This is a genomic window from Roseicella aerolata (genome assembly GCF_020523605.1).
GTDB classification, from domain to species: domain Bacteria; phylum Pseudomonadota; class Alphaproteobacteria; order Acetobacterales; family Acetobacteraceae; genus Paracraurococcus; species Paracraurococcus aerolatus.
Genome location: NZ_JAJAQI010000009.1, coordinates 55928 through 153188, shown reverse-complemented (window position 1 = coordinate 153188; position 97261 = coordinate 55928). Strand labels below are relative to the sequence as shown.

The following is a 97261-nucleotide window of genomic DNA, read 5'->3' as shown; positions in this document are numbered from 1 at the left end:
CAGGACCGTCGGCACCCTCTGGGATACCATCGGCAGTCTCCTCGACCGCTTCAGTCCGAGCGAGTGCGCCGCCTACTTCCAACACTGCGGCTATGCACAGTCAGGGCAATAAAGGTCTAGGAGCGGAGTATCACCCTGCCTCGATCTCCTCGCGCAGCATCTCCAGCTCCAGCCATTCCTCCTCGGCCGCCGCCAGCGCCGCCTCCTTCTCGGTCAGCGCCGCGGTGAAGCGCTCGAAGCGCGCGCGGTCGCGGCTGTACAGGTCGGGGGCGGCGAGGGCGCTGCGCAGGGTCTGGATCTCCTTCTCGAGCGCGGCCATGCGGCCGGGCAGGGTCTCCAGCGCATGCTGCTGCCTGAAGGTGAGCTTCCGCTTCGTGGCCGGAGGCGATGCAGCGGGCGCGGCAGCCGGCCTGGGCACAGCGGCAGGCTTCGCGGTATCGGTCGGCTTCGCCTCCACGCCGCGCCCGCGCTGCGCCACCATGTCGGTGTAGCCGCCGGCATATTCCTGCCAGCGCCCCTCGCCCTCGGCCACGATCACGCTGGTGCAGACGCGGTCGAGGAAGTCGCGGTCGTGGCTCACCACCAGCACCGTGCCCTGATAATCCGCCAGCAGCTCCTCCAGCAGATCCAGCGTCTCCAGGTCCAGGTCATTGGTCGGCTCGTCCAGCACCAGCAGGTTGCTGGGCTTGGCGAGCGCCCGGGCCAGCATCAGCCGCCCGCGCTCCCCGCCCGAAAGCACGCCGACCGCTGTCCGCGCCTGATCCGGCACGAAGAGGAAGTCCTTCATGTAGCCGATGACGTGCCGCCGCTGCCCGCCGACCTCCACCTGGTCGCCACGGCCGCCGGTCAGCGCCTCGGAGAGGCTGACCTCAGGATCAAGGCTTTCCCGCTTCTGGTCGAGCGTGACCATCTGCAAGCCGGTGCCGAGCCGCACGGTGCCCGTGTCCGGCTCCAGCATCCCGGTCAGCAGGTTCAGCAGCGTCGTCTTGCCTGCGCCGTTCGGCCCGACGATGCCGACCCGGTCGCGCCGCAGGATGCGCGTCGAGAAATCCTTCACCACCGGCGGGCCGCCATAGCCCTTGGTGACGCCCTCGGTCTGCGCCACCACCGTGCCGCTGCCTTCGCCCTCGCTGGCCGCCATGCGCACCGTGCCGGTCGCCTTCAACGCCTCCCGCCGCCGCTGGCGCAGCGCCGCCAGCTCCCCGACGCGGCGCATGTTGCGCTTGCGCCGGGCGGTCACGCCGTAGCGCATCCAGTGCTCCTCCCGCACGATCTTGCGGTCGAGCTTGTGCGCCTCGCGCTCCTCCTCCTCCAGCATCTGGTCCCGCCAGGCCTCGAATTCGGAAAAGCCCTTCTCCAGGCGGCGGGTCGTCCCGCGGTCCAGCCAGACCATGGCGCGGCTCAGCCGTTCCAGGAAACGGCGGTCGTGGCTGATGAGCACCAGCGCCCCGCGGAACCCGCGGAGTTCCTCCTCCAGCCAAGCGATCGCCGGAAGGTCGAGATGATTGGTCGGCTCATCCAGCAGCAGGATGTCGGGGGAGGGGGCGAGCGCCCGGGCGAGCGCCGCCCGCCGCGCCTCGCCGCCCGAAAGCCGCGCCGGCTCCTCCTCTCCGGTCAGGCCGAGCTGTTCCAGCAGCCAGCGCGCCCGGTGCGGGTCGTCGCTGGGGCCGAGCCCGGCCTCGACATGCTCCCAGACCGTGCGCGCCGGGCCGAAATCCGGCTCCTGCGGCAGGCTGCGCAGCGTGGCGCAGGGCTGCAGGAAGCGCGTGCCGCTCTCCGGCTGCACCTCTCCGGCCGCGACCCGCAGCAGGGTCGATTTGCCGGAGCCGTTGCGACCGACGAGGGCCACCCGCTCCCCGGCGCCGACCGAAAGGGTCGCGCCGGTCAGCAGCGGCGTGGTGCCGAGATGCAGGTGGATGTCCTGGAGGATCAGAAGGGGCGGGGCCATGCGACGGGAGAGGGGGGCGGGCCGCCCCCGGCGTCAATCCCCCTCGGGCTCGCCGGGGCGGTCCCGGTCCATGTCGATCACCGGCGGGCGGGCGATCGCCAGCCAGACCCGCCGCCAGATATCGAGCGGCAGCAGCACGAAGGCCTCCGAGCCATGCCGGGTGAGCACCACCGGGCCGCCCACGGCGTGGTCGATCAGCTTCGGCACCGCCGCCTCGATCAGCGCCATGTCGAGGCGCGGCTGGCCTTCTAGCCCGGGCGCCGGCTCATCGACTGCACCCGAGGTGATCGGCTCATCCTGCTCTTTCCGCCAGCCGGCCATACCCGCTGCCATCCCTCGTCGCCACCGGGCAGCCTGCCGCGGTGGGGAAAAGCCTATAGCAGATCGCCCCGGTGCCGCAGGCGTGGCGCGGCGCACGGGCGGTCGAAATCCAGGGAGGTGGGCCCGGCAGGCAGACGTCCACAGCCTTTCCCCCCACCATGATCCCGGACGCCATCAGGCGCCGCGCCGGCCCCGCTGCCGCGCCCGGGAACCGAATTCCTGGCCTGCTGGAGGTGCGATCGCGCGCAGGCGAAGCGTCGCCCGGCCGCGGGCGGGCGGGCAGCCAATGGCCGGAAGCAGCAGGAGGCAGATGTTCATGCCGGTGCGGGGCAGGGGCATGCGGTCGGTCCCGGGTTGATGCCGCAGAACCGGTTCCGCGTCACCCGGGCTCAGCGCCCGCCAAGGCCACCGCCCGCACCAGCGCCGCCAGATCGGCAATGCTCCGCAGCCCATCCAGCGCCGCCGCCTCCAGCCGGATGCCGAAGCGGGCCTCGGTGCGCAGGATGATCTCGACATGCCGGAGGCTGTCCCAGCCATCCAGGTCGGCCGCCGTCCAGCCAGGGTCCAGGATGAGGGAGGGGCGATGGAACACCTCCTGGAACACGGCGGTGAGGCCGTCCATCACATCGTTCTCGGTCATGCGGCCTCGGCCAGGTATTTCGCCAGGTTTTGCGCGCGGCTGAGCTTGCCGCTGGTGGTCTTCACCAGCCAGCCGGGCGGGCGCAGCGCGGCGATGGCGCCGGAGAGCCCGGTCGCCGCCTCGATCGCCGCCCGCAGCGCGCGCTGCAGGTCCCGGCGGGCCGCCCCATCGGTCAGCGGCGTCTCGGCCAGCAGGACGAGATCCTCGCTGCCGCTTGCCGGATTCGGCAGGCCGAGCGCCACGACGCGCCCGGGATGCACGCCGGGCACCTCATGCGCGATCGCCTCCAGGTCCGGGGCATAGAGGGTGCGGCCGTTCAGGATGATCACCTCCTTGCGGCGGCCGGTGATGTACAACTCACCCCCGACCAGCACCCCAAGGTCGCCGGTCCGGTACCAGCCCTCCGTGAAGGCGGCCGCACTCGCCTCCGGCTCGCCCTGCCAGCCGGAAAAGACACAATCGCCGCGCACCGCGACCTCGCCAACCGCGCCTTCCGGCAGCGGCCGGCCCCTGGCGTCCAGGATGCGCACGGACAGCCCGTCTATCGGCTGGCCCACGGAGAGCAAGGACTTCGCCGCCTCGCCCGGCGCGGCCGTCCGGGCCTCGCCCGATGCCAGCGCCGCGGCGGAGAGCAGGAGACGCGGTGCGGGAGAGCCGGGCGGCGTCTGCGTCACCGCAAAGACGGTTTCCGCCATGGCGTAGCAGCACTGCAATTGCGCCGGCGTCACCCCGCAATCGGCATAGGCAGCGGCGAAGCGGTCGAAGCTTTCCGTGCGGCAGACCTCAGAGCAGTTGATGAAGGCGCGAAGGGAGGAGAGGTCATGCCGCTCCTCCGGCCGGTGCATGCGCGCCAGATACTCGAAGGCGAAATTCGGCAACCAGCACCAGCGCGCGCGATGCGCCGCGATCGCCGCCGGCAGCATGCCCGGCCGCGCCACCCATTCGAAGGCGTCCAGGCTGACCACCGCGCCGTCCTTGAGCAGCGGCAGCAGGAAGCAGGCGACCAGCCCCATATCGTGGTAGAGCGGCAGCCAGCTCGCTACCACATCGCCCGCCTCGAAGCCGATCGCCGCGGCATGGGCCTCGACCTGCGTCAGGATTGCGGCATGGCTCAGCGCCACGCCCTTCCGCAGGCCGGTCGTGCCGGAACTGTGCTGCAGCAGGGCAATCTCGCCGCCGCCGCCCTCGTGCCACCGGGCCAGCGGGGGCGCCGACGCCTCCTCGCCCAGGATGCGCAACCGGTAGGGCAGATCCGGGATCATGGCCCGCAGCGTCGCGGCATTCTCCGGATAGGTGACGACGCAGGCGGCACGGATACGGCGCAGCAGCGCGTCATGGCCCTGCCAGAAGAGCCGGGCGTCCTGCTTCGGCGTCGGAAAGGGCAGGAAGGCGGGCACGCAGCCGGCCATCATGGCGCCGAGGAAGGCGGTGTAGAGCGCCGGCTCGTGGCGGAGCATCAGGATCACGGTCTCGCCCGGCCGGCAGCCATCCGCGGCCAGCAACCCGGCCCAGCGCGCGGCGCCGGCGGCGAGCGCCGCATTCGTCAGCACCTCGGTGCGCCCGCCCTGGACGACATGGGCGAAGGGCGCCCCGGGCGCGGCCGCCAACCGGCGCCGGAGCGCATCGAGAAGGGACGGACCTGGCATGCCGCCCAACAACCGGACAAGCATGACCAGAAACTTGAGGGGGGGGGGCGCCGCGCCCTTGAACCTCCCGCTGTTGGGTGGGCGACCCCGGACCCGGCCCGGCCCTCAGAAGGCCGTATGCAAACGCAGTGCGAAGATGGGCACCGGGCCGCGATCGGCGTTGTAGGCCGGGTTCACCACAAGCTGGGCATTGGCCGCCAGGTTCACGCCCGGCGCGAGGCGCCAGTCGTAATAGGTCTCCACCGTCGCCTCCGGCGCATAGTTCAGCCGGCCGTCGCCGGTGATGAAGCCGATGCCGCCCGCCTCCAGGTACCGGCGCCGCCCGCCGGAGATCCAGCCAAGATTGACACCAAGTCCGGCCGTGTCGCCCGGCCGGTCCCAGCGCGTGCCGTCCAGGGACAGGCCGGCCGAGACCGCCCGGTCCATCTCCGTGAACATCCAGTTCTGGGTGCGGCCGTCATTCCAGGACAGGCGGGCGAAGACGCCGATCCCGTCCGCCACCTCCTGCTCCGCATTCAGCGCCAGCATGTGCTTGCCGCGATAGCCGACCGGGTTCTTGTTGAAACTCTCGAAGCCGTTCCGGAACAGCTCGTTCCATTGCGACTGCCGCGCCTGCGAGAAGCCATAGAGGAACCGCACCGCGCCCGGCCGGTCGGCCAGGCGATAGAACCGGTCCACCTGGCCGATCACCTGGAAACCGCGGGTGGGAGAGGGATCGAGGAACAGCCCGTTCGCTTCCCGCGCCACCCGGAAGGCGCCGCCCCGCAGGCCCCAGGCGCCGTTCTCCCATTCCACCGCAGCGCCCTCGGTCCAGCCGCGGGCATCGGCGGCGAAGTCGAAGGCGCCGGCGCCGACCAGGGCCCAGCCGAGGAATTGGGTCCGCGCGTCATGCGCGTAAAGATTGTCGTCGAAAATGTCCCAGACCGAGAATTTACCGAGGGTGATGGTCAGCCGCTCGCGCGGCCGGGCGGTGCCGAAGCGCAGGGGATCGGGGTCCTCCACCGTGTCGGCCGAGAGCGCGATGGTCTGGCGGAAGAAGGCGCGCGGCACGAAGAAGCTCGGTTCCGCGCTGCCGAGGCGAAAGGCCTCGTTGTTCGGGAAATTTGCGACGCCAACCGAGTTCGAGAGCCCGAAGCCGCGAGTCACCGAGGCATCGATGATGACCTCCGCCCCCTGCCAGAGCTGCCGGCCGATGACGAGGTCGGTTGAGAGGGTGTTCCGCGCATTGGCGACATCCTTGAGGCTGCCCGCGCCGCGATAGGGAGAGCGGAAGGCCGGATGCCCCTGCAGGATGAAGGTCGCCTGGCCGCGGAGCATCCAGCCCTGCTCCTCCAGCCGGTCCTGCAGCGCCGCCAGATCGGGGAAGAGCGCGGCTTCGGGCGGCCCGATATTGGCGACCGCGGCGCTGCCATAACCCTGCGCTGCCACCGCCCCGGGCGCGAGAAGCCCGAGCAGCAGCGCCCCCCGTACCACCATCGCTTGCGCCCAGCGCCACCCCATGCCCTGCCCCCCTGTCCTTCGGGATGGCAGTACGGGCAGACCGGGGGCGGCGGCAATCACCGGTCGGCGCATGTCGCGGAACCGTCACGCGCTCTTCGTCCCGCCGCATGGGGGGGTTTACCGGCGGCCCCGGCTCACCGATCCTTCCCCCCTCCCGGGAGGATACCCATCATGGCCGAACGCCCCTTCACCCGCGCGGATCTGGATCTTCTGCGGCGCTGGGATACGCCCACCATCTGCAACGCGCTGGAACTGGTGGTGCCGGCCCGGCGCGGCCGCGGCTTCACCCTGCACCCCTTCGTCTGCGCCGATCCCTCCCTGCCGCCGATCTGCGGCTTGGCCCGTACCGGCCAGATCCGGGCCGCAGCCCCCTCCGGCCGCAGCAAGGAGCAGGACCGGGAGGCGCGCATCGGCTGGTACGAATACGTGGCGGATGCCGACCTGCCGACCATCGTGGTGATCGAGGACCTGGACGACAGCCCGGGCTTCGGCGCCTTCTGGGGCGAGGTGAACAGCAACGTCCACAAGGGCCTCGGCTGCCAGGGCTGCGTCACCAGCGGTTCCTTCCGGGATCTCGACATGCTGGCGCCGGGCTTCCAGATCATCGGCGGCATGGTGAATCCGAGCCATGCGCATGTGCACATGGTGGATTTCGGCCGCGAGGTGATGGTGCACGGCATGCCGGTGCTGCATGACGACGTGATCCACGCCGACCGCCACGGGGCTGTGGTGATCCCGGCCGAGGCGGTGCGGCAGCTTCCGGCCGCCATCGATCTCTGCGCCCGGCGCGAGGCGGTGATCCTGGAGATGGCGAAGCGCGACGATTTCGACATCCACAAGCTGAAGGACGCGCTCTCCAGGGCGGACGAGATCCACTGAGGCGCGCGGTTCTCGCGCTGCTGCCGGTCCTGCCGGCCGCCGCGGCGGGGTGGACCGAGGCGCTGCCGGCGCTCGCCCCGGCGCTGCGGGCCTGCCTCGCCGGTGCGCCGGCAGGCTTCGCGCTGGGCGCCGAGCCGGCGGCCGAGGGGGCGGTCACCATCCGCCTGTGGCGGGACGGTGCTGCGGAGGAATGCCTGGCCGAGGGAGAGCGGGTGCTGCAGCGGGAGGCGGTGCCGGGCGCGGCGCCGCCCGAATCCGCCGCGCCGGCCTTCTTCCTGGAGCGACGCTGCGTCGATGCAAGGCGGGTGGATGCGCCGGATGGCCGGGTGCTTGGCTGGCTGGCCTATCCGGCCTGTGGATGATGGAGCACCAATGCCGGACGAGACCGTGACGACTGCCGCCCTGCCGCCGCCGCTCGCGGTGGTCCGCCCCGAATGGGTGGACAACAACGGCCATATGAATATGGGCTTTTACATGGTCGTGTTCGACATCGCGACCGACCAGCTCTGGCCCAGTCTCGGCCTCGGTGCCCCCTTCCGTGCCCGCAACCTCGGCACCTTCGCCGCCGAGGCCTGGGTAAGCTATGTGCGGGAGGTGCATGAGGGCATGCCACTGTCCTGCACCAATGAGGTGCTGGGCTATGACTCCAAGCGCCTGCTCGCGGTGCACCGCATGCACCATGCGACCGAGGGCTGGCTCGCCGCGGAGAACGAGGTGCTCTATCTCTGCGTCGATCTCGGCCTGCGGCGCGTCACGACCTGGCCGGAGGATGTGCTGGAGCGCTTCGCTGCGCGCAGCACCGGCCGACCGGCCAGGCGCCTGGCGCTGAAGCGGCGGGAGTGATCGCAGTCACGTGAGCTTGCGCGCTCCGGTTTGAATTCCGCCCCGTCCACCCCCAGAGTCCGGATAGGGTGGCGAGCGGTTGGGCCTTGCCGCGGGACATTGGGCGGGCCCTCTCGGGCCCGATGCCCGGCCTCGTCGCCCGGGAGCGCGTGGAGCGATGACCGGCGACCTTGATATCTGCGCGCGGCTGACCTGTCCGCAGTGTGGCGCAACCGGCACCGGCTTCTGGCGGAAGGATGCGTTGCGCGGCCAGGGGCGGGAATTGCTCGGGCTGACACGCGGCTTTGCCCGCCGGCCCGGCGACCGGCGGGTCGATCCCTGCATCCACTGCGTGTCCTGCCATGTTCCGGCGCGCGAGGCGCCCTATGAATGCGAGCATTCCGGTGCCTGGGAGGCCCTGAAATAGCGCCCTGCCGGCGGGTGCGCCTGCGGACGCCGGGCTGCCCACTCACCCCCTTGCTACACCGCCCCGATCTGGCGCCGCAGCGCCTCCACATCCTCCCGCCGCGGCTGCGCCGTGCCCGGGCGCATCACCGCCGCGGCGCCGCAGGCCATGCCCCAGGCGAAGGCCTCGCGTGGGCTCTCGCCCTGGGACAGTTTCAGCACCATGGCGGCGAGGAAGCTGTCCCCCGCGCCCACGGCGCCAAGCGCCGGCACATCCAGCGCGCGCAGCCGCAGCACGCCGTCCTTCTCCGCCAGCAGCGCGCCCTCATGCCCGAGCGAGACGGCGATCAGCTCCGCCGCGCCCTGCCGCACCAGCTCCTGCGCCGCCTGGTTCTGCTGCCGCGGCGTGTTCAGGGGGCGTCCGACCAGCGTCTCGAATTCGCCGCGGCTCGGCTTGATCAGCGCGAGACGATGGCCGAGCGCGGCCTTGAGCGGCGAGCCGGAGGTGTCGAGCACGTAGTGCCGCCCCTGGTGCGCGGCGAGATCCGCGGCCTGCGCGTAGAAATCATCGGGCACGCCGGGCGGCAGGCTGCCGCTGGCCACCACCCAGTCGCCCGGCTCCGCCTCCAGCGCCGCAAGCGTGGCACGCCATTCCTCCTCCGACACCTTCGGCCCCTCCGGCACGAAGCGGAATTCGTGCCGGGCCGAGAGGTCGTTCACCGTATGGCTCATCCGCGTGCGGCCGGCGATAGGGATGCTGTGGCGGGGCACGCCCTGGGCATCGAGCAACTCCTCCAGCAGCGAACCCGCCAGACCTCCGGCGAGGATGATGGCGAGCGTCTCCCCGCCCAGCTCATGCACCACGCGCGAGACATTGACCCCACCCCCGCCGGGGTCGAAGCGTTCGTTTCGCGTCCGCGTCTTGCGGACGGCGCGGACCATCTCCGCCTCCGCGGCGATGTCGACGGTGGGGTTCAGGGTGAGCGTGACGATGCGGCCGGACATGCGGCAAGAAGCTAGGGGCAGGGCGCTGCGAGGGCCAACGAAAAAGGGCGCGGACCGGGGTCCCCGCGATCAGGCCTCCAGCAGTTCGGGGAAGGGCACGATGGTGCTCTTCACCGTCCGCATCGCCATGGCATCCGCGACGGCGCGGGAGACGCCATCGGCGTCGAAGGGGTAGATCGTCTGCATCTCGTACCAGGGATACCGGTCCCGTGCGTGGTTCAGCATCTGCACGCCGAGCGCCAGGTCATTCGCCGTGAAGGCCCAGGACCCCATGATGGTGATGTCCTTGGCGACGAAGCGGTGCCAGTTGGTCATGATGGAGCCGGCATCGGTGAACTGGCCCATCTCGATATAGAAGCCGGAATCCCGCAGCATCTCGATGCCCTCCGGCCCCGCGGCCGGGTGGCCGGTGCAGTCCATGATGAGGTCGGCGCCGTAGCCGCCGACGATCTCCCGCACGCGGGCGATGCGCGCCTCGGCGGTGGCGTGTTCCTCGATGTTCACCGTCGCCTCGGCGCCGAATTTCCGGGCGAGCGCCAGGCGCGGCGCCTCCGGCGCGCCGACTGCGATGACGCGGCCCGCGCCCATCTCCCGCGCCGCCGCGATGGCCAGGATGCCGATCGGCCCGGTGCCCTGGATGACGACCGTGTCGCCCCATCTGAACCCGCCCATGCGCTGGGCGCGGGCGAAGCCGCGGATGCAGGAGGTCAGCGGCTCCGACAACGCCCCGAGCCGCAGCGGCATGTCATCCGGCAGCTTGTAGATCTTGGTGCCCGGCAGGTCCTCGAGGTCCACATAGACATATTCCGCCCAGCCGCCCCAGAGATGTGGCGGCTTGTCGAAGCCGAGATAGCGGCCGTAATAGACCGGTGTCTGGCAGCGGTTCGCGCTCTCGGGGTAGTGCTTGCAGTAGTAGCAGGACCCGCAGGGCATGAAGGGCGGGATCATGATCTTGGAGCCGACCGTGATGGGCAGGTCCATCCAGTCGGTCTTCAGATCCGGCCCGATCTCCCGCACGATCCCGGTCATCTCATGGCCCAAGGTGAAGGGCCAGGGCAGGGGCTTCGGCCAGTGGCCCTTCAGGATGTGCAGGTCGGTGCCGCAGACGCCGCAGGCGCCGATCTGGATGAGCGCGGATTTGCGGCCAATCCTGGGCCAGGGGACCTCCCGGATCTCGGGCGGGGCGCCCGGGCAGGCGAAGGTGGCGACGCGGATATTCCTCATGGGCGTTCTCCCTGTCCCGCCAAGTTAGAGCAGATCGCGGACGGGCGTGAACGCCTGGGAGCGTGAAGCTGCTCCAGCCTGGCGGGCAGGGGGGACGCTCAATCCGCCCCGTGCTTGGTCACCCGCATCCCGACCGCCAGCTTCATGACGGCGCAGGACGCAAGGCGGGCCCGCGGCCCCTCCGCCCGGCTGGTCAGCGCGATCGGCACCCGAGCGCCGACGACGAGGCCGGCGCTCTCGGCCCCCGCCAGGTATTGCAGTTGCTTCGCCAGCATGTTGCCGGCCGTCAGATCCGGCACCAGCAGGATGTCCGGGTCGCCGGCCACCGGGCTTTCCAGGTGCTTGGAAGCCGCTGCGTCCCGGCTGATGGCATTGTCGAAGGCGAGCGGCCCGTCGACGATCCCGCCCTCGATCTGGCCGCGATCCGCCATCTTGGAGAGGGCCGCGGCATCCAGCGTCGCGGGCTGCTTCGGGGTCACGACCTCGACCGCCGCCAGTACCGCCACCTTCGGCCGGGCGATGCCGAGGGCGCGGCAGAGATCGATGGCGTTGCGCGCGATATCGGCCTTGGTCTCGAGGTCCGGTTCGATATTGATGGCGGCGTCCGTCACCACCAGGGGCTTGTGGTAGCGCGGAACGTCCAGGATGAAGCAGTGGCTGATGCGGCGTTCCGTCCGCAGCCCGCCCTCGCGCGAGACAACCGCCGCCATCAACTCATCCGTGTGCAGCGCCCCCTTCAGCAGCGCGCCCGCGCGTCCCTCCCGCACCAGGGCAACGGCGCGCTCGGCGGCGGCGTGGCTGTGTGGCACGTCCTCGATGAGGGCGCCGGCGAGGTCGATGCCGGCCTGCGCCGCCGCCGAGCGGATTCGCGCGGCAGGACCGACCAGGATGGGCAGGATCAGCCCGGCCTCGGCCGCCTCCATCGCGCCTTCGAGGCTCGCGGCATCCACCGGGTGGACCACCGCACAGGGCAGGGCGGGACCGGCGGCGGCGGCGCGGGCGACAAGCCGCTGCAGCTTGTCTTCCGCCGTGTTGTGCGGCGCGTCATTCATGCCGAAGGCCTAGCGCGAAGCGGGGGCGGTGCGCCACCCCCCGGCGCACCCCTCAGGCGGCCCTCCAGGGCCCGAGCTTCGAGAGCGAACCCTGCCGGACGTTCAGCCACCAGCCATGCTGCTTCGGCCAGGCCTCATAGGCCGGGCCGCCCAGCAGCGTGGCGGCGGCATGCTGCGGCCAGTTCGGGTCCTCCAGCGCCTGGCGGCCGATCGCGATCAGGTCCGCGCCGCCCTCATCCAGCACCTGCTGTGCCTGATGGGGGTCCACGATCAGCCCGACGGCCATGGTGGCAATGCCCGCCTGTTCGCGGATCGCCCTGGCATAGGGTACCTGGAAGCCGTAGGTGCGCGGCGGTCCCTTGGCGGCCGTCGCGCTGCCGGCGATGCCGCCGGAGGAGCAATCGACCACATCCACGCCCACCGCCTTCAGCGCCCGAGCGAAGCCGATCTGGTCCTCCAGCGTCAGCCCGCCCTCGGCGCCATCGACCGAGGAGATGCGGACGAAGACCGGCCTGTCCGCCGGCCAGACCTCCCGCACCCCGCGGGCGATCTCCAGCGGCAGGCGCTGCCGCCCCGCCGCGTCGCCGCCATAGGCGTCGTTCCGCCGGTTGGTGATGGGAGAGAGGAAGCTGGCCAGCAGGTAGCCATGCGCCATGTGGATCTCGACCACCTCGAAGCCGGCGTCGCGGGCGCGCACGGCCCCGGCGATGAAGGCATCCCGGATCCGGGCGAGCCCGGCCTCGTCCAGCGCGCGCGGCATCAGCCAGCCCTCGTCGAGCGGGATGGCCGAGGGCGCCACGATCTCCCAGGGATGGTCGCCGCGGGCCAGGTCCTCGGCGCCGAGCGGGTCGTTGCCGTACCAGGGGCGCTGCATGCTGGCCTTGCGCCCGGCATGGCCGAGCTGGATGCCCGGCACCGCCCCCTGGGATTTCATGAAGGCGGCGATCGGCGCGAGCGCCCTGGCATGCGCATCCGACCAGATGCCGAGATCGCCATGGGTGATGCGGCCCTCGGGTGAGACCGCCGTCGCCTCGATGATGACGAGGCCGGCACCACCGACCGCGAAGCGGCCGTACTGCACCATGTGCCAGGGTTGGGCGATGCCGTTTTCGGCCGAGTACTGGCACATCGGCGGGACGGCAATGCGGTTGCGGAAGGTGGTGCCGCGCAGGGTGACGGGTTCGATCAGGCTCGGCATGGGCTTTCCATGGACGGTGTTGGCGCGGAGTGTGCCCCGCGCCATGCCCTCCGCCTAGAGCGGATCGCGGATGGGCGTGAACGCCCGGGAGCGAGACTCTGCTCTGCGATCAAGGACCTGCAGCGGATCCGCGTTCGGCTCTGAACGCCGATCCGCGGTAGCCCGGTGCGGGCGCGCTAGGCCCGCCTTATGCCATAGAACAGCGCCACGCCCTTCAGCATCCCCTCCAGATCCGAACGCAGCGCCGTCGGCGAGAAGAACTGGCCGAGCGGCACATAGGGCACCTGATCGAAGGCGACACGCTGCATCTCCCGCCCGATGCGCGCCCGCGCGGGATCATCCGGCGCGTCGAACCAGGCGTTGCGCAGTTCCTCCAGCCGGGGGACGGTCGGCCAGCCGAAGATGGCGCTGCGGCCATGGCCGCGGATCAGGTTGTTCGCCGCCGGGTTCACCTGCGCGCTGCCGGCCGTCCAGCTCACCATCATGTTCCAGCCGCCCTGGGCCGGCGGGTCCTGCTTCAGGATGCGCTGCGTCACCGTGCCCCAATCGGTCGCCACGTAATCCAGGTTCACGCCGGAGCGCCGCAGCATGTCGCCGCAGACCTCGCTCATGGCATTGATCACCGGGAAGTCGGTCGCGGCCAGCAGGTTCACGCGCTCGCCCCTGTAGCCGGCTTCCTCCAGCGCCCGCTTCGTCGCCGCGGCGTCGAGCGGGTTGCGGAAGGCCTCCAGCCCCTCCTCGCTTGCCATGATCGAGCCGGGCGCGAAGAAGCCATAGGGCACGTGCCAGTATTTGCGGTCATCGCCAGCCGCCGCGGTCATCGCATCCACCTGGTTCGTCCCGCGCAGGATGGCGCGGCGGATGGCGGGATTGTCGAAGGGCGGATGCAGGCAGTTGAAGCGCAGGAAGCCGATCGAGCCATTGGGATCGAGGATATCCACCTTGATCCCGCGCGCCCGCTGCAGCGGGCGCACCAGGTCGATCGCCGGCAGTTCCCACCAGTCCACCTCGCCACGCTGCAGCGCCGCGCTGGCCGTCGCGCCGTCCGGGATGGTCAGCCACTCCACCCGGTCGAAATGCACCTGCTTGCCGCCGCTCATGTAGCTCGGCGCTTCCTCGCGCGGGCGGTAGTCGGCGAAGCGCTCATAGATATTGCGGCTGCCCGGTACCCGCTCGCCCGCCACATAGCGGAAGGGACCGCTGCCGATGATCTCCGGCACCGCCTGGGAGGAAGGCAGGCCCGCATGCCGTTCCGGCATCATGGCGCAGAGATGCGTGCCCACCTTGGCCAGCGCATCCGGCAGCAGCGGGAAGGGCTTCTTCAGGCGGAAGACGATGCGGCGGTCATCCGCCGCGGAGAGTTCCTCCGTCGCCGCCCAGAGCGCCTGGCCGAAGGCGTCGCGCGTCGCCCAACGCTTGATGGAGGCGACGCAGTCGCGCGCGCGCACGGGCTCGCCGTCATGGAACCGGAGCCCCTCCCGCAGGGTGATGGTGGCCCGCCTGCCATCCTCCTCGACGAGCGGCATGCCTTCCGCCATCTGCGGTCGTGCCTTCAGCTCCGCATCCCAGCCATAGAGCGTGTCATAGACCATCAGCGCATGGTTGCGCGTGACGAAGGCGACGGAGTGGATCGGGTCCAGCAGCGCCAAGTCGGCCTGGGGCACGAAGCGCAGCACGCGCCGTCCGGCAGTGCCCTGCGCGGCGGCGAGGCGGGGTGCGGCCAGCGCGGCCCCCATGGTGGCAAGGAGACAGCGTCGGCGCATGGCACATCCCTTCCGGCGACGGGAAACAGGATGCTGCGGTGCGCCAACCGTCGCCGTCAAGCACCAGCGGGGCAGGGCGTCGCGGCCTGCATCCGCCGATAACCTGATGCGGGACGATCCGTTGGTCCTGCCCGGATCAGTGCGCGAGAAGCGCGAGGCTGGCGCGAGCGTCCTGCGCCGGAACGCTGCAATCCTGCCCTGCCCACCCGGGTGACGGCGATGGATGCAGCGCCTGCGACGCCCGTTGTGCAGGCAGTCTCGCCGGCACATGCACAGCATACGCCGTGCATCATCTCATGAACTGTCGGTGCATGCCGGAGGTCGGGACGCAGGATCCGCAAGGGAAGGCCGGGCGGCCGGCACCCCATGCCGGCACCGGTGCGCCATGCGGCGCCGCCGATTACCTGTACAGAGCGCGGGCGCAACCGCGATGCCGGCCCGCCCCCGGGGAGACTTGGCGGTCCGCCATCGCGCACCCGCCCGGTGCCTGCCGGGCCGGGCTGCTCAGCCGGCGCGCAATTCCCGCACCGGCTGGCCCGCCAGATAGCCCTCCACCGCCTCCACGGCGCCCTGGAAATAGGCGCGGTAATTCTCCTCGGTCACATAGCCCAGATGCGGCGTCAGCACGGTGTTGGGCGCCGAGAGGATCGGGTGGTCCTTCGGCAGCGGCTCCTGGTCATAGACATCGATCCCGGCGCCGGCGATCCGGCCCGCCTTGAGCGCCGCGATCAGCGCGGCCTGGTCGATCAGCGGGCCGCGGCTGGTGTTCACGATGACGGCCGTGGATTTCATCTGCGCCAGGTCGCCGGCGCCGATGATGCCGCGCGACCGCTCCGAGAGGATCAGGTGCAGCGTCACCACGTCCGACTCGGCAAGCAGCCGCTCCTTGCTCACCGCCTCGGCGCCGGCCGCCGCGGCCTTCTCCGGCGTCAGGTTCTGCGACCAGGCGATGACCCTCATGCCGAAGGCGGCGCCCACCTTCGCCACCCGGCTGCCGAGATTGCCGAGGCCAAGGCAGCCGAGCGTCTTGCCCTCCAGCGTATGACCCAGCGCCACCTGCCAGCGGCCCTCGCGGAGCGCCGCCTCCTGCTCCGGAATGCGGCGCATGAGGGAGAGGATGAGGCCCCAGGTCAGGTCCACCGTAGGGTGGGCGAAGGAGGGGGTGCCGCAGACCGTCACGCCGCGCTCGGCGCAGGCTTCCAGGTCGATGCTGCGGTTCCGCGCGCCGGTGGTGATCAGCAGGCTGAGGTTCGGCAGCTGCTCGATCAAGCTGCGCGGGAAGGGCGTGCGCTCCCGCATCGCCAGGATGGCGTCGAAGGGCGCGAGACGGGCGAGGAGGGCGGCGGGGTCGGTGAGGGTGTCGCGGAAGACATGGATCTCCAGGCTTTCCGGCAGCCGGTCCCAGGGACCCAGGCGCAGGGTCACGCCCTGATAGTCGTCGAGGATGGCAAGACGCTTGAGCGCGGGCATGGCGTTCTCTCCCTGAACATGGTGTGTCGCGTCATGGCCGGGCCCGGCCCGGGCATCAAGACGGGTGGCAAACAGGACGGCTCGCCTCCCGCACCCGGCAGGGCCGGAAGCCTCGCGGGGGCGGCCTGCCAGCCGTTTCGAGGCGACTCCACCCTAGTAGCGCCCCGTGACGTGGCGGGCCTCAGATCCGCAGCGCCCGGAGCGCGTTCAGGATCACCGCGACGTCGATCGCTTCCTGCAGCAGCGCGCCCTGCACCGGCGTGAGATATCCCGCCGCCGCCGCCAGCATGCCGAGAACCGACAGCCCGATGCCGACCGCGACGCTCTGCAGCGCGATCCCCCGCGCCCGGCGGGCGATGCGCATCGCCTCCGCCAGCCGGTCGATCCGGTCCACCAGCACCACCGCATCCGCCGCCTCGGCGCTGGCCGCCGCGCCACGGGCCCCCATGGCGACGCCGATATCGGCCGCGGCCAGGGCCGGCGCGTCATTGACGCCATCGCCCAGCATCAGCACGGGGCCGCCGGGCTTCTCCCGCAGCACGGCCGCGACCTTCTCGGCGGGGCTGCGCTCGGCCAGCACGGCATCGACGCCGAGGCGCGCCCCGACCGCTTCCGCAACGGCTGCACGGTCGCCGGAGAGGAGCACCACGCGACGGATTCCGGCGGCACGGGCGGCCGCCAGCATGGCCTCGGCATCGCCGCGCAGCGGGTCGGCGAGCACCAGCAGCCCGGCCGGCGCGCCGTCCACCGCCACGCAGACGCGGAGCGACCCGGGGGGATGGTCACTCACCGCCTCCATCCCCGCCCAGCCATGCGAAGCGACGAAGCCGGGACCGCCGAGCGCGACAGCGCGGCCCTCCACCCTGCCGGCGATGCCGGCGCCGGCTTCCTCCCGCACGGCCTCCGGCGTCGCCAGCGGCAGCCCGGCCTTGCGCGCCGCCTCGACCAGCCCGGCGGCAACCGGATGGGCCGAGGCCTGGTCGAGCGAGGCGGCGAGGCGCAGCAGTTCCCTGGGATCCAGGCTGCTGGCCGGGCGCGCCTCCAGCAGCCGAACCCGCCCCTCAGTCAGGGTGCCGGTCTTGTCCAGCAGCAGCACGCGGACGCGGGCCAGCATCTCCAGCGCCGCGCCGCTCTTCACCAGCACGCCGGCGCGGGCGGCGCGCGAGAGGCCGGCGATGAGGGCGACCGGCACGGCGAGGATGAGCGGGCAGGGGGTGGCGACCACCAGCACGGCCAGCGCCCGGCGCGGATCATCCGAAGCGAGATAGGCGGCGGCAGCGATGGCCAGCGTGACGGCAAGGAAGCCCAGCGCCCAGCGATCAGCGAGCCGCGCCATGGGGGCCCGGCTGGCCTGGGCCTGCTCCACCAGCCGGATGATGCCGGCGAGCGTGCTCGCCGCCGCCTCCCGCTCGGCCTCCAGGTCGAAGGCTTCGCCGGCATTGGTGCTGCCCGAGAGGACCGGGTCGCCCATGGTAAGCGTCACGGGAATGGATTCGCCGGTCAGGGCGGAGGTGTCGAGCACGGCGGGGCCGAGGGCGCGGCCATCGACCGGCACCACCTCCCCCTGGCGGACCAGTACGCGGTCGCTAGGCTGCAGCGCCTCGACGGGCACCTCCTCCAGCCCCGACGGCCCGTGCCGCGTGGCCCGGCGCGGCTGGCGCGCGAGCAGGGCCGTCATCTCCCGCCGCGCCCGCTCCCGCGCAAACTCCTCGAGGAAGCTGCCGCCTGCGAACATCAGCGCAACGACGGCACCGGCCAGTTCCTCCCCCAGCGCCAGCGCGCCCGCCATGGACAGGGCGGCGAGCAGATCCAGCCCGGCATTGCCGTGGAGCAGCCCCTGCACGATGTCCCGCAGCAGCACGGCGAGCACAGGCAGCGTGGCGAGGGTGAGCACGATCGGCGCCGCCTCCGGCGCCAGCCAGCGCAGCAGCAGGCCAAGGGCGAGCCCCGACCCGGCCCAGGCAAGCAGGGCAAGCCGCAGCCGGTGCTCGTCCCGCTTCATCAGCCCGGTCGCATCAGCAGGCGTGTCGCTGCCTCCCGCAGCCGGGCGGGCACCGGCACGGTCCGGGTCTGCTCGGCGCGCGCGACATAGACATGCACGAAATGCCCCTCGGCGCTCGCGCGCTCCTCCTCGTTGCGGAAGATGCCGAGCTCATAGCGAATGGAGGAGGTGCCGAGCCGGCCGCAGCGGATGCCGCAGGTGACGAGGTCGGGGAAGGAGATCGGCGCGAAGTATCGGCACTGCGTCTCGACCACCAGCCCGACCTCCGTGCTGGACTCGAGATCGAGCACCTGGTTGGCGATCAGGAACTGCGCCACCGCAGTGTCGATCCAGCTGTAATAGGTGACGTTGTTGACATGGCCGTAGACGTCGTTGTCCATCCAGCGGGTCGGGATGGTGGTGAACCAGCGGTAGTCGGCGCGGGTGCCGATGGGGGTCTTGCCGCTCACGAGAGGGCCTCCTCGACGATGGCGTTATCGATGCAGGCCTCGAAGGCCGGGATCCGGGGGATGGCGCCGGAGGCGAGCATAGCGGCGCCGAGCCGGTCGAAGGCCTCCCGCGGGAAGAGCGGCCCGGCATCCCAGAGGTTGAGCGCCTGGTAGCGTGCAATGGCGCGGACGCGGTGGGAGGAGGGGACATCCGGGAAGCGCGGGGCGATGCGCTCCGCCACCTCGCCCGCCGGTGCCTCCCGGATGAAGGCCAGCGCCTCTGCCATGGCGCGGATCATCGCCATCAGCGGTGCGCGCTTCGCCGCAATTCCGGCCTCGGTGGCATAGAAGGCGGTATAGGCGGTATGGCCGCGGCTGGCCTGGGCGTGCCAGAGGGCGCCGCCGGCATCCTCCACCCGGCAGGCGAAGGGCTCGAACATCTGGGCGAGGTCGAGCCTGCCTTCCGCCACCGCCTCGGCATTCTCGGCCATGGTCCGGCCGTTCACGATGGTCAGGGCGGACCAGCCCATGCCGCGCTCCGCGAGATCGCCACGCAGGCACCAGACCGGCGTCGGCACCTCGGAGACCAGGCCGAGGCGGAGGCTTGGCAGGTCCTGCAGGCGGAAGCCCGGGCGCCTCTCCCCGCCCATCAGCAGAAAGGGGTCGCGCATCACCACGGCGCAGAAGCTCCGCAGGGCGCAGTCGGGGGTCGTGGCGCGCAGCAGCATGGGGCGCATCGGCCCGCTCCAGGCCAGGTCCGCCTCCCCGGCCAGGAGCTTCGCGCAGGCCGCGTCAGGGGTGCCAGCGGTCAGCATCCGCACATCCACGCCCTGCCGGGCGAAGGCGCCGAGCGACTCGGCAAGGTAGAAAGGGGCGTAGAACAGCGCCCGGAAGGGCTCCAGCAGGGTGATCTGGTGCAAGACGGGCTCCCGACTCTTCGCAGGCATTATCCTTGGCTGCGGCGATCCGGCGAGTCCCGGCCGGCATTGCGCAGCTGAATCGAGCCGAGGGCCGCAATGGTATGCATTCGGGCTTCGCCGCTCGCGGCAGCGCTGCTATGCACAGGATACGGCGCGCGCCTCCCGCGGGCCGGAGGCTTCCCCCGACCCGCGATGGCCGACCCGAGAGCGCCTTGAGCAGCCAGACCCTTCCGGAAACCTTTAGGCTCCGCGCCGGCAACTTCAACCTGCTGGTGCTGCGGCTGCTCGACCCGCGGCCTGAGACGGTGCTGCCCGCCCTCGGCGATCAGTTCCGCCGGGCGCCGGGCTTCCTGCGCTTCGCGCCCATCGTCATCGGCCTCGCCGATCTCATGGCGGCCCCGGAGGAGGTGGATTTCCGCGGCCTGATCGAGGGGCTGCACGCGCTGGAGATCGTCCCGATCGGGACCACCGGCGGCAGCCCGCAGATGCGCCAGGCGGCGACAGCGGCCGGCCTGCCGCCGCTGCGCGCCGTCGGCGGCCGCGATTCGGAGACCGAGTTGCCGGCCGGAAGTGCCGCACCGGCGCCCGCAGACGCGGCGCCGCAGGCCGCACCGCCCCCTCCGGCCGCCCCTGCGACCCCGCAATTCCAGGGCAGCGGCCGCAGCGCCCTGCTGGTGAGCGAGCCGGTGCGGTCCGGCCAGCGGATCTATGCGGAGGGCGCCGATCTCATCGTGACCGCAACCGTCAATCCCGGCGCGGAGGTGATCGCGGACGGCCATGTCCATGTCTATGGCGCGCTGCGCGGCCGGGCGATCGCCGGTGCGCGGAACGATGCCGAGGCGCGGATCTTCGCCTTGAATTTCGACCCCGAGCTGATTGCCATCGCCGGCTTCTACGCGGTGCGCGAAGGGCTTGGGGAAGCGCCGATCGGCCGGCCCACGCAGGTCCGGCTGGACGGCGAGGAGATGCGGTTCGGGCCGCTCGGCTAGGGGGCTGGCGATGGTGCCGGGTGGGTACGCTCGGGGCGATCGCCGGCTCAGGGGATGACCGGATCCAGGGCGCGCCGGCAATGTCCGGAGCGCCCCGGGCCGGGGCGGGCCGGGGCCCGGACGGGGAGCGGGTGCAGCAGGGGGTTGTTCATGGCGCAGGTGATCGTCGTCACATCGGGCAAGGGGGGCGTGGGGAAGACCACGACCAGTGCCGCCATCGCCACCGGCCTCGCGCTGGCGGGCAAGAAGACAGTGGTGATCGATTTCGATGTCGGCCTGCGCAACCTTGACCTCATCATGGGGGTCGAGCGGCGCGTGGTCTTCGACATCGTCAATGTCATCCAAGGCGAGGCGCGGCTGAACCAGGCCCTGATCCGCGACAAGCGGGTCGATGGTCTTGCCATCCTCCCGGCTTCCCAGACCCGGGACAAGGACGCCCTGACCAAGGAGGGCGTGGCCGAGATCATCGAGGAACTCGGGAAGGACTTCGACTACATCCTCTGCGACAGCCCGGCCGGCATCGAAAAGGGCGCGCTGCTCGCGCTCTACTTCGCCGATCAGGCGATCGTGGTGACCAACCCGGAGGTCTCCTCGGTCCGCGACTCGGACCGTATCCTCGGCGTCCTGCAGTCGAAGTCGAAGCGGGCGGAGGAAAAGCGGGACAAGGTGAAGGAGCACCTCCTCGTGACCCGCTACGACCCGAACCGGGTCGAGCGGGGTGAGATGCTGAAGCTCGAGGATGTCCGGGAGATCCTGGCGATCCCGCTGCTGGGCGTGATTCCGGAGAACGAAAGCGTCCTCCGCGCGTCCAATACCGGCATGCCGGTGATCCTGGATACCGAGAGCGTCGCAGGTCAGGCCTACAAGGATGCGGTCGGCCGCTTCCTCGGCGAGGAACTGCCGCACCGCTTCCTGGAGCCGGACAAGAAGCCCGGCCTGCTGCGCCGCCTGTTCGGAGGGAGGGCTGCCTGAGATGAGCTGGCTCGACTTCTTCCGCGCCAACCGCAAGCCGGAGCCGGCCTCCGCCACCCAGGCGAAGGAGCGGCTGCAGATCGTGCTGGCGCATGAGCGCATCGGCCGCACCCGGGAGGATTTCCTGCCGCGGCTACAGCAGGACTTGGTCGCCGTGGTGGCGCGCTATGTGGCGATCGACCCAGGCAAGGTGAATGTCGCGCTCGACCGCGGCGGCGACATCTCGACGCTCGCGATCGAGATCGAGCTGCCGGGAGCAAAGCCGGCCTCGGCCGGGGCTTCGGCCGAGGCCGTCCGGGCCTAGGCGGGCTCGTCCTTCGCCAGCCAGAGCAGGACGCCGCCACTGCCAAGCGCCTCGGCGGGCGTGCAGGGCCGTGCCTTGCCGTCGGGGTGCAGCCGCCGCAGCGGGAAGCGGGCGGCGACGCGGTCGAGGAAGGCGGCGGGCTGGGCACAGCGCGCCGGGTCGAAGGCCATGAGCAGGCGCAGCCCGGCTCGCTCCGCGAGCAGGTGCTGCATGCCGTCCCAGGCCGCCTCCTGCGCGTCACCGACATCGAGCCGGACGACATCGGCCGGCACGGCCAGTTCGTCCAGCGTCCGGCCACGGACCAGCACGGTGGCGCGACCTTCCGACGGCCGCTGCCCGGGATCCGAGGCCAGATCCTGTTTCAGCAAATGGGCATCCATTGGGCTGTTCGGCGGCACCACCAGCCGCAGCAGCCGGCCCCCGGCCGGGGCCAGCGCGGCTTCCTCCACCGTCACCCGTTCGGCGTAACCATTCAACGCGACGTTCCGGCGCAGCAGCGCGGCGCTCTGCGGGTTGGGCTCAAGCGCCACCACCCGGCCGCCGGCGCCGACCAGATCGGCCGTGAGCAATGTAAAATAGCCGATGCAGGCGCCGGCATCGACCACCGTCTCGCCGGGCCGCAGGTTGCGGGCCAGGAAGCTGGTGGTCCACCACTCCCAGTAGCCATCAAGAGCGAGGTGTGGCGCGAGGGTGAGGTCGGCCGCGTCGAGGAAGAGCTTGTAGCGGCCGAGCACGCGGCAGAGCAGCAGGTTGCCGGCAAAGGGCGTGGCCCCGGCGAGGGCGCGGATCGCCGCCTCGGTCGGCACCCGCGCACCCGCAGCGAGGCGCGCCGTCGGCAGCAGCCGAAGCCGCGGCGGACGGGGACGGAGTATGGCCATCAGCCGTGCGGAGAGGCCGCCGGCGAACCGCGGCGCTGGGGTGCTACTGCCCTGCGGCATGGATGAATCACTCCGGCTTCAATGACTGCCCGGCGCCGCGGGCCGCGCGTTTCTAGAGCATATCGCGCGGCGGTGGAAACACTCGACGACCCCTCACATCATCCCCGGGGAGCGGGTAGGCTGGCCGGCATGTCCGACATGACAACCATGCCGTCCCATCCGGCGCTTCTCCCCGAGGTCCCGCCCGAGGCTGTCGGCCTCGACCCGGACCGGATCGCGGAGGCGGTGCGCTTCGCCCTCGCGCATGAATCGCCCTGGCCGCACGACATTCGCGCCCATATCGAGGCCGGCTTTTTCGAGCCGCCGCCCGACAATGCCATCCTCGGGCCGGTGAAGCCGCGCGGCGGGCCGAACGGGCTGATCCTGCGGCGCGGCCGGTTGGTCGCGCGCTGGGGCGACACGCGGCAGGTGGACATGACCTTCAGCGTGGCGAAGTCCTACCTGGCGATCCTCGCCGGGATCGCGCTGGGGGATGGGCTGATCCCCGACCTCGATGCACGGGTTGCGGAGACGGTGGAGGATGGCGGCTTCGAGGGGCCGCAGAACGGCCCTGTCACCTGGCGGCACCTGTTGCAGAACACCTCCGAATGGGAGGGGACGCTGTTCGGCAAGAGCGACCTGATCGATCGCGGCCGGAACCTGCAGGTGGAAGGGCAGGGGAAGAAGGGCCTGCCCCGGCCCTTGCACCCGCCGGGGCAGTACTGGGAATACAACGAGGTCCGGGTGAACCGCCTTTCCCTCGCGCTGCTGCGCCGCTTCGGCCGGGCGCTGCCAGAGGTCTTCGCCGAGCGGGTGATGCGTCCGATCGGCGCCTCCGCCGACTGGTCCTGGCTTGGCTATGAGACGAGCTGGGTCGAGGTCGGCGGACGTCGGGTGCAGAGCGTCTCGGGCGGTGGCCATTGGGGCGGCGGTGTCTTCATCCATGCCGAGGACCAGGCGCGGATCGGCCAGCTTGTGCTGCAGGACGGGGTCTGGGCAGGGGAGCGCATCCTGCCGGAAGGCTGGGTCGCGCAGTGCCGCACCCCCTGCACGCTGAACCCGCATTACGGGCTGCTCTGGTGGCTGAATACCGGGCGGACCCGCTGGCCGAGCGCGAGCGCCGAGAGCATCTGCTTTTCCGGGGCCGGCGGGAATGTCACCTGGGTGGACCCGGCAGCGGAGACGGTCGCCGTGCTGCGATGGGTTGATGCGACGAAGCTGGATGGCTTCATGGCGGCGGTCGGGGCGGCGCGCCGGGGCTGATCGCCGACCCGCGCCTGCCTCCCAATGCGCGCGCGGCGGGGTCAGATCCGGCCGCGCGCCTCAATCGCATAGCGGCCTGGCCCGACCAGCGCCAAGACGCCGAGGCCGCCGGCGATGGCGAGGTTCTTCAGGAAATTCGAGAGCTGGGCGAAGTACTGGCCGAACTGCGTTGCCTGGTCGAAGGTCCAGAAGCGGTGGCCGATGAAGGCGCTGGCGATCGTGAAGACCAGCAGCCCGAGCGCCGCCCAGCGCGTGCCGATGCCGAACAGGATCATGAGTGGCAGCACGATCTCGATCGCCACCACGACCCAGACCATGGCCGCTGGCATCGGCAGGCCGAGGCTGCCGAAATAGGCGGCGTTCCGGGCCGGGTCGATCAGCTTGTAATAGCCAGCGACGAGGAAGAGCGCGACGAGCAGGATGCGCGCGACCAGCAGCCCGGCATCCAGCCCGGGCGTGCGGTCATTGAGGCGGGAGATGTCGGACACCATGGGGGGCAGCCCTTCCGGAATGGCCGCCCAGCCTGGACCGCATCCTATGCGGATCGGAAATGGCGAGGGCGTGAGGAACGGTGCCGGCGCTGGGTTGACGCTGAGCGCCTGGTGCCGAGATCGCTTGCCGGTCCGATACACGTCACCGCTGGCCCACGACCAGCAACACCCCGCAGCGGATCGCGTCCAGGTCTGAACGCCAATTCGCCGCAGGCCACTGATGGCAGGCTGAAACCGCGCCCCGGGGCGCTCATCCTTTCCGCGGCGGGATCTAGCGCGGTGGGCTCACTGCATGCTCCCGCAGGCTGGCGCCGCTGGTCGGGTCCACCTCCCGCAGCAGCACGTCATAGCTCCAGAGGCTGGCGAGATGGCGCAGCACCTGCCGCGCCTCCTGCTCCTCCAGCAGCCTTCCGCCAGCGACCCGGTGCTCCAGGATCAGCTTGCGATCGCCGCCGAGATCGACATCCACCACCTGGATGTCCGGGTCCGTCCAGGCCGGATCGTATTGCCGGGCGAGTGCGCGGCGAAGGCGGCGGTAGCCCCGTTCGTCGTGCATGGCATCCACCCGCAGCACGGGCTGGCCACTGTCATCGACGATGTGGAACAGCCGGAGCTTGCGCATCAGGGCCGGGCTGAGGAATTGCAGGATGAAGCTCTCGTCCCGGAACTCCGACCAGCCATAGCGCAGCACCGGCATCGGGTCGCCGCAACCGGCGAAATCGGGAAACCAGTCGCGATCCTCCTCGGTCGGCTCGCGGCAGATGCGCTCGATATCCTCCATCATGGCAAAACCGAGCGCGTAGGGGTTCATCCCGGAATAGCGCTGGTCGTCGAAATCCGGCTGCATGATGACGGAGGAGTGGGAGTGCAGCACCTCAAGCCAGTTGCCGTCCGAGATGCGGCCCTGCTCATGCAGCCGGCCCAGGATGCGGTGGTGGGTATAGGTGGCGCAGCCCTCGTTCATCATCTTGGTCTGGCGCTGCGGGTAGAAATATTGCGCCACGTTGCGGACGATGCGGAGGATCTCGCGCTGCCAGGGGGCAAGCCGCGGGGCGGACTTCTCAAGGAAATAGAGGATATTCTCCTGCGGCAATTGCAGCAGGGCGCGGCGGCGTTCCTCCTCCGTCCGGGTTGCGGGCTGGGCCGCCTTTTCCGGCAAGGTGGACCAGAGGACATTGTACATCCGCTCGTCATGCTCGCGCCGCTCGCGCTCCCGCTTCTGCTCGGAAAGCAGGTCGGGGGCGCGGCGACGATGGCGGTGCACGCCGTAATTCATCAGGGCGTGGGCGGAGTCGAGCACCCGCTCCACCGCCATCTCGCCATGCTGCTCCTCGCAGGCCTGGACATAGCCGCGGGCGAATTCGAGGTAGTCGAGGATGCCCTTGGCATCCGTCCATTGCCGGAAGAGCTGGTTGTTCTTGAAGAAGTGGTTGTGGCCGAAAGCGGCGTGGGCGATGACGAGCGCCTGCATCGTCGCCGTGTTCTCCTCCATGACATAGGAGACGCACGGGTCGGAGTTGATGACGATCTCATAGGCCAGGCCGCGCAACCCCTTGCGGTAGAGCGACTCGTGCTGGGCGAAATGCTTGCCGAAGGACCAGTGCCGGTAGAAGAGCGGCAGGCCGGTGCTGGCATAGGCATCCAGCATCTGCTCGGCGCTGATGACCTCGATCCGGTTGGAATACCAGTCGAGGCCAAGCTCCTCCCCCGCGATCTCGGCGCAGGCGTCATGCACCCGCATCAGCGTGTCGAAGTCCCAGTCGGCGCCCTTGTAGAGCAGCCGATCCTCGGGCTTGGCGATGACATTCATGCGCTGGCCCCCTCGACCACGCCGCGCTTGGCGAAGAGTTCGCGGAAGACCGGGAAGATCTCCCGCCGGTGGCGCACCTTCTTCATGGCCAGCGGTGCGCCGGCATTCACCAGCGCCTCGTAGGTGCGCCAGAGATCGGTCGGGCCGCGCGGGAAGCCTGGGATGCCGTGCTCGCCCTCGCGCCCCACCTCGATATAGGCGTAGTACTGGCAGGCGGGCAGGATCGTATCGACCAGCAGCCGCGCCGTCTTCTGGCTGTCGCCCGCCGCGTTGTCGCCATCCGAGGCCTGCGCGGCGTAGATATTCCACTCCGAGGGCGGGTAGCGGTCGGCCACCACCTTCCGCATCTCCTCCAGCGCGGTCGAGACCAGCGTGCCGCCAGTCTCCCGGCTGTGGAAGAAGGTCTCCTCATCCACCTCGGACGCCTCATGCGTGTGGCGAATGAAGACGATCTCCACATGCTTGTACCGGCGCTGCAGGAATATGTAGAGCAGCGTGTAGAAGCGCTTCGCCAGATCCTTCATGTCCTCGGTCATGGAGCCGGAGACGTCCATGAGGCAGAACATGACGGCCTGCGCGACAGGTCTCGGCACCGGCTCGAAGCGCCGGTAGCGGACATCGATGGGGTCGATATAGGGGATGCGGCGAGTGCGCAGCAGCTGCCGCTCCAGTTCAGCGCGCAGCGCCAGCACGCGCTCGGCATGCTCGGGCTGGCCTTCCAGCGCGGCGATCTCCTCCTCCAGCGCCTGCACCTCCTCCGGCTTCGGGCGCTTGAGGGCGATCCTGCGCGAGAGGCTGTTGCGCATGGTGCGGGGGAGGGAGAGGTTGGCCGGCGACCCGCTAACGGAATAGCCGGCCCGGTGCCAGGCCGGGTCGGCGCCGTCCACGAGGCGGCGCTTCGCCATATCCGGCAGTTCGAGGTCGTCAAGGAAAAGGGAGAGGAATTCCTCCCGCGTCAGCACGAATCGGAAGGCGTCCTCGCCCCCGCCATCCGGCGAGCCCTCCGAGCCGCCGCCACCGCCGCCGCCGGGCGGGCGGGGGATCTCGTCCCCCTCCCGGTATTCCTTGTTGCCCGGCAGGACATGGTCGCGGATGCCGCCGGAACCCAGATGGAAGCTGGGCTCCCGGATGCCGTGCAGGGGGATGCTGACCTCGCCCCCCTCATCGGCCGAGCGGATGTTGCGTTTCGCGGAGGCGTCCCGGACCGCCTCCTGCACCAGGGCTTTCGCCCGGCGCAGGAAGCGCTGCCGGTTCGGAAGGCTTCTGCCGCTGGGATTGAGGCGGCGATCCAGGATCTGCATGCAGCGGCCTGCCTTCGGGTTCTGCGGCTAGCCGGCCTGCTTGACGCGCATGTACCACTCGACCAGCCGTCGTACCTGTCTCTCAGTATAGCCTCGTGCGGTCATCCGGGCCACGAATTCCCCGTGCTTCTTCTCGGTGTCGCTGTCCTTCTTCGAGCCGAAGCTGATGACCGGCAGCAGGTCCTCGACCTGGCTGAACATGCGCCGCTCGATCACCTCCCGTATCTTCTCATAGGAGGTCCAGGAGGGGTTCTTCCCGCCCCGGTTGGCTCTCGCCCGAAGGGCGAATTTCACCACCTCGTTCCGGAAGTCCTTGGGGTTGGCGATGCCGGCCGGCTTTTCGATCTTGGTCAGCTCCTGGTTCAGCAACTCCCGGTTCATCATCTGGCCGGTGTCAGGGTCCTTGAAGTCCATGTCCTCGACCCAGGCATCGGCATAGGCGACGTAGCGGTCGAACAGGTTCTGGCCGTAGTCGTTGTAAGATTCGAGATAGGCCTTCTGGATCTCGTTGCCGATGAACTCGGCATAACGCGGGGCGAGTTCGCCCTTGATGAACTCCAGGTAGCGCTTCTCGGTCTCGTCCGGCAGCTGCTCCCGCCGGATCGATTGCTCTAGCACATACATCAGGTGCACAGGGTCGGCGGCGATCTCGGTCGTGTCGTAGTTGAAGGTTGCCGCCAGGACCTTGAAGGCAAAGCGGGTGGAGGCGCCATCCATGCCCTCGTCCGGCCCTGCCGCGTCGCGATACTCCTGCATGTTCTTTGCCCGCGGGTCGGTCTCCTTCAGGCTCTCGCCGTCATAGACCCGCATCTTGGCGTAGATATTGGAGTTCTCGTGCTTGCGCAGGCGGCTCAGCACGCTGAACCGCGCCAGCATCTCAAGCGTCGCCGGCGCGCAGGGCGCGGCGGAGAGCTCCGAGCCGCGCACCAGCTTCTCGTAGATCCGCTGCTCCTCCGTCACCCGCAGGCAGTAGGGCACCTTGATGACATAGATGCGGTCGATGAAGGCCTCGTTGTTCTTGTTGTTCTTGAAGGTCTGCCACTCCGCCTCGTTGCTGTGCGCCATGATGATCCCCTGGAAGGGGATGGCGCCGATATTCTCCGTGCCGATGTAGTTGCCCTCCTGCGTCGCGGTCAGCAGGGGGTGCAGCATCTTGATCGGCGCCTTGAACATCTCGACGAATTCCAGGATGCCCTGGTTCGCCCGGTTCAGGCCGCCGGAGAAGCTGTAGGCGTCCGGGTCGTTCTGCCCATACATCTCCAGCTTGCGGATATCGACCTTGCCGACCAGGGAGGAGATGTCCTGATTGTTCTCGTCGCCCGGTTCGGTCTTGGCGACCGCGATCTGCCGGAGGCGGGAGGGGCGGACCTTCACTACCCGGAACTTGCTGATATCGCCGCCAAACTCGTCCAGGCGCTTCAGCGCCCAGGGGCTCATCAGCCCGGTCAGACGCCGCCGCGGGATGCCGTAGCGGTCCTCCAGCATGCCACCCAGCCGCTCCGGGTCGAAGAGGCCGAGCGGGCTCTCGAAGACCGGGGACATCTGGTCGCCGGCCTTGAGCACATAGACCGGCTCCTGCTCCATCAGGGCCTTGAGGCGCTCGGCGAGCGACGACTTGCCGCCGCCAACCGGCCCGAGCAGGTAGAGGATCTGCTTCCGTTCCTCCAGGCCCTGGGCGGCATGACGGAAGAAGCCCACGATCCGTTCGATCGTGTCCTCCATGCCGTAGAACTCGGAGAAGGCAGGGTAGATGCGGATGGTGCGGTTGAGGAAGATACGTCCCAGGCGCGCATCCTTCGCGGTATCCACCACCTCCGGCTCGCCGATCGCCTTCAGGATGCGTTCGGGGGCGGAAGCGTAGCAGCCCGGGTCGGATTTACAGGCCTCGAGGAATTCGGCGATCGACATGTCCGATTCCCGCCGCGACTCATAGGCCCGGGCGTAATCGGCGAAGATGTCCTGCATGGTGTCCATCGGCGGCCCCTGATAGCGCTGCCACGAATGCGCAACGCCGACAGCATGGGCTTTGCCACCGACGATGGCGGTAAACTTTTATTGCTGCGTCGCACTGCGCCCCTGTAGAGTGCAAATCACGGCAGGGCGAGGCGGTGCGCGTGATGCGGCAGACCGCCTGAGCATCCATGGCGGACAAATCATGGTTGGGCTCTGCGGACTTCCGTCACAAATGAACGGAGCCTTCCCTTGTCAGTGGCTTCATGCCGGCCATGTACGAGGTCTTGGCCATGTTTCAGGCAAGCCCTGCCTGTCTGGGCGGCGTCTGCGGTCTCTGTCACATTTCCTAACACTCACGCCTGGCCGAAACGGGCGCGGCAGGTGCGTCGCCGCACAGCCTGGGCTAAGGATCGGGATTCCGTGCCTTTCCCAGAAGCGAGCCGGTAGGGCTGGCTCCAGCGCCGGGATTTGCGTCGGCTTCAATGACGGGAAGGTTTAAAGGGCCCGGGAGTTCCCGCACCGGCACCGGCTTGGTGTGGCATTTTTGTGCTGAAATGCTGGGCAGTGCGGCCGCGAGGCGGCTGGCGCTGGTTCTCGCGGCGCCACTCCTCTCGCGCGGGTGTCGGAGCGGCCAATTGGTGGTGGAGGGTGCCCGGCCCTTCGCGGGCACCCTCCGGCTATCGGGCTACGGAGGCGAGCCGCAACTGATCATTCCTCGGCATTGGCCGGGCTGCCTGCCAGCACGCCTCCATCAATCACGATGCTCTGGCCGGTCATGAAGCTGCCCGCCGGGCTGGCCAGGAAGATGGCGGCGCCGGCGATCTCGTCCGGCTCGCCGATCCGCTTCAGCGGTGTGTCCTTGGTGCGCTTCTTGTAGTTCACCGGCTCTTCCCAAAGGGCGCGGGCGAAATCGGTGCGGATCAGGCCGGGGGCGATGCAGTTCACCCGGATGTTCTTCGGCCCCCATTCGCAGGCGAGGTTGCGGGCAAGTTGCAGGTCCGCTGCCTTGGTGATGGCATAGGCTCCCAGATTGACCGAGCCGCGATAGCCGCCGATCGAGCTGACGATGACGATGGCGCCGCCCCCGCGCTGCTCCATGGAGGGGATGCACATATGGCTGAGCCACATGTTCGACTTGACGTTGGTCGCCATCATCTTGTCGAAGATCTCGTCCGGAATGCCCATGGCCGGCCCGAAATGCGGGTTGATGGCGGCATTGCAGACCAGGATATCCACGCCTCCCCACCGGGCGATGGTCTCGTCCGCCAGCGCCTGGAGTTCCGGCTTGCGGCCGATATTGCAGGCGAAGGCGAAGGCCTCGCCGCCCTTGGCCTTGATGCCGTCCACCACCGCCTGGCAGGCATCCAGCTTGCGGGAGGAGACGACTACCTTGGCCCCGTGTTCCGCCATGCGCTCCGCGATCGCGCGGCCGATGCCGCGGCTGCCGCCGGTGACGATGGCGACCTTGCCGGAGAGGTCGAACAGGGATGAGCCGGGCATGGGCGCTTTCCTCCGTGGATGTCTTGGGCGGTGAGTCTCCGCAACCCGTCCCGCGGGCGTCAACCCGGAGCGGGGCGATTTCTGCGCCTGGCTGCGCTACAAGCGAGGGGACCAAAGGAGAGAGACGCCGCCGTGACAGCTGCCTTGCAGGATCTGCCCTATGCCATCCCGCTGGAGGGCGCCTCCAACCTCCGTGACCTCGGCGGGTGGCAGGTGGCCGATGGCCGGCGGGTGCGGCGTGGGCTGATCTACCGCTCCGCAACCCTCGCCAACCTCACCGAGGCCGATCTGGCCCGGGTCGCCGCCCTCGGCATCCGCACCGTCTGCGACCTGCGGGGGGTGCGCGAGTCGGAATTGCGCCCCTCCCGCCTGCCGCCCGCGGCGGAGCGCATCCACCTGCCGATCGAGCCGACCGTCGGCGCCTCGCTGCGGGATCTGCTGCTGCGGGAGGAATCGACGGGCGAGGATGTCGTCTCCCTGCTGCGGCGCGCCTATCTCGACTACCTCGCGGGCTTCCTGGATGTGTACCGGCGGATGTTCGCCCTGCTGCTGGAGCCGGGGCGGACGGCGCTGCTGTTCCACTGCTCGGCGGGCAAGGACCGCACCGGGGTGGGGGCGGCGCTGCTGCTGACGGCGCTGGGCGCCACCCGGCAGACGGTGCTGCAGGATTACCGCGCGACCGACCGGATCTGGCGCCGCGACCACTCCCTGCCGGAGGGCACGCCCAAGCCGCTGGCGGATGCGCTGCTGTCCACCCATGCCGAACTGCTGGAGGAGACGCTGGACCGTGCCATCGCGGCGCATGGTGGCCTGCCCGTGCTGCTGGAGCAGGGGCTCGGCCTGGATGCGCCGCGGCTCAGGACGCTGCGCGACACCTACCTGGAATGACCGAAGGGGCGCCATTGCCCCTCCCGGTATGGTCGGGCCCGCGGCAGCCGCGCCGGGCGGGTCAGGGCATGTAGCCGCCGCCATTGATGTGCCAGACCTGCCCGGTCACCCAGTCCGCCTTGTCTGAGGCGAGATAGACCGCAAGGTCGGCGATCTCCTCCGGCCGGCCGAGCCGGCCCATCGGCAGCGCCCGGCCCATCGCCTGCAGTTCCTCCTCGGAATTGCCGTAGCGCGGCTGTGCCGTGTCCGTGGTGCCAGGGGCGATGGCATTCACCCGGATGCCGTGCGGGGCAAGGGCCAGCGCCATGGAGCGGGTGATGCCGACCACGCCGTTCTTGGTGGCGCTGTAATGCACGCCGACCGGGGTACCCCGCACCGCCTGGGAAGAAAGATTGATGATGCTGCCGCGGGTGCCGGCCGCGACCATGGCGCGCGCCGCCGCCTGGGCGGTGAAGGCGCTGCCCTTCAGGTTCACGCCAAGCACCCGGTCCCATTCGGCTTCCGTCATGTCCAGGAAGCCGACGCGCGGAAAGATGCCGGCGTTGTTGACCAGCACGTCAATCCGGCCGAGCGCTTCCAGCGTCCCCTGTACGATGGCCTGGCAGCCGGCGACGCTGCCGACATCGCCCTGGATCAGCGCGGCGCGGCGACCGGCGGAGCGCAGCACCGCCGCCACCGCCTCGGCTGCCACCCAGTCATCCAGCCAGTTCACCGCCACGTCGTAGCCGGCCGCCGCGAAGGCGAGAGCGCAGGCCCGCCCGATGCCCTGCTGCGCGCCGGTCACCAGTACCACCTTTTCCGCCATCTCCGTCCCCCGTCTGATGTTGCGGCGCAGTATGCGAAAGCTTCGGATGGCTGTCATGCATGCGCACGGCGCCCCTTCGCGCCTGCGCCTGCAGGAGGGTGGTAGACGAACACGGCCCGGCCATGCCCTGCTGCCGGGCCGCGTCCAGGAATGGTATAGCCCTTGGCCCCCAATGCCGGCGGGCCGGCGGCGCGTGGGCGGTTGCCTCAGCGCCCGCGCGCGGCGCGGTACCGGTCCAGCATCTGCTGCCCCTCGGGTCCGGCTTTGGCCACCCAGTCCTGCGCCTGCTTCGCGCCCACCTCCCGCAACTGGGCCATCAGCGCGGGGGAGGGGGTGGCGACGACCATGCCCTTCTCGGCGAGGCGCGCCGCGGAAGCCCGCTCGGCCTCCTGGGCCATCTGCAGGCCGCGCGCCGCGGCGCGTCCTGCCGCTTCCCGCAGCGCCCGCCGTGTCGGCTCGTCCAGCGCCGCCATGGCGCGCGCATTCACCAGCACCACATTGCGCGCCCGCATGCCACCCACATCGGTGAAGACCCTGGCATAGTCCCAGGCGCTGGTATCGACGCCGGTCTGGGCGGAGGTGAACATCGCGCCGATGATGTTGGTGGCGAAGGCCTGCGCGACCTCCGCCACCTGTACCGTCACCGGCACCGCCCCCATCAGCTCCGCCATCCGCACGGTGATGGCGTTGTAGGTCCGCAGGCGGACCCCGCGCAGATCCTCCACCGAGGTGATCGGGCTGCGGGTGTAGAAGCCCTGGCTCGGCCAGTTCACCCAGTAGAGCGGTTCCAGCCCCTGGCGCTGGAGCCGCGCGCGGATCGGCGGCTCGGAAGCCTCCATCAGCCTGGCGGAGGCGGCCCAGTCCTCGGCCAGGAAGGGCACGCTGTCCACCTCGAAGAAGGGGTCCTCATTGCCGAAGACCGAGAGCAGGATCTCTCCCACCTGCACCTGTCCGGTCTGCACCCCGCGCTTGATCTGCGGCATGGGCAGCAGGGAGGCGTTGCTGTGCAGCTGGATCTGCAGCCCGCCATTGGTCGCCTGCTGCACCTCCTCGATGAACTGGCGGATGTTGCGGGTGTGGAAATTGCTGTCCGGATAGGCATTGGCCATCACCCAGCGGGTCTGCGCAGCGGCAGGCAAGGCGAGGCAGGCGGCCAGCAGCGCGGCCGCGGCAAGGCGGATCATGGACGTGGCTCCCCGGGTTTCGTTCCGGCCAGTCTTGGCGAGCCCCGCCCATGCCGCAAGCCCTGGACCGCGCCGCGGGGCCGTGTAGCCTGCCGCGCCAGGATTCCGATGGGCCAGCCATGACCGACCTCCCCGAGATGCCGAGCTTCCGCCTGGACGGGCGCCGCGCGCTGGTGACGGGCGCGGGGCGAGGTATCGGCCTGGCAGCCGCCGCGGCGCTGGCCGGGGCCGGCGCGGCGGTGACGCTGGCGGCCCGCAGCCGGGACGAGATCGAGGCCGGCGCCGCAGCGATCCGCGAGGCGGGCGGGCAGGCCGACACGCTGGTGCTGGACGTGGCCGACCTGCCGGCGCTCCGGGCGGCGATCACCACCCGCCCGGCCTACCACGCCTTCGTCAACAATGCCGGCACGAACCGCCCCGCGCGCTTCGACCAGGTGACGGAGGAGGATTTCGATGCCGTCATGGCCCTGAACCTGCGCGGATGCTTCTTCGCGGCGCAGGCGGTGGCGCAGCGGATGATGGCCGAGGGGGTGCGCGGCTCCATCATCAACATATCCTCGCAGATGGGCCATGTGGGCGGGCCGAACCGCGGGGTCTACTGCGCCTCCAAATGGGCGATGGAGGGCTGGACCAAGGCGATGGCAATCGACCTGGCGTCTTTCGGCATCCGGGCCAACACCATCGGCCCGACCTTCATCGAGACGCCGCTCACCAAGCCCTTCTTCGAGAATGCGGCGTTCAAGGAATGGGTGCTGTCCAAGATCAAGCTCGGGCGCCTGGGGCAGGTGCAGGACCTGATGGGGGCGGTGGTCTTTCTCGCCTCCGATGCTTCGGCGCTGATGACCGGCTCCGCCATGCTGGTGGATGGCGGCTGGACGGCGGAATAGGCAGGGGAAACGGTATTATGGCACGCTGGTTGAAGACAAGCATCTCCGCCGAGGACAAGGCCGATGCCGACGCGAAGGTCCGGGCGACGGTGGAGGGATTGCTCGCGGATATAGCGAAGCGCGGCGATGCCGCAGTGCGCGAGATGTCGGCAAGGTTCGACAAATGGGACCGCGCCGACTACCGGCTGACCGATGCGGAGATCAAGGAGTGCCTGAGCCAGCTTCGCGGCCAGGACCTGGAGGATATCCGCTTCGCGCAGGAGCAGGTGCGGAATTTCGCGCAACACCAGAAGGACGCGCTGAAGGATATCGAGGTCGAGACGCTGCCGGGCGTCGTGCTCGGGCACAAGAACCTGCCGGTGAACTCGGTCGGCTGCTACGTCCCGGGCGGCAAGTATCCGCTGCTCGCCTCCGCCCATATGTCCGTCGTCACCGCCAAGGTCGCCGGCGTGCCGCGCATCGTCACCTGCGCGCCGCCCTATCAGGGCAAGCCGGCCCCGGCCATCGTCGCGGCGCAGCACCTGGCGGGCGCCGATGTCATCTACTGCCTCGGCGGCGTACAGGCCGTCGGCGCCATGGCGCTCGGCACCGAGAGCATCGCCCCCGTGGACATGCTCGTCGGCCCCGGCAATGCCTTCGTCGCCGAGGCCAAGCGGCAGCTCTATGGCCGGGTAGGCATCGACCTCTTCGCGGGTCCCACCGAGACGCTGGTCATCGCCGACGAGACGGTGGATGCGGAGCTCTGCGCGACCGACCTGCTCGGCCAGGCCGAGCACGGCCCGACCAGCCCCGCCATCCTGCTGACGGACTCGGAGAAGCTGGCGCGCGAGACCATGGTGGAGGTGGAGCGGCTGCTGGCCATCCTGCCGACCGCCGAGACCGCCCGCCAGTCCTGGCGCGACTATGGCGAGGTGATCGTCTGCGACAGCCTCGAGGAGATGGTGCGGGAGGCCGACCGCATCGCCTCCGAGCATGTCCAGGTCATGACCCGGGACGATGACCATTTCCTGAAGAACATGACCAATTACGGCGCGCTCTTCCTCGGGCCGCGCACCAATGTCTCCTACGGCGACAAGGTGATCGGCACCAACCATACCCTGCCGACGCAGAAGGCGGCGCGCTACACGGGCGGCCTCTGGGTTGGGAAATTCCTCAAGACGGTCACCTATCAGCGGGTGCTGACCGACGAGGCCAGCGCCATGATCGGCGAGGCCTGCTCGCGGCTCTGCATGCTGGAAGGCTTTGTCGGCCATGCCGAACAGGCGAATATCCGCGTCCGTCGCTATGGCGGGCGCAACATTCCCTATGCAACGGCAGCGGAGAAGCGCTGAAGCCGGCTGGCGCGGCTTCACGCGCGCACCGGTGGTGCTACACAGGGCGTAACAGCTTCTCGGGGGAAGGGTCCAGATGGCGAGTTGCCGCCTCGGCATCATCATGGAGGATGCCACCAGCCGCATCGGCTCCACGCAGCATCTGCGGAGGGGCCTGATCGCCATCCGACGGGCGATGGACGCCTGAGCCGATGAGCAGCATCACCGATCGCCGCGCCGCCTTCCGCGCCATCCTGGGCGGCAGCGCCTGCATCCACCCGGCCTCGGTCTATGATCCGATGTCGGCGCGGATCGCCGAGGATCTTGGCTTCGAACTCGGCATGTTCGCCGGCTCCACCGCCTCGCTGACCATCCTCGGTGCGCCGGACCTGATCACCATCACCCTCACGGAGTTCGCCGAACAGTGCCGGCGCATCTGCCGCGCGGTGAAGCGCCTGCCCGTGCTGGTGGATGCCGATCATGGTTATGGCAATGCGCTGAACGCCATGCGGACGGTGGAGGAGGTGGAGACCGCCGGCATCGCCGGCATGACGCTGGAGGACACCCTCCTGCCGCGGCCGTTCGGCGATGGCCGGCTCACGCTGATCAGCCTGGAGGAAGGGCTGGGCAAGGTGAAGGCAGCGCTCGCGGCGCGCGACGACCCCGCCTTCAGCATCGTGGCACGCACCGGCGCCGTCTCGGTCACCGGCCTCGCGGACGCCGTGGAGCGCACCAGGGCCTATACCGCGACCGGGGCCGATGCGCTGTTCTACACCGGCATCAGCTCGGCGGCCGAGCTGGATGCGATCGCCGCCGTCGCCACCAAGCCGATCATCCTGGGCGGTGCGGAGGGGCCGGAGCTCTCCGACCGCACCTACCTGGCCGCCCGCGGCGTGCGCATCGCGCTGCAAGGCCATCAGCCCATCCAGGCGGCGCAGCGCGCTGTCTTCGAGACGATGCAGGCGCTGCGCGAGGGCACGCCGCCGAAGCAGCTCCAGGGCATGCCGCAGGGCGAGCTGATGGCGCGGGCGACGCGCGGCGCGGACTACAAGCGCTGGACGAAGGACTTCCTCGGCGGCGGCTGAGGCGAAGAGGGAACGAAGAAGAATGGTAAGCCAGACCGAGGGCGCCTTCCTGACGTTGCATGAATTCGTCAAGGAAGCGAAGGGGCGCCTGAGCCCGGGCAATTGGGATTACCTGGTCGGCGCGACCGAGACCGAGACGACGATGCTGCGCAACCGGATGGCGCTGGACAGCGTCGCCTTCCGGCCGCGCGTGCTGCGCGACGTCTCCTCGATCGACCTTTCCGGCCGCTTCCTGGGCCGGAAGATCGCCCTGCCGGTCATGCTGGCGCCCGTCGGCGGCCTCGAGAATTTCGATCCGGAGGGCGGCGCGCCCGCCGGCCGCGCGGCGACAGCCTTCGGCGTGCCGATCATGGTCTCCTCCGTCTCCATGCCGGGGCTGCAACCCATGGCCGAGGCGACGCAGGGCGGCAGCAAGGTCTTCCAGCTCTATGTGCGGGGCGATTTCGACTGGATCGCGGAGATCACGCAGCAGGCGATCGAGGCCGGCTACGATGCCTTCTGCATGACGGTGGACACCGCCATCTACAGCCGGCGCGAGCGGGACATCGCCAAGCGCTTCGTCAAGCCCTGGCGGCAGCGGGCGACCGGCCAGCATTTCCAGGCGGCGCTGAACTGGGACGATGTGAAGCGCTGGAAGGACCGCTTCCCGAAGATGCCGCTGGCTCTGAAGGGCATCGCTACCGCCGAGGATGCGGCGATCGCCTGCGAGCATGGCGTGGAGGTGGTCTATGTCTCGAACCATGGCGGGCGGCAGCTCGACCATGGCCGCGGCGCGCTGGATGTCCTGCCGGAGGTGGTGAAGGCCGTGGATGGCCGCGCCAAGGTCTGGATCGATGGCGGGTTCTCGCGCGGCTCGGACATCGTCAAGGCGATCGCCATGGGGGCGGAGCTGGTCGGGCTCGGCCGGCTCTACTGCTATGCCCTGGCCGCGGCGGGGGAGGCAGGCGTGGCGCAGATGTTCCACCTGCTGGAGGCGGAGGTGCATGAAGTGCTGGGGCTGCTCGGCGTGACGAGCTTCGGCCAGCTCGACGCCAGCTACCTGGCCGCGGCAGCGCCGGTTGTCATGCCGCATGTGCACAGCGCCTTCCCGCTGACCAATCTCAGCGATCCCGGCTATCGGTAACAGGAGGAGGGGGCGCGCTCGCCCCCTCAGTAGCTCTTCGGCAGGCCCAGCACCCGTTCGGCGATGTAGCAGCAGATCAGGTTGGGGCTGACCGGCGCGATCCAGGGGATCATCGCTTCCCTGAGGAAGCGCTCCACATGGTATTCGCGGGCGTAACCGAAGCCGCCATGCGTCATGATGGCGTTCTGGCAGGCCTTCATCGCCGCCTCCGCCGCCAGATATTTCGCCGCATTGGCCTGGGCGCCGCACTCCATCGCCTGATCATACCGCCAGGCCGCCTGGAGCGTCATCATCCAGGCCGCCTCCAGCGCCATCCAGTCCTGCGCAAGGGGGTGCTGCACCGCCTGGTTCTGGCCGATGGGCCGGCCGAACACCACGCGCTCCCGCGCATACTCCGTCGCGCGTTTCAGCGCGGCGCGGCCGATGCCGATGGCCTCGGCCGCGATCAGCACGCGCTCCGGGTTCAGCCCGTGCAGGATGTAGCGGAAGCCCTTGCCTTCCTCCCCGATCCGGTCCTCGACCGGCACTTCCATGTCGCTGAAGAAGATCTCGTTCGAGTCGACGGCCTTGCGGCCCATCTTCTCGATCTCGCGCACGCTGGCCCGCGTCCGGTCGAGCTTCGTGTAGAACAGGCTGATGCCGTCGGCAGGGCTGCGGCACTGCTCGATCGGCGTGGTGCGGGCCAGCAGCAGGATGGTGTCGGCCACCTGCGCCGTGCTGATCCAGACCTTCTGGCCGTTCACGATGTAGCGGTCGCCGCGCCGCTCCGCCCGGGTCTTGAGCCGCGTGGTGTCCAGCCCCGTGGTCGGCTCCGTCACACCGAAGCAGGCCTTCACCTCGCCGCGCGCGATCGGCGGCAGCATCCGCGCCTTCTGCTCCTTCGTGCCGTGCACCACCACCGGATGCAGGCCGAAGATGTTGAGATGCACCGCCGTCGCGCCCGACATGCCGGCGCCGGAAGCGGCGATCGCCTCCATCATCAGCGTCGCCTCGGTGATGCCGAGGCCGCTGCCGCCATGCTCCTCGGGGATGCAGATGCCGAGATAGCCGGCCTCCGCCACCGCGCGGTGGAAGTCGTGCGGGAAGCCGCCCTCCCGGTCCTTCTGCAGCCAGTAGGCTTCGTCGAACCGGGCGCAGAGCGCCGCGACGCCCTCGCGGATCGCCTGCTGCTCCGGGCTGAGCGCAAAATCCATGGGTGGTCTCCTCCTGGTCCGCAGGCTTGCGCCGGCGATGCCGGCTGGTCAACCTGCCCCTGGAACAGCAGGGGGATGCGCCATGGTCGTGCCGCTGATCGGGTATCTGGACCGCTTCTCGGCCCGACCGGGGGAGCGGCTGGAGGTCAAGGTCTCCTCCCAGCTTGGCATCCCCTACCAGGCCGACTTGGTGCGGGTGCGGCATGCCGACCCGAATCCGGCGGGGCCTGGAATGCGGCTGGTCCCGGTGCCGGCGCCCTGGGCCGGCGAGTACCCATCCGTGGCCAAGCCTGTCCCGAGCGGGTCCCTGGGCCGCGCCGCCGGCCGGCTCGCCCTGGGCGAGTGCTTCACCTTGCTGGTCCGCGTGGCACCCTGGCTGCCGCGGGAGGCGCCGCAGGTGGTGCTGGCCATCACGGGTGAGGGCAGGGCGGTGACGCTCTCGGTCACCAGCGCCGGCTTCGCGGTGGAGGCGCGGCATGGCGCCGCCGCCGCCCGCTGCGCGACCGCCGCCCCACCGCAGCCGCGCCGCTGGTACGAGTTGGCGGTCACGGTCGGGGAGGGCCGGCTGACCCTTTCGCAGCGCCCGTTGCAGCGCGTCTGGGGTGCGACGGATGACGGCGCGGCGGAAGCGGCGCTGCCCATGGCCGACTGGTCCGGCGAATCCGCCGTCACCTTCGCCGCCGCGCCGGATGCCACCGCCCATTTCAACGGCCGCATCGAGGACCCGCTGCTGCTGCGCGGCACGCCGGGCGTGACGCTGGAGGACCCGGAGGCCCTGCTCGCCTCCGGCCGCGTCGCCGCCTGGTGGGATTTCTCACAAGCCATGGAGGGCGAGGCGATCCTCGAGCGTGGGCCTGCCGCGTTGCACGGCAGCCTGACCAACCTGCCCGCCCGCGCGGTGAAGGGCAGCCGCTGGACCGGCGCCGAGCATGTCTGGCGCCACGCGCTGCGGCATTATGCCGCGATCCACTTCCACGAGGACGACCTCGAGGACTGCCGCTGGGCCACCGACTTCGCCGTGCCGATCCCCAAGGACATGCCGAGCGGCGTCTATGCCGTGCGGCTGCGCGCCGGGGACCATTGGGACATGATCCCCTTCTTCGTGCTGCCGCCGAAGGGCGTGGCGCGCGCGCCCATCGCCTATCTCGCCAACACCTTCACCTGCCAGGTCTATGCCAATTACCGCCGGCCGGAATTCCCGGAGGACCACCGGCGCAAGCGCCAGTCCTGGGGCGCCTTTGACTGGTGCGGCAACCTCGTCACCGCCTATGGGCTCTCCACCTACAACAACCACAGGGACGGCAGCGGAATCCACCTCTCCTCGCGCCTGCGGCCCATCATGAACATGCGGCCGGGCTTCGTCGCGGTGCCGGACCCGGCGGGCTCCGGCCTGCGGCACCTGCCGGCCGACAGCCACCTGACCGACTGGCTGGAGGAGAAGGGCTTCGCCTTCGACGTCATCACGGACGAGGACCTGGACAACGAAGGCCCCGAACTGCTGTCCCGCTACAAATGCGTGGTGACGGGCTCCCACCCGGAATACCACACGCAAGACACGCTGGACGCGCTGCAGGCCTTCGTCTCCGGTGGCGGGCGCCTCGCCTATCTCGGTGGGAACGGCTTTTATTGGAAGGTGGCGCGCCGGCGGGACCGGCCGCACATGCTGGAGATCCGCCGCGCCGAGGGCGGCATCCGCGCCTGGGCGGCGGAGACGGGCGAGTATTACCACCAGCTCGACGGTACCCTGGGCGGTCTCTGGCGGCGCAATGGCCGGCCCCCGCAGGTGCTCTGCGGCGTCGGCTTCAGCGGCCAGGGCAAGTTCGAGGGCAGCCACTACCGCGCCATGCCAGGCGCGGCCGACCCCCGCGCGGCCTGGATCCTCGAGGGCACCGGCATCGTGCCTGGCGAGACCTTCGGCGGCTTCGGCCTCTCGGGCGGCGGCGCGGCGGGGTTCGAACTCGATCGCGCCGACCCGATGCTCGGCACGCCGCCCAATGCCGTCATCCTCGCCCGCTCCGAAGGGCACCAGGACCATTTCGTCACGGTGCCCGAGGAACTGCTGACCCACATCACCACCGTCACGGGCGAGAACCCCGAGGCACTGATCCGTGCCGAAATCGTCTATTTCGAGACCCGCAACGGAGGGGCGGTCTTCTCCACCGGCTCCATCACCTTCTGCGGCAGCCTCTCCCATGACGGCTACGCGAACCCGATCTCGCGTATGCTGGAGAATGTTCTCACCCGGTTCCAGGCATGATGGCATGAAGACCGACACACCCATCACCATCCGCCGTGCCGATTACGCCCCGCCTGCCTACCTGGTGGACACGGTCGATCTCGCCTTCGATCTGGACCCGGCTGCGACCATCGTGCGGGCGAAGCTCGCCCTCCGGCGCAATCCGAAGGCGGCGCAGGATGCGCCGCTGCGGCTGGACGGCGAGGGGCTGGTGCTGCGGGAGGCACGGCTGGACGGTGCGGTCCTGCCGCCGGAACGCCTGCAGCTTGGCGCCGATGGCTCGCTGGCCATCGCCGACCCGCCATCCGCCGGCCTGCTGGAGACCATGGTGCGCATCGCGCCGGAGGCGAACACCGCCCTTTCCGGCCTCTACACCTCGGGCGGCAATTTCTACACCCAGTGCGAGGCGGAGGGCTTCCGCCGCATCACCTTCTTCCCGGACCGGCCCGATGTCATGTCGCGCTACACGGTGACGATCACCGCCGACCGTACCCTCTGCCCGGTCATGCTCTCCAACGGCAACCCGCACGGGTCGGGCCATGCCGAGGGCAACCGGCACTGGGTCCGCTGGGTCGATCCTCACCCGAAGCCCAGCTACCTCTTCGCCCTCGTCGCCGGCGACCTGATCGACGTGCACGACCACTTCACCACGAGGTCGGGGAAGCTCGTCTCGCTCAACATCTGGGTCCGCCGTGGCGACGAGCCCCGCTGCGCCCACGCCATGGACAGTCTCAAGCGCTCCATGGCGTGGGACGAGGAGGTGTTCGGCCTCGAATACGACCTCGACATCTTCAACATCGCCGCCGTCTCCGACTTCAACATGGGGGCGATGGAGAACAAGGGCCTCAACGTCTTCAACACGAAATACGTGCTGGCCAGCCCGGAGAGTGCGACCGATGGAGACTGGCAGGGCATCGAGACCGTCATCGCACATGAGTATTTCCACAACTGGACCGGCAACCGCGTCACCTGCCGGGACTGGTTCCAGCTCAGCCTGAAGGAAGGCCTGACCGTCTTCCGCGACCAGGAATTCTCGGCCGACATGGGCAGCCGCGCGGTCAAGCGCATCCGCGACGTGCGCGGCCTGCGCGCGGCCCAGTTCCCGGAGGATGCCGGGCCGATGGCGCATCCGGTGCGGCCGGACAGCTATATCGAGATCGACAATTTCTACACGCCGACCGTCTACCAGAAGGGCGCCGAGGTCGTCCGGCTGATCCATACCCGCATCGGCCCCGCCGCCTTCCGCAAGGGGATGGATCTCTACATCGCCCGCAACGACAACCAAGCGGTGACGATCGAGGACTTCGTCTCGGCGATGCAGGACGCCTCCGGCATCAACCTCGACGGCTTCATGGGCTGGTACGACCAGGCCGGCACGCCGGAGGTGACCGCGGAGGACCACTACGATTCCGCGACCCGCCGCTTCACCCTGACGCTGCGGCAGCGCACCCCGCCGACGGCGGGCCAACTGGAAAAGAAGCCGCTGCCCATCCCGGTCGCCATGGGTCTGCTCGGCCCGGATGGCACCGAGCTGCCGATGCGGCTGGAGGGGGAGAACACCACGCAATCCGGCACACGCACGATCCTGCTGGAAGGCGCCGAGCAGAGCTTCACCTTCGTGGACGTGCCGGCGCCGCCCCTGCCCTCCCTGCTGCGCGGCTTCTCCGCCCCGGTGAAGCTGAAGGGCGTGCCGCGGGACCGGCTCCGCTTCCTCGCGGTGCATGACTCCGACCCCTTCGTGCGCTGGGAGAGCGGCCAGCAATATGCGGCCTCCGTGATGCTGGAGATGATCGCCGCGCAGCAGCGTGGCGAGGCGCTGGGCTTCGACGAGGCGCTGGCCGAGGCGGTGACCAACACCCTCGCCATGGCCGAGACCGACCCGGCCTTCGCCGCTGAGGCGCTGGTGCTGCCGGGGGAGGGCTTCCTCGCCGACCAGATGGAGGTCGCCGACCCAGTCGGCATTCATCTCGTCCGCCGGCACCTCCGCGCCGAGATCGGCCGCCGCTGCGGCGCCGTCCTCCGCGCTAACTATGACGCGCTGACGGACACCGGCCCCTACCGGATCGATGGGCGCAGCATCGGTCGCCGCGCCCTGCGCAATGCGTGCCTCGCCTATCTCGCCACGGCCGGCGACACCTTGCTCGCCAAGGCGCAGTTCGATGGCGCGAGCAACATGACGGACAGCCTCGCCGCCCTCTCCCTGCTGGCCGACACCATGGGCGAGGCGCGCGAGTCGGCGCTTGCTGCCTTCCACGCGCGCTGGCGCGGCGACGACTTGGTGCTGGACAAGTGGTTCTCCATCCAGGCCATGGCGGCACGGGAGGACGTGATCGAGCAGGTGCGCGCGCTCTACGCTCACACCGACTTCGATCTGAGGAACCCGAACCGCGCCCGCTCCCTGATCGGCGCCTTCGCCAGCGGCAATCCGGCCCATTTCCATGACGCCTCGGGGGAGGGCTACCGCTTCCTCGCCGATGCGGTCATCGCGCTCGATCCGATCAATGGCTCCATCGCCGCGCGGCTGATCGGGCCGCTCGGCCAGTGGCGGCGGCAATCGGAGACCCGCGGCGCGCTGATGCGACGAGAGCTGCAGCGCATCCTCGATATCCCGAACCTGTCCAAGGGCACATTCGAAAAGGCCAGCAAGGCGCTGCATTAGAACATCCAAGGGGGACGCTGTCCCCCTTGGAACCCCTCCCCAATCCGACCTGGACCAATCGGGGCTTGTCTATCCCTTCAACGCGCCGCTCACGGCATCCAGCACGCTGTCCATCGCGGCCTGGAAGCCGGGACCATCGAGGTAGCCATCCGTCTCGCCGGCACGCTCCACGAAGGCCTGCCAGCTCGGCCGCGCCATCGCGGCGCGGAACCGGTCATGCAGATAGGCGACCGCCGCATCGGGCGTGCCCGCCGGCACCACCCAGCCCTTCATGTTCTCGAGCGTCATGTCCCAGCCGAGTTCCTTCAGCGTCGGCACATCCGGATAGGCCGCCGCCCGTTCCGCCGAGCAGCAGGCGAGCACCCGCAGCAGCCCGCCATCGGTCAGGCCACGGTACTCCTCCGGGCTCGCCACCATCAGATCCACCTGGCCGGAGGCGACCGCCTGCAGGCCAGGCGCGCCGCCGGTGAAGGGCACGTGCAGGAGCTCGACCCCCGCCCGCTTCTCCAGCACCACGAACACGGCATGGTAGATGGAGCCGATGCCGGAGGAGCCGTGGCTCACCGCCTGTGGACGCCCCCGCGCCGCGGCCATCGCCTCCTCCATCCTCCGGTACGGACCATCGGCGCGTGCCAGGATGAACATCTGCTGCCGCATCAGCCGGATCACCGCGCGGAAGCTGCCGCGCGCGTCATAGGGCAGGGCGCGGAAGGCCGGGATGCTCGTGCTCTCGCTGCCGCCGCCCATCAGCAGTACATGGCCGTCCCCCTGCATGGCCGCCACCTGCTGCGCCGCGATGGTGCCGCCGGCGCCCGGCCGGTTCACCACGACCAGCGGCTGCGGGATCAGTGGCTGCGCCGCCTCGATGATCGCCCGCGCGATCAGGTCGGCGCCGCCGCCCGGGGCGAAGCCGATGATGCACTGGATCGGGCGTGTCGGCACCCAGGGCTGCGCCTGTCCCGTGCGCACCCGCGCCAGGACAGGCGCGGCGGCAGCTCCCGCCATCAGCGAGCGGCGGCTCGGCATGGTGTTCCCTCCCGTTCTGCATTGGCGTCAGCATAGCCCGGCCGCCCGGTCTGGACAGCGGCGGCGCGCTCGCTTTCACTCGGCCCGGGAGCTTGCAGGCTGGCGCCGGGCCGGCGGTGATCTTTCGTGAGTCCAACTCAGAAGAATGCAGTCCCGGCACTGCCGGCCGCGGCCTGCCGGGGCGGAGGACGCGTCCATGCCTGACCTGCCGCGCCTGCCCGTGCCGCCGGGCGCCTGCGACACCCATATGCACATCTACGGCCCGCCAGGGCGCTATCCTCTCGCGCCCACCGCTGCCAAGGCGCCGCCATTCCACGCTGATCTGGCGGCCTGGCGGGCCGTGCTGGCGCGGCTCGGCCTCTCCCGCACCGTCGTGGTGCAGCCATCCGCCTATGGCGCCGACAACCGCTGTACCCTGGACGCTGTCGCCGCCCTGGGCGAAGCGGCGCGTGCCGTCGTCGTCGTCATGCCCGAAACGCCGGAGGCCGAGCTCCGCCGCCTGCACGCCGCCGGTGCCCGCGGCGCGCGCTTCTTCATGATGCAGGGTGCCCCGCTGGGCTGGGAGGCGCTGGCGCCCGTCGCCGCCCGCATCGCCCCCCTCGGCTGGCATGTGCAGTTGCAATTCGACGGCACGGACCTGCCGGATCGGGAGGCCATGATCCGCGCGCTGCCCTGCGACGTCGTCATCGACCATGTCGGCCGCTTCCACCCGCCGGTCCCGCCCGACCGGCCGCAGGTGCAAGCCCTGCTGCGCCTACTGGGGACGGGGCGGGTCTGGATGAAGGCGAGCGCGCCCTACAACACCTCGCTCAGCGGCCCGCCGCTCTATGACGATGTCACCGCCATCGCCCGTGCCGCCATCCGCGCCGCGCCCGGGCGCATCCTCTGGGCCAGCAACTGGCCGCATCCGAACCCGCCCGGCTATCCGATCGAGGAGGCGGAACTGCTCGACCTGCTCGGCCATTGGGCGCCGGACGAGGCCACGCGCCGGCGCATCCTGGTGGACAACCCCGCCACCCTCTACGGCTGGACCTGAAGGAGGCACGATGATGGAGACGGCGCTCATCGAGGCGCGCTTCCGCGGGCCGGCAGGCCTCGGCAATGGCGGCTATGTCGCGGGCCGCATGGCGGCCCTGCTCGGCGCCCAACCCGCCGAGGTGACGCTTCGCCGCGGCTGGCCATTGGATGTCCCGCTGCGGATCATGCGGGAGGGCGGCGCGGTGCAGGCGCTGGATGCGACCGGCACCCTGATCGCCGAGGCGCGCGAGGCGGCGCTCGAACTGGTGCCGCCCGCCCCGCCGACGCAAGCGGAGGCCGCCAATGCGACGCGCTGGTTCCTCGAGAGCCCCTTCAGCCACTCCACTGGCCGGTGCTTCGTCTGCGGCTCCGCCTGGCCGCAGGGTGTCGGGCTGCGAGTCTTCACGGGCCGCGTCGCCGGCCGTCCCGGCCTCGCCGCCGCGCTCTGGCGACCGGCCCCTGCTTTCGCCGGCGAGGACGGCGCCGTCGCTGCGGAATACCTCTGGTCGGCGCTCGACTGCGCCGGCTCCTTCGCCTTCACGGTCGGGTCGGCGCCGCAGGGCATGCTGCTCGGCCGCATCACCGGCCGGCTGGACGGGCGCGTGGTGCCGGACGAGCCAGTGGTGGTGCTTGGCTGGCAGATCGCGCGGGAGGGGCGGAAGCTGCATGCCGGCACCGCGCTCTTCGGCGCGGATGGCGGGCTCCGCGGCCTCGCCCGCGCCCTCTGGATCACCCCTCTGCCCGTGGCAGGCTGATTGCTAGGCTCCTGCCGGGCAGAGGAGGCAGGAATGGGCAGGATCCTCTCGGACGACCAGGTCGCCGCCTACCGGCGCGATGGCTATGTCTCGCCGTTGCGCGCCGTGGATGCGGTGCAGGCCGGGCGCTGGCACCAGGATGTGCTGCGATGCTGCGCGGAAGCGGCGCGGCCGGAATCGGGGGCCGGGCTGCGCCAGCCCTCGACGCGGGTGAAGCCCTACCTGCTGTTTCCCTGGGCGGCGGAGATCGTCCGGCACCCGGCGATCCTCGATGCGGTGGAGGACCTGGTCGGGCCGGACATCCTGGTCTTCCACACCACACTCTGGTGGAAGGCGGCGGGCAGCGAGGGCTTTGTCCCCTGGCACCAGGACGGCACCTATTTCGGCCTGGCGCCGCATGCGCATGTGACCGCCTGGCTGGCGCTGACGCCGAGCACGGAGGAGAGCGGCTGCGTCACCGTGCTGCCGGGCAGCCATCTTCATGGCCAGTTGCCGCATGCCGACCGCAAGGATCCGCGGGTGATGCTCTCCCGGGGTCAGACCGTGACGGCGGAGGTCGAGGCGGCGAGGGCGGTGCCCATTCCGCTCTCGCCGGGCGAGTTCTCGCTGCATGATACGCTGGTGCTGCATGCCTCGGCGCCGAACCGCGCCGCGCATGACCGGATCGGCCTTGGCATCAGCTACATCCCGACGCGGGTCAGGCATGTCGGCGCCACGCGCCTCTCGGCCACGCTGGTCCGGGGCGAGGACCGCCATGGCCATTTCGATCTGGAGGCAGCCCCGCGGGCCGAGGCGGATGCGGCGGCGCGCGCGGTGCATGCCGACAGCATCGGCCGCTTCCGGATGGCCAGCGAGAGCATCCCCGAGATGTCGCTGGTCCACTGAAGCACGGGCCGGGCCCAGGGGGCGCTTGACCCCTGGCGGGGGGAAGGGCAGGGGGCAAGCCGGCCCAAGCATGCGACGGCGCCCGGCATGCCCACCACGTCATGCGGGGCAATCTCCGCGGGTCTCATGGCCGCCCCCTCCGTCGCCGCGGGTCCATGGTGCTGCCCGCGCATGGGGCGGCTCCATCTGCATCCTGCCTCGTCGGCCGACCCACCGGCCTCGTGCCGTTTGGTTCTATTTCGGGCGGGCCTACAGGGGACTGCGCTCATATCTGAACGCCCATCGGCTGGTGCCCGTGCTTTTTGGAGCAGAGTCTCGCGCCCGGGCGTTCGCGCCCGTCCCCGATCCGCTCTAGCATGCCGGCAAGGCAAACCAACCAGGGAGCGGAGCCATGGCGGTCCAGGCGCTCGGCTATGTCGGTGTCGAGGCGAGCGCCCCGGAGGACTGGGCCGGCTTCGGCACGGCCTTCCTCGGCCTCATGCTCGCCGAGCGTAGCGCGAGCCAGCTTGTATTTCGCATGGATGACCGGAAGCAGCGCTTGGTGGTGCTGCCGGGGGCGCGCGACGGCGCCCGCTTCTTCGGCTGGGAGGTCGCCGATGCAGCGGCGCTCACGGCCCTTGCGGCGCGGCTGGAGGCGGCTGGGATGCCGGTCGCGCGCGGCGACCGGGCGCTCGCCGACCAGCGCCGCGTCGCCGAGTTGATCGTCACCCGGGACCCGCTCGGCAACCGGCTGGAACTGGTGCATGGCGCCGAGAGCAGCACGGAGCCATTCCGGCCGGGGCGCTGCATCAGCGGCTTCCGCACCGGCGCGCTCGGCATGGGGCATGCGGTGCTGACGGTGCCACGCATGGCGGATGTGCTGCCCTTCTACCGGGACCTGCTCGGTTTCCGAATCTCGGACTATGTCGCCAGGCCCTTCCACGCCTCTTTCATGCATGTGAACCCGCGGCACCACTCCTTGGCGCTGATCGAAACCGGGCAGTCCGGGCTGCACCATCTGATGCTGGAACTGTTCAACCTGGATGATGTCGGCCAGGGCTATGATCTGGCGATGCTAGAGGAGGGCAGGGTGGCGACCACTCTTGGCCGCCATGCCAACGACTTCATGACGAGCTTCTACGCCCACACACCCGGTCGCTTCATGGTGGAGTATGGCTGGGGGGGACGGCAGGTGGACCCCGCCAGCTGGCAGCCCGTGGAGATGCATTCCGGCCCGAGCCTTTGGGGCCATGAGCGCAATTGGGGCAGCCCGGAGATGCGGGCGGAGGCGCGCGGGTTGAGGCTGAAGGCCGCGGCGGCGGGGGAGCGGGCACCGGTGCAGGTCCTGCCCGGCAACCACACCCTGATGCAGGGTGAGTGCGCCTGGTGGGACCAGGTGAGGAGCGCGGCGGAGTAGTTCCGGCGCGCTCGCCACCCCTGCAGCGGAGTGCCTTCCAAGCTGGCCATCACTCTGCTGTAGATCCTTTAGGACGGGGCAGATTCACGCCCCGTCGCGGTCTCTGGCCCTCAATCCACCCGGATGTTGTTTGCCTGGATGATCTCGCGGAACTCCTCGCGGTGGCGGCGCAGGAACTCGGCGAAGTCCGCGCCCTCACGGTGCTGCGGCTGGAAGCCGATGCGCGCGAGCTGGTCGCGCACCTCCTGAGTCGCCAGCGCCTTGCCGGTCTCCTCGGCCAGGCGCTTCACCACATCCTCCGGTGTCCGGGCAGGGACCATGTAGCCGCCGAAGGCGCCCACGTCATAGCCTTCGATGCCGGGCACGCGGGCCAGCGGCATCACCTCCGGCGCCAGTTCCGTGCCGTTGCGCAGGGAGACCCCCAGCGCCCGCACCTGGCCCTGGCGGAACAGCGGTGCGGTGGCGGCCAGAGTCTCGATCGCGAAGTCCACCTGCCCGCCGGTCACGGCCGTCAGCCCCGGCGCGCTGCCCTGGAAGGGCACATGCACCGTGTCGAGCTTCGCCTTGGCGAGGAACATCAGGGTGATGAGATGCGCCGCGGCGCCGGTACCGGAGGTGGCGTAGGTGTACTTGCCCGGCTCGGCCCGCACCTTGGCCACGAACTCCTCCGCCGTGCGGGCGGGGAAGTTGTTCCGCACAATCAGCACATAGGGCGAGATGCCGATCTGCGCGACGGGCGTAAAGTCCTTCTCCGGATCATAGGGCGTGCGCTGCACCAGCGGCGCCGTGGTGATCGGGCCGGTGGAGGCGGCGAGGATGGTATAGCCATCGGGCGCCGCCTTCGCCACCAGATCGGTACCGATCATGCCGCCGGCGCCGGCCCGGTTCTCCGGCACGATGGGCTGGCCCCAGAGTTCGCTGATCTTGGTGGCGGTGATGCGGCCCATCAGATCCGTTGCCTGGCCGGGCGGCCAGGGGACGATCATTCGCACCGGGCGGGCCGGATAGGCCGCCTGGGCCCGTGCAGGCGCTGGCAGCAGGGCGGGCGCGGCAAGCCCGCCTGTGGCGAGCAGCAGGGTACGACGTTGCATTGGGACGTTTCCCGTGTTGGCGGTGGCCCATGTGGCGCGGCGATGACACGGCGCCAAGCACCCTGGTGGCGAATTCAAGCCGTCGGCGGACCAAAATCCGCCGATGCGCCCCGAATCCGGTGCTGCCCGGTTGATCTGCCGTCGCCCCTCCCTGCCGAAGGCATGGGCGAAGGGACGGCATGCCTGGCCGGGCAGGCGGGCATGGCCTTGGCCCGCATCGCGCAGCTTCGGCGTGACATCGCTACCAACGGACAAGCATGATGATGGCGAACCGGACGGCACGCGGTCCTGCCGCGGCACGCCCGGACCAGGGAGGCCATCATTTATGAACCGCCGGACCATCCTCGGCGCGGCTGCCGCGCTGCCCTTCATACCCCGTCCCGGGCTTGCCCAGGCACCGGCGCCCTGGCCGGCACGCCCGATGCGCCTGATCATTCCCTGGCCGCCGGGCCAGTCCACCGACATCCAGGGGCGCCTCGTCGCGCAATGGCTGTCGGAGCGCCTGGGCCAGACCGTGGTGCCGGAGAACCGGCCGGGCGCGGGCGGGCAGATCGGCACCAATGCGGTCGCCAAGGCCGCGCCCGATGGCTACACGCTGCTCTCGGCCTCGATCGGACCCGTCACCTTCCAGCCGTTGGTCGCGCGCACGCCCTATGATGTGGAGCGCGAGCTGGCGCCGGTCACCACCTTCGGCATCGCCCCGTTCCTGCTGCTGGTGAAGCCCGACTTCCCGGCACAGGACCTGCGCAGCTTCCTCGCGCTGGTGCGCGCCAATCCGGGCAAGTTCACCCATAACTCCTCCGGCGTCGGCGGAGCGCAGCATTTGTTGACGGCGCTGTTCAATGCCAAGGCCGAGCTTGATGCCCTGCATGTCCCCTTCCAGGGCAGCGGTCCGGCGCTGGCCGCGCTGCTCGGCGGGCAGGTGGATTACGGCATCGACACGCCGGCCGCTGCCTGGCGGCTGGTGCAGGAAGGGCAGCTCCGCGCGCTTGGCCTGACCACGGCGAAGCCCTCGCCGCTGGTGCCCGGGGTGCCGCCGATCGCCCAGGCGGGCGGCCCGCCGGATTACGACATCGGCGGCTGGAACGGGCTGATGGTGCCGGCCGGGACGCCCAGACCGATCATTGATCGCTTGGTCACCGAGATCCATGCCGGCCTGGCGACACCCGGCCTGCGCCGGCAGTTCGAGTCGGTCGGGGTGGAGGTGGGCCCGCTCGGGCCGGAGCCCTTCATGGCGATGCTGCGCGACCTGTGGGGCAGCTTCGGCGCGCTGATCCGGCAGTTGGGCATCCGGGCGGAGTGACGGCAGGGAAGGGGATAGGCGGGGGAACGCCTGGAGCCGATCGCGGACGGGCGTGAACGCCCGTCCGCGATTTGCGCTAGCGGCGCAATTCTTCCGGCACCCGCCCGCCATTCTGCGCCAGCTTCTGCATGACCTGCCGGTGCAGCCAGATGTTCATGCTGGCGGAATCCGACATGTTGCCCTGGTACTGCAGTTCCTGGGCGAGTTGCTTGCGCGCTTCCAGGCTGCTGTCGAGGCCGAGCAGCTTCATCAGATCCACGATCGAGTGCTTCCAGTCGAGCCGCTGCGGTGCCTGGGCCGCCATGCCGTCGAGGATGCCCGCGACATCGACATCCTGCATCGCCGCCGGGCGGCCGGCGGTCGCCGCATCGTCATGCGCGCCGGGCGGGGGCGGGGAGCCGCCCTGGGCCGCCGCCTCGGCCGGCGGAGTCGCTTCGGGTTGCGCCGCCTCGCTGCGGCCCATGATCTTGGAAAGGATGCTGCCGAATATGCTCATGGCGGATGCTCCGGGAAAAACCAGCGGTTGGACGGCCTTTCCAACTCTGCTGGCCTAGCCCGGTTCGCCGCCAAGCCCAGATCACCGGCGCGTCATCCCGCGCCAAGGCGCGCTGCACAAATGCGTCGGACAGCGGCGCATGATCCTCCGCCTTGCGCCCTGCCGCGTGAGGCGGGAGGATTGCCCCAACAACGAACAGGGAGGGACGCGGGATGCGCCACATCATGCTGGGGCTCGTGCTGGGCGTGGCGCTTGCCATGCCGGCCATGGCGCAGGAGCGGACCATCCGCCTGGTCAGTGGCTATGCCGCGGGCGGCGCCTCCGACCTGGTCGCGCGGCTGACCGCCGAAGCCGTCGGGCCTCTGCTGGGCGCCCGGGTGGTGGTCGAGAACCGCACGGGCGCGAACGGCACCATTGGCGCCGCCGAGGTGGCGCGCAGCGCGCCGGACGGCAACACGCTCTACCAATGCCCGATGAGCCCGCTGGCCATCGCGCCGCAACTCCTCGGTGCCAGCCTGCCGGTCGATCCGGGGGAGGCCCTCGCACCCATCGCCAATCTTGCCCTCTCCTCCTACGGCTTCGTGGTGGCGGCGAAGGGGCCCTATGCCTCGGTGCAGGACGTGCTGGCGGCGGCACGGGCGCGGCCGGGGCAGGTGAGCTTCGGCAGCGCGGGCGTCGGCTCCGCCCAGCACCTCTCGGGCGAGTTGCTGAAGCAGAAGACCGGGTTGCAGATGGTGCACATCGCCTATCGCGGGGCAACGCCGGCGGTCGTGGACATCCTCGGCGGCCGGACCGATTTCATGATCACCAACCTGGCCGATGTGGCGCGCCAAGTGCAGGACGGCGCGCTGCGGCTGCTGGCCCTCGGCGATTCCGGCCGCTCCCCGGTCTTCCCGGAAGCGCGGCCGCTGGCCGAGATCGTGCCCGGCTTCGACGTCACGGGCTGGTTCGGCATCTGCGGCCCGCGCGGCATGCCGGCCGAGGTCGCGGGCCGGCTCGAGGCGGCGCTGCGCCAAGCCATGGCGGGCGATGCGCTGCCGAAGCGGCTGGCCGAGAACGGCCTGACGCCGCTCTTCGAGGATGCTGCGGCGCTTGCCCGCCGGATCGAGAGCGACCGGCAAACCTGGCGGGGGGTGATCCAGGCCGTCGGAGTGCGGGCGGAGTAAGCTCCGGACACCCAGCGTTTTCTGCGTCCGGCAGCATCGCCCCGCCGGGCCCGGGACGCGCCTGTGCCAGAAGGTGGCGCCCACCCCCGAGGCGGGCGCCACCATCCTACATCGCCGATGGGGCCGCGGCCGCCTGGGCGGGCGTCCGGTCCTCGGCATGCACGCCGAGGAATTTCAGCTTCCGGTGTAGTGCGCTGCGCTCCATGCCGACGAAATTGGCGGTCCGGCTGATATTTCCACCGAAGCGCAGCAGCTGCGCCTCCAGATACTGCTTCTCGAACAGCTCCCGTGCCTCGCGCAGCGGCAGGGTCATGATCTCGGAGGAGCGGTCGAGCTTCAGCATGGCCGGCGCGGCCGAGCCTACCTCGGGCGGCAGCATCTCCGCCCGGATCGGATCGCGCGCCTCGCCCGGCGCCATGATCAGCAGCCAGTCGATCAGGTTGCGGAGCTGCCGGACATTGCCGGGCCAGTCATAGGCCTGCAGCGCCGCCAGCGCATCCTCCGCCAGCTCCCGCGCCAACATGCCGGAGAGCTCGCCCGAGCGGGCCATGAAGTGCCGCGCAAGTGCCGGCACATCCTCCCGCCGCTCCCGCAGCGAGGGGATCTTCAGCGGCACCACCGCCAGGCGGTAGTACAGGTCCTCGCGGAACCGTCCGGCCGCGATCTCGGCCTGCAGGTCGCGATTGGTGGTGGCGATGACGCGCACATCCACCTTCACCCGCGTCGCGCCGCCGACGCGCTCGAAGCCTTGCTCCTGCAGGGCGCGCACGATCTTGCCCTGGGTTTCCAGCGGCATGTCGGCGACCTCGTCCAGCAGCAGCGTGCCGCCATGGGCCCGCTCCAGCACGCCGGCGCGGCGCGGCTGCGCCACCGGGTCCTGCCCGGCCTCCAGTCCGAAGAGCTCCTCCTCGAAGCGGCCGGGGTTCAGGGTCGCGCAGTTCAGCGCGACGAAGGGGCCCTCGGCGCGACGGCTGCGGGCGTGGATCATCCGCGCCGCCACCTCCTTGCCGGACCCGGCGGGGCCGGTGATCAGCACGCGGGAGCCGGTCGGGGCCACGCGCTCGATCGCCGCCCGCAATTGGCCGATGCCCTGGGAGATGCCGACCAGCTCGGTCTCCGGCCCGGCGCGCAGGCGGAGTTCCGAATTCTCCCGCCGCAGCCGCGCCGCCTCCAGCGCGCGGGCGACGACCAGCAGCAACCGGTCGGAGTTGAAGGGCTTCTCGATGAAGTCGTAGGCGCCCTGCTGGATCGCCCGGACCGCGGTCTCGATGGTCCCGTGGCCGGAGATCATCACCACCGGGACCTGCGGCTCCTCCCGATGCAGGGCGGCCAGAATGCCGAGGCCGTCGAGCTTCGAATTCTGCAGCCAGATATCGAGGATGACCATCGACGGCCGCCGCTGCTTGAAAGCCGCAAGCGCCTGGTCGGAGTTTGCCGCCTGCCGGGTCTCGTAGCCTTCATCCGTCAGGATGCCCTCGATCAGGGCGCGGATGTCCGGCTCGTCGTCGACGATCAGGATCTCATGCGCCATGCGCGCGCCTCATGCTCCCATCCGGACGGTCATTGTCACCCATGGCGGGCCGATCCTGCGCCGGCCGCCAGGGCAGGGTCAGCACGGCCCGCGCACCGGCGGAGGAGGCATCCCCCGCCGCCTGCGGACCGCGGGGCCTGTCCTCCAGCCCCAGCCTGCCGCCATGGTCCTCCATGATCTTCTTCACGATGGCAAGGCCAAGGCCCGTCCCCTTTGCCTTGTGGGTCACATAGGGTTCGGCCAGCCGCTCCCGCTCATCCCCCTGCGGCAGGCCGATCCCGTCATCCTCCACGGCTATCGCCACCATGTCCTCGCCTGGCTCGATGCGCACGGTGATGTGTCCCACGACCTCCCCGGGCGGCCGCGCCGGCGTGTCCAGCACCTCGGCCTGCGCCCGCATGGCGACCGCGTCCGCCGCGTTCTGCAACAGATTCGTCAGCGCCTGGCCGATCAGGCGCCGGTCGCAGGGCACCACCGGCGCCGCCTCGGGCAGCATGATCCGGTACTCGATCTCCGGATGGGCATCCCGCTGCAGGACCAGCGCCTCCCGCACCACCTGGGAGAGATCCTCCGGCTTGATCACCGGCTGGGGCATGCGGGCGAAGGCGCTGAACTCGTCCACCATGCGGCCGATATCGCCGACCTGCCGCACGATGGTGTCGGTGCAGGCCCTGAAGGTGTCGGGGTCGGACTGGATTTCCTTCAGGTAGCGGCGCTTCAGGCGCTCCGCCGAAAGCTGGATCGGGGTGAGGGGATTCTTGATCTCATGCGCGATCCGGCGGGCCACATCGGCCCAGGCCGCCTTGCGCTGGGCCGAGAGCAGCTCGGTGATGTCGTCGAAGGTCACGACATAGCCGGCGATGCGGGGCGCCTTGCTGCCATCCTGCGCCGGTTGCAACTCGGCGCCCAGCTGCGCCAGCAGGGTGCGGCGGTTGGAGGGGGGGCCGATCCGGATCTCCGCGGTGCCGGGCCGCTCCGGCGCGGCGCCGTTCTCCTCGCCGATCCGTTGCAGAAGGGGCGCGAATTCCGGTACCACCGCGGCCAGCGGCAGGCCGATGGCGGCATCGAGGTCGAGGCCGAGCAGCTCGCTCGCCCGCCGGTTCGGCAGGTTGATGCGGCCATCCGGCTCCAGGCCGACGACGCCGGCCGAGACGCCGGCCAGCACCGTCTCGGTGAAGCGGCGGCGGTCGTCGATCTGCCGGTAGGCCTGCATCAGCTCGGAACGCTGCGCGGCGAGCTGGTTGGTCATGCGGTTGAAGGCGCGGGTGAGGCTGGAAAGTTCCTCATCCGTCGCCGCCTCCTCCACCCGCGTCGAGAGGTCGCCGGCGCGCACCCGCTCGGCCGCCACGATCAGCCGCCCGATCGGCCGGGCCAGCTGGTTGGCCAGCACGAGGCCGATCAGCACCGCCGCCAGCAGCACCAGCAGGGCGGCGACCGCGAAGATCATGATGAAGGTGACCTGCAACCCGTACCGGTTGCGGTCGAGCAGCTCGTACTGCGCCACCTCGCGCTCGGCGCGCTGCTGGTTGTTCACCACCTCCGGATCCACCGGGCGGCCGATCACCAGCATCAGCATGGGCCGGCTGTCGAGCGCGACCACCGCGCGCACGCGGCCCGACTGTTCGTCCGGCAGGACGGCGACGTCGCCCTGCCGGGCGATGTCGATGGCCCAGTCGGGCGGCGGGTCCAGCTCGAAATTCGCGGTCGGGCCGTACTGCGCCATGGGGCGGCGGAGCGTCGGGTCGAAGACCACCGCCTCGGTCAGGCCGCGCAGCAGGGTATGCGTCGCCAGCACCTGGGCGAAGCTCCGGCCCTGGTCCGCAAGCAGCAGGGAGCCGGCGCGGTTCAGGTCATTCGCCATGGCCAGCGCATCGCCCCGGATATTGTTCCGGTGCTCCTCCAAATAGGCCTGGGCGACCTGCCGGCTGGCCTCCAGCGCGGTGCGGACGCGGTCGCCGAACCAGGCCTGGATGCCGAGATTGAAGAAGGCCGCGGCGAAGCCGGCCACCAGGATGGCGGGGACGACCGAGACGACGCCGAAGAGCAGCACCAGCCGCACATGCAGCCGGGCGCCGGCCGAGCCGCGCCGCCGCTCCGCCCAGACCCGCACCAGCCGGCCGGCGAGGGAGGCGCCGAGCAGCACCAGCACCAGCAGGCTGACCAGCATCAGCCCCAGCTCGACCCCCGGCCGGGTCGGGCCGAAGGGGTTGCCATCGGCCAGCACGGTGAAGGTGGCGATGCCGAGCAGCAGCGCCCCGACCGCGAGGCCGAGCGTCATCCCGCGGCCGAGCAGCAGGTCCGCGATTCGTCGCGGCAGGCCGCGGCGCCCGGCCGCCTCCCGCTCCGGGACAGGCCCCTGACCTGCTTCGCGCCCCGCGGCGCGCCCAAGGGCCATCAGCCGAGCCCGCGCACCACGGGCAGGTCGAGCTCGCGGATCTTCTTCCGGAGCGTGTTGCGGTTGAGGCCGAGCATGGCAGCCGCCTTGATCTGGTTGCCGCGGGTCGCGCCGAGGACCAGGCGCAGCAGCGGCCGCTCGACCTCGGCCAGCACCCGGTCATAGAGGTCGCGCACCGGCAGGCCATCCTTCTGGGCGGCGACGAATGCCTTCAGGTGGCGCTCCACCGCCTGCTCCAGCGTTTCTGGCCCGCGGGCGCCCGATTCGGCGGGCGGCTCGGCCTCGGACAGCTCGGCACCCACCGCCTCGCTGTCGATCGTCTCCTGCGGGTAGAGCGCCGCGAGCCGGCGCATCAGGTTCTCCAGCTCGCGCGCATTGCCTGGCCAGGAATGCTGCTTGAGACGCTCCACCGCCTCCGGGCTCAGCTGCTTCTGCGGCAGGCCGGAGGTGCGGGCGCGGTCGAGGAAGTGCCGCGCGAGCAGGGCGATATCCTCCAGCCGCTCCCGCAGGGGCGGGAGGCGGATGGGGACGACGTTCAGCCGGTAGAAGAGGTCCTCGCGGAAGAGGCCCTGGCGGATGGATTGCCGCAGGTCGCGGTGGGTGGCGGCGACAATCCGGACATTCGCCTTGATCGGGTTGCGGCCGCCGACGGTGGTGAACTCGCCCTCCTGCAGCACCCGCAGCAGGCGGGTCTGCGCCTCGGGCGGCATGTCGCCGATCTCGTCGAGGAAGAGGGTGCCGCCGGCCGCCTGCTCGAACCGGCCGATGCCGCGGTTCAGCGCGCCGGTGAAGGCGCCGCGCTCATGGCCGAAGAGCTCGCTCTCGATCAGCTCGCGCGGGATGGCCGCCATGTTGATGGCGACGAAGGGCCCGCCGCGGCGGCGGCCGTAATCGTGCAGGGCGCGCGCCACCAGCTCCTTGCCCGTGCCCGACTCGCCGGTGATCATCACCGTCAGGTCGGTGGTCGTGAGCCGCGCGACGGTGCGGTAGATCTCCTGCATGGCCGGGCTGCGGCCGACCAGCGGCAGGCGTTCCCCGCCATCCTCGCCCTCCTCCTCCGGCGCCGGGGCCTGCGGGGCGGCGAGCGCCCGCTCCACCACCGCCAGCAGCTCCTTCAGGTCGAAGGGCTTCGGCAGATACTCGAAGGCGCCGCGTTGCGCCGCCTTGAGCGCGGTCATGAAGGTGCTCTGCGCCGACATTACCACGACGCGCAGATCGGGGCGGACGCGTTTGATGCGGGGAACGAGGTCGAGGCCGTTCTCGTCCGGCATGACGACGTCGGTGATGACGAGATCGCCTTCGCCATCCTCCACCCAGCGCCAGAGGGTGGAGGCGGAGGAGGTGGCCCGCACCTGATAGCCGGAGCGCCCGAGGGCCTGGCTGAGCACGGTGCGGATCGCCCGGTCGTCATCGGCGACCAGGATGGTACGGCTGTCGTTCATCATCGACCCTTGGGACGCATCGCCGGGCCCTTGTCGCCGGGGCCCGTCGCCGCCCCCGCCTGCCGTGGCGCGCTGGGCGGCATGGCGAGGGAGAGGCGGAAGACGGTCCGGCCAGGACGGCTGTCACACTCAATCAGGCCGCCCTGATCGGCGACCAGCTTGGCCACCAATGCAAGACCCAGGCCCTGACCGCCGCGCTTGGTGGTCACGAAGGGCTCGAACAGCGTGGCGCGCACCGGCTCCGGGATACCCGGGCCGTTGTCCCTGACGCTCACCTGCAGGGGCAGGTGCACGCGTTCCCGGCTGCCCGGCACGGCGATGCGGACGCCGTGGTGATAGGCGGTGGAGAGCATGATCTCCCCGCCCATCGGATCAACGGCTTCTGCTGCATTCTTCACCAGGTTCAGCAGGATCTGCACCAGCTGGTCCCGATTGCCCCAGACCTGCGGGAGGGAGGGGTCGTAGTCCTCAACGATCCGGATATGCGCGGCGAAGCCGTTCTGCGCCACGCGCCGGACATGGTCGAGCACTTGGTGGATGTTCACCGGGCCGAGCTCCACCGGGCGGTCGGAGAACATGTCCATCCGGTCGACGAGGCCGCGGATGCGGTCGGCCTCATCCTGGATGAGCTGGCAGAGCTCCCGGTCGCCCTCTTCCGTGCTGGACTGCTCCAGCAACTGAGCGGCGCCGCGAATGCCGGAGAGCGGGTTCTTCACCTCATGCGCCAGCATCTCCGCCATGGCCGAGGCCCCGCGGGCGGCGCCGAGGAAGTTGAGCTGGCGGTTCATCATCTGCGCGGTGGAGCCGTCCTGCAGGGTCAGCACGACGCCGCCCGGCATCTCCGGCAGCGGCGCGCCATGCGCCGCGACGCCGCGGCGATGCAGGCGCGGGCTCTCCAGTGCGAGGTCGTGATCGGAGACCGGCGCCTCGTGCTGACGCACCTGGGCAAGCAGGGCGAAGAGCCGGCTGTCCTCCGGCAGCAGGTCGGACAGGCGCATGGCGGCGAGCGTCGGGAAGGAGAGCTGGAAGAACAGCTCGGCCGCCGGGTTCACATAGCGGAAGCGGTTCTCGGCATCGAGCACCACGGCCGGCATCGGCAGGGCGGAGAGGATCGCCGCGGCCTCCGGCAGCGGCACGGCGCGGGCCGGCTGGGGCGGTGCCACGAGGCGCGGCCGGGCGGCGATCGCGCCACTCATGCCGCGAGGCGCTCCTCGTCCTTGGTGAGGCCCCTGGCGTGGGAGGCCGCGCGCACGGCCTCCAGCCCCTGGTCGAGCAGCGGCTGGTAGTAGCCGTGAATGAGAGCCTCCACCGCCTCGGGCGTATCGACCTGGTTGATCTTAGACCGGAACTCAGCCGAGCCCGGCAGACCTTTGGAATACCAAGCAATATGCTTGCGCGCCAGCCGCACCCCGGTGGTGGTGCCATGGTGCGACAGCATGTCGCGGTAATGGCCGAGCAGGATCTCGAGCTGCTCGGCCAGGCTGGGCTCGGCGGGAGGCTCCCCGGTCGCGAGGTACTCCGCCACCTGGCGTGGGAACCACGGCCGGCCGTAGCAGCCGCGGCCGATCATGACACCATCCGCGCCCGACTGCCGCAGCGCCTCGGCGGCATGCTCCGGCGTCAGGATGTCCCCGTTCACGAGAACGGGGATCTGCACCGCTTCCTTCACCTTGCGCACGAAGGCCCAGTCGGCTGTGCCGGTATAGAGCATCTGCCGGGTGCGGCCATGGATGGTCACCAGGCGGATGCCGCATTCCTCGGCGATCCGCGCCAGTCGGGGGGCGTTCAGCGACTGGTGGTCCCAGCCCATGCGCATCTTGAGGGTGACGGGCACGGAGACGGCCTTCACCGTGGCTTCCAGGATGGCGGCGGCCTTCACCTCGTCCCGCATCAGGGCGCTGCCGGCCTGCTGGCCGACCGCCACCTTCTTCACCGGGCAGCCGAAATTGATGTCGATGATCGCCGCGCCTCTGTCCGCGGCGAGCTTCGCTGCCTCCGCCATCACGGTGGGCTCGCAGCCCGCGAGCTGGACGGCGGAGGGGGCACCAAATCCGTCCACCTCGGCCATCTTCAGCGTCTGGCGGTTCTCCCGCACCATCGCCTGGGAGGCGATCATCTCGCTGACGACCATGCCCGTCCCCTGGGCGCGGGCGAGCCGGCGGAAGGGAAGGTCGGTGACGCCCGACATCGGCGCCAGATAGACAGGCGTCTCGATCCGGACCGGGCCGACCGCGAGCGACCGCAAACCGGACACGGGAGCGGTCCGGGGATCGCTGGGAGGCGTGAGGTTGCTCATGATTTGGGCAAGGTAGGTCAAGTGATGCCGGCGGGCAACGCGCCGCGGGCCGGATGGCGACAGTTTTCATCATGGTGCCCCGGAGCCCACCCTGACCCGCGGTGATTTCCAGGCCGGGCGAGTTCCAGCCGGCGCGATCGCGGGCTAGGGTCCGCCGCGATGACGATCGCCGCTCTCCTGATGGCCGCCGGCCGGGGCACCCGGTTCGGGGCCGACCAGCCGAAACAGTACCTGTCCCTCCTCGGCCGGCCGGTGCTGCGGCACGCGGCCGAGTCGCTGCTGGCCGAGGAGGGCGTCACGCTGATCCAGCCCGTCTGCGCCGCAGGCGAGGCGGCACGCGTCGCCGCCATCCTTGAGGGGCTGCCGGCGCTGCCGCCCGTCCCGGGCGGGGAGACGCGCCAGGACAGCGTGCGCGCCGGGCTGGAGGCGCTGGCACGCCAGGCCCCGCCACCCGCGGTGGTGCTGGTGCATGATGCCGCCCGCCCCGTCATCCCCCGCGGCACCATCCCGGCGCTGCTCGCGGCGCTGGAGCGCTGCCCGGGCGCCATCCCCGCCCAGCCGGTCGCGGATACGCTGAAGCGCGGCGAGGCCGGCCGCATCCTGGAGACGGTGCCGCGCGCCGGCCTCTACCGCGCCCAGACGCCACAGGCCTTCCGGTTTCCGGCCCTGCTCGCCGCCCACCGGGCCGCGGCCGAAGAGGCGACCGACGACGCCCAGTTGCTGGAGCGCACCGGCGAGGCCGTGGCACTGGTCCCCGGCGCCGAGACCAATGTGAAGATCACCTTCCCCGAGGACCTGGCGCGCGTGGAGGCGCAGCTCATGACCCGCATGCTGCCGCGCATCGGCACCGGCTTCGACGTGCACCGCATCGAGGCCGGTCGGCCCATGGTGCTGTGCGGCGTGACCATTCCCTGCGAGTTCGGGCTGGAGGGCCATTCGGATGCCGATGTCGGCATCCATGCGCTGTGCGACGCCATCTACGGCGCCCTGGCGGAAGGCGATATCGGGCGGTGGTTCCCGCCCTCCGAGATGCGGTGGAAGGGAGCGGACAGTGCGCAGTTCCTGCGCCACGCCGCGGAGCGGATCGCGGTGCGCGGCGGGGTGCTGGCCAATGCCGATGTCACGCTGCTCTGCGAGCGGCCCAAGATCGGGCCGCACCGCGAGGCGATGCAGGCGAGGCTTGCAGAACTGCTCGGCGTGGAGCCGGGGCGGGTCGGCGTGAAGGCGACGACGACCGAGCGGCTGGGCTTCACCGGCCGGGGGGAGGGGATCGCGGCGCAGGCAGCGGCTATGGTGATGCTGCCCGGCTAGAGACGATCGCGGGCCGGCGTGAACGCCCTTGCCCCTCCGGCCATGTCCGGAAGGTCTCACACCGACCGGCGTCAGTCCTGACCTGCAGCCGCCATCGGCGGCTGGGGCCGCGCATGCGGTCCGCGGCACATGCCGCGCCGCAGGCGGAACGGGATCAGGCCCTGAGACCCTGCCAGCGCCGATGCGGCAGCGTCAGGTCGATGTCCCGGACTGCGCCCGCACCCAGTCCAGGAATTCGGGATCGCCATCCGCCGCCGGCAAGGCGACGATGGCCGGCAGTTCGTAGCTGTGCAGGCTGCGGATGCGCGCCCGCAGCGCCTCGAATCGGGTCGCGGTGGTCTTGGCGATGAAGGCGGCTTCCGCCGATTCCTCCACCCTACCTTCCCACCGGTAGATGGCCGTATGGCCCGGCAGGATGTTGACGCAGGCGGCGAGGTGCTCCTCGACCAGGGCGCGGCCGATCCGGCGCGCTTCCTCGGCATCGGCCGCCGTCACATAGACCCAGAGGACGGTGTCGCTCATCGGCCAGACCCGGGGGTTCCAGGGGCCCTTCGGCCCCTGGCGGGTTGGCGGCACTGCCGCCGGCGGCCCGGAAAGGCTTCGCCTTCCCCGGCTGTCACGCGCGCTCCAGGACCGAGACGTAGTTGGCGACCGCCGCCCCACCCATGTTGAAGATGCCCCCGATATCCGCCTTCGGCAGCTGCATGGCCCCGGCGGTGCCGGTGAGCTGCATGGCCGTCAGCACATGCATGGAAATTCCCGTCGCCCCGATCGGATGGCCCTTGGATTTCAGCCCGCCGGAGCGGTTGACCGGCAGCCTGCCATCCGCGGCGGTCCAGCCTTCCAGCACCGCGCGGGCGCCCTGGCCTTCCGGAGTCAGGCCCATCGCCTCGTATTCGATCAACTCGGCGATGGTGAAGCAGTCATGCGTCTCGACGAAGGAGAGGTCCGTGACGTCCTTCAGGCCGGCCTGGTCGAGCGCCCGTTTCCAGGCCTCGCGCGGACCCTCGAATCTGGTGATGTCGCGGGAGGCGATGGGCAGGAAGTCGTTCACCTGCACCGCGGCGCGGAAGCGCACGGCCTTCTGCATGGTCCTCGCCGTCTCGGCATCGGTCAGCACCAGGGCAGCGGCGCCATCCGAGACGAGGGAGCAGTCCGTGCGCTTCAGCGGCGGGGCGACGAAGGGGTTCTTCTCGCTCTCGGCGCGGCAGAAGGCGAAGCCCAGGTCCTTGCGCATCTGCGCCCAGGGATTGTCGACGCCGTTCTTGTGATTCTTGGCGGCGATGGCGGCCAGCGCATCGGACTGGTCGCCATGGCGCTGGAAGTAGCTCTCGGCGATGCGGGCGAAGACGCCGGCGAAGCCGCCCTGGATGTCCTGCTCGGTCTTGCGGTAGCTGGCGTTCAGCAGGATCTCGCCGATCTGGGCGCCGGGCGTCGCCGTCATCTTCTCGGCGCCCAGCACCAGGGCGAAGCGGCCCCGCTTTGCCGCGAGGAAATCCAGCGCACCATGGATCGCGGCGGTGCCGGTGGCGCAGGCATTCTCGAAGCGGGTGATGGGCTTGAAGCGCAGTTCCGGCACGCTCTGCAGGACCAGCGAACTCGGGAAGCCCTGGTTGGTGAAGCCCTCACCGAAGACGCCGACGAAGCCGGCATCGATCTCGGCGGGAGAGATGCCGGCATCCTCGATGGCGGCGCGGCCGACCCTGGCCAGCAGGCCCTCCAGGTCCGGCTCCTCGGACTTGCCGAAGGGGCTATGGGCCCAGCCAACGATGCAGGCTTCGGGGGCGGCCATGGTCGGTTCGGGCATGGGTTCCTCCATCGGGTTGGCTGGAAGATAGGCGCCCGGGCGGCGCCCGGCTACCGCCCCGCCTGCCCCCATGCTGGAATGCCTTCCAAGCGATAGGGAGAGGAACGGATGAGCTGGCAGCCCGAACTGGAGGAACTCGCCCGCCGGCAGGCCATGGCGGAGGCGATGGGCGGGCCCGACAAGGTGCGGCGCCAGCATGAGGGCGGCCGGCTGACGGTGCGGGAGCGGATCGGGGCGATGCTCGACCCCGGAACCTTCCATGAGGTGGGGGCGATCGCGGGGAAGGGGGAGTACGGGCCGGATGGCCGGCTGGCGGGCTTCACCCCCTCCAATTGCGTCATGGGGCGCGGCCTGGTGGATGGAAGGCCGGTGGTGATCGTCGGCGACGACTTCACCGTGCGCGGCGGCAGCGCCGATGCCACCATCCGCGAGAAGCCGATCATGGCGGAGCGGATGGCGGCCGACCTCCGGCTGCCGATCATCCGCATCATCGAGGGCTCTGGTGGTGGCGGCTCGGTCAAGACCATCGAGACGACGGGCCGCGCCAACCTGCCGGGCGGCGTCGGGGGCACCTGGCTCTACCACCATACCGGCGACAACCTCTCGCGCGTGCCGGTGGTTGGCCTCGGCCTCGGCTCGGTCGCCGGGCTCGGCGCGGCGCGGCTGGCGGCGACGCATTTCTCGGTGATGACCAAGGAGACCTCGGCGATGTTCGTCGCAGGTCCCCCGGTGGTGAACGCGCTCGGCAACAACCTGTCCAAGGCGGAACTCGGCGGTTGGGAGATCCAGACCAGGAGCGGCGCGGTGGACCATGCGGTGGAGACGGAGGAGGAGGCCTTCGCCGCGGCACGGCGCTTCCTCTCCTACCTGCCGGGGAATGTCTGGGAATTGCCCCAGCGCCTGCCGTGCAAGGATGATCCGAACAGGTCTGATGAGTCCTGGTTGTCGGTCATCCCGCGTGATCTGCGAAAACCCTACCGGATGCGCCCGATCATCGAGGGGCTGATGGACCGCGGCTCGGTCTTCGAGGTGGGGCGGTATTTCGGCCGCTCCGTCATCACCTGCCTCGCACGCCTCAGCGGTCGGCCCGTCGCGGTGCTGGCGGGCGACCCGATGTTCTATGCCGGGTCCTGGACGGCGGATGCCTGCGCCAAGGTGGTCCGCTTCGTCGATCTGGCCGAGACCTTCCACCTGCCGGTGGTCTACCTGATGGACTGCCCCGGCTTCATGATCGGGCTGGAGGCGGAACAACGCGCGACCATCCGCTGGGGCGTGCGCGCCATGGCGGCGGTGAACCAGTCCACCGTGCCCTGGTGCACCGTCATCCTCCGGAACGCCTTCGGCGTGGCCGGCGTGGTGCACCAGCCGGCCAGCCGCTACTCCGTCCGCTATGCCTGGCCGAGCGCGCGCTGGGGCAGCCTGCCGCTCGAGGGGGGGATCGAGGCAGCCTACCGCGCCGAGATCGACGCCGCCGAGGACCCGCAGGCGAAGCTGGCGGAGATCGAGGCGCGCTTGCAGCAGTTGCGGAGCCCGCTGCGGACGGCCGAGGCCTTCTGGGTGGAGGAGATCATCGACCCGCGGCAGACCCGGCGCTTGCTCTGCGAATTCGCCGGGCTGGCGGAACGGGTGCTGGAGCCGGGCCTGCGGGCCCATGGGATGCGGCCATAGGGGGCGGGCCGCAGGGCTGCGGCGGGACGGGGCCTGCTTGCACCAGCGTCCCGACTAATGATCGGGCGGGGGGCGGGCAGGGGGCCGTGACGGATCGGGCCGGCCGGGGCGGTGATGCTGGAGGGCGCCCCCTCGCAGGGGCTGGGTCCTGTTCCTGAAAGGTTCAACCCGCTTCCCTTCCGCCGCAAACCCGGCGAATGTCCGCCCCGACTCACAGGCTCCCGGGGACCCATGTCGCGCATCGCCTATGTGAACGGCCGCTATGTCGATCAGCGCCTGGCCGAAGTGAATATCGAGGACCGCGGCTACCAGTTCGGCGACGGCATCTACGAGGTCGTGCATCTCTACAACGGCCGCTTCATCGATGAGGACCGCCATCTCGACCGGCTGGAGCGCAGCCTGCGGGAGATCCGCCTGCCCATGCCGATGACCCGCGCGGCGCTGCGGCACGTGCTGGCCGAGGTCGCGCGGCGCAACCGCGTCACGGAGGGGCTGCTCTACATGCAGGTCACGCGCGGGGTGGCACGGCGGGACCACGCCTTCCCGGCCAAGTCCGTGCCCCCGGCGCTGGTCGTCACCGTCAAGCGCATCCCGTCCTACCCGACGGATGTGGACAGGTGGGCGGCCGCCTGCATCACCCTGCTGGACCTCCGCTGGGCGCGGCGGGACATCAAGAGCGTGAACCTGCTGCCCAACTGCCTCGCCCGCCAGGCGGCGCGGGAGCAGGGGGCGATCGAGGCCATTCTCTATGACGAGGCCACCGGCATGGTCACGGAAGGCGCCGCCACCACCTTCTGGATCGTGGACGAGCACGGCGTGATCCGCACCCGCCACCTCGACCATGTCATCCTGCCCGGCTGCACCCGCGGCGCGCTGATGGCGGAGCTCAGCGAAGCCGGCATCGCCTTCGAGGAGCGGGACTTCTCGCTCGAGGAGATGCGGCGCGCGCGCGAGGCCTTCATCACCTCGGCGACCTCCTTCGTGAAGCCGATCACGAGAATCGACGGAAAGCCGGTCGGGGACGGGACGGTGGGCCCGGTCGTGCGCCGCCTCTTCGACATCTTCGCCCGGCACGTGAAGGGCGATCTGAGGAACGCGGCGTGACCCTTCCCCGCCCCAAGGCCGTCCTCTGGGACTGGGACAACACGCTGGTCGATGGCTGGGCGGCGATCGCCGCCGGGCTGAACGCCGCCTTCCGTGCCCATGGCCTGCCGGAATGGACGCTGGAGGAGGTGAAGGCCCGCGTCCGCCGTTCGCTGCGCGAAACCTTCCCGGAGATGTTCGGCCCGGCCTGGGAGCAGGCGCGCGACACCTTCTATGCCGAGGTCCGCGCCCGGCACCTGGCGGTGCTGACTCCGATGCCCGGTGCCGCGGCGGCGATCGAGGCGGTCTCGGCCGCCGGCCTGCCGCAGGGCGTCATCAGCAACAAGCAGGGCCCGCTGCTGCGGGCGGAGGCGGCGCATCTCGGCTGGGCCGGTCATTTCCGTGCCCTGCTCGGTGCCGGCGACGCGGTGGCGGACAAGCCGGACCCGGCCCCCTTCCGGATGGCGCTCGACGCGCTGGGGCAGCAGTCGGGGCCGGAGATCTGGTATGTCGGCGATACCGCGCTCGACATGCAGGCGGCGCGGGTGGCGGGCTGCACGGCCGTGCTGCTGGGCAATGCCGCGCATGACGGCGGCGTCGCCAATGCCGCGCCGGACCATGCCTTCGCCGATGGGACGGCGCTTGCCGCCTGGTTCCGGGGCGGCTGAGAGTTGCCGCGCCCGGCCAGGCAGCCGCAGCCATCGGCCCGCTGCGCTGCATGATCGATGCCGGCCGATCCCGGCGTGCCGGCCCGGCCGTGACGCTCGGGGCCTCTGCCGTCCGGCGGCGCAGGGGCTTGCGACGGTTCCCCATGGCCGGGCAGCGACCTTGCCGCCATACATCCATGCTGCCCCGTCCGCCTGCTTCTCCTCTGCCAAAACCGCATTGCTGCATCGCAGCAAAATTCTGCATTTGAGGCTCAACCATCCCTTGCAAGCCGGGCCTCGGTATCGGATGTTGCCCCCGCCTGCTCCGTGGGCGACACCAGCCCCGGCACGCCGCATTGAGTGGCTGCCAAGAACAAGAAGGACCGCGCCGTGGCCGCCGAGAAGTCCCAGAACGTACAGGACGTGTTCCTGAACCACGTTCGCAAGAGCAAGACCCCCGTGACGATCTTCCTCGTCAATGGTGTCAAGCTGCAGGGCATCATCACCTGGTTTGATAATTTCTCCGTTCTGCTGCGGCGGGACGGGCATACGCAGCTCGTCTACAAGCACGCGATCAGCACCGTCATGCCGGGCGCGCCGATCCAGCTCTTCGATGCCAGCGCGCCGCGCGAGGGCGCGGCCGTCCGGACCGAAGGGACGACGCTGACCATGGCCCGCGAGGTCAACCCTGTCGGATCGAACTGAGCTCGGCCTGCCCTCGCCGGCCAATGACCGCGGGGACGGTTCCGACCAGGGGCCGACCCGCGCCGCGGTCATCCTGCCCTATGACCGGCCCGGTCGCGCCGCCCCCGGCGCGGCCGAAGGTGCGCCGCGCGCCGCCGAGGCGCGGCTGGCAGAGGCTGTGGGCCTGGCCGCCAGCATCGGCGTGACCATCGTACACCAGGCGATCTTCCCGCTGCGCGAGCGCCGCCCCAGCACCCTGCTGGGCGAGGGCCAGGTGCAGGCCGCCGGGGAGGCGATCGCCGCGCACCGCGTCGGCCTCGCCGTGGTGGATGCCGCCCTCACGCCCGTGCAGCAGCGCAACCTGGAACGGGAATGGCGCTGCAAGGTCATCGACCGCACCGGCCTGATCCTGGAGATCTTCGGCGAGCGCGCCCGCACCAAGGAAGGCGCGTTGCAGGTCGAGCTTGCCCATCTGGACTACCAGCGCACCCGCCTCGTGCGGTCCTGGACCCATCTCGAGCGGCAGCGGGGCGGCTTCGGCTTCCTCGGCGGCCCCGGTGAATCCCAGATCGAGATCGACCGCCGCCTGATCGGCGAGCGGATGGTGAAGCTGAAGAAGGAGCTGGAGCAGGTGCGCCGGACCCGCGGCCTGCACCGCCGCGCGCGGGAGCGGGTGCCCTATCCGGTGATCGCCCTGGTCGGCTACACCAATGCGGGCAAGTCAACGCTGTTCAACGCCCTGACCGGCGCCGGCGTCTATGCCCAGGACCAGCTCTTCGCGACCCTCGACCCGACCATGCGCGGCATCCGCCTGCCCTCCGGCCGGCGCGCCATCCTGTCGGACACCGTCGGCTTCATCTCCGACCTGCCGACCCAGCTGGTCGAGGCCTTCCGGGCGACGCTCGAGGAGGTGGCGGCCGCCGACATCATCCTGCATGTGCGCGACGTCTCCCACCCGGATACCGCCGCGCAGCGCGCCGATGTGCTCCGCGTGCTGACCGAGATGGCGACCGGCCCGAATGCCGCCCTGGACGAGGGTTGGGAAGGCCGGGTGGTGGAGGTGCTGAACAAGGCCGACCTGCTCGGCGGCATCGGTGCGGTGCCCGGTCTCGGCGGCAGCGATGCCGGCTCGGCGCTCGCCGTCTCGGCGCTCACGGGAGAGGGGCTGGACGATCTGCGAGCCGCCCTCGATGCGCGGCTCGCCGCCGGGATGGAGACGGTCGACTACGCCATCCCCGCCTCGGACGGCGCCCGGCTCGCCTGGCTCTACCGCCATGGCGAGGTGCTGGCGCGCGATGACGGGGAAGGGGATGTGCGGGTCACCGTCCGCCTGAGCCCGGCCGACCGGGCGCGCTTCGAGCAACCGCCGGCGTGACCCCGCGCCGCCCCTGGAGTGCCAAGGCATGAGGCTGGACCACCGGGCGCTGGCCGATGTGGCCGCCCTCCTGCGGGAGGCAGCGCGGGCTGAGATCCTGCCGCGCTTCCGGCGGCTCGCGCAGGGCGAGGTGCGGACCAAGACCGGGCCGCTCGACCTCGTCACGGATGCCGACGAGGCGGCCGAGCGGGTGATCGAGGCCGGACTCGCGGCTCGCTTCCCGGGCTGCCTCGTGGTGGGGGAGGAGGGCACGGCGGCCGATCCTGCGCTGCTGGGGCGGCTCGCCGGGGCGGAACTCGCCTTCGTGGTCGATCCGGTGGACGGCACCGCCAATTTCGCGGCCGGGCTGCCGCTCTTCGGGACCATGGCCGCCGCCATCGTCCGGGGCGAGATCGTGGCCGCCTGGATACACGACCCGCTCGGCGACGACACCGCGGTCGCGCTGCGCGGGGAGGGCGCCTGGATCGAGGCGCCGGATGGCCACCGGCACGATCTGCGGGTCGCGGCGCCGGTGCCGGTGGAGCAGATGGTGGGCTCGATCAGCTGGTCCTACCTCGCGGAGCCGCTGCGGAGCCAGGTCACGACGCGCCTCTCCCGGCTGCGGGCCGTGGTCGGCTTCCGCTGTGCCGCGCATGAGTACCGGCTGGTGGCGGGCGGTCATGCCCATGCGCTGCTCTACAACCGGCTGATGCCCTGGGACCATGCGCCGGGCTGGCTGCTGCACCGGGAGGCCGGCGGCTATGCGGCGCGGTTCGACGGCAGTGCCTACGGGCCGCTGGTCACCGGCGGCGGGATGATCGTGGCGCCCGACCGGACGAGCTGGGAGGCGCTGCGCGCCGCGCTGTTGGCGGAGTAGGGCGGCACCGCGCCGCCCGCGCTGTCCAGCCTGCCCCGGCGGCCGGAGCTGGGCGGCTGTCGCCGCGCCCCCGGACCCGCCATCCGGCACCGGCGTCACAGCCCGTCGCCGGAGATCCCGGCGCGTGGCCCGGTCCCGAGGCCTGGCGCCGCCGTGCTCCTGGTCCTGCACTACAGGTGCTGCTTCGCGAGCAGCATGTGCACGCCCTTGTTCCCATCCACGGTCTGGGTGATCCGCAGATCGCCGGCCAGGGAGCAGAGCATATAGGCCTGGTTGCGCGAGAGATTAGTGCGCACGCAGATCTCCCGCACCATCTCGCGCACCGCCTGCTTCGCGGCATCGTCCAGGTCCTCATCGAGACCGATGGACATCAGGTGCGTCTCGGTCTCGGCGAAGGGCATCCTCAACTGGATGTCCTTGCGGACGGTCAGCCGGAAGCTGCCCTTGAGCCCGGTCTCGAGCGCGGTGATGCAGACCTCGCCGTCCCCCTGCACGCCATGGCCGTCTCCGGCATAGAAGAGCGCGCCCGGATTGAAGACCGGAAGATAGAGCCGGGTGCCTGGCTTCAGCTCCTTGTTGTCCATGTTGCCGCCGAAGGCGCGCGGAATATTGGTGGAGCAGCGCCCCCATTCCGGCGGGGGCGCCGTGCCGATCACCCCGAAGAAGGGATCAAGAGGCAGCTCCGTCCCCCAGGGCAGCAGGCAGGTGCCACGCGCCCGGTCGATCTTCGGGTGGATGGTCTCGTAATCCGTGAACTCCTCCGGCAGCGTGCCGAGCAGCGGCATGATGGAGACGAAGCCCCAATCCATGGTCGGTTCGGCCGAGAGGATGTCCACCTGCAGCGTATCGCCGCGTTCGGCGCCGCGGACGAAGACCGGACGGTTGACGAAATGCGCCCCCGGCCCCTGCTGCATCCGATCGACCGCCGCCCGGAACTCCTGGGGCACCAGTGCCGGGTCGGCGGGAAAGCAGGCCCTGCCTCCGGCCGGGATGGAGGCGATGGTGACGATGTCGCCGGAGTCGATGGTCAGCACCGGCGGGGTGCGGGCATCGAGCGTGCCCCAGACCATCATCTCGGGCGTGGCGGGGATATCGTGATGCGCAGGCATGATGGCAGGGTCCTTGCAGCAGGGTCCTTGCAGCGGAAGGACGCAGGCCGGCCATCCCCGGATCGTTCGCCAGGGAAGGCCGGGGCCGGCGCATCTTCCGCATCCTTGGCTGGTCGGTGCCGCGTCTCTCCCCTCCGGATGGTGAGCGCACCGCTCCGGCCACGCAAGAGCGGCGCCCGATCCGGCCGGATCTCCATGCCGATGCGGTGCTGGCCCCGGGCATGAGGAGCGGGTGGCCCATGTGCCGCGAGCGAAGGTGACGGCCGCCGGCTTCCGGTTCGAGCCGGGCCGCATGCCGGTCTTCCAAGCCGGCTACGATTGGCGCTGACCGTCGGCCCCCAGCGGCCGTGGCTGCTGCTGCGCGGCGCAGCAATGGGTGGGCAGCGCAGAGTCGATCGCCGCCCGTTCTGAACGCAAGGCGCCGCAACTCGCGCCAGCCACGATCGCCGCCGCTCGTGTTCATGTCTTGTGATCTGTTTGTTCCAGCTCTCCGCCGCTCCAGCCGATAAGGGGCATCGAGCAGGAAAAATATTCACATCGGTAGTAAATATTTTCCAGTTCCTAACACAAGAAAAACGATGTCCAGCCGCACTCCAGGGCGGATTGTAAATGGCTTTACGGAGTGCGGCGGCAAGCTGCCACAGGGGAGCCGGTTGGACTTCCCACCAATGGCCGGGATGCGTGACCGCATCCGGGCAAGAACGCCGCATTGGCGGCAGGCCTCAGATTGGCGCCCGGTGCTGCAGGGGCCAGTGATCGGGGCCGTTGGCGCAAGCCCAATCGCCCCCCCTTGCGGCCGGACCGCCTGCCGGTCGCTCAGCTTCCGGATGCCTCGGCGGCCTTCACGGCCTGCCATTCCGTCTCCATCGCCTCCAGCCCGGCATCGGCAGGACTGAGACCGCGGGCCGCGAGGCGATGCTCCACGCCATTGAAGCGGCGCTCGAACTTGGCATTCGCGGCGCGCAGGCATTCCTCCGGGTCGAGATCCAGCTTGCGCGCCAGATTGGCAAGCACGAAGAACAGGTCGCCGACCTCATCGGCCAGCCGCGCCGGGTCGGCCGCCGGCAACTCGGCCCGCAACTCGGCTGCCTCTTCCTCCAGCTTGTCCAGCACCGCTCCGGCGTCCGGCCAGTCGAAGCCGACCTGGGCGGCGCGCCGCGCCAGCTTGTTGGCGCGGGTGAGGGCAGGGAGTCCGGACGGAATCCCGGCGAGCGTGCCGGTCTCGGTCCGGGCCGCCCGCTCGGTAGCCTTCTGTGCCTCCCAGGCACCGGTCTGCTCCTCCGCCGAGCGCGCCGTTGCGCCGCCAAACACATGGGGATGGCGAAGGACCATTTTCCTGTGAATAAAATCCGCCACGTCGGCGAAGGAAAAGCTTCCTTCCTCCTCGGCCATCCGGGCGTGATAGACAACCTGAAACAGCAGATCGCCCAGCTCATCCAGCAGCGCGGCCCGGTCGCCCCGGCGGATAGCGTCCGCCACCTCATAGGCTTCCTCGATGGTGTAGGGCGCGATGGTGGCGAAGCTCTGCACCTGGTCCCAGGGGCAGCCGCCGACCGGGTCCCGCAACCGGGCCATGGTGGCGAGCAGCCGGAGAAGCGCGGCACCGGGGGGCGAGGACTCCGGGCGCAGGGCGGGGGAATCGGTGGGCATGGCGTACTCCCAGGGTTTCTGAAGGCTCCCTGCGCGGCAATGCGGGTCAGGAGCAAGGGGGAGGTCCCCGCGGAGGCTCGCCCTCGCGGCAGTGCCGCTGCCCGTACTGGGCAAATCACCTTCACATCGACCGCAAGAGCATGCTGCCGAGGCCGTCAGGTCCCGGTCGCGCCGACAGCACGTCTTGGGAACTGGCTCTTGCAGCCCGCCGGCGAGCGATCGGCGCAGCGGCCGCTGGTGACCCGACTGTGGTTTGCCTGCATCACCATAGTGGCGCCGGCACCTCAGCCCATGCAGTGTCCATGGACCCTGGCAGCCATCCGGGGTAGGCAGGGTACAGGGAGTCTGTGGGGGGCTCAGCACAATCCGGGAGTGGGCAGGCGGGCTGCATCAGGCGCTCGTACAAGCTCTTGCGCGCGTCATACCGCCCTTATCCCCAGCATGAAGTTGCCGCATAAGATATATTATGGAAAATAAAAGCCTGGGGATAAGGCTGGGGACCGGATTGTCCACTGGCGGCGCTCAGCCCAGCGGCACTTCCAGCACCATGCCGTCGAAGCCCGGCTCGATACCTGGCGGCAGCTCCCGCAGTAGCCTCTGATAATCCATGGCCGGCCCCATATGGGTCAGCACCGTCCGCCGCGGCTTCAGCCGCCCCACCCAGTCCAGGACCTGCTCGAGATTGGCATGCACCTTGTGTGGCCGGTGCTGGAAGCAGCCGACCACCCAGGTATCCAGGCCGTCCAGCGCCGCCAGACTTTCCTCCGGCAGCCCGACCACATCCGTCGAATACGCAAAGCGCCCGACCCGGACACCGAGGCTGTCCATCACGCCATGGTCCTGGCGGAAGACCTCCACCGTCATGCCGGCGGTCTCGAATTGTTCTCCGTATGCAATACGCCGCGGCTCAAGCGCAGGACGAAAGAAGAACTCCGTTGGCCCGATGAAGGCGTAGTCGAAGCGCTCGTCCAGCTTCTGCAGCGTGGTCCTGGTGCCCCAGGCATCCACCGCCCGGCCGAGGATGCGGTTCACCTGGCGGATGTCGTCGATGCCCAGGATGTGGTCGGCATGCGGATGGGTGAAGAGCACCGCGTCGAAGCTGCCGATCCGGCAGGCCAGCATCTGCTGCCGCAGGTCGGGCCCGGCATCGATCAGCAGCCGGCCGCCACCCGGGCCCTCGATCATGGCCGAGGTCCGGGTCCGGCGGTTGCGGGGCTCGGCCGGGTCGCAATCACCCCACTCCCCGCCCCCATCCCGGCCGCCCAGCAGCGGCACGCCACCCGAGCCGCCGCAGCCGAGCAGGGTGACGCGCAGCGTGCTCACGCGGCCTTCTTGAACAGGCGGAAGAAGTTCTCGGTGGTGGTGGCCTCGATCTCCGCCTGGCTGACACCGCGGGTCTCGGCCAGCACCCTGGCCGTATGGGTCACATAGCCCGGCTCGCAGCGTTTCCCGCGCAGCGGCACCGGCGCGAGATACGGGCTGTCGGTCTCGACCAGGATCCGATCGGCCGGGAGTTCCGCCGCCACTGCCCGGATCTCGGGTGATTTCGGGAAGGTCAGGATACCGGAGAAGGAGACATAGCCGCCCATGGCGACCGCCTGCCTTGCAAGCTCCGCGCCGGAGGAGAAGCAATGCAGCAGGAAGTCATAGGACCCGCCCGACTCGCGCTCCTCCTGCAGGATGGCCAGGATGTCCTCATCCGCCTGCCGCGCATGGATCGCCAGCGGCAGGCCGGTGAGTCGCGCCGCGCGGATGTGACGGCGAAAGCCCTCCTGCTGCGCCTCGCGCGGGGCCTTGTCGTAGAAATAGTCGAGCCCGGCCTCGCCGATGCCGATGACCTTCCGGTGGTCGGCCAGTGCCGCGATCTCCTCGACCGTCGGCATCCCCTCCTCCTCCCCGGCATTGTGGGGGTGGACGCCGACCGTACCCCAGACATCCGGGAAGCGCCCGGCCAGCGCCTTCACGGCGGCTGCCTGCTGCACGCGGGTGCCGATGGTGACCATGCGGCCGACGCCCGCCGCACGGGCGCGTGCCACGATGTCCTCGATCTCCGCCTCGACGTAATAATCGAGATGGCAATGGCTATCGATCAGCATGGGACTTACGCGGCATCCTCGATCTTGCGGAAGAGCGGCGCGGGCGGCGGCAGGGCCGTACCCTCGGGCAGCGGGGCCGAAAGGGCGCTGAGCCCCCTCGCCTGCTCCGGCACGCCGAGCTGGTCCAGCATCGCCGCCATGGTCGCCGGCATGAAGGGCTGCAGGAGGGTGGCGAAGACCCGCAGCGCCGAGTGCAGATGGCGCAGCACGGCCGCCATGCGCACCGGGTCGGTCTTCTTCAGCGCCCAGGGCTGCTGGACGGTGATATAGCCATTGGCGGCGCGGACCTCGGCCATGATGGCCTCCAGCGCCAGGTGGAATTCCTGGGCGTCGAGATGCGCCGCGACCCGGCGCGGCAGCGCCGCAATGGCGCCGAGCAGCTCGGCATCGCCCTCCCCGGCCTCGGCCGGCGCCGGCAATGCGCCGCCGCAGTTGCGCTGGATCAGCGAGAGCGTGCGGTTGGCGAGGTTGCCCAGCGCATCCGCCAGTTCCCCGTTCAGCCGCCCAATCAGGGCCTTGCGCTGGAAGTCGCCGTCATTGCCGAAGGGCACCTCCCGCAACAGGAAGTAGCGGACGGGGTCGAGGCCGAATTCTTCCACCAGCTTCAGCGGATCGATGACGTTGCCAAGGGATTTCGAGATCTTCTGCCCCTCGTTGGTCCACCAGCCATGGGCGAAGACCCGCTTCGGCGGGGTGATGCCGGCCGCGGCCAGGAAGGCCGGCCAGTAGATGGCATGGAAGCGGACGATGTCCTTGCCGACGAAATGCACATCCGCCGGCCAGAATTTCCAGCGCGGCGCCTGGGTGTCGGGATAGCCGGCGGAGGTGATGTAGTTGGTCAACGCATCCAGCCAGACATACATGACATGCTGCGGGTCGTTCGGGACCGGCACGCCCCACTTGAAGCTGGTCCGGCTGATCGAGAGATCCTGCAGGCCAGCCTTCACGAAGCTGATCACCTCGTTGCGGCGGGAGGAAGGGGCGATGAAGCCCGGGTTCTCCTCGTAGTATTTCAGCAGCCAGTCCTGCCACCTGGACAGGCGGAAGAAGTAGGAAGGTTCCTTCACCCAGGCCACGGGGGCACCGGAGGGCGCGTATTTCACCCCGTCACGCTCCACCAACTCGTCGGCGCCGTAGAAGGCCTCGTCACGGACGGCATACCAGCCCTCGTAATGGCCGAGATAGATCTCGTCGCGGCGGACCAGCTCCTCCCACAGCGCCTGGCAGGCGGCCTTGTGGCGCGGCTCGGTGGTGCGGATGAAATCGTCGTTGGAAAAGCCCATCCACGCGGCCAGGTCCCGGAAATGCTCGCTCACCTGGTCGGTGAAGGCCTGCGGGTCCATCCCGGCATCCTGCGCCGCCTTCTCCACCTTCTGGCCGTGCTCGTCGGTGCCGGTCAGGAAGAAGACCTCATGCCCCTCCAGCCGCTTCCAGCGCGCCAGAACGTCGGTCGCGAGCGAGGTATAGGCATGGCCGATATGGGGCCGGTCATTCACGTAATAAATGGGGGTCGTCAGGTAGACGGTTGCCATGAAGCTGCCCTTCAGCCGGCCCGGCGCGATGGCGCCCTCGCGCGGCGGCGCCCGGGCCGGACCATAGATCCTTCAGCGCGCGGAGAGCCAGGAGAGGCCGGTCAGGACCGCCTGCTTGCGGTCCAGGTTCAGTCGCTCGGTCTCATCGGCCAGTCGGCCGAGCTTGTCCCACAGGGTCGCCCAATCGGCAAGCGAACGCCCGGCCAGCCAGGCGGGGGAAGTGCCGCCGCGGCCCGCCTGGCGCAGCCCGGCTGCAACCGCCCGGCGCAGCAACGCGAAGAAGATCGAAAGCGCCTGGGCATCGCGCCGCCCGGCGATACCATCCGCGATGACATGCAGGCGCCGCGGATCGAGCTTCGGCAGCCCGGCCAGCACCTCCTCGACCATGCCCTGCAAGGCCAGCCCCTCGCCTTCCGCCAGCGCCAGCGCCGTCCCCGGGCAGCCATCGGCGATGCGGGCGAGGCCGGCACGGTCGGGCCCGGAGAGTTCCGGCAGCCAGCGGGCCAGCAGCGACTCCATGCTGGCATCCGGCAAGGGAAAGAGGTCGAGGCGGCGGCAACGGCTGCGGATGGTGGGCAGCAGCCGGTCCGGGGCGCTGGTCACCAGCAGCTGCACGGTGCGGGGCGGCGGCTCCTCCAGGGTCTTCAGCAGGATGTTCTGGACCACCTCGCGCTCGGACTGCTCGAGATTCTCGATCACCACCGCGCGCCAGCCGCCCTCGGCCGCGGTCATGGCCATGAAGCGGAGCGCGGCGCGGGCCTCGTCGGCCCGCAGGACCTCCTTCTTGCCCCCTTTGTCGCCGAGGCTCGGGGCGAGGGTGAAGAGGTCGGCATGCGCGGCCGCCGCGACCCGGCGGAAGGTCGGATCCGTCTCCGCCACCTCCAGTGGCGGGCGTCCCGGCACCGCTGGCGGCAATCCGGCCAGCAACCAGCGGGCGAAGCGGTAGGCGAGTGTCGCCTTGCCGACGCCCGGCGGCCCGGCGATCAGCCAGGCATGGTGCAACCGGCCGGCGCGCGCGGCTTCCTCCAGCGTGCGGGCCGGATCGTCATGGCCGACCAGATCGGGATTGGCACGGGGTTCGGGCGGGAGGGTCACGGCGCCGATACCCGCCGCGCCGCCATCGCCGGAAGCGAGTCGGAAGGGAGGCATCCCCTGACCGGACGGCCCGGCATTGCGGGCGAGGCAGGGTGGGCGGCGGGCATCAAGGCGCCAGCCGGGCGCGGACAATCCGGAGGATCTCCGCCGCCACCCCTTCCGGTGCCGCGGTCGCGTCCACCACCGCGCAACGTGCCGGCTCGGCCGCTGCAATGGCGCGGAAACCGGCACGCACACGTGCATGGAAATCCGGGTCCAGCGCCTCGTAGCGATTGGTCTCGCCGCGCGCCGTGGCCCGAGTCAGTCCTTCCTCTGGACCGATATCCAGCATCAGGGTCAGGTCCGGCGTCAGCCCCTCCAGCGTCATTTTCGCTAGGGAGTCGAAAACCTCACGTGGCACCCCCTGACCGAAGACCTGATAGGCCATGGTCGAGTCGACGAAGCGGTCGCAGACAACCCAAATACCGGCTTCAAGCGCCGGCCGAATGGTCCGCACCACATGCTCCCGCCGAGCCGCGAAGTGCAGCATGCATTCCGAGATCCCATCCCAGGGGCCAGAGCCGAGGAGCACGCCGCGGATTGCCTCGGCGCCCGGAGCACCGCCCGGCTCCCTGGTTTGCAGGACACGGATGCCATCTGCGGCCAAGCTGCCAGATAGTAGCTTGGACAAGGTATTTTTCAGCAGTCTGGCCTGGGTGGACTTACCGGCCCCCTCCCCGCCCTCCAGCGTGATGAAGCGGCCGCGCGGCATCTCAGGCGCCCGCGAACCAGGAGTTGATGACGGCCGGGATGCGCGGGATCAGCCCCAGCCGCTCCACATCCGCCCCCGCCAGCAGCGGCAGGGAGAGGTTCGGCACGCCCTGGCCCGAGACCTCCAGCCGGCCCAATTCCTGCCCCTTCAGCACCGGCGCGGCAATCGGCGCCTCATAGCGCAGGCGCGCCTGCAGCCGGTTCCGCCAGTTGCGCGGCAGGGTCACGATCATGTCCTTGCCGCCGACCAGCGGCACGGTGCGGCGGTTGCCGAGATGCACCGGCACCTCCTCCACCACATCCGAGGCCTTGAACAGCACCACGTTCTCGAACTCGCGGAAGCCCCATTCGAGCAGCCGCTCGCTCTCCTCCGCCCGGGCCCGCATGGTCGGCAGGCCGTTGACGACCAGGATCAGCCGGCGCTCGCCGCGCCTCGCACTGGCGGTCAGGCCGAAGCCTGCCTCCTCAGTATGGCCGGTCTTCAGCCCGTCCGCGCCGGGGACGCGGGCGAGGGTCGGGTTGCGGTTCTCCTGGCTGATATTGTTCCAGGTGAAGCTGCGCTCGTTGTAGATGCGGTAGTATTCGGGGAAGTCCAGGATGATCCGCTTGGCGAGCACGGCCAGGTCACGGCAGGTCATCCGGTGCTCCGGATCCGGCCAGCCGGTGGCGTTGCGGAAATTGCTGTCCTTCAGGCCGATCCGCTTCGCCTCCTGGTTCAGCAACTCGGCAAACTGCTGCTCGGAGCCGCTGATCGCCTCGGCGAGCACGATGCAGGCATCATTGCCGGACTGCACGATGACGCCGCGGACCAGGGCATCGACCGGGACCTGATTGCCGATCTGGACGAACATCTTGCTGCCGCCCATGCGCCAGGCACGCTCGCTGACCGGCAGCCCCTGCTCCGGCTGCAGCCGGCCCTTCTTCATCATGTCGAAGACGACATACATCGTCATCAGCTTCGACATGGAGGAGGGCGGCATGCGCTCGTCGGCGTTCTTCTCCAGCAACACGGCATCCGTGTCGAAATCGACGATCAGCGCCTGCCGGGCGATGGTGTCCACCGGCCCGAGTGGCGTGGTGGCGGGCGCGCCGGGCGGCGGTGCGGGCGTGCGGCCGGCCGCGGGCGGACGGGCACCGGCGGGCGGCCGCTGCTGGGCGAGCGCGGGCAGTGGCAGGGCACCGGCGGCCAGCGCCGCCGCGGGCAGGAGGACGGCGCGGCGGGTAGCGCCTTCGGCTTCGGCGCGGGAACTCATGGCGGGATCAGACTCCTGCGGGCTTCGCGGCATCGCATACGCTGTCAGGCTGCCGCCGCTCAAGCATTTGGCGCGGATTACTCGACCAGAAGCTTAACCTCCGGCAGGCCGGCGGCCAGCACCGCGGCAACCGCCCGGTCCGCCGCGGCGACATCCGGAAAGGGCCCGAGCCGGACACGGTACTGCGGCTGGCGGCCGCTGCCGAAGGCCTCGATGCGGGCACCGAGGCCGCCGAGTTGCGCCGCCTGCCGCTGTGCCAGGTCACGCCGGAAGAAATTGCCGACCTCCACCAGCAGGCGCCCCGGCTGCGCCTCGCGCTGCCGGACCTGCTCGGGCAGCGGATCGGGCGGCAGTTCCGCCACGGCCTGGGGCGCCGCGGGGATAGCCGGGCCGCGCGCTGCCTCCCGCACCCGCTCCACCTGGCGGGCGCCGGGCAGCGGGGCGAGCGTCTCGCGCTCGACCGCGGCAAGCGGCGCCGCCTCGATCTGCGGGGCCAGGCGCTCGCTGCTCGGCAGGGCGCGGGCGAGCGCGCGGCTCGGCCCGTCCTCCACCGAAACCCGGACCTGCGCCGTGCCACCCGGCGGGATGCCGAGCAGCGCGGCGGCGCGGGCGGATAGGCCGATGACGCGGCCCGGCTGCTCCGGTCCCCGGTCGTTCAGCCGCAGCCGGATCTCGTGGCCGGTCTCCAGGTTCCAGACCGTGACGATGGCCGGCAGTTGCAGGGTACGGTGGGCCCCCATCAGCAGGCCGGGGTCGAAGATCTCGCCATTGGCGGTGCGACGGCCGGGGCGGCGGTCCGGCAGCACGGCGGCGAGGCCGGTCTCGCTGCGACCGAACTCCTCCTTCGGATAGGACCAGAGCCCGCCGAGGCTGTAGGGCTCGCCCAGCATGTAGCGCGGCTCGGACCGTTCCGTGGGCACGGGCGTGCAGCCCGGCAGCGCCGCCAGGGCGAGCGTGGCGACGAGGAGCAGCGGGCGCCCCATGCATCCGGCACCGCTCGCCGGGCGCCCGCTTCCGTGCCGCGCCGGATGGCGCGCGGCGAGGCGCCTCATCCGATGCGGTCGGAGAGCAGGCCGACGGCGAGGCCGTAATTCACCGGGCTGTTGTAGCGACGGATGACCCGGAGATTGTGGTGGCCAAGGAAGACCTGGCCGGAGCCACGATTCGGCAGCACCAGCCGGGCCTCGAGTTCCGAGCCGGGCAGCGGGCTGCCATCCTCCGAACGGAAGCCGAGCCGGCCCCAGTCCCGCAGGCTGCGGACGCTGTCGGTATCGGCCCCGTCCAGCGTGAAGCCGGGCGGCGGGCGCACCGCGCGGCCCCAGGGCTCGCCCTCCCGCCAGCCATGCTTCTGGAAATAGTGGGCAATGGAGGCGAGCGCGTCGGCCCGGCTGTCCCAGATGTCCCGGCGGCCATCGCCATCGAAATCCACCGCCATGCGCTCGAAATTGCTCGGCATGAATTGCGGCTGGCCCATTGCCCCGGCCCAGCTTCCCGTCATGCGGGCAGGCGAGATATGGCCGCCATCCAGCACCCGGAGCGCCGCCAGCAGTTCCTTGCGGAAGAACTCGGCGCGCCGGCCTTCCCAGGCGAGGGTGGCGAGGGCCTCGATGACGGAGAAGCCGCCGGTATTGCCGCCGAAATTGGTCTCGACGCCCCAGATCGCCACGACGACCCGCGGCGAGACGCGGTAGCGTGTCTCGATGGCGCCGAGCAGGGCGCGGTTCTCCGCATAGTTCCGCTGGCCATTCGCCACCCGCGTCGGGTTGACCATGATGCGGTCGCGGTACTCCTCCCAGGTCAGGACGCCTTCGGCCTGGCGCCGGTCCAGTTCGATGACACGCTGGTTCGGCTGCAAGCCGCTGAAGGCCCGCGACAGCGTAGCGGGCGAGACGCCGGCGCGACGCGCATCGGCGCGAACCCCCTCAAGGAAGGATTCGAAGCTGCCGGCCATGCCGCCCTGGGCAAGGGCGGGGCAGGCGGCGAGGGAAGCGACTCCGCCGAGGAGCTGACGCCGTGGGAACATGGGATGGAGAGGTGCCATGCGCGCCGGGCTACCGCAACGCGAGAAACATGGGCAACAGTATTCAATCCACACCCAGCCGGGCGGATGGCGGGTGTGGCTTGGCCGCGGGTCCCTGCCCGCCTAGGATCGCCGAAAGTTCCTGGAGGACGTCCATGGCTGCCGTCACCGCCACCCTCGCCCAATACTGCGCCACGCTCGACTTTGCCGCGCTGCCGGCCGAGGTGCAGGAGCGCACGCGCTTCCTCGTGCTTGACCTGGTCGGGAACATCGTCCGCGGCCGGCATGACGCCGAGAGCACGCCGGCCCTGCTGGAGGCGGTCCGCGCCCTTGGCCTCGCCGCCGGCGGCTCCGCCGTGCTGGGTGATTCGGCGCGCTACACCCCGGCCGGCGCGGCGCTGCTGAACGGCGCCCTCGCCCACTCCCTCGATTTCGACGACACCCATGCCGCCGGCACGCTGCATCCCGGCGCGCCGGTGATCCCGGCGGCGCTGGCGGCGGCCGAGATGGTGGGCGCCTCCGGCCGCACGGTCCTCTCCGCCATAGTCGCCGGCTATGAGGTGACCTGCCGTCTGGCGCTGGCCCTGCCCGGCGGCGACCATTACGATCGCGGCTACCACCCGACCGCGACCTGCGGCGCCTTTGGCGCGGCGGCCGCCGCCGCGCGGGTTTTCGGCCTGGATGCGAAGGGGATGGAGGATGCCTTCGGCATCGCCCTCTCCCAGGCGGCCGGGTCCCTGCAATTCCTGGCCAACGGCGCCTGGACCAAGCGCTTCCAGGTGGGCTGGAGCGCGATGAACGGTCTCGCCGCCGCGACGCTGGCCCGCCAGGGCTTCCGCGGCGCCGCCGAGGCCTTCGAGGGCAGGGCCGGCTTCCTCCGCGCCTATGCGCCGAACCCGACGCCGGAGCGCGCCCTGCAGGGCCTCGGCACCGAGTTCGAACTGATGCAGACGGCGGTGAAGCCCTACCCCTCCTGCCGCTACGGCCATGCCGGGGTGGATGCCGCCATTGCCCTGCGCGCCGAGCTTGGCTTGAAGCCGGAGGAGATCGAGAGCGTCACCATGGGCCTGCCCAACAAGGGCATGCTGCTGGTCGGTGCGCCGCTGGCCTACAAGCAGAACCCGCAGAACGTGGTGGATGGCCAGTTCAGCGGACCCTTCGTGGTGAGCTGCGGCCTCGCCCATGGCCATATGGGCTGGGACAGCTATGCCCTGCTGCATGACCCGGCGGTCCGCAGCCTGCTGCCGAAGGTCGAGTGCGTCGAGGACCCGGAGATCCAGGCCCTTTTCCCCACCTACATGGCCGGCAAGCTGACGGTGAAGGCGCGTGGCCAGACCTTCGTGAAGCTGGTGAAGGTGGCGAAGGGCGAGCCCGAGAATTTCCTGACCGAGGCCGAGCTGCGCGCCAAGTTCCACGGCCTGGCCGATGCCGTGCTGGGCCAGGAGCGGGCGACGCAACTGGCTGACGCGGTGATCGGGCTCGACAAGGCCGCGGATGTGAACGGGCTGATGCGGCTGGGCGCGCCGATGATGGCGGCGCGGCTGGCGGGCGAATAAAACCTGCCTCGCCAGGGCGGCCTCGCAGGGCGCGCTCCGGCCAGCCCGCCGGTCCCCCTGGCTGGCGGGCCTGGAGGATGCATCCTGCCTGCCTGGCATGAGGCCCCGACCTGCGGCCCGCGCGGCGGGCCGCGCGCGAAGGCGCGCTGCGGCCAGTGCCACGAAACATGCGGCAGCATGGCAATGACCCAGGTAGACCTCTACGTCGCAGGAATCTGCGTTCGTCACGGGGCAAACCGCCGTCTTGTCGGCGCTTGTGAAAAAAGCGCCCGCAGATGTCTGATGCGGTTGGGCTTATCACAGGGCTGGGCTTGACCCGGCCCTGCCCGGCGCTGCATCTGCGTTCTCCGTGCTGGATGGGTGGCCGAGTGGTTTAAGGCAGCGGTCTTGAAAACCGCCGTAGGTGCAAGCCTACCGTGGGTTCGAATCCCACCCCATCCGCCATGGCGGCACGCCTGGGTGTCTCCCGGCAACTCAGACGACAGAGCCTATCGGCGCTGCCACGCGTTCGGCCTGCTGCTCGTGATCTCCCTCCCGAGACTCGGATCCGGTTCCGGGGTGGAAGTCAGTGCGGGCGAGCCAGCCTATGCTGCATCCTGCGCTGCGTGCCTGGCGCGCCGAGCCGCCTGCCCTTCCCCGGCCGCTTCTGCGGTGCCACCCCGGACATCCGGTGCCGTGCCACAAGCCTCTGCCCGAACGCCTCAAGCCCTTCACGCCTTCATCGCCGGCATGCCGAACCGGTTGTGCGGCGTGCCGGACAGGCGCCGCCGGGATGTCCGGTCCCCCGGACCGATGCGGCACCGCAGGTCCGTGGCCCGAACCGCGCGCGACCCGCTGGCGTTGCCCCGCCCGGTCAGTCACCCACCGCACTCGCAAGGAAGCACCGCATGCCCGTTTCCTTTCCTGCCCTGCCACGTGCCCTGGCGCTGGCCGGCCTGCTCGCCGCGACGGCACCGGGCGCCGTGGCCTGGGCGCAGGCGGCCGAGACCCGCAGCTTGCGCACCGAGCGCGGCGAGTTGCGCGTCGAGACCATCGCGCGCGGCGTTGAGCACCCCTGGGGCCTCGCCTTCCTGGCAGGCGACCGCTTCCTGGTGACCGAGCGCAACGCCGGCCGGCTGCGCATCGGCACGCGCGGCGGCGGCCTCTCCCGCCCGGTCGAGGGCGTGCCGGAGGTCTACCGCTATGAAGGGCCGACCGACCGCAGCCAGGGCGGGCTATTCGACGTGGCGCTGCACCCGCAGTTCGAGGAGAACCGGCTCGTCTATCTCAGCTACTCCGCCTGGACCGAGGAGGGCGGCGGCACCGCCGTCGCGCGCGGCCGGCTGGTCGGCGAGGATGGCGACCAGCCGCGCCTCGAAGAGGTGCGCCGGATCTTCATGATGAACAACCCGGATGGCAGTGGCCTGCATTTCGGCGGCCGCATGGCCTTCGACCCGCGCGACAACACCCTGCTGCTCTCGATCGGCGACCGGCGCAACATGAACCGCTCGCAGCGGCCCGCGGACCATGCCGGCTCGATCATCCGCATGAAGGACGACGGCAGCCCGGCGGAGGGCAACCCCTTCCTCGGCCGGGACGGCCACGACCCGCATGTCTTCGCCATCGGCCTGCGGAACCCGCAGGGCATGGCCTTCGACCCCGAGACCCGCATGCTCTGGCTGAACGACCACGGGCCGCAGGCCGGCGACGAGATCCACCGTATCGAGGCCGGGAAGAATTACGGCTGGCCCTATCTCACCGGCGGCAAGGACTATTCCGGCGCACCGGTCGGCGTCGGGACGGAGCGCGAGGGCATGGAGCAGGCGGTCCATATCTTTGGGCGCACCGTCGCCCCTTCGGGCCTTGCCGTCTATCGCGGTGAGATGTTCCCGGAATGGCGCGGCCAGACGCTGCATGGCGGTCTCGCGGCGCGCGCCCTGGTGCGCACCAGGCTCGAGGACGGCCGCGTCGTCGAGGAGGAATGGATGCTGCGCGACCTCGATCGGCGCATCCGCGACGTGCGCGTGCATCGCGACGGCTCCGTCTGGCTGCTCACCGAGCACAGCGATGGTGAGGTGCTGCGCCTGACACCGGCCGGCGGCCGCCGCTGAACGCGATGCGGCACGCCGCTGCCCGCGCGGCCCGGCGTGCCGGCAGTCCCTGGCGTCGGCGCCTCCGCGACGCCGCGTTCCTCCTCGCGGGTGCGCTCGCCAGCCTGCTCGTCCTCAACCTGCTGCCGGCCCAGCGCGGCCTCGGCGCGTTGCTCGACCACGGCCATGGCGCGGGGGACCCGGCCTTCCTGCGCGACATGGACGGAGCGCTCGGCCCGTCCATCCGGCCCGGCAACCGGGTCGAGACGCTGGTCAACGGCGACCGCATCTTCCCCGCCATGCTCGCCGCCATCGCCGCTTCCGAGCGCAGCATCAATTTCGAGACCTATGTCTACTGGGACGGCGAGAGCGCGCGCCGCTTCGCCGAGGCGCTGGCCGAGCGGGCAAGGGCCGGCGTCGAGGTGCGCGTGCTGCTCGACTGGTTCGGCAGCCTGCCGACCGAACGTGCGCTGCTGCAGTTGATGCGCGATGCGGGCGCCGATGTACGGCGCTTCCGCCGGCCGCGCTGGTACACGCTCGACCGGCTCAACAATCGTACCCACCGCAAGCTGCTGGTGGTGGATGGCCGGGTGGGCTTCACCGGCGGCGTCGGGATCGGTGACAAGTGGCTGGGCGACGCGCGCGACGAGACGGAGTGGCGCGAGACGCAGTACCGGGTCGAGGGGCCGGTGGTGGCGCAGATGCAGGCGGCCTTCCTGGAGAACTGGCTGGAGGTGGCCAGCGAACTGCCGCGCGGCCCGGCGCAGTTCCCGGCGCTTGCGGAAGCCGGGCCGCTGCCGGCGCAGATGGTGCGCAGCTCGCCGCAGGGCGGCGCCACCACCATGCACCTGATGCTGATGATGGCGATCGCCGCGGCCGAGCGGCACATCCGCATCGGCGTGCCCTACTTCGTGCCCGACGAGCTTGCGATCCGTCACCTGGTCGAGGCGCGCCGCCGTGGTGTCACGGTGGACGTGCTCCTGCCCGGGCCGCACATGGACAAGCCCTTCGTCCGCCGCGCCTCGCGCCACCTCTGGGGGCCGCTGCTGGAGGCCGGGGTGCGGATCTGGGAGTATCAGCCCAGCATGTACCACCCGAAACTGGTGCTGGTGGATGAGGCCTTCGCCTCGGTCGGCTCGACCAATTTCGACGAACGCTCCTTCCGCCTGAACGACGAGGCGAACCTCAACGTCTTCGATGCGGATTTCGCGCGCGGCCAGATCGCGCTGTTCGACGCCGACCTCGCCCGGGCGCGGGAGGTCACCCTCGCCGCCTGGCGCGACCGCCCAGGCGGCCAGCGGCTCGGCGACAGGGTCTGGGCCCTGCTGCGCCCGCAACTCTGAGGCCGGCCTGGCGCGACGGGGCGCGCCGGCGGCACGGGCCGGTGGCGCGGGATGCGCCACCGGCGATGTCCCGTCCGGCACAACGCCAGGCGCAGTAGGGGTCGCAGGCCGAATGCCGTCCTCGGAGGGCGCCGCCGTGCAAGACCGGGCGAAATCCTGCCAGTCTATATCAGCCATGCGATGCGCCGGGCTGCCGCCGGGACTAGCATTCCCCTTGCCAGCCGAAAGGTCCGGTCGTCGGGGTGGCCGGAGGCCAGCCGTCCCGACGCGCCTTTGAGACAGCGCCTTGCCAGGCCCGGCAACCACGCCGGAGGCACGCCATGACCCGCCGCCTCGCTCTCCCATCCCTCGCGCTGGCCGGCGCCCTCGCCGCCGCGCTCCCCGCCCATGCCCAGGCGCCGACCGACCTGAACCGGATCCCCGTCCTGCAGGGCATTGTCATCGGCGGCGGCGGGGCCAGCCTCGCCGGAGGTGGGGATGACCGCACCATCACCTACAGCGCCACCGGCGCCGGTGGCGGGGCCCGCTATGAGCAGCCGGGCCGGGTTGCCACCTTCATCAGCAACTCCGGCGGCAGCCCCTCCTGGAGCTATGGCCCGGCGCCGCAGAGCGCGCCCGGCCGCGAGGCCTGGCTGCTCGGCGGGGGCGAGGACAGGGAGGTCGTCTACCTCAACCCGGCCGGGCCGGCCCGCTGAAGGCGGTGCGGCATCCGGCGGGCGGGCCGGATGGTCCCGGCGTCCCGCTGACCGGGGGGCGCCGGTGACCCGCCCACCGCGGCAGGCGGCCGGCGCCGCCACCCCGGCCCGTATCGCAGGGATCCACGCAGCGCCGACAAGGCCGCGGCGCAGCGGAACACCGGTGATCCTGCCGATCCGCCACGATGCGGGCCGGCATGGTCACGGTGGCCCGTCCGCGACGTAGCTCGCCAAGAAGCGCGGCGGCTCGCCCTCGACGACATGCAGGTACCGCCCATCGGCAAGCACGGCGTGGCACCCCTCCTCCGTCGTGCAGAGCCGGCCGCCCTCCACCCACCAGCGGCCGGTCGCGATGCGCTGGTCCGGATGGGCGGGGTGGAACTGGCGGCGCTCGCCTTGCTCGGTCCAGTGCGTCGCAAGCGTCACCCGGGTGCCCCAATAGGGCCAAGTGATGCCGAAGAGGTGGCGCCCGGCGAAGGCGGCCCGGATCTCCTCCCCACCGAGCGGCCTGCCTTGCGGCCGGAGGATGGCCTCGCCATTCAGCAGGGCCGCCCGCAGCCGCTCGCCCGGCCAGCCGGTGGCGCAGGCATGCGCCACCTCCAGGCTGCGGCTGCCGGTGATGTGGAAGCTCCGGGGCGCGCCGGTTTCCGGCCGGTCGGCACCGGCGATCGCGGCCTCATGGACCCGCAGCCCCCGCCGCTGCGCCGCGGCGACCCACTCGGCCCAGGCCGTGTTCGGCACCTTCCGGTCGCGCTGGTCGCCGATGACGAAGATGGTGGCGCTGGAACGGGTCTCCTCCAGGCTGCGCATGGGGTCGGCGAGTTCGCTCGCCCGCATCGCGAAATCCTCCGTCAGCGTCCCGTCCGGCCGCCGGTGGAATTGCGCCAGGTCGAGCGGCGCCGAGGCGATGACCGCGCAGCGGATGTCGCCGCGCCGCGCGAGGAGGTTGGCGACCAGCAACCCGCCCGAGGAGAAGCCGGACAGCACCAGCTCGTCGATCCCGTGGCGGCGCTTCAACGCGGTCAGCGCGGCATCGACCAGCGCGACCTCGGCCTGGGTGTGCCGGTCCTGCCCATGGTCGCCGGAGGAGCCATGCATGCCCGGCCGCCCCATCAGGAAGACCGGTGCGCCATGCATCGCACCGGCCAGGGTCTCCGCCGCCAGCCGGCGCGATGCGGCGGTGTGCTCGTAGAACGCATTGACGCGCTCGACATAGACATGGCCGCTGGCGAAGCGATAGGCGGCGCCGGGCGGGTCGCCCGGGAAATGCACGATCGCCGTCCGGGCGGGCTGCCCTGCCCCGCCGGCGGCGTAGCGCAGGCATTCGCGGCGGCTGCCGAGATCCACCCAGATCCCGTCAGGAAGGGCGCGGCACCCGGCCTCCGTAGCGGTCGCGCCGCTGATCAGGCCCTCGCGCGTGAAGGTATCGGCGGAGAAGCCGGCCGGGGGCGGGGCGGCAGGACGTGCGGCGCAGCCCGCAAGCGCGAGCATGAGCGATGCAGCCATGGCCACCCGGAGCGGCGGCAGCCTGGGGCGGGGCGTGACCATGGCGCACCTGTGGTGGTCTTGCCGGGCCGATGTGGGGGCAGTCGGCCGGTCCCGCAGCGGCCGGAAATGACGAAACCGCCACGGTAGCCACAACGTGTCCGGCTGCCCGGGGCTGGGCCCGGCAGGCCGGCGTCCCGTCAGGCGAGAGTCAGTTCCCGATACCCCTGCGCCGCGACCGCATCGCACCAGGCGCGGTATTCCGGCGCGCTGCCGCTGTAGCGGGCGATGGTGCGGGTCTGCTTGCCCTCCACATTGGTGTTGACGCCGGTCATCCAGGAATCGACCTCGTTGGTGAGCAGGCCAGCACCCACCTTCTTCACATGCTCGGTCCAGGCCGTCACCCCCTCCGGCCTCGCCTCCGCGCGGGTCAGCCCCTGCGCCCGCATATGGCGGATCAGCCCCGTCACCCAGTCCACATTGTACTCGATGCTGCGGGGGATGTTGCCGAGCGCGGTATGCGGGCCGAGCAGCATGAACAGGTTGGGGAAATCCTCCACCAGCATGCCGACCAGGGTCTGCGCCCCGCCCGCCCATTTCTCCTTCAGCGTCAGCCCATCCTCGCCGCGGATATCGATGCGGTCGAAGGCGCCGGTCAGGGCATCGAAGCCGGTCGCGTAGATGATGATGTCGAAATCATAATGCGCGTCGCTGGTCTCGATGCCGGTCGGCGTGATGCGGCGGATCGGCGTCGCCTTGCTGTCCACCAGCAGGACGTTCGGCTGGTTGTAGACCTCGTAGTAGCGGGTCTCCAGCGGCACGCGGCGGGTGCCGAAGCCGTGGTTCTTCGGGATCAGCATCTCCGCCACCTTCGGGTCCTTCACCCGCTGGCGGATCTTGTTGGCGACGAAGTCCGAGATCTCCTTGTTCGCCGCCCGGTCGGTCAGCATGTCCTTGAAGTTGCCGACCCAGATGCCGAAGCCCGGGGAGGCGTAGAGCTGCTCATAGAAGGCCTCGCGCTCCTCCTTCGAGACCTCGAAGGTGCCGCGCGGATCAGGCGTGTGCATGAAGCAGGAGAAGGTCTCCTGGCAGCGCCGGAAGATCTCGGGGTAGCTGTCCTTGATCCGCGCCTGCTCCTCCTCGGTGATCGGCCGGTTGTGCAGCGGCGCGCACCAATTGGGCGTCCGCTGGAAGACGGTCAGGTGGCCGGCGGTCTTCGCGACCTCCTGGATGGTCTGCACGCCGGTCGCGCCGGTGCCGATCACGGCCACGCGCTTGCCGGCGAAGTCCACGGGTTCATGCGGCCAGCGCGCGGTGTGGAAGGATTGGCCCCGGAAGGCCTCGATCCCCTCGAAGCGCGGCAGGGTCGGGGTCGAGAGCACGCCGATCGCGGTAATCAGGTAGCGCGCGGTGTGCCGGGCGCCGTCCTCCAGCGTCACCGTCCAGCTTCGCGTCGCCTCCTGCCAGTGCGCCGCGGCGACGCGGCTGTGGAACTGGATGTCCCGCCGCAGGTCGAATTTGTCGGCGACGTAGTTGCAGTACCGCAGCGTCTCCGGCTGCGGGGCGAAATGCTCGGACCAGTCCCATTCCTCCAGCAGCTCCTTCGAGAAGGAATAGCCGTAGGAATAGCTCTCGGAATCGAAACGGGCGCCCGGATAGCGGTTCCAGTACCAGGTGCCGCCGACCCCCGATCCGGCCTCGAAGACACGTGCCCGCATCCCGAGTTCGCGCAGGCGGATGAGCTGGTACATGCCCGACAGGCCTGCGCCGATGACGATGGCATCGTAGTCGAGGTCCGGCGCCGTGCCGGTGCGTGACAGGGTGTCCTGCTGGGCGGTCATTGTCTTGTCGTTCCTCCTCTCGGCATCAGTAGGCCGGCTCCGGTCGGCATGGGCTGGCGGGGCAGCCTTGCCGCGGATTGATGGGCGAGATTGGACCGCAAAAGCCGCACCGCCTAGCTTGATCCATCACAAGGCGCAGGCATCGCGCCCCCTTGCCCGGTCACGCACCGGACGGGCGGCGCGGCGACCGAACGCAGGACGCGGCCTGGGAGGGGGTGACTCGCTGTCCGATGCCTGCGCCCGTCGGCGCGGAGCCTGAGCCCTTCCCCACGCCTGGATGCGTGGCCCGCCTCAAACGAAGGGACCGTGTCCACGCGCTATCTTCGGCGTGAACACGGTCCCGGAGGCTTGGCGAAGTGAGTGGCGATCAGCGACGAGGCTGGGCCGCCGGATCGACGTAGCTGACCGAGGAGTCCTCGCCGCCGCCGGTCAGCCAGGCATTGCGGCCGCCACCCGTCGCCGCCGGCGTCCCGCCATATTGCAGGTACGGGCCTTCGTCATTGCCAGCGAAGGTGGCGAGACGGCCGATCTGCTCGTAGCGCGCGCCACCGCCGGCACCGCCGCCGCTGTAGGTGATGGTCCGGTCGTCGCCGCCACCGCTGAGGCTGGCACCACCGCCGCCGATCACATTGCCGGCCGGCACAGCATAGGCGACCAGGTCCACCGGGGCCTGCGCCAGGGTCAGGGTCGGGGCGGCGACGAGCGCGCCAAGAATACCGAGAGATGCAAATGCAGTGCTGCGAAGCATGGTCCGTCTCCAGTATGGTCCCAGAGGTCTTTCTTCCGAATATTCGAGTGCGCGCCAGGAAGCTCCTGGTGTGCCGCCGTGGCGACCGGTTTCATCGGCCGCTGAACAATACTTAGGTCAGCCGGAAACCATCCTCGTCCAACGAATGATATATGCCACGAAAAATAATTCTCCCGATTGCGCGAGCCGCGCAGGATCAGGGCTTCAGCCGGGCGAGCACCACGGCGAGTTCCGCCTGGCGGTGCACGCCGGTCTTCTCGAACACCCGGTGCAGGTGCAGCCGCGTGGTGCCCTGGGTGATGCCGAGCGCCGCCGCGATCCGCGCCACATCCTCGCCCAGCGCGGCATGCGCCGCGACCTCCGCCTCCGCTCGGGTCAGGCCGAAGGCATCGCGCAGCAGCCCGGTCGGCGGCGGCTCGGCCGGCAGTTCGGGCGCGGTTGCCAACAGCAGGGCGGCAGCGGCGGGTGGCAGGCCGGTCGCGGCACCGCCATGCGAACCGAGCGGCAGCACGGTGACGACAAGCGGCGGCTTCGGCGCGAGGCGAGGCAGGCAGAGATGCTCCGCGCCATTCGCGCCCCGCTCCGTCCCGTTCGCGGCCGCTCCGACCAAGCGCCGCAGCGCGGCAGTCTCCGCCGCATTCGCGGCCCGCAACGCGCTGCCCTCGCCGGCCTCGGCCCGCAGCCCGTCACGGGCCGCGAGCAGCGCGGCGCCCGCTGCATTGGCCCGCAGCACGGTGCAGGCGGCATCGACCACGAAGGCCGCACCCGGCATCCGCTCCAGCGCCTCGGCCAGGGCACGCCGCTCGCCCTCGGCTTCCGCCACCCGGATCTCCATTGCCGCGGCACGGCAGAGATGCGGCGCGAGGCGCCGGTAGCGCGCCACCTCCTCCTCGCTGAATTCGCCCTGCGCCTCGGTGCGGAAGACACAGATATTCGCCGTCGCCCCGTTCGGCTGGCAGGCGGCGCGGCAGTTCATCAGCGCGTGGAGGCCGACCGGTCGGAGGCAGTCGTTGTAGAAGGCGGTGCGCAGGAATTCGGCTTTCGGCATGACGCCGGCATCGGTGATGACCGATCCCGCCGGCAGGGAGGCGGTGCGCACGGCCAACTCGTTCCGGCCGGCATACCGCTCGAGGTAGCGCGCGACCAGGCCGGGGTCGGCGACGCCGGTGTGCAGGATGCGGCCGGCCAGATGCGGCCCGACGATGCTGAAGGCGGCGACCGTGCCGTTGAACTGCCGCCTCAGCTCCTCCAGCGCCTCCTCCCAGCCGATGGTACCCGCGGCCGCATCATAGAGGCGGTCGATGAGGCTCTTGTCGGGATCGTCGGCGGCGGACATCGGATGCACCCCGCGCCTGAACCGGGCGGCGCATTGACGTGCCAGAGACCGCGGAGTTCGCTTTGCATGCGAAGAGGATGCGCGGATCTGTGCCGGATCGCACGCCGGCGCGGAGGGGCAGCATGCCTCGCCGGCCAACCCATTGCACGAGTTAAGCATCCGGCAAGAACACCGCGGTTCATGCGCCCTGGAACAGGCTGGGCCAGAGACATGATGATCGATCGGGACCGGCACGATCAGCGGGATCCGCTGACCGGCACCGTGACGGCGGAGGCGATGCGCCGTTTCCTGGAGGCGGCCCTCGACCTCTCCGACCTGCAGGGGCCAGGCGTGGTGCTCTTTGCCATCGGCATCGACGGGCTGGCCGCGATCGCCGAGCAGCACGGCCCGGCGCAGGCCGATGCCGTGCTGCTCGGCGTCGCCGACCGGCTGCGGGCCGGGCTGCGCAGCCACGACCTGGTGGGACGGCTGCCCGAGGGCTTCGCCGTCTGCCTGCCGGAGATCTTCACCGCCCAGGCCCACCGCGCGGCGGAGCGGCTGCAACGGCTGCTGGAGGCGCGGCCGGTGCCGACGGCGGCCGGCCCCCTGGCCCTCCGCTGCAGCCTTGGCCTCGCCTTCGGCCGCGGCCCCGGGAGTTCGGCCGAGGAGTTGCTGAGCCGCGCCCGCGCCGCGCTCACCCGCGCGCAGGAGGCGGGCGGCAGCCAGATCGTCAGCGAAGCCTGAAGCCAATCCGCCCCCCCCCGCGGCTGCGGTGGGATGGTGCCGCACCGTATCCGGGGGGAGGCGAGCGGGGCGGCGCCGATCCCCCAACTCGCCAGGAGGCGGCGGCTTCTGCTATCGCGGCGCGGGCAGGCTGCCCGAACAGGGGCGCTGCCTGCCGCGGTACAAGGTGCTTCTGAGCATGGATCAGCTCCCCCCGGGCGTCTCGGCGCTGCTCGGTCATGGCGACGCCTATGAGGAGATCATCGCCCGCCTTGCCCGCGCCCTGCTGCGGCCCGGCGACCTCGCGCTGGATGGCGGCGCCGGGCGCGGGCGCGACAGCTTCGCCCTGGCCGATCTGGTCGGCGCCGCAGGGCGTGTCATTGCCTGCGAGCCGATCCCCTGGCTATCGGAGCAATTGCGGCTGGACCGGCAGCGGCGCGGGCTGCCGCAAGTCGCGATCCATCGCGTCGCACTGGCCGAGCAGGCCGGCACCGCGCCTTTCCTCTGGGTGCGCAACGCCGATGCCTACAGCGCGCTCCGCCCGCGCCCCTACCCGGTGACGCCGGAGATCGAGGAGATCCCGGCCACCCTCGCCACCATCGATGATCTGCTGGCCGGCGAGCATCGGCCCTGGCGCTACGCGAAGCTCGACCTGCAGGGCGGCGAGCTGCCGGCGCTGCGTGGCGCGACCCGGGCGATCGCGCGGCACCGGCCCGTGCTGGTCTGCCACAATGCGCGCGCGGTCGCGGCCGCCACCTATGGCTATGAGCCGGAAGCCTATTTCGGCTTCTTCGCCGGGCTCGGCTACCGGCTCTATGACCTGTTCGGCCGGCCCTTCGGCCCGGCGGACTGGCTGCCGCCGGACCGGCCTTGGTACACCATCGCGGTTGCCGCCGACTCAGCCGAGGAGGCGGCGGTGCGCGGGGCGCTGCCGGCGATCCTGCCCGCCGTGGTGCATCGCAGGGCGGATCCGGGCCTTGCCGATCTTGATCCTTGGCTCGCGCGGCAGGCGCCGGGCGAGCATCTGGAGACGCATCGGCGACGCTACCTGGAGACCTGGCGGCGCGCCGGCATCCCGCTGCAGGATGCGCGCGAGGTGGTGGAACTCGGCGGCATCTCCGCCCTCGGCGCCTTCCTGGCGGAGGAGCGTGGGGTGCAGCTCCGCCCGGTCGAGGGCGACCTGCGCTTTCCCTGCGCGCCGCTCGCCGAGACGGCCGATGCGGTGCTGGCGCTGGAGGTTCTGCAGCACCTGCCCGATGCGCATACGCCGACCTCCTCCCTCGCCGAGTTGCAGATCTTCCAGCACTCCGGCGCGGCGAATCTGTTCCGCGAGAGCTTCCGGATACTGCGGCCGGGCGGGCTGCTGGTGCTGACCACGCCGAATGTCACCTCGATCGAGGCGATCGGCCATCTGCTCCGGCGCCGGCACGCCTTCAATTACCCGCCGCATATCCGTGAATACGCCCCGGCCGATGTCATCGCCCTGGCCGAGCGGGCCGGCTTCGTCACGGAGAGGGCGGAGACCTTCCGCGCCTGGTACCCGCCGCCCGATATCGACCGCACCGCGCTGCTGGAGGGGATGCGGAGCATGGGCTTCGACATGGCGGAGCGGGAGGACGACGCCTTCTTCCTGTTCCGCAAGCCCGGCCGCGCCCCGGCGCCTCCGGCCGATGCCGGGCCACCGCCTGCGCCGTTGCCGCCGGTGCACCTGCCGGATGGCGAGACGGTGGAGCCCGCCCGCCTCTTTGCCCTGCAGGAAAGCCACAACCTGTTCGAGGACGTCATCGCCGGCCTCTACGGCACGGTGCTGCAGCCCGGCGATCTGGCGGTGGATGCCGGCGCCAATCACGGGTTGCACACCTACCCGATGGCCGAGAGAGTCGGGCCGCGGGGCCGCCTGCTGGCGATCGAACCCATCCCCATCCTCGCCGATGCGCTCCGCGCCGGCGCCGTCGCGCGCGGGCTGCCGCAGATCGAGTTGCAGCAGGTCGCGGTCTCGGATGCCGAGGGCATGGCGGAGTTCCACTGGATCCGCAATGCCGATGGCTACAGCGGCCTGCAGACGCGCGACTACCCCTTCGCGCCGGATGACGAGCGGTTGCAGGTGAGGACCGTGCGGCTGGATCGCCTGCTGGAGGGGGCGGAGCAGCCCTGGCGCTTCATCAAGCTGGATCTGGAGGGCGGCGAATTCCGGGCCCTGCAGGGCGCCGAGCGGGCGCTGGCGCGGGCGCGGCCGGTGATCGTGCTGGAGAACTCGCGCGAGACGGCCGCCCGGACCTATGGCTATGACCGCGAGGAGTACTTCCGCTTCTTCGCCGGGCTGGGCTACCGGCTCTACGACCTGTTCGGCCGCCCCTTCACGCCGGAGGGCTGGGAGGATGAGGCCCACCCCTGGTACTTCATCGGGGTCGGCGCGGGCTCGGCTGATGAGCGGCTGGTGACGGAGGCCCTGCCGGGCATCCTGCGCGATGTCCTGGCCGGCAAGCCGTGATGGAGGTTTGGCAGCGGGGTGGGTCGGGCAGGCCGTGGCGGACCGGACATCCCTGAACACCGATCCGCCATGGCTTTCCGCTTATCGAGCGGATTCACGCTCCCGGGCGTTCACGCCCGTCCGCGATCCGCTCTAGGATGATGCCGTGAACATCCTTGCCCCGCCCCGCGCCCGCCTGCCGATCGAGGTCGTCTTCGACCTGGTCTGTCCCTGGTGCTTCCTTGGTATCCGCCGGCTGCGACGGATGCTGCGGAGCCGGCCGGATGTGGCGGCCGAGTTGATATGGCGGCCTTTCCTGCTCAACCCCGACCTGGCGCCCCAGGGGGTGCCGCGGCAGGAATACCTGGTGCGGAAATTCGGTGGCGAGGAGCGGGCCCGCCGGCTGCACGGCACCATCGCGGAACTCGGCCGGGCCGAGGGGCTGGACTTCCGCTTCGACCGCATCCGCCGGGTACCGCATTCGCTGGATGCGCACCGGCTGGTGCGCTGGGCCGGCCGCTTCGCCGCGGCGGATGCGATGGTGGAGGCGATCTTCGAGGCCTATTTCATGGAGGGCGCCGATATCGGCGACCCGACCGTGCTGGCCTTGATCGCCGGACGGCTGGGGCTGGAGACGCCGGCGGCGCGGCGCTTCCTGGCCACCGTGGCGGAGGTGGAGGCGGTGCATGCCGACAACCTCCGGGCGCATCGCCTCGGCATCAACGGCGTGCCCTGCTTCGTGGTGGCGGGGCGGCACGCGATCGCCGGGGCGCAGGAGCCGGAGGTCCTGGAACGGCTGCTGGACGTGGCGCTGGTGGAGGGGTGAGGCCTTGGCTGCCCCCCGGCCGGTGGGGCCACTGCTCCTGGTGACGGCAGCCGGAGGCAGGGCCGAGGCTCAGCGCGCCGGGTTCCGGAGCTGCGCCTCCGCCCCCATCCCCGTCAGCCACCGCGGCAGCCGCCAGGGCCACACCAGCAGCCGATAGGCCAGCAGCGACAGCACCGTCGCCCCGGCGGTGATCGCCAGGACCGAGATCCACTCCCCCCATCCCAGCGGAAGCACCAGCACGCCGAGCGCCAGCACCGGGATGTGGTGCAGCACGTAGACGGGCATGGTCGCCTCCCCGAGCCAGGACAGCAGCCTCCCGGGCCGCGGCGGATGTCGCCCGGCAAGGCCAAGCGCCGCGCCGA

At 70.5% G+C, this 97261-nt stretch carries 83 protein-coding genes and 1 tRNA gene (1 of these 84 only partly in view); 36 read left to right on the top strand and 48 right to left on the bottom strand.

Going from position 1 to position 97261, the window contains the following annotated elements; all coding sequences use genetic code 11:
• Positions 1 to 130 precede the first annotated feature (130 nt).
• From LHA35_RS08245 to LHA35_RS08225, 5 genes are all read right to left on the bottom strand, one after another.
• Positions 131 to 1948 carry an ABC-F family ATP-binding cassette domain-containing protein gene (locus LHA35_RS08245; protein ID WP_226606857.1) on the bottom strand — a complete coding sequence of 606 codons (1818 nt, stop codon included), beginning with the start codon at positions 1946 to 1948 and terminating at the stop codon, positions 131 to 133.
• 33 nt (positions 1949 to 1981) lie between these two features.
• The gene (locus LHA35_RS08240) at positions 1982 to 2281 is read right to left on the bottom strand and encodes a type II toxin-antitoxin system Phd/YefM family antitoxin (protein WP_226606855.1); all 300 of its coding nucleotides are present in this window, start codon (positions 2279 to 2281) and stop codon (positions 1982 to 1984) included.
• A 367-nt stretch (positions 2282 to 2648) separates the two neighbouring features.
• Positions 2649 to 2909, bottom strand: coding sequence for an acyl carrier protein (locus tag LHA35_RS08235; RefSeq protein ID WP_226606852.1), 261 nt, complete (start codon positions 2907 to 2909; stop codon positions 2649 to 2651).
• The gene (locus LHA35_RS08230; RefSeq protein ID WP_226606848.1) at positions 2906 to 4555 is read right to left on the bottom strand and encodes an AMP-binding protein; all 1650 of its coding nucleotides are present in this window, start codon (positions 4553 to 4555) and stop codon (positions 2906 to 2908) included. Before LHA35_RS08230 ends, LHA35_RS08235 begins: the two co-directional genes overlap by 4 nt.
• Before the next feature lie 105 nt (positions 4556 to 4660).
• Positions 4661 to 6055, bottom strand: a complete 1395-nt coding sequence (locus LHA35_RS08225; RefSeq protein WP_226606845.1) for a carbohydrate porin — start codon at positions 6053 to 6055, stop codon at positions 4661 to 4663.
• A 171-nt stretch (positions 6056 to 6226) separates the two neighbouring features.
• Between LHA35_RS08225 and LHA35_RS08220 the strand changes: the two genes are divergently transcribed.
• The 4 genes from LHA35_RS08220 to LHA35_RS08205 all read left to right on the top strand — a co-directional run bounded on the left by LHA35_RS08220 (position 6227) and on the right by LHA35_RS08205 (position 8183).
• The gene (locus LHA35_RS08220) at positions 6227 to 6934 is read left to right on the top strand and encodes an RraA family protein (RefSeq protein ID WP_226606843.1); all 708 of its coding nucleotides are present in this window, start codon (positions 6227 to 6229) and stop codon (positions 6932 to 6934) included.
• 212 nt (positions 6935 to 7146) lie between these two features.
• On the top strand, positions 7147 to 7296 hold the full coding sequence (locus tag LHA35_RS08215; RefSeq protein ID WP_226606841.1) for a hypothetical protein: 150 nt from the start codon (positions 7147 to 7149) through the stop codon (positions 7294 to 7296).
• Between the two features lie 10 nt (positions 7297 to 7306).
• Positions 7307 to 7777, top strand: coding sequence for a thioesterase family protein (locus tag LHA35_RS08210; protein ID WP_226606839.1), 471 nt, complete (start codon positions 7307 to 7309; stop codon positions 7775 to 7777).
• Between the two features lie 157 nt (positions 7778 to 7934).
• Positions 7935 to 8183: a hypothetical protein gene (locus LHA35_RS08205; protein WP_226606837.1), complete on the top strand. Its 249-nt coding sequence runs from the start codon at positions 7935 to 7937 to the stop codon at positions 8181 to 8183.
• Between the two features lie 53 nt (positions 8184 to 8236).
• Here the strand turns inward: LHA35_RS08205 and LHA35_RS08200 are convergent, their stop codons facing one another.
• The 9 genes from LHA35_RS08200 to LHA35_RS08160 all read right to left on the bottom strand — a co-directional run bounded on the left by LHA35_RS08200 (position 8237) and on the right by LHA35_RS08160 (position 19223).
• Entirely contained in the window at positions 8237 to 9166 is a 930-nt protein-coding gene (locus LHA35_RS08200) for a 1-phosphofructokinase family hexose kinase (protein WP_226606835.1), read from the bottom strand.
• Positions 9167 to 9235: 69 nt separating this feature from the next.
• Positions 9236 to 10390 (bottom strand): zinc-binding dehydrogenase, encoded by a 1155-nt coding sequence (locus tag LHA35_RS08195; protein ID WP_226606833.1) that lies wholly within the window; start codon positions 10388 to 10390, stop codon positions 9236 to 9238.
• 98 nt (positions 10391 to 10488) lie between these two features.
• On the bottom strand, positions 10489 to 11442 hold the full coding sequence (locus tag LHA35_RS08190; RefSeq protein ID WP_264185425.1) for a bifunctional enoyl-CoA hydratase/phosphate acetyltransferase: 954 nt from the start codon (positions 11440 to 11442) through the stop codon (positions 10489 to 10491).
• A gap of 52 nt (positions 11443 to 11494) precedes the next feature.
• Positions 11495 to 12685: an NADH:flavin oxidoreductase/NADH oxidase gene (locus LHA35_RS08185; protein ID WP_226606832.1), complete on the bottom strand. Its 1191-nt coding sequence runs from the start codon at positions 12683 to 12685 to the stop codon at positions 11495 to 11497.
• 131 nt (positions 12686 to 12816) lie between these two features.
• Entirely contained in the window at positions 12817 to 14403 is a 1587-nt protein-coding gene (locus LHA35_RS08180; RefSeq protein ID WP_226606830.1) for an ABC transporter substrate-binding protein, read from the bottom strand.
• Between the two features lie 504 nt (positions 14404 to 14907).
• Positions 14908 to 15873 carry a D-2-hydroxyacid dehydrogenase family protein gene (locus LHA35_RS08175; RefSeq protein ID WP_226606827.1) on the bottom strand — a complete coding sequence of 322 codons (966 nt, stop codon included), beginning with the start codon at positions 15871 to 15873 and terminating at the stop codon, positions 14908 to 14910.
• A gap of 181 nt (positions 15874 to 16054) precedes the next feature.
• Positions 16055 to 17875, bottom strand: coding sequence for a heavy metal translocating P-type ATPase (locus LHA35_RS08170; protein ID WP_226606825.1), 1821 nt, complete (start codon positions 17873 to 17875; stop codon positions 16055 to 16057).
• Positions 17875 to 18324, bottom strand: coding sequence for an acyl-CoA thioesterase (locus LHA35_RS08165; protein ID WP_226606823.1), 450 nt, complete (start codon positions 18322 to 18324; stop codon positions 17875 to 17877). The genes LHA35_RS08170 and LHA35_RS08165 overlap by 1 nt, the downstream gene beginning before the upstream one ends.
• The gene (locus LHA35_RS08160) at positions 18321 to 19223 is read right to left on the bottom strand and encodes an ABC transporter substrate-binding protein (protein ID WP_226606821.1); all 903 of its coding nucleotides are present in this window, start codon (positions 19221 to 19223) and stop codon (positions 18321 to 18323) included. Before LHA35_RS08160 ends, LHA35_RS08165 begins: the two co-directional genes overlap by 4 nt.
• 212 nt (positions 19224 to 19435) lie before the next feature.
• Here LHA35_RS08160 and minC point away from each other — a divergent pair, with 212 nt between their 5' ends.
• From minC to minE, 3 genes are all read left to right on the top strand, one after another.
• On the top strand, positions 19436 to 20212 hold the full coding sequence (gene minC / locus LHA35_RS08155; RefSeq protein WP_226606819.1) for a septum site-determining protein MinC: 777 nt from the start codon (positions 19436 to 19438) through the stop codon (positions 20210 to 20212).
• Between the two features lie 150 nt (positions 20213 to 20362).
• The gene (minD, locus tag LHA35_RS08150; protein WP_226606817.1) at positions 20363 to 21184 is read left to right on the top strand and encodes a septum site-determining protein MinD; all 822 of its coding nucleotides are present in this window, start codon (positions 20363 to 20365) and stop codon (positions 21182 to 21184) included.
• A gap of 1 nt (position 21185) precedes the next feature.
• A complete protein-coding gene (gene minE, locus LHA35_RS08145; RefSeq protein WP_226606815.1) occupies positions 21186 to 21488 on the top strand; it encodes a cell division topological specificity factor MinE in 303 nt (100 codons plus the stop codon).
• Here the strand turns inward: minE and LHA35_RS08140 are convergent.
• Positions 21485 to 22366: an FkbM family methyltransferase gene (locus LHA35_RS08140; protein WP_226606813.1), complete on the bottom strand. Its 882-nt coding sequence runs from the start codon at positions 22364 to 22366 to the stop codon at positions 21485 to 21487. The genes minE and LHA35_RS08140 overlap by 4 nt on opposite strands.
• A 189-nt stretch (positions 22367 to 22555) precedes the next feature.
• Here LHA35_RS08140 and LHA35_RS08135 point away from each other — a divergent pair, with 189 nt between their 5' ends.
• Positions 22556 to 23668: a serine hydrolase domain-containing protein gene (locus LHA35_RS08135; protein ID WP_226606810.1), complete on the top strand. Its 1113-nt coding sequence runs from the start codon at positions 22556 to 22558 to the stop codon at positions 23666 to 23668.
• 41 nt (positions 23669 to 23709) lie between these two features.
• On the opposite strand, the gene LHA35_RS08130 is transcribed toward LHA35_RS08135, so the two are convergent.
• The 5 genes from LHA35_RS08130 to LHA35_RS08110 form a co-directional block, all read right to left on the bottom strand.
• The gene (locus tag LHA35_RS08130) at positions 23710 to 24159 is read right to left on the bottom strand and encodes a DoxX family protein (RefSeq protein ID WP_226606808.1); all 450 of its coding nucleotides are present in this window, start codon (positions 24157 to 24159) and stop codon (positions 23710 to 23712) included.
• Positions 24160 to 24430: 271 nt separating this feature from the next.
• Positions 24431 to 25969 (bottom strand): SpoVR family protein, encoded by a 1539-nt coding sequence (locus tag LHA35_RS08125; RefSeq protein WP_226606806.1) that lies wholly within the window; start codon positions 25967 to 25969, stop codon positions 24431 to 24433.
• Positions 25966 to 27270 carry a YeaH/YhbH family protein gene (locus LHA35_RS08120; RefSeq protein ID WP_226606804.1) on the bottom strand — a complete coding sequence of 435 codons (1305 nt, stop codon included), beginning with the start codon at positions 27268 to 27270 and terminating at the stop codon, positions 25966 to 25968. Before LHA35_RS08120 ends, LHA35_RS08125 begins: the two co-directional genes overlap by 4 nt.
• 27 nt (positions 27271 to 27297) lie before the next feature.
• Entirely contained in the window at positions 27298 to 29244 is a 1947-nt protein-coding gene (locus tag LHA35_RS08115; RefSeq protein WP_226606802.1) for a PrkA family serine protein kinase, read from the bottom strand.
• A 687-nt stretch (positions 29245 to 29931) separates the two neighbouring features.
• Positions 29932 to 30723, bottom strand: coding sequence for an SDR family NAD(P)-dependent oxidoreductase (locus LHA35_RS08110; protein WP_226606800.1), 792 nt, complete (start codon positions 30721 to 30723; stop codon positions 29932 to 29934).
• A gap of 132 nt (positions 30724 to 30855) precedes the next feature.
• On the opposite strand from LHA35_RS08110, the gene LHA35_RS08105 reads away from it, so the two are divergent.
• Positions 30856 to 31611 carry a tyrosine-protein phosphatase gene (locus LHA35_RS08105; protein WP_226606797.1) on the top strand — a complete coding sequence of 252 codons (756 nt, stop codon included), beginning with the start codon at positions 30856 to 30858 and terminating at the stop codon, positions 31609 to 31611.
• Positions 31612 to 31672: 61 nt separating this feature from the next.
• Here LHA35_RS08105 and LHA35_RS08100 read toward each other — a convergent pair whose 3' ends face one another.
• Together LHA35_RS08100 and LHA35_RS08095 are read right to left on the bottom strand one after the other, a co-directional pair.
• On the bottom strand, positions 31673 to 32416 hold the full coding sequence (locus LHA35_RS08100; protein ID WP_226606794.1) for an SDR family NAD(P)-dependent oxidoreductase: 744 nt from the start codon (positions 32414 to 32416) through the stop codon (positions 31673 to 31675).
• A 206-nt stretch (positions 32417 to 32622) separates the two neighbouring features.
• On the bottom strand, positions 32623 to 33600 hold the full coding sequence (locus LHA35_RS08095; RefSeq protein WP_226606792.1) for a TRAP transporter substrate-binding protein: 978 nt from the start codon (positions 33598 to 33600) through the stop codon (positions 32623 to 32625).
• Positions 33601 to 33719: 119 nt separating this feature from the next.
• Between LHA35_RS08095 and LHA35_RS08090 the strand changes: the two genes are divergently transcribed.
• From LHA35_RS08090 to LHA35_RS08075, 4 genes are all read left to right on the top strand, one after another.
• The gene (locus LHA35_RS08090) at positions 33720 to 34487 is read left to right on the top strand and encodes an SDR family NAD(P)-dependent oxidoreductase (protein ID WP_226606789.1); all 768 of its coding nucleotides are present in this window, start codon (positions 33720 to 33722) and stop codon (positions 34485 to 34487) included.
• Positions 34488 to 34504: 17 nt separating this feature from the next.
• Positions 34505 to 35818 (top strand): histidinol dehydrogenase, encoded by a 1314-nt coding sequence (hisD, locus tag LHA35_RS08085; protein ID WP_226606787.1) that lies wholly within the window; start codon positions 34505 to 34507, stop codon positions 35816 to 35818.
• 191 nt (positions 35819 to 36009) lie between these two features.
• Positions 36010 to 36882, top strand: a complete 873-nt coding sequence (locus LHA35_RS08080; RefSeq protein ID WP_226606784.1) for an isocitrate lyase/PEP mutase family protein — start codon at positions 36010 to 36012, stop codon at positions 36880 to 36882.
• Between the two features lie 22 nt (positions 36883 to 36904).
• Entirely contained in the window at positions 36905 to 38005 is a 1101-nt protein-coding gene (locus LHA35_RS08075; protein ID WP_226606781.1) for an alpha-hydroxy acid oxidase, read from the top strand.
• 26 nt (positions 38006 to 38031) lie between these two features.
• Here LHA35_RS08075 and LHA35_RS08070 read toward each other — a convergent pair whose 3' ends face one another.
• Complete coding sequence (locus tag LHA35_RS08070) at positions 38032 to 39198, bottom strand: acyl-CoA dehydrogenase family protein (protein ID WP_226606778.1); 1167 nt, start codon at positions 39196 to 39198, stop codon at positions 38032 to 38034.
• Between the two features lie 82 nt (positions 39199 to 39280).
• Here LHA35_RS08070 and LHA35_RS08065 point away from each other — a divergent pair, with 82 nt between their 5' ends.
• Both LHA35_RS08065 and pepN read left to right on the top strand, forming a co-directional pair.
• A complete protein-coding gene (locus LHA35_RS08065; RefSeq protein ID WP_226606774.1) occupies positions 39281 to 41455 on the top strand; it encodes a N,N-dimethylformamidase beta subunit family domain-containing protein in 2175 nt (724 codons plus the stop codon).
• Positions 41456 to 41459: 4 nt separating this feature from the next.
• Complete coding sequence (gene pepN, locus LHA35_RS08060; protein WP_226606773.1) at positions 41460 to 44093, top strand: aminopeptidase N; 2634 nt, start codon at positions 41460 to 41462, stop codon at positions 44091 to 44093.
• Positions 44094 to 44162: 69 nt separating this feature from the next.
• Here pepN and LHA35_RS08055 read toward each other — a convergent pair whose 3' ends face one another.
• A complete protein-coding gene (locus LHA35_RS08055; RefSeq protein ID WP_226606771.1) occupies positions 44163 to 45119 on the bottom strand; it encodes a tripartite tricarboxylate transporter substrate binding protein in 957 nt (318 codons plus the stop codon).
• Positions 45120 to 45315: 196 nt separating this feature from the next.
• On the opposite strand from LHA35_RS08055, the gene LHA35_RS08050 reads away from it, so the two are divergent.
• The 4 genes from LHA35_RS08050 to LHA35_RS08035 all read left to right on the top strand — a co-directional run bounded on the left by LHA35_RS08050 (position 45316) and on the right by LHA35_RS08035 (position 49172).
• On the top strand, positions 45316 to 46155 hold the full coding sequence (locus LHA35_RS08050; protein ID WP_226606769.1) for an amidohydrolase family protein: 840 nt from the start codon (positions 45316 to 45318) through the stop codon (positions 46153 to 46155).
• A gap of 13 nt (positions 46156 to 46168) precedes the next feature.
• Positions 46169 to 46891 carry a hypothetical protein gene (locus LHA35_RS08045; protein ID WP_226606767.1) on the top strand — a complete coding sequence of 241 codons (723 nt, stop codon included), beginning with the start codon at positions 46169 to 46171 and terminating at the stop codon, positions 46889 to 46891.
• Positions 46892 to 46924: 33 nt separating this feature from the next.
• Entirely contained in the window at positions 46925 to 47776 is an 852-nt protein-coding gene (locus LHA35_RS08040) for a phytanoyl-CoA dioxygenase family protein (protein ID WP_226606765.1), read from the top strand.
• A 391-nt stretch (positions 47777 to 48167) separates the two neighbouring features.
• On the top strand, positions 48168 to 49172 hold the full coding sequence (locus LHA35_RS08035) for a VOC family protein (RefSeq protein ID WP_226606763.1): 1005 nt from the start codon (positions 48168 to 48170) through the stop codon (positions 49170 to 49172).
• Positions 49173 to 49282: 110 nt separating this feature from the next.
• Here the strand turns inward: LHA35_RS08035 and LHA35_RS08030 are convergent, their stop codons facing one another.
• Entirely contained in the window at positions 49283 to 50263 is a 981-nt protein-coding gene (locus tag LHA35_RS08030) for a Bug family tripartite tricarboxylate transporter substrate binding protein (protein ID WP_226606761.1), read from the bottom strand.
• 421 nt (positions 50264 to 50684) lie between these two features.
• On the opposite strand from LHA35_RS08030, the gene LHA35_RS08025 reads away from it, so the two are divergent.
• Positions 50685 to 51566, top strand: coding sequence for a Bug family tripartite tricarboxylate transporter substrate binding protein (locus tag LHA35_RS08025; protein ID WP_226606757.1), 882 nt, complete (start codon positions 50685 to 50687; stop codon positions 51564 to 51566).
• 76 nt (positions 51567 to 51642) lie between these two features.
• Here the strand turns inward: LHA35_RS08025 and LHA35_RS08020 are convergent, their stop codons facing one another.
• Positions 51643 to 52062: a DUF3597 domain-containing protein gene (locus tag LHA35_RS08020; protein WP_226606754.1), complete on the bottom strand. Its 420-nt coding sequence runs from the start codon at positions 52060 to 52062 to the stop codon at positions 51643 to 51645.
• A 212-nt stretch (positions 52063 to 52274) separates the two neighbouring features.
• On the opposite strand from LHA35_RS08020, the gene LHA35_RS08015 reads away from it, so the two are divergent.
• A complete protein-coding gene (locus tag LHA35_RS08015) occupies positions 52275 to 53228 on the top strand; it encodes a Bug family tripartite tricarboxylate transporter substrate binding protein (RefSeq protein ID WP_226606751.1) in 954 nt (317 codons plus the stop codon).
• A gap of 106 nt (positions 53229 to 53334) precedes the next feature.
• Here the strand turns inward: LHA35_RS08015 and ntrX are convergent, their stop codons facing one another.
• Genes ntrX through dusB form a run of 5 tightly spaced genes read right to left on the bottom strand, consistent with a single transcriptional unit; the run spans position 53335 to position 60892 of the window.
• Positions 53335 to 54759: a nitrogen assimilation response regulator NtrX gene (ntrX, locus tag LHA35_RS08010; protein WP_226606749.1), complete on the bottom strand. Its 1425-nt coding sequence runs from the start codon at positions 54757 to 54759 to the stop codon at positions 53335 to 53337.
• Positions 54749 to 57154 (bottom strand): sensor histidine kinase NtrY-like, encoded by a 2406-nt coding sequence (locus LHA35_RS08005; protein ID WP_408902311.1) that lies wholly within the window; start codon positions 57152 to 57154, stop codon positions 54749 to 54751. The genes ntrX and LHA35_RS08005 overlap by 11 nt, the downstream gene beginning before the upstream one ends.
• A complete protein-coding gene (gene ntrC, locus LHA35_RS08000; protein WP_226606746.1) occupies positions 57154 to 58596 on the bottom strand; it encodes a nitrogen regulation protein NR(I) in 1443 nt (480 codons plus the stop codon). The genes LHA35_RS08005 and ntrC overlap by 1 nt, the downstream gene beginning before the upstream one ends.
• Positions 58596 to 59792: a two-component system sensor histidine kinase NtrB gene (locus LHA35_RS07995; protein WP_226606744.1), complete on the bottom strand. Its 1197-nt coding sequence runs from the start codon at positions 59790 to 59792 to the stop codon at positions 58596 to 58598. The genes ntrC and LHA35_RS07995 overlap by 1 nt, the downstream gene beginning before the upstream one ends.
• Positions 59789 to 60892 (bottom strand): tRNA dihydrouridine synthase DusB, encoded by a 1104-nt coding sequence (gene dusB, locus LHA35_RS07990; RefSeq protein WP_226606740.1) that lies wholly within the window; start codon positions 60890 to 60892, stop codon positions 59789 to 59791. Before dusB ends, LHA35_RS07995 begins: the two co-directional genes overlap by 4 nt.
• Before the next feature lie 159 nt (positions 60893 to 61051).
• On the opposite strand from dusB, the gene LHA35_RS07985 reads away from it, so the two are divergent.
• Complete coding sequence (locus LHA35_RS07985; RefSeq protein WP_226606737.1) at positions 61052 to 62203, top strand: bifunctional 2-C-methyl-D-erythritol 4-phosphate cytidylyltransferase/2-C-methyl-D-erythritol 2,4-cyclodiphosphate synthase; 1152 nt, start codon at positions 61052 to 61054, stop codon at positions 62201 to 62203.
• Positions 62204 to 62395: 192 nt separating this feature from the next.
• On the opposite strand, the gene cutA is transcribed toward LHA35_RS07985, so the two are convergent.
• Positions 62396 to 62725 carry a divalent-cation tolerance protein CutA gene (gene cutA / locus LHA35_RS07980; protein WP_226606733.1) on the bottom strand — a complete coding sequence of 110 codons (330 nt, stop codon included), beginning with the start codon at positions 62723 to 62725 and terminating at the stop codon, positions 62396 to 62398.
• A 94-nt stretch (positions 62726 to 62819) separates the two neighbouring features.
• Positions 62820 to 64010 carry an acetyl-CoA acetyltransferase gene (locus LHA35_RS07975; protein ID WP_226606730.1) on the bottom strand — a complete coding sequence of 397 codons (1191 nt, stop codon included), beginning with the start codon at positions 64008 to 64010 and terminating at the stop codon, positions 62820 to 62822.
• A 108-nt stretch (positions 64011 to 64118) separates the two neighbouring features.
• On the opposite strand from LHA35_RS07975, the gene LHA35_RS07970 reads away from it, so the two are divergent.
• The 6 genes from LHA35_RS07970 (at position 64119) to LHA35_RS07945 (ending at position 70323) form a co-directional block, all read left to right on the top strand.
• A complete protein-coding gene (locus LHA35_RS07970; protein ID WP_226606727.1) occupies positions 64119 to 65678 on the top strand; it encodes an acyl-CoA carboxylase subunit beta in 1560 nt (519 codons plus the stop codon).
• Positions 65679 to 65909: 231 nt separating this feature from the next.
• Positions 65910 to 66782 (top strand): D-amino-acid transaminase, encoded by an 873-nt coding sequence (locus LHA35_RS07965; RefSeq protein WP_226606725.1) that lies wholly within the window; start codon positions 65910 to 65912, stop codon positions 66780 to 66782.
• Entirely contained in the window at positions 66779 to 67429 is a 651-nt protein-coding gene (locus LHA35_RS07960; protein ID WP_226606723.1) for an HAD family hydrolase, read from the top strand. The genes LHA35_RS07965 and LHA35_RS07960 overlap by 4 nt, the downstream gene beginning before the upstream one ends.
• Positions 67430 to 67798: 369 nt before the next feature.
• The gene (hfq, locus tag LHA35_RS07955; protein WP_226606872.1) at positions 67799 to 68113 is read left to right on the top strand and encodes an RNA chaperone Hfq; all 315 of its coding nucleotides are present in this window, start codon (positions 67799 to 67801) and stop codon (positions 68111 to 68113) included.
• Between the two features lie 7 nt (positions 68114 to 68120).
• Entirely contained in the window at positions 68121 to 69467 is a 1347-nt protein-coding gene (hflX, locus tag LHA35_RS07950; RefSeq protein ID WP_226606869.1) for a GTPase HflX, read from the top strand.
• A gap of 28 nt (positions 69468 to 69495) precedes the next feature.
• Positions 69496 to 70323: an inositol monophosphatase family protein gene (locus tag LHA35_RS07945; RefSeq protein WP_226606721.1), complete on the top strand. Its 828-nt coding sequence runs from the start codon at positions 69496 to 69498 to the stop codon at positions 70321 to 70323.
• Positions 70324 to 70493: 170 nt separating this feature from the next.
• On the opposite strand, the gene LHA35_RS07940 is transcribed toward LHA35_RS07945, so the two are convergent.
• From LHA35_RS07940 to LHA35_RS07895, 10 genes are all read right to left on the bottom strand, one after another.
• Entirely contained in the window at positions 70494 to 71432 is a 939-nt protein-coding gene (locus tag LHA35_RS07940) for an acetamidase/formamidase family protein (RefSeq protein WP_226606719.1), read from the bottom strand.
• 816 nt (positions 71433 to 72248) lie between these two features.
• Positions 72249 to 73082: a nucleoside triphosphate pyrophosphohydrolase gene (gene mazG, locus LHA35_RS07935; protein ID WP_226606717.1), complete on the bottom strand. Its 834-nt coding sequence runs from the start codon at positions 73080 to 73082 to the stop codon at positions 72249 to 72251.
• A 522-nt stretch (positions 73083 to 73604) separates the two neighbouring features.
• On the bottom strand, positions 73605 to 74396 hold the full coding sequence (locus tag LHA35_RS07930) for an MBL fold metallo-hydrolase (RefSeq protein WP_226606865.1): 792 nt from the start codon (positions 74394 to 74396) through the stop codon (positions 73605 to 73607).
• Between the two features lie 5 nt (positions 74397 to 74401).
• Positions 74402 to 75178: a TatD family hydrolase gene (locus tag LHA35_RS07925; protein ID WP_226606715.1), complete on the bottom strand. Its 777-nt coding sequence runs from the start codon at positions 75176 to 75178 to the stop codon at positions 74402 to 74404.
• A gap of 5 nt (positions 75179 to 75183) precedes the next feature.
• Positions 75184 to 76710, bottom strand: a complete 1527-nt coding sequence (metG, locus tag LHA35_RS07920; RefSeq protein WP_226606713.1) for a methionine--tRNA ligase — start codon at positions 76708 to 76710, stop codon at positions 75184 to 75186.
• A 72-nt stretch (positions 76711 to 76782) separates the two neighbouring features.
• Positions 76783 to 77859, bottom strand: a complete 1077-nt coding sequence (locus LHA35_RS07915) for a DNA polymerase III subunit delta' (RefSeq protein ID WP_226606709.1) — start codon at positions 77857 to 77859, stop codon at positions 76783 to 76785.
• Positions 77860 to 77911: 52 nt separating this feature from the next.
• On the bottom strand, positions 77912 to 78556 hold the full coding sequence (gene tmk, locus LHA35_RS07910; RefSeq protein WP_226606707.1) for a dTMP kinase: 645 nt from the start codon (positions 78554 to 78556) through the stop codon (positions 77912 to 77914).
• A 1-nt stretch (position 78557) separates the two neighbouring features.
• Positions 78558 to 79808, bottom strand: coding sequence for a D-alanyl-D-alanine carboxypeptidase family protein (locus LHA35_RS07905; protein ID WP_226606704.1), 1251 nt, complete (start codon positions 79806 to 79808; stop codon positions 78558 to 78560).
• Between the two features lie 77 nt (positions 79809 to 79885).
• Positions 79886 to 80791: a septal ring lytic transglycosylase RlpA family protein gene (locus LHA35_RS07900; protein ID WP_226606701.1), complete on the bottom strand. Its 906-nt coding sequence runs from the start codon at positions 80789 to 80791 to the stop codon at positions 79886 to 79888.
• 65 nt (positions 80792 to 80856) lie between these two features.
• Positions 80857 to 81831, bottom strand: a complete 975-nt coding sequence (locus LHA35_RS07895; protein ID WP_226606698.1) for a lytic murein transglycosylase — start codon at positions 81829 to 81831, stop codon at positions 80857 to 80859.
• Between the two features lie 152 nt (positions 81832 to 81983).
• On the opposite strand from LHA35_RS07895, the gene LHA35_RS07890 reads away from it, so the two are divergent.
• From LHA35_RS07890 to LHA35_RS07870, 5 genes are all read left to right on the top strand, one after another.
• Entirely contained in the window at positions 81984 to 83384 is a 1401-nt protein-coding gene (locus LHA35_RS07890) for an MmgE/PrpD family protein (RefSeq protein WP_226606695.1), read from the top strand.
• A gap of 354 nt (positions 83385 to 83738) precedes the next feature.
• Positions 83739 to 83828: transfer RNA gene (locus tag LHA35_RS07885), tRNA-Ser, on the top strand.
• A gap of 443 nt (positions 83829 to 84271) precedes the next feature.
• Positions 84272 to 85474, top strand: coding sequence for a PQQ-dependent sugar dehydrogenase (locus tag LHA35_RS07880; RefSeq protein WP_226606691.1), 1203 nt, complete (start codon positions 84272 to 84274; stop codon positions 85472 to 85474).
• Between the two features lie 5 nt (positions 85475 to 85479).
• The gene (locus LHA35_RS07875; RefSeq protein WP_226606690.1) at positions 85480 to 86796 is read left to right on the top strand and encodes a phospholipase D-like domain-containing protein; all 1317 of its coding nucleotides are present in this window, start codon (positions 85480 to 85482) and stop codon (positions 86794 to 86796) included.
• Between the two features lie 320 nt (positions 86797 to 87116).
• The gene (locus LHA35_RS07870) at positions 87117 to 87491 is read left to right on the top strand and encodes a hypothetical protein (RefSeq protein ID WP_226606688.1); all 375 of its coding nucleotides are present in this window, start codon (positions 87117 to 87119) and stop codon (positions 87489 to 87491) included.
• Positions 87492 to 87692: 201 nt separating this feature from the next.
• Here the strand turns inward: LHA35_RS07870 and LHA35_RS07865 are convergent, their stop codons facing one another.
• From LHA35_RS07865 to LHA35_RS07850, 4 genes are all read right to left on the bottom strand, one after another.
• On the bottom strand, positions 87693 to 88997 hold the full coding sequence (locus LHA35_RS07865) for an alpha/beta fold hydrolase (protein ID WP_226606684.1): 1305 nt from the start codon (positions 88995 to 88997) through the stop codon (positions 87693 to 87695).
• 179 nt (positions 88998 to 89176) lie between these two features.
• A complete protein-coding gene (locus tag LHA35_RS07860) occupies positions 89177 to 90817 on the bottom strand; it encodes a flavin-containing monooxygenase (protein ID WP_226606682.1) in 1641 nt (546 codons plus the stop codon).
• Positions 90818 to 91184: 367 nt separating this feature from the next.
• On the bottom strand, positions 91185 to 91565 hold the full coding sequence (locus LHA35_RS07855; protein WP_226606679.1) for a hypothetical protein: 381 nt from the start codon (positions 91563 to 91565) through the stop codon (positions 91185 to 91187).
• A gap of 196 nt (positions 91566 to 91761) precedes the next feature.
• Positions 91762 to 92901: a helix-turn-helix transcriptional regulator gene (locus LHA35_RS07850; protein ID WP_226606676.1), complete on the bottom strand. Its 1140-nt coding sequence runs from the start codon at positions 92899 to 92901 to the stop codon at positions 91762 to 91764.
• Between the two features lie 213 nt (positions 92902 to 93114).
• Between LHA35_RS07850 and LHA35_RS07845 the strand changes: the two genes are divergently transcribed.
• From LHA35_RS07845 to LHA35_RS07835, 3 genes are all read left to right on the top strand, one after another.
• Positions 93115 to 93624: a GGDEF domain-containing protein gene (locus tag LHA35_RS07845; RefSeq protein ID WP_226606672.1), complete on the top strand. Its 510-nt coding sequence runs from the start codon at positions 93115 to 93117 to the stop codon at positions 93622 to 93624.
• A gap of 178 nt (positions 93625 to 93802) precedes the next feature.
• Positions 93803 to 96094 carry an FkbM family methyltransferase gene (locus LHA35_RS07840; protein WP_226606670.1) on the top strand — a complete coding sequence of 764 codons (2292 nt, stop codon included), beginning with the start codon at positions 93803 to 93805 and terminating at the stop codon, positions 96092 to 96094.
• A gap of 145 nt (positions 96095 to 96239) precedes the next feature.
• Positions 96240 to 96899 carry a DsbA family oxidoreductase gene (locus tag LHA35_RS07835; RefSeq protein WP_226606665.1) on the top strand — a complete coding sequence of 220 codons (660 nt, stop codon included), beginning with the start codon at positions 96240 to 96242 and terminating at the stop codon, positions 96897 to 96899.
• Between the two features lie 69 nt (positions 96900 to 96968).
• Here the strand turns inward: LHA35_RS07835 and LHA35_RS07830 are convergent, their stop codons facing one another.
• A protein-coding gene (locus LHA35_RS07830; protein ID WP_226606661.1) for an acyltransferase family protein crosses the window boundary here: on the bottom strand, positions 96969 to 97261 show its 3' portion. 841 nt of this gene lie beyond the right edge of the window; 293 of the gene's 1134 nt are visible here — the last part of the coding sequence; its start codon lies beyond the right edge, outside the window; its stop codon occupies positions 96969 to 96971.

Excerpts from the sequence above, each read along its gene's own strand:
- LHA35_RS07840 (WP_226606670.1), top strand. The coding sequence starts at position 93,803 with ATGGATCAGCTCCCCCCGGGCGTCTCGGCGCTGCTCGGTCATGGCGAC.
- LHA35_RS08210 (WP_226606839.1), top strand. The coding sequence starts at position 7,307 with ATGCCGGACGAGACCGTGACGACTGCCGCCCTGCCGCCGCCGCTCGCG.
- LHA35_RS08055 (WP_226606771.1), bottom strand. The coding sequence starts at position 45,119 with ATGCCGAGCCGCCGCTCGCTGATGGCGGGAGCTGCCGCCGCGCCTGTC.
- hisD (WP_226606787.1), top strand. The coding sequence starts at position 34,505 with ATGGCACGCTGGTTGAAGACAAGCATCTCCGCCGAGGACAAGGCCGAT.
- tmk (WP_226606707.1), bottom strand. The coding sequence starts at position 78,556 with ATGCCGCGCGGCCGCTTCATCACGCTGGAGGGCGGGGAGGGGGCCGGT.
- LHA35_RS08125 (WP_226606806.1), bottom strand. The coding sequence starts at position 25,969 with ATGAATGTCATCGCCAAGCCCGAGGATCGGCTGCTCTACAAGGGCGCC.
- LHA35_RS07985 (WP_226606737.1), top strand. The coding sequence starts at position 61,052 with ATGACGATCGCCGCTCTCCTGATGGCCGCCGGCCGGGGCACCCGGTTC.
- LHA35_RS08090 (WP_226606789.1), top strand. The coding sequence starts at position 33,720 with ATGACCGACCTCCCCGAGATGCCGAGCTTCCGCCTGGACGGGCGCCGC.
- LHA35_RS08190 (WP_264185425.1), bottom strand. The coding sequence starts at position 11,442 with ATGAATGACGCGCCGCACAACACGGCGGAAGACAAGCTGCAGCGGCTT.
- LHA35_RS08100 (WP_226606794.1), bottom strand. The coding sequence starts at position 32,416 with ATGGCGGAAAAGGTGGTACTGGTGACCGGCGCGCAGCAGGGCATCGGG.
- LHA35_RS08175 (WP_226606827.1), bottom strand. The coding sequence starts at position 15,873 with ATGCCCGCGCTCAAGCGTCTTGCCATCCTCGACGACTATCAGGGCGTG.
- LHA35_RS07855 (WP_226606679.1), bottom strand. The coding sequence starts at position 91,565 with ATGCTTCGCAGCACTGCATTTGCATCTCTCGGTATTCTTGGCGCGCTC.
- LHA35_RS07860 (WP_226606682.1), bottom strand. The coding sequence starts at position 90,817 with ATGACCGCCCAGCAGGACACCCTGTCACGCACCGGCACGGCGCCGGAC.
- minD (WP_226606817.1), top strand. The coding sequence starts at position 20,363 with ATGGCGCAGGTGATCGTCGTCACATCGGGCAAGGGGGGCGTGGGGAAG.
- LHA35_RS08035 (WP_226606763.1), top strand. The coding sequence starts at position 48,168 with ATGGCGGTCCAGGCGCTCGGCTATGTCGGTGTCGAGGCGAGCGCCCCG.
- LHA35_RS08130 (WP_226606808.1), bottom strand. The coding sequence starts at position 24,159 with ATGGTGTCCGACATCTCCCGCCTCAATGACCGCACGCCCGGGCTGGAT.
- LHA35_RS08050 (WP_226606769.1), top strand. The coding sequence starts at position 45,316 with ATGCCTGACCTGCCGCGCCTGCCCGTGCCGCCGGGCGCCTGCGACACC.
- dusB (WP_226606740.1), bottom strand. The coding sequence starts at position 60,892 with ATGAGCAACCTCACGCCTCCCAGCGATCCCCGGACCGCTCCCGTGTCC.
- LHA35_RS07890 (WP_226606695.1), top strand. The coding sequence starts at position 81,984 with ATGGCTGCCGTCACCGCCACCCTCGCCCAATACTGCGCCACGCTCGAC.
- LHA35_RS07895 (WP_226606698.1), bottom strand. The coding sequence starts at position 81,831 with ATGTTCCCACGGCGTCAGCTCCTCGGCGGAGTCGCTTCCCTCGCCGCC.
- LHA35_RS08020 (WP_226606754.1), bottom strand. The coding sequence starts at position 52,062 with ATGAGCATATTCGGCAGCATCCTTTCCAAGATCATGGGCCGCAGCGAG.
- LHA35_RS08240 (WP_226606855.1), bottom strand. The coding sequence starts at position 2,281 with ATGGCAGCGGGTATGGCCGGCTGGCGGAAAGAGCAGGATGAGCCGATC.
- LHA35_RS07995 (WP_226606744.1), bottom strand. The coding sequence starts at position 59,792 with ATGAGTGGCGCGATCGCCGCCCGGCCGCGCCTCGTGGCACCGCCCCAG.
- LHA35_RS07915 (WP_226606709.1), bottom strand. The coding sequence starts at position 77,859 with ATGCCTCCCTTCCGACTCGCTTCCGGCGATGGCGGCGCGGCGGGTATC.
- LHA35_RS07905 (WP_226606704.1), bottom strand. The coding sequence starts at position 79,808 with ATGAGTTCCCGCGCCGAAGCCGAAGGCGCTACCCGCCGCGCCGTCCTC.
- ntrX (WP_226606749.1), bottom strand. The coding sequence starts at position 54,759 with ATGGCGCATGAGATCCTGATCGTCGACGACGAGCCGGACATCCGCGCC.
- LHA35_RS08135 (WP_226606810.1), top strand. The coding sequence starts at position 22,556 with ATGTCCGACATGACAACCATGCCGTCCCATCCGGCGCTTCTCCCCGAG.
- LHA35_RS07850 (WP_226606676.1), bottom strand. The coding sequence starts at position 92,901 with ATGTCCGCCGCCGACGATCCCGACAAGAGCCTCATCGACCGCCTCTAT.
- LHA35_RS08095 (WP_226606792.1), bottom strand. The coding sequence starts at position 33,600 with ATGATCCGCCTTGCCGCGGCCGCGCTGCTGGCCGCCTGCCTCGCCTTG.
- LHA35_RS08030 (WP_226606761.1), bottom strand. The coding sequence starts at position 50,263 with ATGCAACGTCGTACCCTGCTGCTCGCCACAGGCGGGCTTGCCGCGCCC.
- LHA35_RS07945 (WP_226606721.1), top strand. The coding sequence starts at position 69,496 with ATGAGGCTGGACCACCGGGCGCTGGCCGATGTGGCCGCCCTCCTGCGG.
- LHA35_RS08115 (WP_226606802.1), bottom strand. The coding sequence starts at position 29,244 with ATGGACACCATGCAGGACATCTTCGCCGATTACGCCCGGGCCTATGAG.
- LHA35_RS08220 (WP_226606843.1), top strand. The coding sequence starts at position 6,227 with ATGGCCGAACGCCCCTTCACCCGCGCGGATCTGGATCTTCTGCGGCGC.
- LHA35_RS08040 (WP_226606765.1), top strand. The coding sequence starts at position 46,925 with ATGGGCAGGATCCTCTCGGACGACCAGGTCGCCGCCTACCGGCGCGAT.
- LHA35_RS08185 (WP_226606832.1), bottom strand. The coding sequence starts at position 12,685 with ATGGCGCGGGGCACACTCCGCGCCAACACCGTCCATGGAAAGCCCATG.
- LHA35_RS08230 (WP_226606848.1), bottom strand. The coding sequence starts at position 4,555 with ATGCCAGGTCCGTCCCTTCTCGATGCGCTCCGGCGCCGGTTGGCGGCC.
- LHA35_RS07875 (WP_226606690.1), top strand. The coding sequence starts at position 85,480 with ATGCGGCACGCCGCTGCCCGCGCGGCCCGGCGTGCCGGCAGTCCCTGG.
- LHA35_RS08070 (WP_226606778.1), bottom strand. The coding sequence starts at position 39,198 with ATGGATTTTGCGCTCAGCCCGGAGCAGCAGGCGATCCGCGAGGGCGTC.
- LHA35_RS07900 (WP_226606701.1), bottom strand. The coding sequence starts at position 80,791 with ATGGGGCGCCCGCTGCTCCTCGTCGCCACGCTCGCCCTGGCGGCGCTG.
- LHA35_RS08180 (WP_226606830.1), bottom strand. The coding sequence starts at position 14,403 with ATGCGCCGACGCTGTCTCCTTGCCACCATGGGGGCCGCGCTGGCCGCA.
- LHA35_RS07880 (WP_226606691.1), top strand. The coding sequence starts at position 84,272 with ATGCCCGTTTCCTTTCCTGCCCTGCCACGTGCCCTGGCGCTGGCCGGC.
- LHA35_RS07965 (WP_226606725.1), top strand. The coding sequence starts at position 65,910 with ATGTCGCGCATCGCCTATGTGAACGGCCGCTATGTCGATCAGCGCCTG.
- LHA35_RS08140 (WP_226606813.1), bottom strand. The coding sequence starts at position 22,366 with ATGGCCATACTCCGTCCCCGTCCGCCGCGGCTTCGGCTGCTGCCGACG.
- LHA35_RS08120 (WP_226606804.1), bottom strand. The coding sequence starts at position 27,270 with ATGCAGATCCTGGATCGCCGCCTCAATCCCAGCGGCAGAAGCCTTCCG.
- LHA35_RS08225 (WP_226606845.1), bottom strand. The coding sequence starts at position 6,055 with ATGGGGTGGCGCTGGGCGCAAGCGATGGTGGTACGGGGGGCGCTGCTG.
- LHA35_RS08200 (WP_226606835.1), bottom strand. The coding sequence starts at position 9,166 with ATGTCCGGCCGCATCGTCACGCTCACCCTGAACCCCACCGTCGACATC.
- LHA35_RS08195 (WP_226606833.1), bottom strand. The coding sequence starts at position 10,390 with ATGAGGAATATCCGCGTCGCCACCTTCGCCTGCCCGGGCGCCCCGCCC.
- LHA35_RS08170 (WP_226606825.1), bottom strand. The coding sequence starts at position 17,875 with ATGAAGCGGGACGAGCACCGGCTGCGGCTTGCCCTGCTTGCCTGGGCC.
- LHA35_RS08075 (WP_226606781.1), top strand. The coding sequence starts at position 36,905 with ATGGTAAGCCAGACCGAGGGCGCCTTCCTGACGTTGCATGAATTCGTC.
- LHA35_RS07865 (WP_226606684.1), bottom strand. The coding sequence starts at position 88,997 with ATGGCTGCATCGCTCATGCTCGCGCTTGCGGGCTGCGCCGCACGTCCT.
- LHA35_RS07975 (WP_226606730.1), bottom strand. The coding sequence starts at position 64,010 with ATGCCCGAACCGACCATGGCCGCCCCCGAAGCCTGCATCGTTGGCTGG.
- LHA35_RS08065 (WP_226606774.1), top strand. The coding sequence starts at position 39,281 with ATGGTCGTGCCGCTGATCGGGTATCTGGACCGCTTCTCGGCCCGACCG.
- LHA35_RS08005 (WP_408902311.1), bottom strand. The coding sequence starts at position 57,154 with ATGGCCCTTGGGCGCGCCGCGGGGCGCGAAGCAGGTCAGGGGCCTGTC.
- LHA35_RS07970 (WP_226606727.1), top strand. The coding sequence starts at position 64,119 with ATGAGCTGGCAGCCCGAACTGGAGGAACTCGCCCGCCGGCAGGCCATG.
- LHA35_RS08235 (WP_226606852.1), bottom strand. The coding sequence starts at position 2,909 with ATGACCGAGAACGATGTGATGGACGGCCTCACCGCCGTGTTCCAGGAG.
- metG (WP_226606713.1), bottom strand. The coding sequence starts at position 76,710 with ATGGCAACCGTCTACCTGACGACCCCCATTTATTACGTGAATGACCGG.
- LHA35_RS08015 (WP_226606751.1), top strand. The coding sequence starts at position 52,275 with ATGCGCCACATCATGCTGGGGCTCGTGCTGGGCGTGGCGCTTGCCATG.
- LHA35_RS08025 (WP_226606757.1), top strand. The coding sequence starts at position 50,685 with ATGCGCCTGATCATTCCCTGGCCGCCGGGCCAGTCCACCGACATCCAG.
- LHA35_RS07845 (WP_226606672.1), top strand. The coding sequence starts at position 93,115 with ATGATCGATCGGGACCGGCACGATCAGCGGGATCCGCTGACCGGCACC.
- LHA35_RS08205 (WP_226606837.1), top strand. The coding sequence starts at position 7,935 with ATGACCGGCGACCTTGATATCTGCGCGCGGCTGACCTGTCCGCAGTGT.
- LHA35_RS08110 (WP_226606800.1), bottom strand. The coding sequence starts at position 30,723 with ATGCCCGGCTCATCCCTGTTCGACCTCTCCGGCAAGGTCGCCATCGTC.
- ntrC (WP_226606746.1), bottom strand. The coding sequence starts at position 58,596 with ATGAACGACAGCCGTACCATCCTGGTCGCCGATGACGACCGGGCGATC.
- LHA35_RS07925 (WP_226606715.1), bottom strand. The coding sequence starts at position 75,178 with ATGCTGATCGATAGCCATTGCCATCTCGATTATTACGTCGAGGCGGAG.
- LHA35_RS07940 (WP_226606719.1), bottom strand. The coding sequence starts at position 71,432 with ATGCCTGCGCATCACGATATCCCCGCCACGCCCGAGATGATGGTCTGG.
- LHA35_RS07870 (WP_226606688.1), top strand. The coding sequence starts at position 87,117 with ATGACCCGCCGCCTCGCTCTCCCATCCCTCGCGCTGGCCGGCGCCCTC.
- pepN (WP_226606773.1), top strand. The coding sequence starts at position 41,460 with ATGAAGACCGACACACCCATCACCATCCGCCGTGCCGATTACGCCCCG.
- cutA (WP_226606733.1), bottom strand. The coding sequence starts at position 62,725 with ATGAGCGACACCGTCCTCTGGGTCTATGTGACGGCGGCCGATGCCGAG.
- LHA35_RS08080 (WP_226606784.1), top strand. The coding sequence starts at position 36,010 with ATGAGCAGCATCACCGATCGCCGCGCCGCCTTCCGCGCCATCCTGGGC.
- mazG (WP_226606717.1), bottom strand. The coding sequence starts at position 73,082 with ATGCCCACCGATTCCCCCGCCCTGCGCCCGGAGTCCTCGCCCCCCGGT.
- minE (WP_226606815.1), top strand. The coding sequence starts at position 21,186 with ATGAGCTGGCTCGACTTCTTCCGCGCCAACCGCAAGCCGGAGCCGGCC.
- LHA35_RS08245 (WP_226606857.1), bottom strand. The coding sequence starts at position 1,948 with ATGGCCCCGCCCCTTCTGATCCTCCAGGACATCCACCTGCATCTCGGC.
- LHA35_RS08045 (WP_226606767.1), top strand. The coding sequence starts at position 46,169 with ATGGAGACGGCGCTCATCGAGGCGCGCTTCCGCGGGCCGGCAGGCCTC.